Annotated in this window: 107 protein-coding genes, 1 tRNA gene, 2 pseudogenes and 1 riboswitch (2 of these 111 only partly in view); of the genes and pseudogenes, 72 read left to right on the plus strand and 38 right to left on the minus strand. The window is 67.2% G+C overall.

Features of this window, described 5'->3' with window-relative positions:
- The 10 genes from QE452_RS13540 to QE452_RS13585 all read left to right on the plus strand — a co-directional run.
- Positions 1-519 carry the 3' portion of a head completion/stabilization protein gene (locus QE452_RS13540; protein ID WP_309730178.1) on the plus strand. It extends 6 nt beyond the left edge of the window, so the window shows 519 of its 525 coding nt (coding positions 7-525); its start codon lies off the left edge, out of view; it ends in the stop codon at positions 517-519.
- The gene (locus QE452_RS13545; protein WP_309730180.1) at positions 519-746 is read left to right on the plus strand and encodes a tail protein X; all 228 of its coding nucleotides are present in this window, start codon (positions 519-521) and stop codon (positions 744-746) included. The genes QE452_RS13540 and QE452_RS13545 overlap by 1 nt, the downstream gene beginning before the upstream one ends.
- A 2-nt stretch (positions 747-748) precedes the next feature.
- Positions 749-1,117: a hypothetical protein gene (locus QE452_RS13550; RefSeq protein WP_309730183.1), complete on the plus strand. Its 369-nt coding sequence runs from the start codon at positions 749-751 to the stop codon at positions 1,115-1,117.
- Entirely contained in the window at positions 1,114-1,620 is a 507-nt protein-coding gene (locus QE452_RS13555; RefSeq protein WP_309730185.1) for a lysozyme, read from the plus strand. The genes QE452_RS13550 and QE452_RS13555 overlap by 4 nt, the downstream gene beginning before the upstream one ends.
- Positions 1,617-2,090 carry a hypothetical protein gene (locus QE452_RS13560; RefSeq protein ID WP_309730188.1) on the plus strand — a complete coding sequence of 158 codons (474 nt, stop codon included), beginning with the start codon at positions 1,617-1,619 and terminating at the stop codon, positions 2,088-2,090. The genes QE452_RS13555 and QE452_RS13560 overlap by 4 nt, the downstream gene beginning before the upstream one ends.
- Before the next feature lie 19 nt (positions 2,091-2,109).
- A complete protein-coding gene (locus QE452_RS13565) occupies positions 2,110-2,352 on the plus strand; it encodes a hypothetical protein (RefSeq protein WP_309730192.1) in 243 nt (80 codons plus the stop codon).
- A gap of 7 nt (positions 2,353-2,359) precedes the next feature.
- Entirely contained in the window at positions 2,360-6,739 is a 4,380-nt protein-coding gene (locus QE452_RS13570) for a Calx-beta domain-containing protein (RefSeq protein WP_309730196.1), read from the plus strand.
- A 74-nt stretch (positions 6,740-6,813) separates the two neighbouring features.
- Positions 6,814-7,416 (plus strand): PEPxxWA-CTERM sorting domain-containing protein, encoded by a 603-nt coding sequence (locus QE452_RS13575; RefSeq protein ID WP_309730199.1) that lies wholly within the window; start codon positions 6,814-6,816, stop codon positions 7,414-7,416.
- Positions 7,417-7,491: 75 nt separating this feature from the next.
- Positions 7,492-7,983: a phage tail protein gene (locus tag QE452_RS13580; protein WP_309730202.1), complete on the plus strand. Its 492-nt coding sequence runs from the start codon at positions 7,492-7,494 to the stop codon at positions 7,981-7,983.
- The gene (locus tag QE452_RS13585) at positions 7,980-8,648 is read left to right on the plus strand and encodes a phage virion morphogenesis protein (RefSeq protein ID WP_309730205.1); all 669 of its coding nucleotides are present in this window, start codon (positions 7,980-7,982) and stop codon (positions 8,646-8,648) included. Before QE452_RS13580 ends, QE452_RS13585 begins: the two co-directional genes overlap by 4 nt.
- A gap of 258 nt (positions 8,649-8,906) precedes the next feature.
- On the opposite strand, the gene QE452_RS13590 is transcribed toward QE452_RS13585, so the two are convergent.
- Together QE452_RS13590 and QE452_RS13595 are read right to left on the minus strand one after the other, a co-directional pair.
- A complete protein-coding gene (locus QE452_RS13590) occupies positions 8,907-9,674 on the minus strand; it encodes an endonuclease/exonuclease/phosphatase family protein (RefSeq protein ID WP_309730208.1) in 768 nt (255 codons plus the stop codon).
- A 3-nt stretch (positions 9,675-9,677) separates the two neighbouring features.
- Entirely contained in the window at positions 9,678-10,604 is a 927-nt protein-coding gene (locus QE452_RS13595) for a hypothetical protein (protein WP_309730210.1), read from the minus strand.
- A 187-nt stretch (positions 10,605-10,791) separates the two neighbouring features.
- Here QE452_RS13595 and QE452_RS13600 point away from each other — a divergent pair, with 187 nt between their 5' ends.
- The 15 genes from QE452_RS13600 (at position 10,792) to QE452_RS13670 (ending at position 23,145) form a co-directional block, all read left to right on the plus strand.
- The gene (locus QE452_RS13600) at positions 10,792-11,694 is read left to right on the plus strand and encodes a baseplate J/gp47 family protein (protein ID WP_309730215.1); all 903 of its coding nucleotides are present in this window, start codon (positions 10,792-10,794) and stop codon (positions 11,692-11,694) included.
- A complete protein-coding gene (locus QE452_RS13605) occupies positions 11,691-12,230 on the plus strand; it encodes a phage tail protein I (RefSeq protein ID WP_309730218.1) in 540 nt (179 codons plus the stop codon). The genes QE452_RS13600 and QE452_RS13605 overlap by 4 nt, the downstream gene beginning before the upstream one ends.
- A gap of 154 nt (positions 12,231-12,384) precedes the next feature.
- Positions 12,385-14,931: a hypothetical protein gene (locus QE452_RS13610; RefSeq protein WP_309730222.1), complete on the plus strand. Its 2,547-nt coding sequence runs from the start codon at positions 12,385-12,387 to the stop codon at positions 14,929-14,931.
- A gap of 8 nt (positions 14,932-14,939) precedes the next feature.
- The gene (locus QE452_RS13615) at positions 14,940-15,431 is read left to right on the plus strand and encodes a hypothetical protein (protein ID WP_309730225.1); all 492 of its coding nucleotides are present in this window, start codon (positions 14,940-14,942) and stop codon (positions 15,429-15,431) included.
- An 11-nt stretch (positions 15,432-15,442) separates the two neighbouring features.
- Positions 15,443-15,727, plus strand: coding sequence for a hypothetical protein (locus QE452_RS13620; protein WP_309730227.1), 285 nt, complete (start codon positions 15,443-15,445; stop codon positions 15,725-15,727).
- 64 nt (positions 15,728-15,791) lie between these two features.
- Positions 15,792-16,373 carry a phage baseplate assembly protein V gene (locus QE452_RS13625; protein WP_309730230.1) on the plus strand — a complete coding sequence of 194 codons (582 nt, stop codon included), beginning with the start codon at positions 15,792-15,794 and terminating at the stop codon, positions 16,371-16,373.
- Positions 16,370-16,534, plus strand: coding sequence for a hypothetical protein (locus QE452_RS13630; protein ID WP_309730232.1), 165 nt, complete (start codon positions 16,370-16,372; stop codon positions 16,532-16,534). The genes QE452_RS13625 and QE452_RS13630 overlap by 4 nt, the downstream gene beginning before the upstream one ends.
- The gene (locus tag QE452_RS13635; RefSeq protein WP_309730234.1) at positions 16,531-16,893 is read left to right on the plus strand and encodes a GPW/gp25 family protein; all 363 of its coding nucleotides are present in this window, start codon (positions 16,531-16,533) and stop codon (positions 16,891-16,893) included. The genes QE452_RS13630 and QE452_RS13635 overlap by 4 nt, the downstream gene beginning before the upstream one ends.
- Before the next feature lie 9 nt (positions 16,894-16,902).
- Entirely contained in the window at positions 16,903-18,057 is a 1,155-nt protein-coding gene (locus QE452_RS13640; RefSeq protein WP_309730237.1) for a phage tail sheath subtilisin-like domain-containing protein, read from the plus strand.
- A gap of 36 nt (positions 18,058-18,093) precedes the next feature.
- Positions 18,094-18,600 carry a phage major tail tube protein gene (locus QE452_RS13645; protein WP_309730239.1) on the plus strand — a complete coding sequence of 169 codons (507 nt, stop codon included), beginning with the start codon at positions 18,094-18,096 and terminating at the stop codon, positions 18,598-18,600.
- A gap of 74 nt (positions 18,601-18,674) precedes the next feature.
- Positions 18,675-19,019: a phage tail assembly protein gene (locus QE452_RS13650; protein ID WP_309730242.1), complete on the plus strand. Its 345-nt coding sequence runs from the start codon at positions 18,675-18,677 to the stop codon at positions 19,017-19,019.
- Between the two features lie 8 nt (positions 19,020-19,027).
- The gene (locus QE452_RS13655; RefSeq protein WP_309730245.1) at positions 19,028-19,156 is read left to right on the plus strand and encodes a GpE family phage tail protein; all 129 of its coding nucleotides are present in this window, start codon (positions 19,028-19,030) and stop codon (positions 19,154-19,156) included.
- A gap of 1 nt (position 19,157) precedes the next feature.
- Complete coding sequence (locus QE452_RS13660) at positions 19,158-21,692, plus strand: phage tail tape measure protein (protein ID WP_309730248.1); 2,535 nt, start codon at positions 19,158-19,160, stop codon at positions 21,690-21,692.
- Positions 21,693-21,694: 2 nt separating this feature from the next.
- Complete coding sequence (locus tag QE452_RS13665; protein WP_309730253.1) at positions 21,695-22,105, plus strand: phage tail protein; 411 nt, start codon at positions 21,695-21,697, stop codon at positions 22,103-22,105.
- Positions 22,105-23,145, plus strand: coding sequence for a contractile injection system protein, VgrG/Pvc8 family (locus tag QE452_RS13670; protein WP_309730257.1), 1,041 nt, complete (start codon positions 22,105-22,107; stop codon positions 23,143-23,145). Before QE452_RS13665 ends, QE452_RS13670 begins: the two co-directional genes overlap by 1 nt.
- An 82-nt stretch (positions 23,146-23,227) precedes the next feature.
- On the opposite strand, the gene QE452_RS13675 is transcribed toward QE452_RS13670, so the two are convergent.
- Positions 23,228-24,448 (minus strand): PIN domain-containing protein, encoded by a 1,221-nt coding sequence (locus QE452_RS13675; RefSeq protein ID WP_309730260.1) that lies wholly within the window; start codon positions 24,446-24,448, stop codon positions 23,228-23,230.
- A gap of 39 nt (positions 24,449-24,487) precedes the next feature.
- Positions 24,488-25,144: a S24 family peptidase gene (locus tag QE452_RS13680; protein WP_309730262.1), complete on the minus strand. Its 657-nt coding sequence runs from the start codon at positions 25,142-25,144 to the stop codon at positions 24,488-24,490.
- A 109-nt stretch (positions 25,145-25,253) separates the two neighbouring features.
- Between QE452_RS13680 and QE452_RS19100 the strand changes: the two genes are divergently transcribed.
- The 11 genes from QE452_RS19100 to QE452_RS13725 all read left to right on the plus strand — a co-directional run bounded on the left by QE452_RS19100 (position 25,254) and on the right by QE452_RS13725 (position 33,709).
- Positions 25,254-25,544 carry a transcriptional regulator gene (locus QE452_RS19100; protein WP_405052803.1) on the plus strand — a complete coding sequence of 97 codons (291 nt, stop codon included), beginning with the start codon at positions 25,254-25,256 and terminating at the stop codon, positions 25,542-25,544.
- Positions 25,541-26,035, plus strand: a complete 495-nt coding sequence (locus QE452_RS13685) for a hypothetical protein (protein WP_309730265.1) — start codon at positions 25,541-25,543, stop codon at positions 26,033-26,035. The genes QE452_RS19100 and QE452_RS13685 overlap by 4 nt, the downstream gene beginning before the upstream one ends.
- Positions 26,036-26,067: 32 nt before the next feature.
- On the plus strand, positions 26,068-26,370 hold the full coding sequence (locus QE452_RS13690; protein ID WP_309730268.1) for an ogr/Delta-like zinc finger family protein: 303 nt from the start codon (positions 26,068-26,070) through the stop codon (positions 26,368-26,370).
- Positions 26,371-26,473: 103 nt separating this feature from the next.
- Positions 26,474-29,206, plus strand: a complete 2,733-nt coding sequence (locus QE452_RS13695; RefSeq protein WP_309730270.1) for a toprim domain-containing protein — start codon at positions 26,474-26,476, stop codon at positions 29,204-29,206.
- Between the two features lie 12 nt (positions 29,207-29,218).
- Positions 29,219-29,746, plus strand: a complete 528-nt coding sequence (locus QE452_RS13700; protein WP_309730274.1) for a hypothetical protein — start codon at positions 29,219-29,221, stop codon at positions 29,744-29,746.
- Positions 29,743-30,111, plus strand: a complete 369-nt coding sequence (locus QE452_RS13705) for a DUF2312 domain-containing protein (RefSeq protein WP_309730277.1) — start codon at positions 29,743-29,745, stop codon at positions 30,109-30,111. Before QE452_RS13700 ends, QE452_RS13705 begins: the two co-directional genes overlap by 4 nt.
- The gene (locus tag QE452_RS13710; protein ID WP_309730280.1) at positions 30,108-30,635 is read left to right on the plus strand and encodes a hypothetical protein; all 528 of its coding nucleotides are present in this window, start codon (positions 30,108-30,110) and stop codon (positions 30,633-30,635) included. The genes QE452_RS13705 and QE452_RS13710 overlap by 4 nt, the downstream gene beginning before the upstream one ends.
- The gene (locus QE452_RS13715) at positions 30,632-30,760 is read left to right on the plus strand and encodes a hypothetical protein (RefSeq protein WP_309659664.1); all 129 of its coding nucleotides are present in this window, start codon (positions 30,632-30,634) and stop codon (positions 30,758-30,760) included. The genes QE452_RS13710 and QE452_RS13715 overlap by 4 nt, the downstream gene beginning before the upstream one ends.
- Positions 30,744-31,058, plus strand: coding sequence for a helix-turn-helix domain-containing protein (locus QE452_RS19105; RefSeq protein ID WP_405052769.1), 315 nt, complete (start codon positions 30,744-30,746; stop codon positions 31,056-31,058). Before QE452_RS13715 ends, QE452_RS19105 begins: the two co-directional genes overlap by 17 nt.
- Entirely contained in the window at positions 30,950-32,038 is a 1,089-nt protein-coding gene (locus tag QE452_RS13720; protein WP_309730282.1) for a site-specific integrase, read from the plus strand. Before QE452_RS19105 ends, QE452_RS13720 begins: the two co-directional genes overlap by 109 nt.
- 432 nt (positions 32,039-32,470) lie before the next feature.
- Positions 32,471-33,709 (plus strand): GGDEF domain-containing protein, encoded by a 1,239-nt coding sequence (locus tag QE452_RS13725; RefSeq protein WP_309659659.1) that lies wholly within the window; start codon positions 32,471-32,473, stop codon positions 33,707-33,709.
- Positions 33,710-33,780: 71 nt separating this feature from the next.
- Here QE452_RS13725 and QE452_RS13730 read toward each other — a convergent pair whose 3' ends face one another.
- Positions 33,781-35,343 carry an alpha-L-arabinofuranosidase C-terminal domain-containing protein gene (locus QE452_RS13730; RefSeq protein WP_309730286.1) on the minus strand — a complete coding sequence of 521 codons (1,563 nt, stop codon included), beginning with the start codon at positions 35,341-35,343 and terminating at the stop codon, positions 33,781-33,783.
- Between the two features lie 264 nt (positions 35,344-35,607).
- On the opposite strand from QE452_RS13730, the gene QE452_RS13735 reads away from it, so the two are divergent.
- Complete coding sequence (locus QE452_RS13735) at positions 35,608-36,357, plus strand: FadR/GntR family transcriptional regulator (protein ID WP_125993414.1); 750 nt, start codon at positions 35,608-35,610, stop codon at positions 36,355-36,357.
- A 51-nt stretch (positions 36,358-36,408) separates the two neighbouring features.
- On the opposite strand, the gene QE452_RS13740 is transcribed toward QE452_RS13735, so the two are convergent.
- Together QE452_RS13740 and QE452_RS13745 are read right to left on the minus strand one after the other, a co-directional pair.
- On the minus strand, positions 36,409-37,401 hold the full coding sequence (locus QE452_RS13740) for a GGDEF domain-containing protein (protein WP_309659657.1): 993 nt from the start codon (positions 37,399-37,401) through the stop codon (positions 36,409-36,411).
- Between the two features lie 132 nt (positions 37,402-37,533).
- A complete protein-coding gene (locus tag QE452_RS13745; protein ID WP_309659656.1) occupies positions 37,534-38,085 on the minus strand; it encodes a redoxin domain-containing protein in 552 nt (183 codons plus the stop codon).
- Between the two features lie 72 nt (positions 38,086-38,157).
- On the opposite strand from QE452_RS13745, the gene QE452_RS13750 reads away from it, so the two are divergent.
- Together QE452_RS13750 and QE452_RS13755 are read left to right on the plus strand one after the other, a co-directional pair.
- Complete coding sequence (locus QE452_RS13750; protein ID WP_309659655.1) at positions 38,158-38,964, plus strand: inositol monophosphatase family protein; 807 nt, start codon at positions 38,158-38,160, stop codon at positions 38,962-38,964.
- Between the two features lie 133 nt (positions 38,965-39,097).
- A complete protein-coding gene (locus tag QE452_RS13755) occupies positions 39,098-40,375 on the plus strand; it encodes a sugar MFS transporter (RefSeq protein ID WP_309659701.1) in 1,278 nt (425 codons plus the stop codon).
- Positions 40,376-40,454: 79 nt separating this feature from the next.
- Here QE452_RS13755 and QE452_RS13760 read toward each other — a convergent pair whose 3' ends face one another.
- Positions 40,455-41,231 carry a FadR/GntR family transcriptional regulator gene (locus QE452_RS13760; RefSeq protein WP_125993419.1) on the minus strand — a complete coding sequence of 259 codons (777 nt, stop codon included), beginning with the start codon at positions 41,229-41,231 and terminating at the stop codon, positions 40,455-40,457.
- A 118-nt stretch (positions 41,232-41,349) separates the two neighbouring features.
- Here QE452_RS13760 and araD1 point away from each other — a divergent pair.
- A pseudogene (gene araD1, locus QE452_RS13765) lies at positions 41,350-42,346 on the plus strand (AraD1 family protein).
- A gap of 1 nt (position 42,347) precedes the next feature.
- A complete protein-coding gene (locus QE452_RS13770; protein WP_309659653.1) occupies positions 42,348-43,274 on the plus strand; it encodes a Gfo/Idh/MocA family oxidoreductase in 927 nt (308 codons plus the stop codon).
- A 245-nt stretch (positions 43,275-43,519) separates the two neighbouring features.
- Here QE452_RS13770 and QE452_RS13775 read toward each other — a convergent pair whose 3' ends face one another.
- The gene (locus tag QE452_RS13775) at positions 43,520-44,035 is read right to left on the minus strand and encodes a DUF892 family protein (protein WP_309659652.1); all 516 of its coding nucleotides are present in this window, start codon (positions 44,033-44,035) and stop codon (positions 43,520-43,522) included.
- Between the two features lie 236 nt (positions 44,036-44,271).
- On the opposite strand from QE452_RS13775, the gene QE452_RS13780 reads away from it, so the two are divergent.
- The 7 genes from QE452_RS13780 to thiC all read left to right on the plus strand — a co-directional run bounded on the left by QE452_RS13780 (position 44,272) and on the right by thiC (position 51,554).
- Positions 44,272-44,883 (plus strand): PilZ domain-containing protein, encoded by a 612-nt coding sequence (locus QE452_RS13780; RefSeq protein ID WP_309659651.1) that lies wholly within the window; start codon positions 44,272-44,274, stop codon positions 44,881-44,883.
- A gap of 37 nt (positions 44,884-44,920) precedes the next feature.
- Complete coding sequence (locus QE452_RS13785) at positions 44,921-45,679, plus strand: sterol desaturase family protein (protein ID WP_309659650.1); 759 nt, start codon at positions 44,921-44,923, stop codon at positions 45,677-45,679.
- A complete protein-coding gene (locus QE452_RS13790) occupies positions 45,648-46,100 on the plus strand; it encodes a DUF2141 domain-containing protein (protein ID WP_309659649.1) in 453 nt (150 codons plus the stop codon). The genes QE452_RS13785 and QE452_RS13790 overlap by 32 nt, the downstream gene beginning before the upstream one ends.
- Before the next feature lie 70 nt (positions 46,101-46,170).
- Positions 46,171-47,040: a MipA/OmpV family protein gene (locus QE452_RS13795; protein WP_309659648.1), complete on the plus strand. Its 870-nt coding sequence runs from the start codon at positions 46,171-46,173 to the stop codon at positions 47,038-47,040.
- 326 nt (positions 47,041-47,366) lie between these two features.
- Positions 47,367-48,362 (plus strand): ferritin-like domain-containing protein, encoded by a 996-nt coding sequence (locus tag QE452_RS13800; RefSeq protein ID WP_309659647.1) that lies wholly within the window; start codon positions 47,367-47,369, stop codon positions 48,360-48,362.
- A 37-nt stretch (positions 48,363-48,399) separates the two neighbouring features.
- Positions 48,400-49,440 (plus strand): ferritin-like domain-containing protein, encoded by a 1,041-nt coding sequence (locus tag QE452_RS13805; RefSeq protein WP_309659646.1) that lies wholly within the window; start codon positions 48,400-48,402, stop codon positions 49,438-49,440.
- Between the two features lie 89 nt (positions 49,441-49,529).
- Positions 49,530-49,639, plus strand: a riboswitch (TPP riboswitch).
- Positions 49,640-49,694: 55 nt separating this feature from the next.
- On the plus strand, positions 49,695-51,554 hold the full coding sequence (gene thiC / locus QE452_RS13810; protein WP_309659645.1) for a phosphomethylpyrimidine synthase ThiC: 1,860 nt from the start codon (positions 49,695-49,697) through the stop codon (positions 51,552-51,554).
- Between the two features lie 76 nt (positions 51,555-51,630).
- Here the strand turns inward: thiC and QE452_RS13815 are convergent, their stop codons facing one another.
- Positions 51,631-52,554: a 5'-nucleotidase gene (locus QE452_RS13815; protein ID WP_309659644.1), complete on the minus strand. Its 924-nt coding sequence runs from the start codon at positions 52,552-52,554 to the stop codon at positions 51,631-51,633.
- A 238-nt stretch (positions 52,555-52,792) separates the two neighbouring features.
- On the opposite strand from QE452_RS13815, the gene QE452_RS13820 reads away from it, so the two are divergent.
- Positions 52,793-54,025 carry a dipeptidase gene (locus tag QE452_RS13820; protein WP_309730289.1) on the plus strand — a complete coding sequence of 411 codons (1,233 nt, stop codon included), beginning with the start codon at positions 52,793-52,795 and terminating at the stop codon, positions 54,023-54,025.
- A gap of 7 nt (positions 54,026-54,032) precedes the next feature.
- Here QE452_RS13820 and asd read toward each other — a convergent pair whose 3' ends face one another.
- A complete protein-coding gene (gene asd / locus QE452_RS13825) occupies positions 54,033-54,911 on the minus strand; it encodes an archaetidylserine decarboxylase (protein WP_309659642.1) in 879 nt (292 codons plus the stop codon).
- A 68-nt stretch (positions 54,912-54,979) separates the two neighbouring features.
- Between asd and QE452_RS13830 the strand changes: the two genes are divergently transcribed.
- A complete protein-coding gene (locus QE452_RS13830) occupies positions 54,980-56,641 on the plus strand; it encodes an aminotransferase class III-fold pyridoxal phosphate-dependent enzyme (RefSeq protein WP_309659641.1) in 1,662 nt (553 codons plus the stop codon).
- Between the two features lie 108 nt (positions 56,642-56,749).
- On the opposite strand, the gene QE452_RS13835 is transcribed toward QE452_RS13830, so the two are convergent.
- Positions 56,750-57,349: a hypothetical protein gene (locus QE452_RS13835; RefSeq protein ID WP_309659640.1), complete on the minus strand. Its 600-nt coding sequence runs from the start codon at positions 57,347-57,349 to the stop codon at positions 56,750-56,752.
- Positions 57,346-57,996, minus strand: coding sequence for a methyltransferase domain-containing protein (locus QE452_RS13840; protein WP_309659639.1), 651 nt, complete (start codon positions 57,994-57,996; stop codon positions 57,346-57,348). Before QE452_RS13840 ends, QE452_RS13835 begins: the two co-directional genes overlap by 4 nt.
- Before the next feature lie 239 nt (positions 57,997-58,235).
- Between QE452_RS13840 and QE452_RS13845 the strand changes: the two genes are divergently transcribed.
- The 3 genes from QE452_RS13845 (at position 58,236) to QE452_RS13855 (ending at position 62,407) form a co-directional block, all read left to right on the plus strand.
- Entirely contained in the window at positions 58,236-59,159 is a 924-nt protein-coding gene (locus tag QE452_RS13845) for a UDP-2,3-diacylglucosamine diphosphatase (RefSeq protein WP_125993484.1), read from the plus strand.
- A gap of 360 nt (positions 59,160-59,519) precedes the next feature.
- Entirely contained in the window at positions 59,520-61,325 is a 1,806-nt protein-coding gene (locus tag QE452_RS13850; protein ID WP_309659638.1) for a peptide MFS transporter, read from the plus strand.
- Positions 61,326-61,441: 116 nt separating this feature from the next.
- A complete protein-coding gene (locus tag QE452_RS13855) occupies positions 61,442-62,407 on the plus strand; it encodes an SGNH/GDSL hydrolase family protein (RefSeq protein WP_309659637.1) in 966 nt (321 codons plus the stop codon).
- A gap of 2 nt (positions 62,408-62,409) precedes the next feature.
- Here QE452_RS13855 and QE452_RS13860 read toward each other — a convergent pair whose 3' ends face one another.
- The 6 genes from QE452_RS13860 to QE452_RS13885 all read right to left on the minus strand — a co-directional run bounded on the left by QE452_RS13860 (position 62,410) and on the right by QE452_RS13885 (position 70,862).
- Positions 62,410-63,684: an MFS transporter gene (locus QE452_RS13860; protein WP_309659636.1), complete on the minus strand. Its 1,275-nt coding sequence runs from the start codon at positions 63,682-63,684 to the stop codon at positions 62,410-62,412.
- Positions 63,685-63,769: 85 nt separating this feature from the next.
- Positions 63,770-65,359 (minus strand): lysine--tRNA ligase, encoded by a 1,590-nt coding sequence (locus tag QE452_RS13865; protein WP_309659635.1) that lies wholly within the window; start codon positions 65,357-65,359, stop codon positions 63,770-63,772.
- A 69-nt stretch (positions 65,360-65,428) separates the two neighbouring features.
- Positions 65,429-66,574, minus strand: coding sequence for a Gfo/Idh/MocA family oxidoreductase (locus QE452_RS13870; RefSeq protein ID WP_309659634.1), 1,146 nt, complete (start codon positions 66,572-66,574; stop codon positions 65,429-65,431).
- Between the two features lie 61 nt (positions 66,575-66,635).
- A complete protein-coding gene (locus QE452_RS13875; RefSeq protein WP_309659633.1) occupies positions 66,636-68,879 on the minus strand; it encodes a diguanylate cyclase in 2,244 nt (747 codons plus the stop codon).
- 48 nt (positions 68,880-68,927) lie between these two features.
- The gene (locus tag QE452_RS13880) at positions 68,928-70,223 is read right to left on the minus strand and encodes a glycoside hydrolase family 130 protein (protein ID WP_405052770.1); all 1,296 of its coding nucleotides are present in this window, start codon (positions 70,221-70,223) and stop codon (positions 68,928-68,930) included.
- Positions 70,224-70,301: 78 nt separating this feature from the next.
- On the minus strand, positions 70,302-70,862 hold the full coding sequence (locus QE452_RS13885; protein WP_309659631.1) for a hypothetical protein: 561 nt from the start codon (positions 70,860-70,862) through the stop codon (positions 70,302-70,304).
- A gap of 117 nt (positions 70,863-70,979) precedes the next feature.
- Between QE452_RS13885 and QE452_RS13890 the strand changes: the two genes are divergently transcribed.
- The 4 genes from QE452_RS13890 to QE452_RS13905 all read left to right on the plus strand — a co-directional run bounded on the left by QE452_RS13890 (position 70,980) and on the right by QE452_RS13905 (position 74,085).
- Complete coding sequence (locus QE452_RS13890; protein ID WP_309659630.1) at positions 70,980-71,645, plus strand: response regulator transcription factor; 666 nt, start codon at positions 70,980-70,982, stop codon at positions 71,643-71,645.
- Positions 71,642-73,042 (plus strand): HAMP domain-containing sensor histidine kinase, encoded by a 1,401-nt coding sequence (locus QE452_RS13895; protein ID WP_309659629.1) that lies wholly within the window; start codon positions 71,642-71,644, stop codon positions 73,040-73,042. The genes QE452_RS13890 and QE452_RS13895 overlap by 4 nt, the downstream gene beginning before the upstream one ends.
- An 84-nt stretch (positions 73,043-73,126) precedes the next feature.
- Entirely contained in the window at positions 73,127-73,693 is a 567-nt protein-coding gene (locus tag QE452_RS13900) for a nitroreductase (protein WP_309659628.1), read from the plus strand.
- Between the two features lie 35 nt (positions 73,694-73,728).
- Positions 73,729-74,085 (plus strand): GntR family transcriptional regulator, encoded by a 357-nt coding sequence (locus QE452_RS13905; protein ID WP_309659627.1) that lies wholly within the window; start codon positions 73,729-73,731, stop codon positions 74,083-74,085.
- 9 nt (positions 74,086-74,094) lie between these two features.
- On the opposite strand, the gene QE452_RS13910 is transcribed toward QE452_RS13905, so the two are convergent.
- The 4 genes from QE452_RS13910 to QE452_RS13925 form a co-directional block, all read right to left on the minus strand.
- Positions 74,095-75,198: an esterase-like activity of phytase family protein gene (locus QE452_RS13910; protein ID WP_309659626.1), complete on the minus strand. Its 1,104-nt coding sequence runs from the start codon at positions 75,196-75,198 to the stop codon at positions 74,095-74,097.
- Between the two features lie 94 nt (positions 75,199-75,292).
- A complete protein-coding gene (locus QE452_RS13915) occupies positions 75,293-75,790 on the minus strand; it encodes a Rap1a/Tai family immunity protein (protein ID WP_309659625.1) in 498 nt (165 codons plus the stop codon).
- A 210-nt stretch (positions 75,791-76,000) separates the two neighbouring features.
- Positions 76,001-77,461, minus strand: a complete 1,461-nt coding sequence (locus tag QE452_RS13920) for a DEAD/DEAH box helicase (RefSeq protein ID WP_309659624.1) — start codon at positions 77,459-77,461, stop codon at positions 76,001-76,003.
- 109 nt (positions 77,462-77,570) lie between these two features.
- Positions 77,571-78,077 carry a hypothetical protein gene (locus QE452_RS13925; RefSeq protein WP_309659623.1) on the minus strand — a complete coding sequence of 169 codons (507 nt, stop codon included), beginning with the start codon at positions 78,075-78,077 and terminating at the stop codon, positions 77,571-77,573.
- Positions 78,078-78,146: 69 nt separating this feature from the next.
- Between QE452_RS13925 and QE452_RS13930 the strand changes: the two genes are divergently transcribed.
- From QE452_RS13930 to QE452_RS13940, 3 genes are all read left to right on the plus strand, one after another.
- The gene (locus QE452_RS13930) at positions 78,147-79,589 is read left to right on the plus strand and encodes an FAD-binding oxidoreductase (RefSeq protein WP_309659622.1); all 1,443 of its coding nucleotides are present in this window, start codon (positions 78,147-78,149) and stop codon (positions 79,587-79,589) included.
- 36 nt (positions 79,590-79,625) lie between these two features.
- A complete protein-coding gene (locus tag QE452_RS13935) occupies positions 79,626-80,399 on the plus strand; it encodes a SapC family protein (RefSeq protein WP_309659621.1) in 774 nt (257 codons plus the stop codon).
- A gap of 158 nt (positions 80,400-80,557) precedes the next feature.
- On the plus strand, positions 80,558-81,109 hold the full coding sequence (locus tag QE452_RS13940) for a cytochrome b (RefSeq protein WP_309659620.1): 552 nt from the start codon (positions 80,558-80,560) through the stop codon (positions 81,107-81,109).
- 187 nt (positions 81,110-81,296) lie between these two features.
- On the opposite strand, the gene QE452_RS13945 is transcribed toward QE452_RS13940, so the two are convergent.
- Complete coding sequence (locus QE452_RS13945; RefSeq protein WP_309659619.1) at positions 81,297-82,139, minus strand: N-formylglutamate amidohydrolase; 843 nt, start codon at positions 82,137-82,139, stop codon at positions 81,297-81,299.
- Positions 82,140-82,229: 90 nt separating this feature from the next.
- Here QE452_RS13945 and cpdR point away from each other — a divergent pair, with 90 nt between their 5' ends.
- Positions 82,230-82,607 carry a cell cycle two-component system response regulator CpdR gene (gene cpdR, locus QE452_RS13950; protein ID WP_125993448.1) on the plus strand — a complete coding sequence of 126 codons (378 nt, stop codon included), beginning with the start codon at positions 82,230-82,232 and terminating at the stop codon, positions 82,605-82,607.
- 61 nt (positions 82,608-82,668) lie between these two features.
- Positions 82,669-82,743: transfer RNA gene (locus QE452_RS13955), tRNA-Val, on the plus strand.
- A 351-nt stretch (positions 82,744-83,094) separates the two neighbouring features.
- Here QE452_RS13955 and QE452_RS13960 read toward each other — a convergent pair.
- The 3 genes from QE452_RS13960 to QE452_RS13970 form a co-directional block, all read right to left on the minus strand.
- Positions 83,095-84,198, minus strand: a complete 1,104-nt coding sequence (locus QE452_RS13960) for a Ca2+-dependent phosphoinositide-specific phospholipase C (protein WP_309659618.1) — start codon at positions 84,196-84,198, stop codon at positions 83,095-83,097.
- Entirely contained in the window at positions 84,198-86,888 is a 2,691-nt protein-coding gene (locus tag QE452_RS13965; protein ID WP_309659617.1) for a TonB-dependent receptor, read from the minus strand. The genes QE452_RS13960 and QE452_RS13965 overlap by 1 nt, the downstream gene beginning before the upstream one ends.
- Before the next feature lie 221 nt (positions 86,889-87,109).
- Positions 87,110-90,199 (minus strand): TonB-dependent receptor domain-containing protein, encoded by a 3,090-nt coding sequence (locus QE452_RS13970; RefSeq protein WP_309659616.1) that lies wholly within the window; start codon positions 90,197-90,199, stop codon positions 87,110-87,112.
- A 666-nt stretch (positions 90,200-90,865) separates the two neighbouring features.
- On the opposite strand from QE452_RS13970, the gene QE452_RS13975 reads away from it, so the two are divergent.
- The 3 genes from QE452_RS13975 to QE452_RS13985 all read left to right on the plus strand — a co-directional run bounded on the left by QE452_RS13975 (position 90,866) and on the right by QE452_RS13985 (position 92,743).
- Positions 90,866-91,504, plus strand: a complete 639-nt coding sequence (locus QE452_RS13975; RefSeq protein WP_309659615.1) for a PEP-CTERM sorting domain-containing protein — start codon at positions 90,866-90,868, stop codon at positions 91,502-91,504.
- Positions 91,504-92,136 carry a L,D-transpeptidase family protein gene (locus tag QE452_RS13980; RefSeq protein WP_309659614.1) on the plus strand — a complete coding sequence of 211 codons (633 nt, stop codon included), beginning with the start codon at positions 91,504-91,506 and terminating at the stop codon, positions 92,134-92,136. The genes QE452_RS13975 and QE452_RS13980 overlap by 1 nt, the downstream gene beginning before the upstream one ends.
- A gap of 82 nt (positions 92,137-92,218) precedes the next feature.
- Positions 92,219-92,743, plus strand: coding sequence for a CAP domain-containing protein (locus QE452_RS13985; protein WP_309659613.1), 525 nt, complete (start codon positions 92,219-92,221; stop codon positions 92,741-92,743).
- A 351-nt stretch (positions 92,744-93,094) separates the two neighbouring features.
- On the opposite strand, the gene QE452_RS13990 is transcribed toward QE452_RS13985, so the two are convergent.
- Both QE452_RS13990 and QE452_RS13995 read right to left on the minus strand, forming a co-directional pair.
- On the minus strand, positions 93,095-94,102 hold the full coding sequence (locus QE452_RS13990; protein ID WP_309659612.1) for a glycosyltransferase family 4 protein: 1,008 nt from the start codon (positions 94,100-94,102) through the stop codon (positions 93,095-93,097).
- Positions 94,103-94,117: 15 nt separating this feature from the next.
- On the minus strand, positions 94,118-95,701 hold the full coding sequence (locus QE452_RS13995) for an alpha-amylase family glycosyl hydrolase (protein WP_309659611.1): 1,584 nt from the start codon (positions 95,699-95,701) through the stop codon (positions 94,118-94,120).
- 189 nt (positions 95,702-95,890) lie between these two features.
- Between QE452_RS13995 and QE452_RS14000 the strand changes: the two genes are divergently transcribed.
- Positions 95,891-96,886, plus strand: a complete 996-nt coding sequence (locus tag QE452_RS14000) for an LLM class flavin-dependent oxidoreductase (protein WP_309659610.1) — start codon at positions 95,891-95,893, stop codon at positions 96,884-96,886.
- A 3-nt stretch (positions 96,887-96,889) separates the two neighbouring features.
- Here QE452_RS14000 and QE452_RS14005 read toward each other — a convergent pair whose 3' ends face one another.
- The 3 genes from QE452_RS14005 to QE452_RS14015 form a co-directional block, all read right to left on the minus strand.
- Positions 96,890-98,209, minus strand: coding sequence for a HAMP domain-containing sensor histidine kinase (locus tag QE452_RS14005; protein ID WP_309659700.1), 1,320 nt, complete (start codon positions 98,207-98,209; stop codon positions 96,890-96,892).
- A 109-nt stretch (positions 98,210-98,318) separates the two neighbouring features.
- Entirely contained in the window at positions 98,319-98,984 is a 666-nt protein-coding gene (locus QE452_RS14010; protein ID WP_125993622.1) for a response regulator transcription factor, read from the minus strand.
- 126 nt (positions 98,985-99,110) lie between these two features.
- Complete coding sequence (locus tag QE452_RS14015) at positions 99,111-99,404, minus strand: hypothetical protein (protein ID WP_125993623.1); 294 nt, start codon at positions 99,402-99,404, stop codon at positions 99,111-99,113.
- Positions 99,405-99,504: 100 nt separating this feature from the next.
- On the opposite strand from QE452_RS14015, the pseudogene QE452_RS14020 reads away from it, so the two are divergent.
- Both QE452_RS14020 and QE452_RS14025 read left to right on the plus strand, forming a co-directional pair.
- Positions 99,505-101,287: pseudogene (locus QE452_RS14020) on the plus strand (ABC-F family ATP-binding cassette domain-containing protein).
- 8 nt (positions 101,288-101,295) lie between these two features.
- Positions 101,296-101,763 (plus strand): acyl-CoA thioesterase, encoded by a 468-nt coding sequence (locus QE452_RS14025; protein ID WP_309659608.1) that lies wholly within the window; start codon positions 101,296-101,298, stop codon positions 101,761-101,763.
- Here the strand turns inward: QE452_RS14025 and QE452_RS14030 are convergent.
- Entirely contained in the window at positions 101,721-102,131 is a 411-nt protein-coding gene (locus QE452_RS14030; protein ID WP_309659607.1) for a DUF1810 domain-containing protein, read from the minus strand. The genes QE452_RS14025 and QE452_RS14030 overlap by 43 nt on opposite strands.
- A 111-nt stretch (positions 102,132-102,242) precedes the next feature.
- On the opposite strand from QE452_RS14030, the gene QE452_RS14035 reads away from it, so the two are divergent.
- Both QE452_RS14035 and QE452_RS14040 read left to right on the plus strand, forming a co-directional pair.
- The gene (locus QE452_RS14035; protein WP_309659606.1) at positions 102,243-102,764 is read left to right on the plus strand and encodes a hypothetical protein; all 522 of its coding nucleotides are present in this window, start codon (positions 102,243-102,245) and stop codon (positions 102,762-102,764) included.
- A 26-nt stretch (positions 102,765-102,790) separates the two neighbouring features.
- On the plus strand, positions 102,791-103,414 hold the full coding sequence (locus tag QE452_RS14040; RefSeq protein WP_309659605.1) for a YbhB/YbcL family Raf kinase inhibitor-like protein: 624 nt from the start codon (positions 102,791-102,793) through the stop codon (positions 103,412-103,414).
- A 705-nt stretch (positions 103,415-104,119) separates the two neighbouring features.
- Here the strand turns inward: QE452_RS14040 and QE452_RS14045 are convergent.
- The 5 genes from QE452_RS14045 to QE452_RS14065 all read right to left on the minus strand — a co-directional run bounded on the left by QE452_RS14045 (position 104,120) and on the right by QE452_RS14065 (position 108,336).
- Positions 104,120-105,043, minus strand: coding sequence for a winged helix DNA-binding protein (locus tag QE452_RS14045; protein WP_309659699.1), 924 nt, complete (start codon positions 105,041-105,043; stop codon positions 104,120-104,122).
- Between the two features lie 27 nt (positions 105,044-105,070).
- On the minus strand, positions 105,071-106,564 hold the full coding sequence (locus QE452_RS14050; protein ID WP_309659604.1) for an NAD(P)(+) transhydrogenase (Re/Si-specific) subunit beta: 1,494 nt from the start codon (positions 106,562-106,564) through the stop codon (positions 105,071-105,073).
- A 39-nt stretch (positions 106,565-106,603) separates the two neighbouring features.
- The gene (locus QE452_RS14055; protein ID WP_125993630.1) at positions 106,604-106,894 is read right to left on the minus strand and encodes a proton-translocating transhydrogenase family protein; all 291 of its coding nucleotides are present in this window, start codon (positions 106,892-106,894) and stop codon (positions 106,604-106,606) included.
- Between the two features lie 133 nt (positions 106,895-107,027).
- On the minus strand, positions 107,028-108,161 hold the full coding sequence (locus tag QE452_RS14060; RefSeq protein WP_309659603.1) for an NAD(P) transhydrogenase subunit alpha: 1,134 nt from the start codon (positions 108,159-108,161) through the stop codon (positions 107,028-107,030).
- Positions 108,162-108,165: 4 nt separating this feature from the next.
- The gene (locus QE452_RS14065) at positions 108,166-108,336 is read right to left on the minus strand and encodes a hypothetical protein (protein ID WP_241214757.1); all 171 of its coding nucleotides are present in this window, start codon (positions 108,334-108,336) and stop codon (positions 108,166-108,168) included.
- Positions 108,337-108,581: 245 nt separating this feature from the next.
- Here QE452_RS14065 and QE452_RS14070 point away from each other — a divergent pair, with 245 nt between their 5' ends.
- Complete coding sequence (locus tag QE452_RS14070) at positions 108,582-109,991, plus strand: sigma-54 dependent transcriptional regulator (RefSeq protein ID WP_125993632.1); 1,410 nt, start codon at positions 108,582-108,584, stop codon at positions 109,989-109,991.
- Positions 109,992-110,049: 58 nt separating this feature from the next.
- Positions 110,050-111,622: the 5' portion of an aminodeoxychorismate synthase component I gene (gene pabB, locus QE452_RS14075; RefSeq protein ID WP_309659602.1), read on the plus strand. The gene runs 242 nt beyond the window's last position; 1,573 of the gene's 1,815 nt are visible here — the first part of the coding sequence; its start codon is at positions 110,050-110,052; its stop codon lies beyond the right edge, outside the window.

A 111,622-nucleotide genomic window follows, 5' to 3' on the forward strand; every position in this document is an offset into this window, starting at 1 on the left:
GGCGCGCTGTTCATCCCCCCGGCTGCGCTTGCCCCGGTGGGCGGCTGCGCCTCGATCGTGCCGGACCCGGCCGCGCCGGAGACGGCGATCGTCAAGAACGACAACTGGTGGCCCGAAATCGATCTGGCGGCGCTCCGCAAGGCGACCCGCATCCGCGACACCGTCACCACCGAGCGGCTGCGCGAAGCGGTGCTGGGCGCGATGATCACGGTCGGCCGCGACCTGGACAGCTGGGGCGAGGGCAAGCGCGCGGCCGGTGCCACCAGCCTCGCCACCGTCACCGGCCGGGCCAACGTCGACCTCGACGGCGAACCGCGCCTGGTCATCCTCTACCGGCGCGCGATCGGCGCGACTGCCAAGGCCGAGCTGGTCGAGCGCTACCGCGATATCGACAGCACCAAGGCCAGCGAGCGCGACGCCGATATGCTCGATTACACGCCGGCCGAGCTGCGCCGCGATGCGCTCTACGCGATCCGCGACATCCTGGAGCGCGGTCGCATCGCCGTGGAGCTGATCTGATGGCGACGGCGGGCACCTCCTACCGGGCGCGCCAGGGCGACACGCTGGACGCGCTGCTCTGGCGCGACGCGGGCCTGGGGCCGGCCGATCTCCCCGCCATACTCGCCGCCAATCCCGGCATCGCCGAGGCCGGCCCGGTCCTGCCGATCGGCACCATCGTCACCGTGCCCGCCGCGCAGGCCGCCCCGGTCACCGCCACCCGCCCCCTTATCCAGCTCTGGGACTGACCATGGACAAACTCTTTCACGAGATCGGCGCAGCGCTGCTGGCCTGGATGCTCGGCCTGGTGCCCGCTGCGCTTGGCGCGGCGATCAGCCTGATCTTCGAGCCCGACGTGTCGTGGCCGCGCCGCTTCGCCCAGATGGCGGTCGGCGTCACCGTCTCCTATTTCGTCACCAACGCGACGGCGGCCCTGTGGCCGTGGCCGCCGCTCGACCCTTATGTGCGCCAGGCGATCGGCTTCATCGTCGGCATGATCGCCTTCCGCGCCACGCCCAAGTTCATCGCGGGCGCGGGAGAAGACACGCTCGGCCGCGCGCCGGGGCAGCTGCTCGATCGCATCCTCGCCGTCCTGCCCGGCCGAAAGGACGCCAAGTGACCGCGCCCGCCACCAAGCGCCCTCCGGTCAAGACGCTGGTCGGCGTGATCGGCGCGGCCGCCGCGCTGATCGTCACCCCCTTCGTCTCGGGCTGGGAATCGGGCGGCAAGGTCTACCTAAAGGCCTATCCCGATATCGTCGGCGTCTGGACGATCTGTGGCGGCGAGACGCTTGGCGTGAAGCCCGGCATGGTCGAGACGGTCGAAGGGTGCCGGCTGCGCGAGGAACAGGCGCTGATCCGCCATGCCGAGCCAGTGCTGGCCTGCACGCCGGTCCTGCGCGGTCGCCCCAACCAGCTCTCGGCCGCGATCAGCCTCGCCTACAATATCGGCACCACCGCCTATTGCCGCTCCACCGTCGCCCGCCTGTTCAACGCGGGCCGGTGGGCCGCCGCCTGTGAAGGCTTCCTCGCCTGGAACCGGGCCGGCGGGCGCGTGGTGCACGGTCTTGTCAACCGCCGGCGCGCCGAGCGCGCCCTTTGCCTGAAGGAGCTGCCCCGGTGATCCTGCTGAAAGGCCTGTTCGCCAAGCTGAAGGCCGAGCTGGCCTTCGTCGTCCTGCTCGCCGTCGCCAGCGCTGGCGCGGTTCTCTACGTCCGCGCCGAGCGCGCCATCGCCGATCGCGATGCGGTCCTGCACCGCGCCGAGCTGATCTGCAAAAGCGCCGGCATCGACTTCGCATCCAAGCGACCGCGCGTCGCGGACGGCGTCGACTGCGGCAACCGCGTCCAGCAGCTCGCCGAATGGAAGGGCGAGGCCGAGCGCCAGACCGCCCAGCTGATGGCCCAGGCGCTTACCGACAATGCCGCGCGTCAGGCGCGGGACAATGACGCCGCGCGCCGCGCGGCCGAGGCGGCGAATTCTGCTGCCCTTGCCATGGAGAAAGCCGATGCCGAAGCCGAGCGCCGCAATCTGGTCGATCGCGAGTGGTTTGCTGCTGTCAACAATGTTGCCGGCTTGCGGCCGGCGCATTGACCCGCCGGCACCGCTTCCCGTGCCGATCGCCGTGCCGGTGAAGATCACGCCCTCGACGGATCTGCTCCGCTGCGCCGATCGCCCGGCCGGCCTGCCCGAAGATCCCGCGCTGGTCGCGCAGATCCCGACGCGCGCCCGCGCCGGCATCATCCGCCTCGCCCGCGCCTTCGGGGCCAACGCCGACCAGCTCGATCGCCTGGTCGAGTTCGTCTCGCCCGGCGCCTGCCACCCCACGCCCTCCGCCTCTTCGCCCAAGGACTGATCCTACCATGCGCCGTCTCTCCATCATCGGTCACCGCAGCGCCGTCCTGCTCGGCACCGCCATCGCCACCAGCCTGGTCAACGACGACAGCTTCCCGGCGGGCGGTGCGGTCGGCGATACCATCCAGCGTCTGCGCGATCCCTTCGCCGGTATGGAGGCGGGCACCACGACCTATACCACGGTCGGATCGGTCCCCAGCCAGCTCGCCCTGTCCGGCGATACGATCGTGCGCGGCAGCGCGGAGGCAATGCCCGGCACCGCCTATGCGATCGGCATCGTCGCCACCTCCGGCGACCGCCGGCGCTCGACCATGGCGACGATCACGATGATGGCGCTCGGCCGCGCGTCCGATGGCCCGGTCGCGCCGATCGTCAACCCGACGCCCACGCCCACCCCGACGCCGGTCCCCACGCCAACCCCGACCCCTGCGCCCACGCCGACCGTCTATTTCGCTGCGGCGACGATCAGCGCGACCGAGGGCAACAGCGGCACAAAGAACCTGGTCATGACCGCCCGCCGCTCGACCAGCTCGGGCGCGGTGACCGTGACGGCTACCTTCGTCCAGGGTACGGCCGTCGCTGCGGACTTCGGTGGCAACGTGCTGCCCGGCACCAAGAACTTCGTCTTCGTGGACGGCAGCGACACCGCGACCGAATCCGTGACGATCGCCGGGGACACCAACGTCGAGTCGGATGAGACCTTCGGCTACCAGCTGGTCGCGCCGCAGGGCTATGCGCTCGGCACCACCAGCAGCCTGACCGGCACGATCCTGAATGACGACGTGGCGGTGACGCCCACTGTCTTCTTCGCGTCGGCGACGGTCAGCGTCACGGAAGGCAACAGCGGCACCAAGGGCCTGGTGATGACCGCGCGGCGATCGACCACCTCGGGCGCGGTCAATGTCACCGCGACCTTTGCGGCCGGCACCACCAACGCGGAGGATTATCCAGACAGCATCCTGCCGGACGCCAAGGTCTTCGCCTTCGCCGATGGCAGCGACACCGCGCCCGCCACGGTGCTGGTCGCCGGGGACACCAACGTCGAATCGGATGAAACCTTCAGCTATCAGCTGGTCGCGCCGCAGGGCTATGCGCTCGGCACCACCAGCAGCCTGACCGGCACGATCCTGAATGACGACGTGGCGGTGACGCCGACCGTCTATTTCGACTCGGCAGAGATCAGCGCGACCGAGGGGAACAGCGGCACCAAGGACATGGTGATGACCGCCAAGCGGTCGAGCACCGCCAATGCGCTGACCGTCACCGCGACCTTCATCCAGGGTTCGGCCGGCCCGGCGGACTTCGCCGGCAATGCCCTGCCCGGTGACAAGACCTTTACCTTCGCGGCCGGCAGCCCCACCGCAACCGCGACCGTCACCGTCTCCGGGGACACGGACGTCGAGGCGGACGACACCTTCGGCTACCAGCTGATCGCGCCGCAGGGCTATGCGCTCGGCACGCCCAGCCGCCTGACCGGCACCATCTTGAACGACGACAGCGGCGCGCCGGTCTATCTGTCCAACCCGTCGACCGCGACCACCTATGGTCCCGCCGTCACGCTCGACACGAACTGGCAGGATTTGGGTAGCCCCTATGGGTTGGCGCTGTTCGAAAATGCGGTCGACGGCTCGACCGGGGCCTACGGCGTCGGTGGCGAGCTGTACGCGTATTGCGACACCAATGATGGCGCGCCGACGATCGGTCTGAAGATCGAGAATATGACCAGCGGTCGCTATAAGAACTGCTACTACCGCAGCAACGGCGCATGGGTGCAATTCTCCGGTGCCTCCGCCGTCATGGACTATGGCAAGGCCTTGCTGCGCGAAGACGTGATCAGGGTCTTCTACGACGATGCCAACAACGCCATCCGCATCACCGTCAACGATGTGTTGGCCCACACGATCGGCTCGGACGCGGTCAACAAGGGCTTCCCCGGCGGTTTCGGGCGCTTCTGGCGCTTCCGCCAGACCAATGGTGGCAGCGACCGGACCAAGGTTACCTTCACTTCGGATGGCGGCGTGCCGCTCAAGCTGCTCGCGGTCGAGCCGCATGTCGCTGATCGCGGCATGGATATGCACGTTGCCTATACCAATCCGGACGGCCAGCTGCCCTCCGGCTGGGATGCCACCTATCCCGATGGCACGATCGTCCCGACGACGCGCGTCTCCAATGCCCGGCCCGGCCGCGCCAAGGTCCGCATCGCGGGCGAGTATGTGCCGGCGAAATATGCCGGCAAGAAGGTCGACATCACCTTGACGCAGCGCAACGCGTCGACGGTGACGGTCCCCGGTCGCTACTATGCGACCGACAAGGCGACCTACGGCATGAACATCATCGGCTATCCCCGAATGTTCAACAACATCGCCACCGGCCACTGGCGCGGTGACGGCTATGGCAAGGATTCGTACAATCCCGCCAACGCGCCCTGGATCGACGTGGCGACCGGCGACATCCTGTCCTTCGAGCCCGGCGTCTCCACCTATCTGCTCCAGCTCGATCCCGTCGCTACCGACAGCCTGATGCGGCTGGATTGGACCGGCAACTCGCCGGTCACGATCAACGATCCCGCCAAGGCGACGACGATCACCAAGACGTCGGCGAATGCGATCGAGTTCATGCTGAAGGCCGGCAGCTTGGCGACCTACATCGCTGTCTCGGCGTCAACCTGGGATGCCAGCAGCCCGGCGCGCAACATCTGGTGCAGCGAGATCGTCGCGGCAGGCGGGGCCTATGTCGACAAAACGACCTGGTACGCGGGCTTTATCCGCGATGCCGCCAAGTGGCCCTGGGGCCGCGTCATGGATCTGCTTGGGACCAATTCGTCGCACACCGGCTTTGCCGACGGCAAGCTGACGCCTGCGAACCGGCGTCGTTATCGTCGCGGCCTGCGCGGTGGTCCGGCCCGGCTCTTCATCCCGACCAGCCATGGGTCGGCGCGCCTCAAGTTGACCGTCCGCGCCTATGCGTCGGGAGCGATCGTTTCGCAGTACCTGCCGAACAATCATTGGTACGGCAGCCAGGGCAACAACTGGAGCGTCACCGTCACCGCGCCCGCGTCCAGCGGCAGCGGCAGCATCACCGTGTTGGGCAAGGACATCACCGTCACCCCGCCGCCCGCCAATACCGTGCAGAGCGTCATCGACCTGTTCAAGACGACGTCGCTGATGATCGAGATGTTCGACGTTTCCTACTCGGGAAGCGCCAGCAGCGACACGGTGCCCGTCATGGCGAAGACGAATCTGCGCGATGGCATCGATGCCGATCCGTCCGTCGTCACGGTCGAGGAATTGGCGCAGTTCTTCAAGCTGACCGGCATCGAGCCCTTCTACAATGTCTCGTTCAACGCCACGCCGGAATTTGCGGTCGAGGCGGTGACGATCCTGTGGACGATCACCGGCAAGAAACCGCGTGTCGAGATCGGCAACGAAGCGTTCAACCTTAGCTTCAATGGCAGCGCATGGCTGATCGCCTGGGCCATCTATCGGAAGTCGACCGAACCCAACGTGTTGCGCTTGTCGATCGATGAATCTCTCTACCGCGCCGTCCCGATCTTCACCGCGCTGAAGAACGCGCTGGGCGACAACGTGATTACCGGCTTGGGTTCGCAGGGCGGCAATCCGGACGTCACGCGGCAGATCGTGGCATACCCCGGCCTGTCGCTCGCCATCATGAATGAAGTGTTCATCGCGCCCTACTGGTATCCGACCCAGGATCAGCCGGACGATGACGTCTACTTCAAGGGCGGCTTCAATTCGGTCAATTTGCAGGTGCGGCTGATTGACGAGCACCAGGCGATCCTTGCGCCCTATGGTTACGGCCTCCACACCTATGAAGCCGGACAGCATTCCACTGAGCAAAGCCCGCTCGAAACCGCGCAGGCCACCCAGGAGCGGCGTCAGCGTTCGCCGCGCATGAAGTTCGGCTATGGCTATTACCTGGGCGAGCTGACGCGCGTCCATGGCCTGGGGCGCGGGGTCATCTTCTATCATTACCACTGGATCAGCCGCATCTCGATCGGCAGCAGCGGTGCCTGGGGCTTGATCGAATATCTCGGCCAGCCACGTTCGGACGCGCCGAAGATGGACGCCTATCTCGACGCGATGGACGGCATTTACCCGCCCTACATCCGCTATGGTCAGTCGATCCGGGTCATCGGGTCGCGCGTCGTCGGACAGATGCTGTCGCTCGATCTGCCGCCGGCATTCAATACCAGCGGCATCGCCATCCAGTGGACTGCCGATGGCGTTGTGATCGACGGCGCCACCGGCTGGACCTACGCCCAGACCTCGGCCGAGAAGGGCAAGAAGATGGGCGTCAATGTCCTGCTGTCCGGAGCCAAGGACTACACTACCCCCTATGCCTACGCCGACAGCTTCACGGTGGCCTAAAAATGGTTGACCCGCAATTTAGGACAATGGATTTGTCCGGTCGCGGGCAACGACCCGCAACAGGGAGAATTCCAATGCGTCTTTTTACCCGCGTCGCGCTTGGCGCAATCGCCACGATGACGGCACTTTTCCAAATATCGGATGCACAGGCCGCAGCGGCGCTGACGCTCAGGATCGAAGCACAAGGCAGCGGCTATAATCGGCCCGACCCCACCAACAACTTCTTCTTCACGACGCCGGTCTACAGCGCCGCTTTCGCCGTGTCGCTCGATCCGACCGATGATCCTAACCTCTTCGTCCGGATCATTCAGGACACCACCTATGTGGTCACCTTTTCGCAAACCGGGCTGACCCTCTCGACCAGCTATTTTGGCAGTCGTCTGGCGACCCAGGCCAATGCCGGGACCTGCTATGGCGGCGGCCCCGTCGCTGGCCAGGCGGTCTATAATCCGTCCTGTGGCACGCTCTCGGCGAACGTCAGCTTTGGCGGCCCGCCGATCAGCTTCTTCGAAGGCGGCATCACCCGCGTCCTGGTCGAAGACGGCGATACGCTCGACGGCCGCCAGGTCGAATATCTGACCAACCTGGTCCCCGAACCCGCCACCTGGGCGCTGATGCTGACCGGCTTCGCGCTCACAGGCTATGCGCTGCGTCGTCGCCGCGTCGCCTTCGCCTGATGCTCGTGGGTGTGGCGCGCGTCGCCACACCCCTTGCCCCCTTGCCCGGTCGCGGTGCCATGGCACGCCTGGGCCATGCAAAAGCCCGAACAGCTTCGCCGCCTCCTGCTCCAGGCCGTGCCCGGCCTTGCTACCAGCCCCGAGCGATTAGCGCTCTACGTCGACGCCGGCACCGTCGCCGCCAGCGCCGCCAGCCTGTCCTTTGAATATCGCTACACGCTCAATATCGTCGTGCAGGATTTCGTCGGCGATCGGAATGTGGTCATCGTGCCCGTCCTCGCCTGGATCGCCGAGGCGCAGCCGGATCTGCTCGCCCGGCCCGATAGCCAGCCCTTCAAATTCGAGGCCGAGATCCTGGACGGGCAGGCCGTCGACCTGTCCATCACCATCCCGCTGACCGAGGGCGTCCGCGTCGTCACGCCGGAGGGTGGCGGCTATCAGGTCCGGCACCTGGACGAACCCGCCGGGCTGGACCACTTCCCCGGCGTCTGCGGCGCGACCCTGTGGCAGCTCTTCCTGCGTGATCAGCTGATCGCCCAGACCAGCGACCCAGCCTTCAAGCCATGAGCGACGGCCTCGACCAGATCGAGCAGCTGGCCAGCACGCTGCTGCGCCGCGTCGGCGGGGCCGAGCGTCGCCGCATCCTCCGCAGCGTCGCCAGCGAGATCCGCGTCGCCCAATCCGCCCGGATCGCTGCGCAGAAGGCGCCGGACGGCAGCGCCTATGAAAAGCGAAAGGCCAAGCCCGCGCCGATGCGCGGCACCTATGCGGTCCGCTTCCTCTATCCCAAGGGCGCGGCCGATCCGCGCCTGGTCTTCATGAAGAGCTGGGTGCGCCAAGGACCGCTGCTGACCGGGTATGACGTCGAGGCCGGCGCCATCCGGTCTTTCTTCTGGGACCATGTCGCCAAATGGTTGCCGGTCGACGCGGACGAACAGAATGCCGGCGCGGGCAAGTTCCGTCGCCAGGGCAAGCTACGTCAGGCGGCAATGTTCCGCCGCCTGCGCACCGGCCGCTACCTGCGCGCGGGCAGTACCGAGGATGAAGCTTGGGTCGGCTTCGCCGGCCCGGCCGCCGGCATCGCGGCGATCCACCAGGCGGGCGGCACGGACAAGGCGTCGAAGAGCGGCAAGTCCGTCCGCTATGCGCGCCGCGTGCTACTCGGCCTGACCGTTGATGAGCAATCTCTCTTGGCCAAACATATTCTTTGTCATCTAATTTACGCTAATTGAAGTCTCTATGAATTAATTTCCGGCCAACATTTCAAAAGCCACGTAGCCTTGACCAGCATTAGCCAATCGTATTATATCATTAACGTTGCCACTGGGGTCGCACACCATAGTTACTAATACACCAGACATTGCCGCAGCTGTCGCAAGGCGCATTAAGTCGCTTGTCTCGTACAACCCAAAGTTTAACTTTAACCCGCCTCCGGCGCCTATTACCCTAATAAGGTCGTCAATGGATATTTCGTTATTCATTGGCTTATCCTAATATATAACGGGAAAATGATCAGAATCTGCCAGATTGCTAATAACTTGGCCTTTATGAAAATTGTTTACACTAGACAATATGTAATCGTATCTGCTGACACCCGCATGAGTGGGCTTGTCTGGTTCAAATAAAAAGCTACCATTCAATTTTGCAGCGTTCCAATTACTAGGCTCCATGTTCCAATCGCCTCCACATACCCACGCAAACTTTTTTTCTTTAGCAAGTTCTTTGATTTGCTTGATAAAACTTGGACCGTCATTCCCGCCCCCGGCAAAAGCATGGACGCTAGCAAATACGACCTTTTGTGCACCAGCGCCGATATCACAGTTTATTTGCATACCAATGGCAGGTCTCTGCTTATCTTTCAGATGATTTTTTACGTATACTAGTTTTTCTGGTTCAACTCTCGAAACTACGGCTAAACTACATCTACTGTTTACAAAACCAGCGGATCCATTCCTAGTCCCTCGACCATTTCTGGCCACCCCCCACGCAGCATGGACCAAGTAAAATTCAGGCCCCGGTCTGCTACCCGTGCCTTTTTGAATCTTTCGGCAGATCACCCTACTAAGCATACCATATTTATTTTTTAATGAAGGCAAAGTTAAAACGTTCTTATTTAAGTTTTTTTTAAATGAGATGGGCGGATTACCACATTCCTGCAACATACAAATGTCTAAGTCATGTTCTATCATAATCCTTTCTATCAAATCCCAGGTATTTCCACCTTTGCTGCCTTGCATATTATATGTCATTACCTTCATAAATTATCTTCCTTTTGAGTTTTTTTCTCTTACTTGCATCAAAGCTTCGTAAATACCATTATCGATAACTTCTTTATCGTCGTTGCCATCGTAAATCTTATTTACTTCAAATGGACCATCGTACAATAACGGAGCCACGGCGTTCAAAATGCTTGAAGTTACACGGACTGAATTTTGACATTCACATGTTTGAATACAATCCATAAGTTGCCAAGCTAAATAATAAGCTGTTTTACCAGTATTATTTGATATGGTTAATGTATCAGTTCTAGTTTCTTGCTCATTTAGTTCGAACGACGTACTTATTGTTGTTGTATTTTCGAGAGACATTGAAATTGAAGCAGATATTGGCCCCCACCCCAAGTCTGCGGATGAGCTAACTGCCTGAGAAATTACCTCTTCTTTGGATGACATATTAGTCATACCACTTGTTAGGTTTAGAGTAACAGTTCGACTGACTCCATCTGGAAGGCAGTACGAATTTTCGGTACATTTCCAATACTGATAACGAACAATATAACCTCCGGAAATTGCACCACAACTAACTGCAACTTTGCTAGAGTTAGCCGGTATCATAATATCTTTCTCAGGCTTAGGTAGATCGCCTATCTCTCCAGGCCTTAGTAGACAGTGAAATGGTATACTAACATCCAATTTACCCGCTTCGCTATCAACCTCTATCAAGTGTACAAAAGCACCCGTACTTCTCTCTTTCCATATAAAATAAGATTTGTCTAAAACCTCGAATGAATAATCTTTACTATGAGGATCAATTAATCCCATATTTGCTACCACATATCCGTTTTTGAGTACTGTGTAGCCTTGCAGTTGCATAGGAAAATCGTTATTTGCATGCACAGTTACTTTAGTAGAAACTATGTTTTCTGACCTTAGCGTGCCATTTAGCGCCTTTTTTATATCCTCTTTCATGTCACGCCCTTCAAAACGGGACATAGAAACTTACCGTTCACCATTTGAACGCATATGCCCGTCAAACGAGTTTGAGGCTTTGCTGATGATTTCGTCAAACGGTAAATGCGCTAAGAAAAATGTGTAGCGGAGGCTGCTACACGTACTCGGCCTAGTCACCTCATATGTCTTTCTGTGAGACGAGGTCATGGCCTCCTACTCTGCTGCCTTTACGCCCATTGACCTATCGCGCCTGCCCGCGCCGGAGGTCCTTGAGACGCTGTCCTTCGAGGCGATCTACGCGGATCTACTCGCCAGCCTTCAGGCGATGGTGCCCGACTTCGACGCCACGATTGAATCGGACCCGGCGGTGAAGCTGCTCCAGCTGGTCGCCTATCGCGAAATGCTGCTGCGCGCCCGGATCAACGACGCGGCGCGCGCCGTCATGCCGGCCTTTGCGGTCGGCGCGGATCTCGACCAGCTCGCCGCCCTCCTCGGCGTGGCGCGGCTCACCCGCGACCCCGGCGATCCCACGCGTGGCGTGCCGGCGGTGATGGAGACGGATGACGAATTCCGCCGTCGCCTGGTGCTGGCCCCGGAGGGCTATTCGGTCGCCGGGCCGGAGGGAGCCTATATCTTCCACGCGCTATCCGCCGATCCGGCGGTGCTGGACGCCAGCGCCACTAGCCCGACGCCCGGCCGCGTCGTCGTCACCATCCTCTCGCGCGTGAATGACGGCACCGCCTCGGCCGCCCTGGTCGCAACCGTCATGGCCTATCTGTCTGCCGATACCCGCCGGCCCATGACCGATGCGCTGACCGTCCAGCCGGCGACGATCATCCGCTATGCCATCGATGCCACGATCCGGACGTTCGACGGTCCCGATGCCTCGATCGTGCTGAAGACGGCACGCGCGCGGCTCGATGACTATGTCGCCGCCTGCCACCGGCTCGGCCGCGACGTCGCGCGCTCCGGCATTCTTGCCGCGCTCCATGTCGAAGGCGTCGTGTCGGTGCAGCTCGCCGCGCCGGCCGCAGACATCCCGGTCGACCGCACGCAAGCGCCCTGGTGCACCGGCATCGCCATCACCCATGCCGGCATCGGCGAATGACGCTGCTACCGCCTAATGCCTCGCTCCTGGAGCGCGGCTTCGAGAAAGCGACCGCGCGTCTGTCCGTGCTGCCCGCACCTTTGCGCGATCTATGGAACCCCTGGACGTGCCCGCTATCGGCGCTGCCCTTCCTCGCCTGGGCGCTGTCGATCGACACCTGGTCGAGCGACTGGCCCGAGGGCGTGAAGCGCGCCCGCGTGGCGGCCGCGATCGAGATCCAGCGCCACAAGGGCACCGCCTCGTCTGTCCGCGCCGTGGTCAAGGCGTTCGGCGGCTCGCTTGCCATCCGCGAATGGTGGGAAATGCAGCCGGCGGGTGACCCCCATACCTTCGCGATCGTGCTGTCGCTGGGCAGCATCGTCGCGGCCGAGAAGAGCGCCGCCTATACCGACGCGGTCATTGCCGAGATCCGGCGGACCAAGCCGGTGCGCTCCCACTTCACCTTTACCCAGGCGGTCGCGGCCACGGGCGGGATGCAGGCGGTCGCCGCTGTCCGCCCCGCCACGCTCGCGCGCCTGTCCCTCGCTGCTGCCTGACCCCGGAGCCTCGCCCATGGCCTTGACGATCCTCATCACCAACGCCGGCCGCGCCGCGCTCATCAACGCCGACAAGAGCGGCACGCGCGCCGTCCGCGTCGCCGCTGTCGGGGTTTCGCCCACCGCGACCGTGCCGGCCGCCACCGCGACCACCTTGCCCGGCGAGATCAAGCGCATTGCGACCATCTCGGGCGCGCAAACGGCCGCCGATACCATCCACCTGACGGTGCAGGACGAAAGTGCGGCGGTCTATGCCGTCCGATCCTTTGGCCTCTACCTGGACGATGGCACGCTCTTCGCGATCTATGGTCAGGCCGATGTGATCGTGGAGAAGTCCGCCCAGGCGCTGCTGCTGCTCGCGATCGATGTGACGCTCCAGGACATCGCCGCGACCAGCATCACCTTCGGCAATGCCAACTTCCTGCTGCCCGCCGCGACGACGGAGCGCCAGGGCCTGGTCGAGCTGGCCACCGCCGATGAAGGCCGCGCTGGCACCGACACGACGCGCGCGGTGACGCCGGCCGTCGCCAAGGCGTCGGTCCAGGCATGGCTGGGCTATACGCCCGCCAATAGAGCCGGCGACACCTTCACGGGCCCGGTCGCGATCCGCACCCCGAATCAGAACCTGGGCTTTTCCGTCGCTTCTTCCGTCCAAGGCTATGCCTTCATGCAGCTGGGCGACGCGGGCGAGACGTTCCGCAACTGGCATTTCGGCTCGCAGGGCGACGGCAGCTTCGCGCTCTACCAGGGCACCTGGGGAACGGGCAGCTTGCGCCTGTTGGTCACCTCGACCTCGATCGCGTACAACGGCAACCCAGTCTGGCACGCTGGCAATGACGGTGCCGGCAGCGGCCTGGACGCCGATCTCCTCGATGGTTTCCAGGCGGCACAGTTCATGCGCCGCGACGTCGCCGGCAGTGTTGGAACGGACGTCTATTACGACTTCGGCAACAGTCAGTATGGCCGCTCGCTGCGCGTTGGCGGTCCGGCGAATACGGGTGCGGCGGTTGGCCAGATCACCGTGACAACCGGCAACATACATATCGACTCCGCCAACAGCTCTGCAATTTTCCTCAATTATTTTGCGGGCGATGGCGTCAATTTCGGCAACGGCCAGCAAGGCTTCAATGCGCGGATCACCCGCGAAGGCGGCTTCGTAGGGACGTCGCTTTCCGCCCCGACGATCGTGCGCGGCGGCATGTCCGTTTGGGGTCCGGACAATGATGGCGCAGGGTCGGGCTTGGACGCCGATCTGGTGCGGGGCCGCTCTATTCCGCAGGACCTGTGGTTGTCGCAAAGCGTCGCCCAGATCAGCACTATCGATCCGGACAGCCTCCCGGTTGGTGGCTCGGCGTACAGCCGGCACACAAATTTGCCGGTGCCCGGCACCCTTCATTATGTGGCGGCGCTGGCGGGTGGCGACGTCTCTGATCGTGGATTGCTGATCGCCTCGCCCTATTCGAGCGGCGAGCTGTACATCCGCAGTCGGCCCGCCGGCTGGACCAAGCTTTGGTCGCCCTCGAATGATGGCGCGGGTAGCGGCCTGGACGCCGACTTGCTCGATGGGCGACAGGGGAGCGAGTTCGCACTGAAGAGCGGCGATGCCTTCACCGGGCAGGTCACGATGCGGTCGCCCGCCTTTGGCCTCCGCGTCGCAGAAGCCGGCTCCGGCTACGGCTTTATCCAGCTTGGCGAAGCCACAGGTGCGAACGTCAGCCGAAATTGGCATTTCGGCTCGCTCGGGGACGGTGCCTTTGGCCTGTACCAAGGCGAGTGGGGGTCTGGCACCGAGCGGCTGCGGGTTACCAGCGCTGGCATCAACTTCAACGGTGGCCCCGTCTGGCACGCCGGCAATGATGGCGCTGGCAGCGGTCTGGACGCCGATATGCTCGACGGCCTTCAGGCGGCGCAGTTCATGCGGCGCGACGTTGCGGGCAGCGTCGGAACGGACGTCTATTACGACTTCGGCAATAGCACGAACGGCCGCTCGCTGCGGGTCGGCGGCATTGCGAATACGGGTGCGCCGGTCGGGCAAATCGCCGTGACCAATGGCAACATCCATATCGATCCATTGACCGGGTTCGCGCTCTTCCTCAATTTCTACGCGGGCGAGGGCATTAATTTCGGCAATGGCAAGCAAGGGATTGTCGCGCAGCTCTCCCGCGACGGCGGCTTTGCTGCGGCCTCGCTATCTGCCCCATCGATCGTTCGGGGCGGCCTGTCGGTTTGGGGACCGGACAATGATGGCGCGGGGTCGGGCCTGGATTCAGACATGGTCGACGGCTGGCAGGCCGATGACCTACGGCGCTGGGGCAATCTGCTCGACCGGCCGGGTAGCTTTCCGCCCTCGGCGCATGGGCATAGCGCATCTGATATCGCCGGTGCCTTCGCCAATGCGTCGCTCGCCGCCAACGGCTACCAGGTGCTGCCAAACGGCTTGATCCTGCAATGGGTCACCGGCCCCTATCAGTCGCCGGGCGTGGAGGCGGCGGTCTTCGTGGGATGGCCGATCGCCTTCCCCAATGCCTGTTTCCAGGCCTTCCCCTCGACCCAGATCCAGTCGGCCACCGATCGCGGCGATAGCTGGTTCCAGCTGGTCGGCGATCCCGCGACCGACGGCTGCACCGTCATGCGTCAGCGCTCGGGCAACCCGAACGACTCGGCCGCCACCGCGCCCAAGATCTTCGCCATCGGCCGATAGGACCCCCCATGTCGATCCATTACAGCCCCGCCCGCGACACCTTCTTCGACGCGAGCCTGCACCCCGATTTCCCGGCCGATGCCGTCAAGGTCAGTGCCGACGATCATGCAACGCTGCTCCAGGCGCGCACCGCCGGCATGACCATCACCATGAAGCGCGGCCGGCCGGTCGCGGTGCAGCCGATCGTCCCGGTCGAGCAGCGCCGCGCCGTCGCCGTCCAGGGCGTGAAGGCCGAGGCCGGCCGCCGCATCCTCGCCACCGCGTCGCTGATCCAGCAGGCCAATGACAATGCCGCTATTGCCATGGCCGCGCTGGCGTCCAGCACTGGCGTGGACGGCGATCCGGCCGCGAATGCCATCGCCAATGCCGCCATCGATCGGCGCCAGCGGATCGACGCCATCCGCGCCGCCTCGAATCTGATCGAGGCGACGATCGCCACCCTGTCCGCGCGCAGCCTCGCCGCGCTCGACGTCACCGCCGACCACCACTGGCCCGCCTGAAAGGAAGCCCCATGCAGACCGATATCGGCCCCTACGATCCCGCAACCCGCCAAGTCCCCGTCTCCTTCACGGTCGGCGAGCTGGTCCACAAGCGCGCCGTCAACGCGTGCCTGAAGAACGGCGAATATGACCCGGCCGCGACCGCCGATCGCGTTGCCCAGGTGGCGCGCGGCGTCGCGGTGAAGATGGATTTGGGCGTCATCACCGAACAGCCCGAATCCGAAGCGCTGCCGGCAGCGGCCGAGGTGCCGGCCGAGCCGGTCGAAACGGCCGACACCACGGCTCCGGCCGAATAGGCAAAAGGTGTGGCGAGCCGCGCCACACCTTTACCCCCCGCGACGGGTAGCCCCGATCCCCGTCATGGTCGCTTCCATTATGGACGCGGTCGACCCCAACAAGCTGATCGGTGACGTCCTGCGCCTGGGCACCGTCGAGACGGTTGATCTGGCGCAGGCGACCTGCACCGTGCGCGTCGGCGACATGGTGACCGGCGACATCCCCTGGATCTCGCCCCGCGCCGGAGCCTTCCGGATCTGGTGCCCGCCCTCGATCGGCGAACAGGTGCTGCTGATCTCGCCCGAAGCCGACATGCTCGCCGCGCTGGCGCTGGGCGGCCTCTTCTCCGACGCGCACCCCGCGCCCGCCGCCATCGCCAGCCTGCACGTCGAATGCGACGACGGCGCGATCCTCTCCTACGATCCCGCCGCCCATGCGCTGAAGGTGACGCTGCCGGCCGGTGGCACCGCCCAGGTCGACGCGCCCGCCGGTCTGACCATCAACGGTCCCGTCACCATCAATGGGCCGGTCGCGGTCAACGACGATCTGCGCGCCACCGGCACCGTGACCGGCGACGGCGACGTGGTGGGTGGCGGCAAGTCGCTGAAGGGCCACAAGCATCTCGGCGTCCAGACGGGCGGCGGTATATCCGGAGCGCCGCAATGATCGGCCCGGACACGCTGGTGCAGGCGGCAGCGATCATCGTCGCCGCCCTGATCATCGCCGATCGCGGCGACCCGCCCACGCGGCCCGGCTATCAGCCGTCGTCAGGGCATTTGCCGCCGCCCCCGCGCCCCACGTCCATCCCGCCGAGGCCGAAGCGATGATCGGCATGTCCGTCACCACCGGCCGCCGCCTAGAGGGCCTGGAGCATTTGCGCCAGTCGGTCCGCGACATCCTGACCACCCCGATCGGCACGCGCATCGCGCGCCGCGACTATGGATCGCATCTTCCCGACCTGATCGACCAGCCGATGAACGCGCTCGGCCAGATGCGCCTGAAGGCCGCCACCGCGCTGGCGCTCATGCGCTGGGAACCGCGCCTGCGCCTGACCAGCGTCACCATCCAGCAGGCTGGCTCCGCCGGCTCCTACGCCCTGGTCCTGGACGGCATCCGCCTGGACGTCCCCGCCGCGACCGCCGCCACCCGCCTTTCCCTGCCGTTCGGCAGCCTCACCGCTCGATAGGAGCCAATCATGCACGGCATTACGATCACCGAAACCAACGAGACCACCCGTAGCCTGATCACCGTCGCCACCGGCGTTATCGGCATGGTGGTGACCGCGCCTGACGCCGATGCGGCGGTCTTCCCGCTCGATCGGCCGGCCCTGATCGTCGACATCGATGCCGCGATCGGCGCGGCCGGCACCACCGGCACGCTGTCGCGGTCCCTGCGCGCCATCGCCGACCAGGTCCGCTGCCCGGTCGTCGTCGTCCGCGTCGCGCCCGGCGCGGACGCCAATGCCACCAACGCGGCCGTCATCGGCACCACCACCAACGGCCTGAAGACCGGGATGCAGGCGCTGCTGGCGGCCGAGGGCCAGGTCGGCGTCCGCCCGCGCATCCTCGGCGCGCCGGGCCTCGACACGCTGCCGGTCCGCGCCGCGCTCCAGGTGATCGCGCAGCGCTTACGCGCCATGGTCTATGCCAAGGCGATCGGCGACGACACCGCCAGCGCCATCGCCGATCGCGCCAATGCGTCGGGTCGCGAGCTGATGCTGCTCTGGCCCAACTTCCTCGCCTTCGACAGCAAGGCCGCCACCAACGTCACCGGCTTCGCGGTCGCCTATGCGCTGGGCCTTCGCGCCAAGATCGACCAGGAGGAAGGCTGGCACCGCACGTTGTCCAACGTGCCCGTCAACGGCGTGATCGGCCTGACCCGCGACGTCGGCTTCGACGTCCAGGACCCCTATTGCGAAGCCAATCTGCTCAACGACAAGCAGATCACGGCGCTGATCCGCACGGGCGAGGGCTTCCGCTTCTGGGGGTCGCGCACCTGCTCGACCGAACCGCTGTTCGCCTTCGAAAGCGCCACCCGCGCCGCCCAGGTCATCCAGGACACGATCGCGGGCGGCATGATGTGGGCGATCGACAAGCCGCTGCGCCCCAGCCTGGTCAAGGACATCGTGGAGACGATCAACGGCAAGCTGCGCGAGCTGGTCGCGGCCGGTCAGTTGATCGGCGGTCGCGCGTGGTTCGACGCTGCCAAGAACACGCCGACGACGCTCCAGGCCGGCAAAGTCGTGATCGACTATGACTACACGCCGGTCCCGCCGCTCGAAAACCTGCTGCTCAACCAGCGGATAACCGGAGAATATTTCCAGGATTTCGCGGCCGCCGTCGCCGCTTGATCCCAACCCATAACTTTCTGACCAGGAGTTGATCCCATGGCGCTACCGCGCAAGCTCAAGATGATGGACGTGTTCAACGAGGGCACGTCGTGGCTGGGGCTGGTGGCCTCCGTCACCCTGCCCAAGATCAGCATGAAGACCGAGGACTGGCGTGGTGCCGGAATGATCGGTGAGGTGACCATCGATATGGGCCTCGAAAAGCTTGAGCTGGAGACGACCTGCGGCGGGCCGATGCGCGACGCGATCCTTCAGCTGGGCACCCCCGGCGTCGCCGGCACCTTCCGCCGCTTCGCCGGTGCCTATCAGGACGACTCAACCGGCCAGGTCTCGGCCGTCGACATCACCATGCGCGGCCGTCCGGTCGAGATCGATCGCGGCGAACAGAAGGTCGGCGAGGGCGGCGAATTCAAGGATAAGTGGGCGCTCACCTATTACCGCGAGGAATGGGACGGCCGCGAGCTGCTGGAGATCGACTTCCTCGCCGGCATCTACCGCGTCGGTGGTGTCGATCGCTACGCCGAACTGCGCGCCGCCATCCAGTAACCCGGCCGGGGCGGCCTGCGCCGCCCCGCACCCCCGGCGGCACGGCCGCCGCACCGTTCCCGAAAGATCGAGACATGACCGACCAGATCCCTGCCAGCCAGACCAGCAATCCTTCCTTGCGCGTGATCACTCTCGACGGCCCCGTCATGCTCGGCGACCGCACCCTGATCGAGGCCGGCCAGGAAGTCACCATCCGCAAGCCCGGCTCGGGTGAATTGCGCGGCCTGTCGCTCGCCTCGCTCAACCAGCTCGACGTCCTGTCGCTGGAAATCCTGCTGCCCCGCATCACCTCGCCGCAGATCCTGAAGGGCGCGAGCATGGATGTTGCCGACCTGATGCAGTTCGGTGGCGAGGTGATGGATTTTTTGTTGCCGAGTGCTGCCAAGGCGGCGATCCGGTCGGCGTTCCCGACCGAGTAGAAGCGGTGATGGCGGACATCGCCACCGTCTTTGGATGGGGGCCGGCCGCCATGGACCCGATGGGCGTGGTCGAGCTGATGGGCTGGCACGCCATGGCGATCGAGCGCGCCAAGGCCCGCGCCGGCATCAAGGACTGACATGGACCGCAATCTCCGCATCCGGATGCTGCTGGAAGCTGGCGACCGCTTCAGCCGCCCTTTGCGCGATCTTACCACCGGGGCGGGCCGGGCGGGCCAGGCACTGGCGCAGACGCGCGAGCGGCTGAAAGGCCTGGAGCGGGCGCAGTCTGATATCGCCGGCTTCCGCCAATTGAAGATGGGCCTGCGCTCGACTGAAGGCGAGCTGCAGGCCGCCCGCCAGCGCGTGACCGAACTCGGCCGCGCCATGGGCCAGACCAGCAATCCCACGCGCGCCATGGCCCGCGACTTCGCACGCGCGCGAACCGAGGCGCAGCGGCTGGAGCGCCAGCACCAGGCCGAGGCGCGCCAGTTGAACGAGCTGCGCGAGCGCCTGCGCGCGGCCGGCATGTCGACCACGGATCTGGCGCGCCACGAACGCGAGCTGCGCCAGCAAATGGCCGGAGCCAATCGCGAGATCGAGGAGCAATCCCGGCGGATGCAGCAGCTCGCTGATCGCGAGCGGCGCATGAACGCCGGCCGCCAGCGCTTCCAGCGGATGCAGGGCGTCGCCACCGGCATGGCCGCCAGTGGCGCGGCTGCGATCGGCACCGGCATGGTCATGGCCGCGCCGCAGATCGCTGCGGTAAAGCAGGCGCAGGAGTTCGAATCGGTGATGACCGATATCGGGCAGAAGGCGGACCTGTCGCGCCAGGCATCCGCCCAGCTCGGCCGCCAGCTCCTGATCGCGTCCCGCGCCGCCAACCAAATGCCCGCCGACCTTCAGGCCGGCGTCGACGCGCTCGCCGGCCTCGGCGCGAAGGTGCCCGACGCGGTCGCGATGATGACGCCGATCGGCCGCGCGGCGACCGCCTACAAGGCCGAGATCGCCGACCTGTCCTCCGCCGCCTTCTCGGCCACGGACAGCCTGAAGGTGCCCGTGGCTCAGACCAGCAAGATCATCGACATCATGGCGACCGCCGGCAAGGCGGGCGCTTTCGAGATCAAGGACATGGCGCAATATTTTCCGGCGCTTTCCGCTGCCTATCAGGGCCTGGGCCAGACCGGCACGGCCGCCGTCGCGGATCTCGCCGCCGGCCTCCAGATCGTGCGCAAGGGAGCCGGCGACAGCGCCACCGCCGGCACCAACCTGTCCAACATCCTCCAGAAGATCGCCTCGCCCGCCACCAACAAGGCCTTCGAGAAGATGGGCGTCAACCTGCCTGAAGCGCTGAAGAAAGCGTATAAGGAGGGCAAGACGCCGCTGGAGGCCATTGCCGAGCTGACCAACAAGACGCTGAAGGGCGACCTGTCGAAGCTCGGCTATCTGTTTGAGGATGCCCAGGTCCAGCAGGGACTGCGCCCGCTGATCCAGAACATGGAGGAATATCGCCGCATCCGCGCCGAGGCGGCCGGCGCCAGCGGCACCACCGACCGCGACTTCGCCGAGCGCATGAACGATTCGGCCGAGCAGACCAAGAAGCTGAAGGTCAACGCCACGACGCTGGCGATCACGCTGGGCTCGCAGCTGCTGCCGGCGGTCAACAATATCGTCACCAAGGCCAATAGCTTCGCCACCTGGATCGGCGACGTCGCAAAGCGCCACCCCGCCCTGACCCGCGCGGTGATGATGGGCGCGGCCGCCTTCACCGCCCTGTTCTTCGTCCTGGGGGGCGGCGCGATCGTTATCGCCGGCCTAATTGCACCCTTCTCCGCGCTGGCCTTCGCGTCGGGCGCGCTCGGCATAGGGTTGCTCCCCGTCATCGGTATTGCGCTCGCCGTCGTCGCCGGGATCGTCGCGGTCGGCGCGGCGGCCTATTACCTCTACAATAATTGGGGCCGGATCTGGGGGGCGATCAAGGCCGAGACGGGCGGCAGTCTTGCCGGCATCGGGGCCTTGCTGCTCAACTGGTCGCCGCTGGGGCTGGCATGGCGCGGGGCCGCCGCGCTGCTCAATCTGATGGGCGTCACGGTCCCGGCGCGGCTATCCGAGGCCGGCAAGATGATGATCCTTGGCCTGTGGAACGGTTTCAAGTCCGGCGTCGGGCGCTTCATCGGCTATGTGACGGGCGTTGCTCACAATGTCGCCGGGGCCTTCAAGGCGGCCATGGGCATCCACTCGCCCAGCCGTGTCTTCATGGGCTTCGGCGGCTACATGATGCAGGGTCTCGACCAGGGCATTGCCGCCGGGGCCAAAGGTCCGGTGCGCCGCATCGGCGACGTCTCCGGCCGGTTGACCGACGCCCTGGACGTGACGCCGGGTAGTCCGCTGCGCATCGAGCAATCCTCGGGCGTGCTGACCAAGGCGCTGTCGATCGGCGCGACCCTGGGCATCGGCACCGTGCCCGCCATGGCCGCACCTGCACCGCTGCCCGCCAGCGCCGCACGCGCGCCGATCAGTGTCGTGGTTCACGTCAACAGCGTGCCTGGGCAAAGCCCGCAGGATCTCGGCGACACCATCGCCCGCGCCGTCGCCGACGCGCTCGATCGCCGTGACCAGGTCACCGATCGCGCCACGCGATCGTCGCTCGCCGACACCCCAGACTACGGATACTGACCATGTCGCTGATGGCCCTTGGCCTGTTCGTCTTCGAACTGCCCACTCTGACCCCGGCCGAGCTGTCCAGGCGAAGCGATTGGCGGCACGCTCGCACCGGGCGCGTCGGCACCAGCGACGCGCACCAGTACACCGGCCCCGGAGAAGACACGATCAGCCTGACCGGCGTCGCCATGGCGGAGCTGCAAGCTGGCGAGGCCTCGCTCGACCAGCTGCGCGACATGGCCGCGAGCGGTGATTGCTGGTCGCTCACCGACGGCACCGGCAAGGTCTACGGGGCCTGGGTCATCACTGGCATCCAGGAGAAGAAGTCCGCCTTCTTCCCGGATGGCAAGGCGCGCAAGATCGACTTCACCATTGATCTGCTCGCCGTCGACGCCGCCCCGCGCCAGTCGCCGGCCGGGCGCGCCTGATGACCTTCGTCAACGCCATCCCGGACTATCAGGTGACGGTCGACGGCGTGGACATCACGCCCCGGCTGAAGGGCAAGGTGCAACCGCCAAGCGGTGGCCGGCCGCGCCCGCGCCTGGTCGCGCTCACCCTGACCGACAAGCGCGAGGGCCAAGCGGACGAGCTGACGCTACAGATCGATGATAGCGACGGTGCGGCCCCGCTGCCGAAGATCGGTGCGGCCGTCACCGTGTCGCTGGGATGGCTCCAGGGCAGCGACGTCACCCCCGGCCTGGTCGATAAGGGCCGCTTCATCATTGACGAGGTGGCGCATGACGGCGCGCCCGACGTCATCAGCGTCACCGCGCGATCGGCCGACTTCACCGGCGCGGCGACCATCCGGCGCGAGCGGAGCTGGGCGAAGTCGACGCTGGGCGCGATCGTCAGCGACGTCGCCAAGGCGCATGGCTGGAAACCCCGCTGCGCGGCCCGCCTCGCCGGCATCGCTATCACCGCCAAGGCGCAGAGCCGGGAAAGCGACCTGGCCTTCCTGCGCCGCCTGGGGCGCGAGCATGACGCGGTGGCAACGATCAAGGCCGGCGTGCTGATCATGTCGCCGATCGGCGCGGGCGAGACGGCAACCGGTCGCTCGCTGCCGGCGGTGACCCTAACCAGGCGCGTGGGCGACAAGCATGGCTACCGCGTCGCCAAGCGCGACGATGCCCCCGGCGTCACCGCCGTCTGGCACGATCGCGGCAAGGCGAAGCGACATGAGGTGACCGCCGGCACTGCGGACGGAGCGAAGAAGCTGGCGCGGGTCTATACCAGCGAGGCCGAGGCGAAGCGCGCGGCCGAGGCGGAACGCAAGCGCGCCGCGCGCCAGGCGGCGACGCTCGATCTGACGCTCGCCCTCGGCCGCGCGGATCTCTACCCGGAACAACGCGTGATCGCGTCCAGCTTCAAAGCGGAGATCGACGCGACCACATGGCTGATCGCCGAGGCGACGCACGAGCTGGGCGAGCAGGGCTATTTCACGCGTATAAAGCTAGAAAGTGCTAATTGATCAATAGGTGCTTTTATAGTATTTATCTACAGTAAATCATAAGGCCTAAGATGGACGTTATGCTCAAATACTTCTTAAATCTCTAGTCATCGCTAGATAGAAACTTTTTTCGCGCTTCGCCAACCTGATGGAGGTAGCTACTCCACAAGTCCCCTTCAGATTCGCGCCTCAATTCTAAAATTTCTTGGTTGAGCTTTCTTATTTCAGAATGAAGCACTGAATTTGTCATGGATAGCAACCTTTTAGCCTCTAACCATTCTTCGCTATTCTCCTGGTAGTCATCAATGTTGTGTTGATTAATACTTTCCATCTCTTTAACGAGATCTGACCTTCTAGCTATCAGGTATTTAACTTTATCACTATCTAGCTTACTTCGAATTACCCTATCATTGAAGTTTGATATTGGATTTAGTTTTGCTGAATTTGCGCGCTTATCTTCGGCGTCTTTAATATCGGTAATTACATTTTTATCTACAGGCGCATTGCTGCGTTCACCACTTATCGATACAAATTGATCTGTTCGATAGACTAGAACGCGCTTTCCCGTGACAGCGATTCCTTCCCGGATAAGGGCACTTAGCGGCTGATACTCTCTATCTATTTCTAACATCCAGTCTTCTTTTATTTCCGATGTTACAAATACAAGAGGAACTCCAAGCTCTTTTGACCTTTGCAGAGCTAAATGCCAAATTATAAAGTCGCTATAAACATCTGGTGATTTTTTCGTTTTTTCATCCGCAAAACCCGGCGGCACCTTACTTGCATAACGTATCTTTGCTTCAGCAAATAACTGGGAAGACTCTTGCTCTGAAAGCTCGCCCCCTACGCAGTCATTAAAAACTTTTAATATCCTGCTTAATAATGGATCGTTTTCGGTTAAAAGATGCCTAATAGAATCTTCTTTTCTCAACCGCTCTGAAAACGACTTTCGAGCCTTCTCAATTTCTCTAAACAATTCGTCAACTGCGCTCTTTGCTCGCCTGTACTTATTCTTTAGCTCATCACCTTTAGATTTATTGCTTTGCAATAACTTGTCAAATTCTTGAATGCAGTGATTTGTGCTGTGCCGTTCGGCCGCAATAACCGTCTTCCTGTTCTTCAAAAACTCATCAGCAATGATGTTTGGTAGCCATTTTTTTGACTTCCAGCGCTCCAACGCAGCAATAATTTCCTCAGCTGATTCTGCGGGAGATCTATAAATATCAAGCAGTACGTTTGTATCTACAACCAGTACGCCATTGCTCCATGCATCATCAACTTCTTCTTTTGATGCCGAAAAGTGCCAAGGAAATAAATCTTTCATAACACTCTTTCAAAGAGAGAAAGTATTGCAGAGCTAACGTCAAGTTCGTCGCCCTATAAAAACCACACGACCTACCAGGTGAACCTCGTCAACGTGCACCTCTTCGTCGCTGACGCGGTCGTTGTCGGATTGGATGACGACGGTGGAGCCCCGTAGGCGGAGACGTTTAATCATGCCCATTTCGCCGACTGCTAACGCCCAGATGGCGTCTTGTTCGTCCAGCTTGCGGCGGGAGCGGTCGATGATGACCATATCTCGGTCACGGATGGTTGGGTCCATAGAGTCCCCGCGCCCTCGGGCCATCGTCAGCATGGACGGCGGCGAGGACGTGATCGATTCTACCCACGCGCGTGGAAAGTACTGCATCCGCACTGCCACGTGAGCCCCGGTGAAGGCCCCTCCAAGACCGAATTCTTGATCAATTTCGTCTATTGAAACGAGATCAAATCGTTCGATGACATCGTCATCGTTTCCGGGACGGACGGCCTGCTCGGTCGGATCGTCCACGATGCCAACCAAGTAATCGACGGTTGTAGTTAGCTCGCGAGCGATTTGTGGGAGGAAGCGAGAGGTGCTTGATCCGCCAGAAATCAGCTTGCCAATTGCTTGCTGAGAAATCCCAACCGTTCTCGCGAGTTGGGTTTGGGATACGCCCTTAGCTTTCATTCGCTCCGCTAGGCGTTCAGCATTGATCATCCTAGGAGCCTACAACCACGGTTGATGAACGAAAGGTAATTTTGGTAGTGACATCCACCAACCTTGGTTGTAGATGGTTGGCATGGCCACTCTCTCCCCTCTCGAAGCGATGCAGGATGCAATTCGAATAGCCGGATCGCAGTCGGCGTTCGCCCGGCTATGCGGCGTCTCGCAAACCGCAGTTTGGAAATGGGTGCAGAAAGGCGGCCCGATTCCTGCAAAATTCGTTCTGCTGGTCGAGCGCAAGACTGGGGTATCCCGTCATCTGCTTGAACCCAACATCTACCCTACGGAACCGTCGTCCTCTCCCTGTGGCGGCGCTATCCCTTCCGTAGGCCCTAGCGGCTCGATCGTCCCGTGCGATCGAGCCGCCTTTTCGCACCGCAACGGTGATGCATGACCAAGCCACGCATCCCACACAGCTGGGCTGATGCCGCGACCCGTGTCGCCGGCCGCCTGGGCCACGATGCCGCTGCCATTGTCGTTGGTCGCAGCGTCCGCCTGATCGGGCGTTGGACCACCCCCGGCGACAATCGCCTGCCCAGCCTGGACCAGGCATTGGCGCTGGACGCCGCCTACCTCGCCGATGGTGGCGAGGAAGCCCCCTTCCTGGCGGCCTATGCCGCACAGCTCGATATTGTGGTGGCGCAAGCCACCGCCTGCCACCAGAGCCTGATCGAAGACGCCGCCCATGCGGCGCGCGAAACGGGCGATGCCGTGGCCTCCGCTCTTGCCGTGGCTCGCCCCGGCGCATCCCCGCGCGACGTGCATCGCGCCGTGGTCGAGGCGCAGGAAATGGAGTCGGCCGCCGGACGTCTGTTGCGCCGGCTGATCAGCTTCCTTCCGCCGGGCGCGGGGCCAGGTGCGGGGAAGACCGGGGGTTCCCAATGACAAAGGTTTCCAGACAAACACGTTCGCCGGCCATGCTCTGTCCGCATTGTGCCAATCGCACCTCGATCCGCAGCTCCTGGATGCTATCGACGCTCCTGCGGCAGGTCCGCTACCGGTGCGAGAACGACGAGTGCGGCTGCATCTTCCTCGCCCATGTCGAGGTCGTGCGGATCATCGTGCCGAGCGCCACGCCGCATCCCGACGTGAATCTGCCCGATCGGTATGTCGCGACCAACGCCACGCCGCTGCCGGCGAATGACGTGAACCCGATCCCGGCCAATGACGACGGAGACGACGCGGCGATCGCCGTGCCCCTCGATCCCATGACGCCCTGACCCGCGCGGGTCCGCCCGCGCGCCCGCTGCCCCTAATCCGAACCACCCGGCGCGCCCCCGCTGCCGGGAACGCCCTCCGCTTGCCTGAAAGACCGCCCCGCCCGTGCAGCCCGATATTCTCCGCCAGGTCATCTCCCAGCTGAAGCGCGACTATGGCTTCAAGGAGAAGGGCCGCTTCCTCCAGGAAGGCAAATGCCCGGCCTGTGACAAGCGCGAGTTGTTCACCTGGGCGGACAAGCCCTATGTCCTGCGCTGCGGCCGGGAGAACCGCTGTGGCGAGACGTTCGCCGTCAAGCCGCTTTACCCCGAGATCTTTGACGACTGGTCGAAGCGCCACAAGGCGACGCCAGAAAACCCCCATGCGGCGGCTGACGCCTATCTAAGCCATGCGCGCGGCTTCGATCTCATGGGCTTGCGCGGCTGCTACACGCAGGAAAGCTACCACGACCGCGATTTGAATATCAGCACCGCGACCGTCCGTTTCCCCCTGCCCGGTGCGCCCGGCAGCTATTGGGAGCGGCTGATCGACCAGCCGGCGCGCTTTGGGAAGAAGAAGGCGCGCTTCAGCTATGGCTCGAAATATCAGGGCCTGTGGTGGACCATGCCGGCGCACAGCGCCGAGGTGCTGGCGGACGCGACCGAAATCTGGATCGCAGAAGGCATTTTCGACGCCGTCGCCCTCAACCAGGCCGCCGCCTTCCGGGAGCGCGGCGCGGTCGCCGTCAGCACCCTGTCGTGCAACAACTATCCGGACCAGGCGCTCGACGCTGTTCGGCTGGCGGCGGCCGCCAAGGGCAAGTCCGCGCCTCGGCTGATCTTCGCCTATGACGTCGGCAAGGCCGGCGTCCGCTACACCCGCGAGTTCGTGAAGAAGGCCCGCGACGCCGGTTTCTTCTGCGGCGCGGCCCAGGTCCGCCCCGATGGCGAGGGCGACAAGCACGACTGGAACGACCTGGGCCAGGCTGACCAGCTCACCGCCGACCACCTCGCCACCTATCTGTGGAATGGCGATGTTACGATCGCCGCCAGCGCCACCGAGAAGGCGATGCTGATCTACAAGAAGGAGCGCTACGCCTCCTTCCCGATCACCTTCGCCGGCAAGCAGCTCTGGGCCAGCTTCTCGATCGAGCGGATCAACCAGATCCAGACCGCATGGCTGGAAAGCGAGGATCCGGAACACGCCCACATCAAGGACATGTCGGCCCAGGCGCGCTGGGATTTGGCGGCCGAGGAAGCGGTGGATATCGAGGAGCTGGCGAACTGCACGTTCCGCACCCTCTATTTCCAACGCGATCCCGCGATCGAGGAAGGGGCCTATTACCTTCGCATCGACTTCCCGAAGGGGCGGCAGAGCGTAAAGGCGACCTTCAGCGGCTCGGCCTGCTCGACCAATGGCGAGTTCAAGAAGCGCCTCGCCTCGATCGCGCCCGGTGCGCAGTGGACCGGCAACCAGTTTCAGATCGACCGGCTGATGCAGCTGCAATGGACCGCGATCCGCATGGTCGAGGCGATCCAGCACACCGGCTATTCGATCGAGCATGGCGCGTGGATCTTCGGCGACCGCGCCGTCCACAAGGGCCGCGTCCACGAACCCAACGAGGAAGATTTCTTCGTCCTCGGCAAGCAGAACGTGAAGCTTCGCACCACCGAACGCATCCTCCGCATCGCCTACGACCCGGACAAGCTCAACCTGTCATGGGTGCCGCCCCTCTTCACCGCCTATGGACCCAAGGGCATCATCACCCTCGCCTTCTGGGTGTTGAGCTTCTTCGCCGATCACATTCGCCGCGAACAGGACAGCCTGGCCTTTCTGGAGATGACCGGCCTGCCCGGCACCGGCAAGACGACGCTGCTGGAGTTCCTTTGGAAGCTCGCCGGCCGCGCCAATTATGAGGGCTTCGACCCGACCAAGGCGACCAATGCCGGCATCGCCCGAACCCTGGGCCAGGTCGGCAACTTGCCCGTCGTGCTGATCGAGGGCGACCGCAACCAGGACACGCCGCACGGCCGCCGCTTCGAATGGGACGAGCTGAAGACCGCCTATAATGGCCGCGCGGTCCGCACCCGCGCCATCGCCAATGGCGGCATGGAAACCTTCGAGCCGCCTTTTCGCGGCGCGATCGTCATCGCCCAGAATGACACGGTCGATGCCAGCCCGGCGCTCCGCGAGCGCATCATGGCGATCCACTTCGACAAGAGCCGCTTCTCGCCTGCCGGCAAGGCGGCCGGCGAGCAGCTGGCCCGTATCGATGTCGAGGATGTCTCCGGCTTTATCGTCCATATCGTCCGGCGCGAAGACGAGATCCTGACGGCCTATCGCGAGGCGTTTCGCCGGCACGACGCAGCGATGAACAAGCATCCCGGCATCCGCAACGGCCGCTTGGCGAAGAACCACGCCCAACTCGCCGCCATGCTCGATGCCATGCGGTGCGTCGTCACCAATCTGCCGGACGAGGTGGTCGACCAAGCGCATCGCTTCATCCTGACCATGCTGGAGGAACGCCAGCGCGCGGTCGAAAGCGATCACCCGCATGTCGAGCTGTTCTGGGAGCGGTTCGATTATATCCGGTCGATCGAGGGCGACAATCCGGACAAGCCGATCGACCATAGCCGCAACGGCGAAGTCCACGCGATCAACCTGGTTCATTTCGAGCAGCGGTGCGCGGATCTGCGCCTGTCGCTGCCCTGCACCATCATCGAACTGAAGCGCCTGCTGAAGACCAGCAAGCGCCGGAAATTCGACGCGGCCTCCAAGCCCATCAACAGCCGGACCGGGAAGACCGTGTCCTGCTGGGTCTTCCGCAATCCCGATCACCTGCAACCCCCTGCTTACTGAGGAGCCACCATCATGCACGTCTGCACCATCCCGGCCCGCCAGTCCGGCAAGTCCCACGCCGGCAGCCTTGCCGAGGCGCTGAAGCCCGGCACCTATCTGGCGCTCCGGCGCCAGGCGGCCGGCTATTCGATCGACGCCTTCGCCCGCGCCCTCTTGCTGGTCGCCGACCATTATGCGCCGGCACGGCCGGCCATCCATGGCCGGGTGCCGGCGGCCCGGCCGACGCTGGACGAAAGCCGCGCCCGCTTCCGCAAGATGCGCGACACGGTCACGCTGCTCGAATCACCGAACGGCAGGACGAACGACGCCGATCTGCTCTGGGCGATCGCCAGCCTCTTCCCCTTCGACCGCGTCGTCTATCACCAGCTTGCCACCGCCCCGGCCGATCGCCACCCGCGCGTCTGTCGCGGATGCGGGTGCAGCGACCATGACGCCTGTGTCGATACGCAGGATCATGTCTGCTCGCTCCTGACGCCGGACCTTTGCAGCCATTGCGTCACCGGCTCGCTGGCGACCGTTGCGGGGGTCGAGGCGGCATGAACGCGCTGACCATGCGGACGGTGCGTGGGGCGGGCGGCCTGACCCGCCATGTCCCCAGCTTCGCCGTCGCCGCCCCCGCCAAGCGCGGCCGCAAGGCCCGCATCGTACCCGACCCGATCAAGACGAATGGGGAAGCGGCGGCCGAGGAAATGCGCCTTCTGATCGAGCGGATCGAGCGCATGGATGAGGAGATCCGGAATGCGCAGGACGATCGCAAAGACGTCCTCGCCGAGGCTAGAGGCCGGGGATACGACACCAAAGCGATGCTCGATATCATCGCGCGTCGCCGCAAATCGCGCGAGGATGTCGCCGAGCGCGATGCGATGCTGGAGACGTATCTCCAGGCGCTGGGGATGCTCGCATGACGCCGCCCCGCTGGTTTAGCGACCACCACCTGCTGGCGTCGGTCGCCCGCCATCTCCACGCGCAGCGCGCCGCCTATTACCCGCGCCTGGTCGTGGAGGGCCGCCTGTCCCGGGCGAAGGCGCTCGATGGCCTCCGCATCATGCGAACGATCGCGAGAAGCTGGCGCGCCATTGCCGAGCTGCGCCCCGAACCTGTCGGCGCGAAAGATCCCGACCAGGGCGGCGCATGGCCGTTCGAGCGTGTCCAGCACCTGACCGTGGTGGCGCGCCACGCTCGCGCCCAAGCTGATGCGGCCGAGGGCAACGTCCAGGCCGCTGATCTGGCGGATGCGATCGAGACGTTGCTGTGGTGGGAGACGGCGCGCCCGTCCGCCCGGTGGCTGGTCGACACCACCCTCGCCGGCCGCCACCAGGCCAATGCCTGCCCGCTCGCCACGGCCGATCGCGCCGCCCTTGCCCGCCGGATAGAGCAGCGCCGCCTCGCCGATGCCCGCAAAACCCGCCCCCTTGGAGTCGCCGCATGACCAATGCCACGACCGCGCGCCGTAACCGGCGCATCAAGGCCGCCCTGCTGATCGCCGCGGCGATCGTCGCCTTTCCCGTCACGATCATGATCCTGATCCGAGCCTGCAATGAAGCCCGCCGGTAATCTGTCGACCGTGACCAACCTCCTCACTCCTGACCAGGCGGCCGCCCGCCTGGACGTCAGCACTAAGACCTTGCGCCGACTCCGGCAGGAGGGTCACATTCGCTACGTCGCGATCACCGATCGCAAGATTCGTTACCGGCCGGATGATTGTGACGAATTCGTCGCGAGCCGCGCCCGCAAGGCCCCTGGATGTCCGTCTACAAGCCGAAAAACTCGCCGTATTTCCACTTCGACTTCGTCTGGAAAGGTCGTCGGTTTCACGGCTCGACCGGGGCAAAGACCAAGCGAGAGGCACTGAGGGCAGAAGAGGCCGAGCGCGCGAAGGCCCGCAACGGCGGTGCCGCGCGGCCACCGATCACGCTGGATGAGGCTTGCGGACTGTATCAGGACCGGGTCGAGGATCTGCCGAGCTGGTCGACGGCGCGCTACATGCTGGCGGCGCTGATCGACGGGCTGGGCGCTGCGGCGCTCCTATCCGAGATCACGCAGCGCCAGCTGCTCCACTATTTCTCCGGCCGGCGGAACGGCCGGACAAACGGCTCCGTCAATCGCGAGATCGAGGTTTGCCGCGCCATGTGGCGTTGGGCGGGCAAGGCCCGCTATGACGTCGGCGAGATGCCCGATTGGGGGGCATTGCTCCTGAAGGTGCCGAGCAAAGCGCCGCGCGAGTTGAGCACCACCGAAGAGACGGCTTTGTTCGGCGAGATCCGCGCCGACCTGTACGCCTTTTGTGAATTCGCCCTGAAGACCGGGTGGCGCAAGAGCGAGGTCATCGGCCTGCGCTGGTCCGACGTCGATTTGGGCGCGCGCACCGCCGGCACGAAGATCAAGGGCGGCGACGTCGTCCGCCGGCCGCTTACACAGGACATGCTGGTCATCATCGCCAACCAGCCCAAGGTCGGCCCGTTCATCTTCACCTATGCCGCCGCGCGCACGAAGCCTGCCTTCACGGACAAGCTCGGCCGCAAGCAGCCGGCGCGCAAGAAGGGCGAGCGTTACCCGATGACCGAAACGGTGATTCGGCGTCCCTGGAAGGCGGCGCTGGAGGCCGCCGGCGTCGAGAACTTCCGCTTCCATGATCTGCGCCACACACGCGGCACCCGCATCCTGCGCGCGACCGGCAACCTTGCTGCGGCGAAGGAGGCCCTGAAGCATCGGTCGATCAAGACAACCCTGCGCTACGCCCATGCGACGGACAACGACGTCCGTAACGCGCTCGATGCATCCGACTCCCGAACTATTCCCGAAGTCCCGAACAGCAAGGCCGCGAAACCCTAGGATTTCTGCGGCTTTCGGGCATGTACACGCAAATCGTGTAAACGAGATGCTCTACCAACTGAGCTAAGCGCCCCCGCTCGGGGAAACCGCCGAATAGCGTGGTTTTCGCCGGCTGCAAGACCTGTCGTCCGTGGCGCGGCCTCTGCGTCCGTATCCGTGTCCGCCTGGACAGGATATCGGAACCGATTCCTATAATGGGTGGTACGTGCGCGGCAGCCGGTGATCCGTTGCCAGGCCATCGGGTCAATTACCTCGAAAATGGACGGGAAAAATCCTTGGCGCTTCTATGATATAGGATACAGCTTTTACTGGGATCACTATTGTCGCAGGCGACGTCGCGAACGCGTCCAGCCTGACGGGTGATTGCGTCGTCTCCTCCGTGCTAGGTCTCCCATGCTGCTGACGCTCATGCCCACGGTCGTCGATCCGCCCATGATCACCGACGCCCTCCGCCGGATCGAGGCCGAGGGACTGTGGGACGAGGTCAACGGCCGCTGCACGGGCACCATCCGCAAGTCCCCCCTGTCCCCCGCCCTGGCGCGGATCGTCCGGATGGTGACCTGGCCGGAAAATCGCCGGATCGCGCTCGGCTGGTTCCGCAACGTGACGGCCATCCTGTGGCTGACCATGCCCTTCGACTATATCGTCGCGCCCCAGGCGCTGACGGCGATCGTCCTGGGACACGGCCTGTTGTCGACCAGCACCTATCTGCTCGCCCGACGGGCGTGGCAGGATATCGGGCATGAGCGGTGGCAGGGCCTGACGACCTGCCTGTTCACCTTCGTCGTCATGCTGTCGGCGATCTACACCGGATCGGAACTGGGCGGACAGGATTTCGAGCGGCTGCTGAACATCGGCTTCTTCGGCCTGGCGGTGGGGCTGACGCTGCTGCCGCTCAGCCTGTGGTGGACGATCTGGACCGCAGCCGTGCTCAGCCTGGCGTTCCTGGCAAGCCAATATGTCAATCCGGCCATCGCCGATGCGAACGGGCTGCTCTACACCCTCTATTTCAGCTTCCTGAGCATCGCCCTGATCTACACGCGGATGCATATGATCCGACGGCAGGTCCGCACCACGCTGGCGCGGCTGAGCGAGGCCCGGCATCGCCACATGCTGGTGCAGGCCTATGACCGGCTGCGCATCATGGCGACCACCGACCCGCTCACCGGCCTCTGCAACCGGCAGGCGATGGCCGATGCCTTCGCCCGCCTGACCGGCGAGATGGCGGCGGACGCGCCGCTGTCGGTCGCGATGATCGACATCGACGATTTCAAGCGGCTGAACGACAGCCTGGGCCATGCGGCCGGCGACCAGGCGCTGCGGACGATGGGCACATTGTTGCAGGATCTGGCTGCCGCGCATCGGGCGGTCTGCGGCCGGATCGGTGGTGAGGAGTTCCTGATCCTCCTGCCCCACACCGATCAGGCCGGAGCCCGCCAGTGCGTCGCGACGCTGATGCAGGCGCTGGCCGACCGCCCCATCCCCAATCCCGAATCGCGGATCGCCCCGCAGGTCACGGTGAGTGCCGGCATCGTCTCGACGACCATAGGCGAAGGCCATGGACTGGAGGCGCTGATGCGCGGGGCGGATCAGGCGCTCTATGCCGCCAAGCGGGCGGGGCGGAACCGGATCAGGGCGGCGGACCTGCCGCCATCGTCCATCCTGGTCTGATACCGGCCGCCACGCGGGGCGGCCGATACCCAATGCCGGAGGAAGCGGCGCCCGCTCCCTCCGGTCCATCCTCAACGGATGTCGAGCATCACCACCGACTTGGGCGGCAGGGTCACGGTCAGGCGACCATCGGCCAGGGTCGCACCGGTGAAGGCCACCGGGACGACCGCATTGGGCGCGTCGAACGTGTTGTGCGCATCCATCGTCGGCGCGGTCACGATGCGGCCGGTCACGCCCGAGCCCGTCACGCCGGTCAGCGCGACCGTCACCGTCGCCGGCTGGTTCGGATCGACATTGGTCAGGCCCATATGCACCACGCCGTCGGTGCCGCGCACCGCGCTGGCGCTGACCGCCTTCAGCGTCCACTCATTCTTGTTGTACCAGCGCGATTGCACGTCGACCGGCAGCACGACGCCGTCCTGATAATCCTTGTACAGGTCGAACACCCAATAGGTCGGCGTCTTCACCATGCGGTTGCCGTCGGTCAGCATCATCGCCTGGAGCACGTTGATCATCTGCGCGATATTGGCGCCGCGCAGGCGATCGGTGTGGCGGGCGAAGATGTCGAAGTTCAGGCTGGTGACCAGCGCGTCGCGCAGCGAGTTCTGCTGGTAGAGGAAGCCCGGATGGCTGCCCGGCTCCTGATCGTACCAGGTGCCCCATTCGTCGACCAGCATCGCCACGCGCTTCTTGGGGTCGTATTTGTCCATCACCGCGGCATGGCGGCTGACCAGTTCCTCCATCTTCACCGTCTTGGCGAGCGTCCGCGCCCAACCATCCTCGTCGAAGCCGGTCGCCGCGCCCTTATGCTCCCAATTGCCGGGGACGGTGTAGTAATGGACGCCGATGCCGTCGAACTGCGCGCTGGCGTCGCGCATCATCACCTCGGTCCAGTTATAGTCCTCGGAATTGGCGCCGCTGGCGATTCGCATCACCTTCTGCCCCTCGGGCATCTTGATGAAGGTGGAATAGCGGCGGGTCACGTCGGCCGCATATTCGGGGCGCATATTGCCGCCGCAGCCCCACAGCTCGTTGCCGATGCCGAACATCGACAGCTTCCACGGGGCCTTGCGACCGTTCGCCGCGCGCTCCTTGGCCAGGCTCGATCCGGTCGGCGAGGTCATATACTCGACCCATTCCGCCAGTTCATAGGGCGGCGCGCTGCCGATATTGCCGGACACATAGGGTTCGGCGCCGACCAGCTCCGAGTAATTCATGAACTCGTTGGTGCCGAAGCTGTTGTCCTCGGTCACGCCACCCCAGTTGGTGTTGATCTTGATCTTGCGCTTCGCCTGCGGGCCGACGCCCTCCCGCCAGTGATATTCGTCGGCGAAGCAGCCGCCCGGCCAGCGGATCACCGGTGTGCGGATCGCCTTCAGCGCATCGATCACGTCGCGGCGATAGCCGTCGACATTGGGGATCTTGCTCCCCTTGCCGACCCAGATACCGCCATAGATGCCGGTGCCCAAATGCTCGGCGAACTGGCCGAACAGCCTTCGATCGAACTTGGGCGCGGGCGTGTCGCCGTGCACCGTCACCACATTCTCGCCCGCCGGGGCGGCCGTGGGCGCCTGCGCGACTGCCGGTGCGGCCAGCACGAGCGCCAGCGCACTGAAGATCATTGGCTTCATCATATCTCCGTCGCGCGGGGGGCCCGCGCCTGTTCGGGGGTGGTGCCGATGTCGGCGGATATCCGGGACGGGGCGGACGATGCCGCTGGAACGATCAGGCCTGTCGCGTGCCGACGCATGAAAATCCCTCTCCCTTTCCGACTCTTGTCAGACAAGCTATCGGCAAGGTCAAGCGTGTTGACCCGCGATCGGGCCCGGATCCGAACGGCCTGCTTGCGAAAGGGTACGGACTGGGCCTAGGTTTCGGCGAAATCAGAGGATGAATGGATGGCGGCCGGCAAGCGGGCACAACCCGCGCATATCTCGCTTGCACGGCAGATCGGCGTGGCGATCGTAACCGGCACCCATGTGCCGGGCAGCATCCTGCCCGGCGAGATCGAACTGGCCGAACGTCTGGGTGTCTCGCGCAGCGTCATCCGGGAATCGCTGCGGATGCTGGCGGCGAAGGGACTGGTCGAGAGCAAGCCCAAGGCGGGCACGCGGGTGCGCGAGCGCGCCGACTGGAATCTGCTCGACCCCGAACTGCTCGGCTGGATGCTGGAGGGCGCGCCGCCCGTGCCCTTCGTGCGCAGCCTGTTCCAGTTGCGCATGATCGTCGAGCCGGCAGCGGCGGAACTCGCCGCGCTGGGGCGCACCGCGCGCCAGCTCGCCCGGCTGGGCCATGCGTTGCAGGAAATGGAGCGGCACGGCCTCGGCACCGATGCCGGTCGCGAGGCGGACCGCACCTTCCACGCCGTGATCCTGGAGGCGACGGGTAACGAGCTGCTGGTCAGCCTGTCCGCCAGCATCGCGGCGGCGGTCCACTGGACGACCTTCTTCAAATATCGCAGCGCCCGGCCGCCGCGCGATCCGATCCCGCAGCATCAGGCGCTGTTCGAGGCGATCGCGCAAGGCGACCCCGCCGCCGCGCGCCTCGCCACCGCGGAACTGGTCGAACAGGCGCGGATCGATACCGAGGCCTCGATCGAGGAGGGGCATTCGACGCTGCCGGCGGCGAAGCGGGACAGCCAGAGATGAACCAATCCGTATCACCCCCCAGGTGATGCGGACCATCCGCCTCCCGTTCCGTCACCCCACGCAGATACGGTCGCGCCCCTGCGCCTTGGCCGCATAGAGCAGCCGGTCGGCGCGCTCGATCGCCACATCGACAGGCTCCTCGGCGCGCACGGCGGTGACGCCGGCCGAGAAGGTGATGACCCCCAGCGACGCCCCCGTCTCGCGGTTGCGGAACCGCTTGCCCGCGACCGACTGGCGCGCCGAATCGAGCAGCTCGGCCGCGGCACTGAGTTGCAGACCGTTGAGCAGCAACACGAATTCCTCGCCGCCATGGCGGGCGACGAGATGGTCGGCGCAGGATTCGCGGAGCGTGTCGCCTAGCACCTTCAGCACCCGGTCGCCGACCATATGGCCGTGCACGTCGTTGATCCGCTTGAATCGGTCGACATCGCATAGCGCGATGCAATGCGGAGCGGGCAAGGTGGCGCGCTGTTCATAGGCTTCGGTGAAGGCGAGCCGGTTGGCCAGGCCGGTCATCGGGTCGCGCCGCGCGGTCGAGCGCGCCTCGGCCAGCTTGCCGCGCAGCATCTCCGCTTCCTGCGTCGCCTCGGCCAGCTTGTCCTCGCTCTCGCGGACGCGGGAGATCATTGCACCGGCCAGTCGCGACAATTCGTCGATCGCGCTGGTCGGGGATTGCAGCTCGATCGCCGCCGCGCTTTCGGCCAGGTCGCGGCCGAAATCGCGGGTCTCGAAATGCATCGTGCGGGTCAGCATCGCGAAGCTGTCCATCTGCGCCGCGGTTTCGCTGACCAGCCGGTCCGCCTCGCGATTCGGCACCGGGGCGAGGTCGCGCAGGCGACGACCGGGATCGGCCCCCATCACCACGCGCCCCCCCAGCCGCTCCACTTCCTGATGCGTCAGGCGGACGCCGCCATCGACCAGTTCGCGCACCTCCCGGGCCAGGGGGCTATCGGGGGCCGACAGCACGGCGTGGACGAACGCATAGTGCAACGGATCCGGGCTGAGGCGGTGATCGGCCAGGAACAGGCCGATCTGCGCGTACAAATCGTCCTTTCCCTTGCTCCTGCGCCGCCAGACCAAGCCGGCGTCCCCCATATCACCCTCCGCGATTCCCCTGAGGCCCTCGTTATAGGCGGAAAATCGTTAGCGTTTGGTGTTAGCCGATCCAATTTGGTTTTATTGTTGCGTTTTCGACAGTTTACGCACCGCCGCCAAAGTCTGCGCAACGTGATCGGCAGGGTTCATGTCATCATGGACGAAAGCAATTCGTCCAGCGCGGTCAATGACGTAACTGGTCCGCTTGGTGAGATCACGGCCCGCCATCTGCCGACCCAGCGCGACATCATAGCCGCGCACCACCGTCGGGCCGGCGCTGGCCACCGCGAACTTGCCCGCGCACTTCTCCGCCGAGAAGCGCTGGAGCGTCGGCACGTCGTCGCTCGACATGCCGATCACCGTCGCGCCCGCCGCCTGGAACTGCGGGATCGCCTCGGCAAAGGCATGGGCCTCGGCGTTGCAGCCGCCGGTATAGGCCGCCGGGAAGAAATAGAGCACGACCGGCCCCTTCTTCAGCTGCTCCTTCAAATGGACCTGGAACACCTTGCCCGCCATCGCGCCGCGGGTCGTGAAGTCGGGCGCGGCCGCACCGGGCGCGAGCGCGGCGAGGACGGGGGCGGCGCAGGCCAGCGCACCGGCCAGCAGGGGAAGGGCGATCGGCATCAGGCGCATGGTAACATCCTCACATATCGTTATGTCCCCTGCGGTGTAGCGCGATGGCCGCCGCCGCGATAGGCTTCTGCCATGCCTGTCCATTCTTCCGATATCGCCCTCGCCCACAGCCTTGCCGATGCGGCGGGCGCGGTGATCCGCCCCTATTTCCGCCGCCCCGCCGGGCTGGAGCTGAAGGCGGACCAGTCCCCCGTCACCCGCGCCGACCGCGAGGCGGAGGCGGCGATGCGCCGGCTGATCGAGGCGGAGCGATCGGGCGACGGCATCCATGGCGAGGAATATGGCGTCAAGGCGGGCGTCACCGGCCGTCAATGGGTGCTGGACCCGATCGACGGCACCCGCTCCTTCGCCAGCGGCCGGGCGATCTTCGGCACGCTGATCGCGCTGGTCGAGGATGGCTGGCCGGTGCTGGGCATCATCGACCAGCCGGTGCAGCGCGAACGCTGGGTCGGGGTGATGGGCCGCCCCACCACCTTCAACGGCGTGCCCTGCCGGACGCGGGCCTGCCCGGCGCTGGACGGCGCGATCGTCGCCACCACCAGCCCGCATCTGTTCGACGACGCGGACGTGCCGCACTTCATGGCGCTGGTCACCGCGGCGAGTGGCGGGCGACCGCGCCAGGGGCCGGTCTATGGCGGCGACTGCTATAATTACGGACTGGTCGCGAGCGGCCATCTCGACATCGTCTGCGAAAGCGGGCTGAAGCTGCACGACTTCGCCGCGCTGGTGCCGGTGGTGGAGGGCGCCGGCGGCCGGATGTGCGACTGGAACGGCGACCCGCTGACCGCCGACAGCGAGGGCCATGTGCTGGCGATCGGCGACCCCGCCCGCGCCGAGGAGGTGCTGGAGGCGCTGCGCACCCTGCCGCACGCGCACTGATCTCTCCGACATTGGCACCGCGCGCTCGATTGACACCGGCCTTGGTAGGTTTAGTCTGACAACAAAAGCCGGGGCCGGGTTCGGCCGTCCGGTGCCAAGGAGAGAGACGATGCCTGCGCCCCTACCCAGCAGCATGACGGCCGGCGCCGCCGTCCCATCGGCGGGTGCCGTCGGCACCTACCGGCCCGCGCTGACCCTGCTCGCCAGCCTGTTCTTCATGTGGGGCTTCATCACCGTCATCAACGGCACGCTGCTGCCGCATCTGCGCAGCGTCTTCGACCTGAGCTACACCCAGACGACGCTGATCGAGAGCGTCTGGTTCATCGCCTATTTCTTCGCCTCCATCCCCTCGGCCAAGCTGATCGAGCGGGTCGGATACCAGCGGGCGATGGTGATCGGCCTGGGCATGATGGCGGTGGGCGCATTGCTGATGGTGCCGGCGGCGCGAATCCCGTCCTATGGCGTGACGCTGTTCGCGCTGTTCGTGATCGCCAGCGGCATCACGCTGCTCCAGGTCGCGGCCAATCCCTATGTCGCGGTGGTCGGCCCGCCGGAGACCGCCTCGTCGCGGCTCAACCTGGTCCAGGCGTTCAACTCGGCCGGCGCGACGCTGGCGCCGCTGTTCGGCGGCTATCTGATCCTGGGCCGCTCCACCTCGGGCACCGCCGCCGCGGGCACCACCACGGTGCTGACCCAGGCGGAGCGGCTGGCCGACGCGCAGGCGGTGGTGCTGCCCTATCTGATCGTCGCCGCCGTGCTGGCGGTGCTGGCGATCGTCATCGCCCGCTTCCCGCTGCCGGCCATGGGCGCGGCGACCCAGCGCGCGGCCAAGCAGGAACGGCGCGGCCATTCCCTGTGGAAGCACCGCAACCTGGTGTTCGGCATCCCGGCGATCTTCATCTACCTGATCGCGGAGATCGGCGTCGGCAACCTGTTCATCAACTTCGTGTCGCAGCCCAATATCGGCAATCTCAGCCACCAGCAGGCGTCCAACTATCTGTTCCTGCTGTGGGGCGGGATGATGATCGGCCGGTTGGTCGGCGCGGCGGCGATGCAGAAGATCGACGCGCGCCATGCGCTGGCCATCGCCAGTATCGGCGCGGCCGCCGTCATGCTGATCGCCAGCGTCGCCACCGGCCATGTCGCGATGTGGGCGCTGATCTCGGTCGGGCTGTTCCACTCGATCATGTTCCCGACCATCTTCACGCTCGGCATTCGCGGCCTGGGCCCGCTGACCGAGGAAGGCTCGGGCCTGCTCATCATGGCGATCGCCGGCGGCGCGCTGGTGGTCGTGCAGGGTTGGCTGGCCGACCATTACGGCCTGCAGGCCTCGTTCCTGCTGACGGCGGCGTGCGAACTCTACGTGCTGTTCTACGCGCTGTGGGGCGCCAAGCCGGTCGTGGCGAAATAGGCGGATCGCCACCGGCCCTGTCCTCGCGACGACGACGAGGGGAGCCATGCGGCGGCGGGGGCCGTGCGGAGATCGGGTCTCACGCCCCCTCGCTCCGCACCCGTTCCACCGCCGCCGCCGTGTCGTCGAGCGCCTGCTGGACCAGCAGGCGCATCGCCTCGCTCGCCCCCGCGCCGTCGCCCGCCGCGATCGCGTCATAGACGCGGCGATGGTCGGGAATCGGGTTGCGCGGCAGCGCGCGCAGCCGTTGCTTGAACTGAGTCGTCCAGCCCACCGCCGCGCCGATGCTGGCGCTCAGCACCACCAGCGCATCGTTGCGCGTCGCCGCCAGAATCGCGGTGTGGAAGGCGCGGTCTGCGGCCCGCCCCGCCTCGGTGCCGAGCGAATGGCGGCTCATATCGGCGAGCGCGTCGCGCATCGCCTTCAGGTCGGCACGATCGCGCCGCGCCGCCGCCAGCGCCGCCGCCCCCGGCTCGACGATCGCGCGCAGCTCGAACAGGCTGCGGATGAAGTCGATATCGGGCGCGCCGGTAAAGGCCCAGCCGAGCACATCGGGGTCGAGCAGGTTCCACCGGTCGCGCGGCAGCACCAGCGTCCCCGCCTTGGGACGGCTTTCGACCAGCCCCTTGGCGGTCAGCACCTGGATCGCCTCGCGGAACGCACTGCGCGACACGTCCAGCTCGGCGGCGAAGGCCACCTCGCCCGGAATCCGCTCGCCCGGCTTATATTCGCCCGACAGGATCGCGACGCCCAGCCGATGCGCGATCGCGCCGCGCAGCCGCCGGCCGGTGTCCCGGCCGCTCCGGCGCGCGGCGGGGGGAGAAGGCGGCGGGCTGGCTTCGCTGAAATCGGTCATTGCGACGACTGTGCCCGCACGCGACGGAAAAATCGACCGGGAACCGGGGACGATTGCCAGCCTCGGTTCCCGGCGCTAGTTGTCAGACTAATAGAGCCAAACGGTGGAGAGCAACAGCGTGACCCTTCGACTCCTGCAGCATCGTGGCCCCGATGGTACGCGATCGGTGATCGCCGCACGGGGCGACGCGGCCCATGTCGTGCCGGGTGTCGCCTCGATCCGCGAACTGGCCGAGCGCGCGATCGCCGCCGGGCAGGACCTGGCGAGTGCGGTGGCGGCCTGTGGCGAGGGCGCGGCCTTCGACCTGGCGGCGGAGCAGGCGCGGCTGATCGCGCCGATCGACCATGACGATCCGGCGCATCTGATCATGACCGGCACCGGCCTGACCCATCTCGGCTCGGCCGAGGGGCGCGACAAGATGCATCGCGACGCGGCGGCGGCCGCGACCCAGACCGATTCGATGCGCATGTTTCTGGCGGGTGTCGAGGGCGGCAAGCCGGCGGCGGGCGCGGTCGGGCAGCAGCCGGAATGGTTCTACAAGGGCGACGGCACGCAGCTGGTCGGGCCGGGCGAGGCGCTGACCATGCCCGGCTTCGCCCAGGATGGCGGCGAGGAGCCGGAGCTGGCCGGCATCTACCTGATCGGGCCGGACGGGCAGCCGCACCGGCTGGGCTTCTGCCTGGCGAACGAATTCTCCGACCATGTCACCGAACGGTGGAATTATCTGTGGCTGGCGCATTCCAAGCTGCGCCAGGCCGCGCTCGGCCCCGAGCTGATCGTCGGCCTGACTCCCGACCATGTCGAAGGGGACCAGCCGCATCCTGCGCGACGGTCGGACCGTCTGGGAAAAGCCGTTCCTGTCGGGCGAGGCGAACATGTCGCACAGCTTCGCGAACCTGGAGCATCACCACTTCAAATATCCGCTGTTCCGCCGGCCGGGCGACGTCCATGTCCATTTCTTCGGCACCGCCACCCTGTCCTTCGCCGATGGCGTGACCACGCAGGAGGGCGACGTGTTCGAGATCGCCGCGGCCCCCTTCACCCTGCCGCTGCGCAACCCGCTGGCGCGCGATGCGGCGCCGGCCGATGCGATCGCCACGGTCGGAGTGCTTTGAGGTGGAGCCGATCCGCATCGCCATTATCGGGCTGGGCAAGATCGCCCGCGACCAGCACCTGCCCGCCATCGCCGGCAATCCCGACTTCGCGCTGGCCGCCACCGTCTCGCCGCGCGGGGCGGGACTGGACGACGTGCCGCATTTCCCCAGCCTGGAGGCGCTGATCGCCTCCGGGACCCCGGTCGATGCGGTGGCGCTCTGCACGCCGCCCCAGGTCCGCTACGATATCGCGGTGCAGGCGCTGTCGGCGGGCCTGCACGTCTTCCTGGAAAAGCCACCCGGCGCGACCTTGGCCGAGGTGGTGGCGCTGGAAGCGGAAGCGGCGGCGACGGAGGCGACTTTGTTCGCCAGCTGGCATTCGCGCTATGCCGCCGGAGTCGAGCCGGCGCGCGCCTTTCTGGCCGATCGCCGGATCGACCGGGTCACGATCACCTGGCGCGAGGATGTGCGCGTCTGGCATCCGGGCCAGGCCTGGATATGGGAAGCCGGTGGGCTGGGCGTGTTCGATCCCGGCATCAACGCGCTGTCGATCGCGACGCGGATCCTGCCCCGCCCCTTCTTCCTGCGCCAGGCCGTACTGTCGCTGCCCGCCAACCGCGCCGCGCCGATCGCCGCGCGCATGGCGTTCAGCGATTCGCGCGGCACGCCGATCGCGATGGACCTGGACTGGCGCCAGACCGGGCCGCAGACCTGGGATATCCTGGTCGAGACGGATGCGGGTGACTGCCACCTGTCCAAGGGCGGATCGGTGCTGACGCTGCCCAGCGGCACCGAGACGCGCGACGATCACGAATATCCGGGCCTCTATGCCCGTTTCGCGACGCTGGTCCGCGAGAAGCGCAGCGATGTCGACGTCGCCCCGCTGCGCCTGGTCGCCGACGCCTTCCTGCGCGGCGAGCGCGAGATGGTGGAGGCGTTCGAGGACTGACCGGACGGTTCATTCGAGAAGGGAGACGTCACGCGGAGGCGCCGAGATACGGCTCGTGAGAGCAGGGTGACATCGGGTTGAGCCAAGCTGTCATTGCGAGCGTAGCGAAGCAATCCAGAGCCGCGCATGACGCCCTGGATTGCTTCGCTGCGCTCGCAATGACGAATTCAGGTCAGGATCGCGTCATCACACTTTGAGAGCGACCTCGCGCCTCCGCCCCTCCGCGTGAACGGCAATGCCGTGCGTCAGGCCGTCGCGCGCTCCGCCGCCGCGTTGACCTTGTCGTCGGCGAGCTTGGTCAGCTTGTCGTTGGTCGCCTTTTCCTCGGCCAGCGTCTCGGCATAGAGCTTCGCAGACTGGTCGTGACCAAGCTGGCGGGCCCAGGCGATCAGCGTGCCGTAGCGGCTGATTTCATAATGTTCGACTGCCTGCGCCGCCGCCGTCAGCGCCGCGTCGAGCACGGCCTTGTCGGCGACCTCGCCCGCGACCTCATTGGCTTCCTTGATGATGCCGTCGATCGCAGGGCAGGTGACGCCCTTGGCGCTCAGCCCTTCCAGCTCGAACACCCGCTCCAGCCGTTCGATCTGGCCGCGCGTCTCCTGCAGATGCGTCTCGAACCCCAGGCGCAGCTCGGCATCGGTCGCCTTCTCGATCATCTTGGGCAGCGCCTTCGCGATCTGCTGCTCGGCATAATAAATGTCCTGGAGCTGGTGGACGTAGAGGTCCTCCAGCGTCGCAATGTCCTTGCTGAACAGGCCCATCGTGCCGTCTCCTGATGCTTTGGGGGGTCACCACGCGCGTTCGACCGTCGCGTGGTGTTCATGGGGAATGCACAGGGGCCGATTCGGGTTGCACCGGCCATGCTGGAATCGCCGCCGTTCGTCGCATCGCTCCGCTTCCGGAGTTACCCGCAAGTATTTGGCAACCTGTCGGCTTTACGGATTCATAGCGTCCGGGAACCGATATTGCCCCGGACCCAGACGGGGATCGAACAGCCATGGTGACGGCAGCGGACTCGCGCCTTCCCCTGCCGGCCGACGCAGCGGCAGGCGACCGACGCGCGGGCGGCAAGCGGCACCAGTCGGTGCTGCTGGTCGGACGCGCGCGGATCGGGACGACCGATACCGCCTGTCTGGTCCATGACATCTCGCGCAACGGCATGATGGCGCGCTTCCCCCAGCCGCCATCGGTCGGCGACACGCTGATCGTCGAGGTGCGCGGGCTCGCCCCGGCGCGGGCGGTCATCCGCTGGGTGCGGGGGCACAAGGCGGGGATGCAGTTCGCCGAACCCCAGGCGGTGGAGAATGTCTTCCAGATCCGGCGCGACGACGGGTTGATCGCCCGCCCGCCCCGGTTCGCGGTGCAGGCGGCGGCGGTGTTGCGACTCGATGGCGCACGGTTCCCCGCCACCCTGCTCGACATCTCGGCGGGCGGCGCGAAGCTGATGGCGGAGCGTCCCGTGCAGGCGGACCAGACCGGGCAGATGATGCTGGCCGATTTCGACATGGCGCTGTTCGGCAAGGTCCGCTGGGTGAAGGGCGAACAGTTCGGCTTCCGCTTCGTCGCGCCGCTGCCGCTGCTCACCCTGGCCCAGATTCTGGCGCGTTGACGGGCGGTTCCCGGCCGGGCCGGCTTGCTGTAGAAGCATGGCCGTGATCCTGGCCATCCTCCTGTCCGCGCTGGCGATGACGCTGATCGTCGGCGTCCGCTACCTGATCGTGTCGGGGGCCTTCGCCGCCGCGACGCGGGTGAAGCATCCCGGCCTCTATCGCGGGCTCGACCCGCAGATGCGCAGCGAGATCGTCTGGAGCCTAGCCTCGGCGGCGATCTATGGAATCCCCGCCGGCATCGTCGCCTGGGGCTGGCACAATCATGGCTGGACGCGGATCTATACCGACAGCGCGGCCATGCCGCTCTGGTATGCGCCGGTGTCGGTGCTGCTCTACCTGCTGGCGCACGATACCTGGTTCTATTGGACGCATCGCTGGATGCACCGGCCGAAACCGTTCAAGCTGGCCCATGCCCTCCACCATGCCAGCCGCCCGCCGACCGCTTGGGCGGCGATGGCATTCCACCCGATCGAGGCGCTGACCGGCGCTGTGATAATTCCGCTACTCGTGTTCGTGATTCCGATCTCGACCACCGCATTGGGCTTCGTGCTGGCTATAATGACGATTATGGGCGTCACCAACCATATGGGGTGGGAGATTTTCCCCCGGTTCATGTGGAAGGGGCCATTGGGAAACTGGCTCATCACCGCGAGCCATCATCAGCGGCATCATGAGCTGTACGGGTGTAATTATGGGTTGTACTTCCGCCATTGGGATCGTCTCTGCGGCACCGACCGCGGCATCGGCGATTTCGCCCGCGACCATGCCCGTGCCGCCAAGCGCGCCGCGCGTTGATCGCGGACTGGCGGCGCTGGCGCTGCTGCCGCTGCTGATCGGCGCGGCCCCGATCTCGCGGCTGGATGTCGGCATCGACCATATCCGCTCCGCCAAGGGGCTGATCCGCGTCTGCCTGACCAACGATCCGGACAATTTTCCCTCCTGCGTCGACGATGCGCGCGCGATCACCCGCTCGATCCCCGCCGGACAGCACAGCCTGGCCCTGCCCGGCCTGCCGCACGGCAATTACGCGGTGGCGGTGATCCATGACGAGAACAGCAATTCGAAGCTGGATACGCTCGCCGGCATCCCGCGCGAGGGTTTCGGCTTCTCGCGCAATCCGGCCATCGCCTTTGGCCCGCCGCGTTTCACCGCCGCCCGCTTCACCCTCGACAGTGATGCAGAAGCGCAACAGATTCGAATGCGTTACATCCTCTGACCCGGCGTCAGGGAGCCGAACCGGACCACGCGGCGTTGCGCTCCCGAAACAGGTTCCGGGAGACCCCCTTTTGCGTACGTCCATCCTCGCCGCCGCCGCGCTGACGGCGACCTTTGCTGCCGCCGCCCCGGCGCTGGCGCAACAGAACAGCGCGGCCGCCGCCGCGGATGTCTCCGCCGATTTCGATCGCGACACGGTGACGGTCGGCGTCGCCGGCGTCTATCTGCCCGACTATGAGGGGTCGGACGATTACCGCGTCGTCCCCGCCCCCGGTGCGCTGGGCTCGATCAACGGCTATGCCTTCACGCTCGCGGGCAACCGCGTCTCGGTCGACCTGATCCGCAACCAGCCGGGCCAGACCATCGATCTGCAGGCCGGGCCGGTCGCCGTGGTCAATTTCAACCGCACCAGCCGCAAGCAGATCGACGATCCGCGTATCAAGGCGCTGGGCGAGCGCGACACCGCGATCGAACTGGGCGGCTATGTCGGCATCGGCAAGACCGGTGTCGTCACCAGCCCCTATGACCGGATCGCCGTGTCGCTCAGCTATCGCTACGACGTGGCGGGCGCGCACAAGAGCGGCATCTGGCAGCCGACCGTAACCTATTTCACCCCGCTCAGCCGCAAGGCGGCGGTCGGCCTGTTCGCCTCGGCCGAACATGCCGAGGGCCGCTATGCCCGCTATTATTTCGGCATCGACCAGGCGGAAAGCGTCGCGTCCGGCCTGGCGCCGTATAATCCGCGTGGCGGGTGGAAGAATTGGTCGCTGGGCGCGCTCGGCACCTATTCGCTGACCGGCGACCTGCTGGGCGGGTGGAAGGCGGTGGGCGGCATCAACTATCGCAAGATGCTGAACGATTACGCCGACAGCCCGGTGGTCAGCACCGCCGGGTCGCGCAGCCAATGGCTGGGCCTGCTGGGCGTCGCATATACGTTCTGAACGCAACGCCTCCCCGGTGGGGGAGGCGGCAGGCCCGAGGCCTGACGAAGAGGGGCGTGGCAGGGGTGCCGGAACCGGTCCGCACCGACCGCCACACCCCTCCGCCACCCTGTGGCGGCCATCCCCGATTGGAGGGAGGATAGGGCGTCCCGTGACCGCGAGCGGTCGCACCATCCCGGTCCAAATTTAATCTTTTCCTCGTGCGTCCGGAACTTAGCGCGACACGTTCCTTGTCCGGCATCGTATCCCGGGAGCTAGACGATACGTTGCCGCCGAGAGGAATGCCCGCCGCCGCCTCCCTGCGCCGGCTATCGAGGGGATGTACCATGACCGAGAGCGAACAGATGATCGCGGCGATGGACAATCGTGTCCGTCGACGCGACGAGCGTCGGGAATTCTTCAAGGCAGCGTTCGGCGTCGGGGCCTTCGCAGTGGGCGGCGCCGCGGCGCTCAGCTTTTCCGGCAAGGCGGGTGCGCAGACCACGGCCCTGACCGATGCGGACATCCTGAACTTCGCGCTCAACCTCGAATATCTGGAAGCGCAATTCTACCAGATCGCCGCCAACGGCACCTATCTGCCCGCCAGCATGACCGCCAGCGGCGGCGGCACGGCCGGCGGCACCGTGACCGGTGGGCGCAAGGTCGCCTTCCAGGACCAGGTCGTCGCGCAATATGCCCGTGAGATCGCGGCGGACGAGGTAGCGCACGTCGCCTTCCTGCGCAGCGCCGGCGCGCTGGGCGGTTCGGCGGTGGCGATGCCCAACATCAACATCTCCGGCACTGCCGATGGCCCCTTCACCGCCGCCGCGCGCGCGGCCGGCGTGGTCGCCGCCGATGGCGTGTTCGACCCCTATGCCGACGACAACAGCTTCCTGCTGGGCGCGTACATCTTCGAGGATGTCGGCGTCACCGCCTATAAGGGCGCGTCGCCGCTGGTGACCAGCAAGACCTTCCTCCAGGCCGCCGCCGGCATCCTGGCCGCCGAAGCCTATCACTCCGCGATCGTCCGCACGACGCTCTACGCCAAGGGCGTACAGACCCCCTCGCTGCGCACCGCCGCCGACGCCATTTCCAATGCGCGCGACACGCTGGACGGCACGAGCGGCACCAATGGCGGCGACCTGGACCAGGGCATCTCGCCCACCACGGTCAACGGCCAGCTGGTCTCGAACATCGTGCCGGCCGATCCGACCACCGCGATCGCCTTCAGCCGCACGCCGCAACAGGTGCTGAACATCGTCTATCTCGGTGCGGCGGCGACGATGGGCGGCTTCTTCCCCAACGGGGTCAACGGCAACATCCGCGCGGGCGTCAGCGCCTGATCCGTCAGCGAGAACCATCTTCAAGGGAATGACTTCCATGCAAGACGAACAAACCGTTCTCGACCTGATCGAGAAGGCCAAGGCCCGGCGCGACGCGCGACGGTCCTTTCTGCGCACGGCGGGCGGCGCGGCGGCGATGGCCGGCGGCCTGTCGCTGCTCGCGGCCTGCGGCGACGACGACAATGATCCCCCGGTCGTGGTGCCGACCCCGACGCCGACCGCCACCCCGGGCGCGGTGAGCGAGGCCGACGTCCTCAACTTCGCGCTCAACCTGGAATATCTGGAGGCGAGCTTCTACAGCTATGCCGCCTTCGGCACCGGGCTGGCCGCCAATCTGATGACCGGCACCGGCAATCAGGGCGCGGTCGCGACCGGCACCAGCGGCCAGCCGCGCGGCATCCAGTTCACCGACCAGACGGTGGCGCAATATGCGCGCGAGATCGCCTATGACGAGATCGCCCATGTCCGCTTCCTGCGCACCGCGCTGGGCAACTCGGCGGCGGCGATGCCGGCGATCAACATCTCCGGCGATGCCACCGGTGCGTTCACGGCTGCGGCGCGCGCGGCGCAGGTGATCGGCGCGAACGACGTGTTCGACCCCTATGCCAGCGACAACAACTTCCTGCTCGCGGCCTATCTGTTCGAGGATGTCGGCGTCACCGCCTATATGGGCGGCGTGCAGTTGCTCTCCACCCCCGCGACGATCGAGGCGGCGGCGGGCATCCATGCGGTCGAGGCCTATCATGCCGGCCTGGTGCGCACCCTGCTCTATTCGCGCGGCGTGACGACCTCGTCGCTGGTCACCGCCGCCGGGCAGATCAGCGCGGCGCGCGACACGCTGGACGGCACGGCGAACACCGGCCTGCTCAACCAGGGCGGCAGCCGCGACCAGGGCATCGCCGCGACCACGGTCAACGGCCAGCTCCAGTCGAACATCGTGCCGACCGACTCGAACGGCATCGCCTTCGTCCGTTCGCCGCAGCAGGTGCTGAACATCGTCTATCTGAATGCCAATCCCTCGATGACCAGCGGCGGCTTCTTCCCCGCTGGCGTCAACGGAACGGTTCGTTCGACCTGATTTCCCCCTCCGTGGGTCGAACGGGAAGGGGTCGCGCCGATCGGCGCGGCCCCTTTTCGCTTGTCGGCCATGGCCAGGCCTCTATGCTGTCACCTTCCCCGGGGGAGCGCTGATGCGCGCTTGAGAGGGGGGCTGCAGCCCCCGACCCGCTGAACCTGATCCGGTTGATACCGGCGGAGGGAGGGCAAGACCGCATCCAGTCCGGAGGATTGGCGTGGCCCGAGCCCGGCTTTCCGGCGCTTGGAGAGAGTCACATGGCCGATCTGCCCGCACGTACCGAAATCGGTGTCACCACCGGCCCCATCCGGGGATCGCGCAAGATTCACGTCCCCGTCCCCGGCACCGACGTGCAGGTGGCGATGCGCGAGATCACGCTCGATCCCGCCTCGGGCGAGCCGCCCCTGCGCGTCTACGACACCTCCGGCCCCTATACCGACCCGAACGTCCGCATCGACATCAACGCCGGCCTGCCGCGACTGCGCGCCGGCTGGATCGGCCAGCGCGGCGATGTGGAAAGCTATGATGCGCGCAACGTCCGGCCGGAGGATAACGGCCAGCTCGGCCCCGACCGGTCGGGCGGCGTCCAGCCCTTTCCCAACCCGGTCCGTCGCCCCTTGCGCGCCCGCAATGGCGGCAACGTCACGCAGATGCACTATGCGAAGGCCGGCATCATCACGCCGGAGATGGAATATGTCGCGGCGCGCGAGAATCTGGGCCGGGCGCGGCGCGCCGAATATGCCCGCGACGGCGAAAGCTTCGGCGCGAGCATCCCCGATTATGTGACGCCCGAATTCGTGCGGGACGAGGTAGCGCGCGGCCGCGCGATCATCCCGTCCAACATCAACCACCCGGAATCGGAGCCGATGGCGATCGGCCGCAACTTCCTGGTCAAGATCAACGCCAATATCGGCAATTCGGCGGTCGCCAGCAACGTCGCGTCCGAGGTCGACAAGCTGGTCTGGTCGATCCGCTGGGGCGCGGACACGGTGATGGACCTGTCGACGGGGCGCAACATCCACGACACGCGCGAATGGATCATCCGCAACTCGCCGGTGCCGATCGGCACGGTGCCGATCTACCAGGCGCTGGAGAAGGTCGGCGGCATCGCCGAGGACCTGACCTGGGACATCTTCCGCGACACGCTGATCGAGCAGGCCGAGCAGGGCGTCGACTATTTCACCATCCATGCCGGCGTGCGCCTGCCCTATATCCCGATGACCGCCAGGCGCGTCACCGGCATCGTGTCGCGCGGCGGATCGATCATGGCGAAATGGTGCCTGGCGCATCACAAGGAATCGTTCCTCTACGAGCGGTTCGACGAGATCACCGAGATCATGAAGGCCTATGACATCGCCTATTCGCTGGGCGACGGCCTGCGCCCCGGCTCGATCGCCGACGCCAATGACGAGGCGCAGTTCGCCGAACTCTACACGCTGGGCGAGCTGACCCATCGCGCGTGGAAGGAGGATGTGCAGGTGATGATCGAGGGCCCCGGCCATGTGCCGATGCACAAGATCAAGGAGAATATGGAGAAGCAGCTCCAGGTCTGCGGCGAGGCCCCCTTCTATACGCTGGGGCCGCTGACCACCGACATCGCGCCGGGCTACGACCATATCACCAGCGGCATCGGCGCGGCGATGATCGGCTGGTACGGCACGGCGATGCTCTGCTACGTCACGCCCAAGGAGCATCTGGGCCTGCCCGACCGCGACGATGTGAAGGTCGGCGTGGTGACCTACAAGCTCGCCGCCCATGCCGCCGACCTGGCCAAGGGGCACCCGGCCGCCAAGCTGCGCGACGACGCGCTCAGCCGCGCCCGCTTCGAGTTCCGCTGGCGCGACCAGTTCAACCTGTCGCTCGACCCCGACACGGCGGAATCCTATCACGACCAGACCCTGCCGGCGGAGGGCGCGAAGACCGCGCATTTCTGTTCGATGTGCGGGCCGAAATTCTGCTCGATGAAGATCACGCAGGAGGTCCGCGAATTCGCCGCCAAGCAGAACGCCCCGGTCGAGAGCTTCGTCGCGGCGGAAGAGGCCGAGGCGGGGATGCAGGCGATGAGCGAGACGTTCCGCGCCAAGGGTAGCGAGGTGTATCTGCCGGCGGCGGAGTGAGGTGATGGGCGTGACCGTGTTTCTACATCACGGTCACGCCAACTCTACTTTGGCGAGAGAGACTTCTTAATATGGTTCATACGTTTCGCACGCCGAAAGGAATATGAACGCATGGTGTGCTCCCGGAAGCAGGTTCCAAGTGCCCTAGTTGATCATCAAAAAATATTTGCGGCTTTAAAACGTCTAGAATATTCTTCTTTTCTATACCCCCAGTGAGAAACAATTCGTCCACTTCTATACCTTGGAACTTTAAGGTATTCATCATCCGCTCATGGGCAGGAGCGTTACGGGCAGTGACGATAGCAACTCTAATGGCTTTGTCAGGATCGTTAACCTGCTGAGGATTTTCTCGTTCTACTTTTTGTATTGTAGAAATTTTCTGCAACAATGGCATAAGCGGCCCATCTTTCAATGGTTTCGCGCTATTTGTAATTTCATGGTGGCGGAACAGGTCGATGCCGCCTTTAGCGTATTGCTGCTCCGCCTCATCATCAACCAATATCCCGTCAAAATCGAAAGCAATCCTGAGCTGCGTATCCAATTCATCATCAACGGCCGCACAAGGAAGGACGTACCCGGCTGGATGCCCATCCGCCACCGCCGCTTTAACCTCATCCTTGTCAGCGCTAAGATAAAGACAGGCATTCACCGACTTCATGTACGGATACGGACTCGCTCCAGACAAGAAGAAGTACCTGGATATATCCAAACCATAATCTGGTATTGCATCCATAATTCTAGCGCCAGCAACCGGGTCATTTCTAGAAAGAATAACTACTTCTACAGGAGATTGCTGTGGGAACTTTTTGTTCAGCCCCAAAAGTCTTTTTATGAAAGGAAATGCTGCGCCAGGCGCAGGCGGCGTTTTCCTGTTTGCAATCTGATAACTCTTAAAAGCATCCAAACCTTCGGTTTGAAAAATTTTATGCTCCGCCGTGAAATCAAATAGAGCCGATGAAGTAATCCCGACCACTAATTTCTGTTCGATTGGATACGCCATGGCCTTCATATGGTGTCAAAGATCGCGATTAAAATGTAAGCGGCCATGACGTAAATCAGCCACGTTTAGGCGTATGCGGGCCTATTATGCTACGCTCATTCCATCTGACAAACTTGACCATCCGCAATCGGCGACGACCCGCTCCACCACGCTCTTGAAGTCGGCGCGGGCTTCGGAAATGCTGATGCCGTCCATGCGCGATATCTCCGGTGGAGCGTCGGGACATGAGGATCACGATATGGGAAACGCGGACATGATCCTCGCCCTGCTACTCGCCGCCGCGCCCGCACCCGATACCGTCCCTGCCCGTGTCGAGCGCATCCTCGTGCGCGCGCCGGTGATCGACGGGCATAACGACCTCGCCTGGGAACTCCGTGCGCATCAGGGCGGCGACGTGACCGCGATCGACCGCGACGGCAGCGTGCTGCCGCATCCGCTCCAGACCGATCTCGCCAGGCTGCGGCGCGGGCATGTCGGCGGGCAGTTCTGGTCGGTATGGATCCCGCCCGAGGTGACCGGCCCGCGCGCGGTCGAGATGACGCTGGAGCAGATCGACCTGGTCCGCCGCATGGTCGATCGCCACCCGCGCGACCTGGCGCTCGCCGGCACCGCCGCCGAAATGCGGCGGGTCCTGCAGGGCGGCCGCATCGCCAGCCTGATCGGGGTGGAGGGCGGCCACCAGATCGACGGGCGGCTGTCGGTGCTGCGGCAATATCATGCGCTCGGCGTCCGCTATCTGACGCTGACCCATACGCGCAGCCTGGCCTGGGCGGATTCCGCGACCGACGATCCGATCAGCGGCGGCCTGTCGCCGTTCGGCCGGCGGGTGGTGGCGGAGATGAACCGGATCGGCATGATCGTCGATGTCAGCCATGTCGCCGACGCCACGGTGCGCGCGGTGCTGGCGGTGTCGCGCGCGCCGGTGATCGCCTCGCACTCCGCGGCCCGGGCGCTGGCGGATGCGCCGCGCAACCTGCCCGACGCGCTGCTCGCCGCGATCGGCGCGCGCGGCGGGGTGGTGATGGTCAATCTCTACCCCGCCTTCCTGTCGGCGGACTGGCGCGGCTGGGACCGGGCACGGACCGACTATGCCAAGAGCGTCGGCGTGCCGGCGGATGTCTATGGCCCGCGCAGCCCCGCGCCGCTGATCGCCTGGGACGCCGCGCATCCGATGCCGCGCGTCACCGCCGCCACCGCCGCCGATCATGTCGAGCATGTCGCCCGCCTCGCCGGGCGCGGCGGCGTCGGCCTGGGTGGCGATTATGACGGGATCAACGGCACCGCGCCCGCCGACATGGCCGGGGTCGACGGCTATCCGGCGCTGTTCGCCGAACTGGCGCGGCGTGGCTGGCGCGACGCCGATCTGGCGGGGCTGGCGCAGGGCAATATCCTGCGGCTGATGGACCGGGTCGAGGCGCTGGCCCGGCCGGCCGACCCGGCCGACGACGCGATCGATCCGCTGGCGCGCTGACGCCGGATCAGCCGGGCAGGCGGGCGAGTGGCTGCCCTGCCCGGATCGCCCGCCCCTCCACCAGTTCGGGTGCGAGGCCGACCCCGGCGGGCAGGAAGACCAGGATGGTCGAGCCATGTTCGAACCAGCCCATCTCCTCCCCCTTGGCGACCGGTGCGTCGCAGGCGAGGCGCGCGCCGCCCAGGTCGCGGATCGACCGCTCGGTATCGACCAGGTGCAGGCGGATGCTCGCCACCAGGATCGCCGCGACCGGCACCAGCAGGATCGGCAGGCCGAAAGGCTCCACCCGCGCCTCGATCACCGCGCGCTCGTTGCGGCAGAACAGCCGCTCGACCCGCTTGAGCGCGATCGGATTGACGTTCCAGCAATCGCCCGAGCGATAGGTGACGCCCTCGACGCGCAGGTCGTGCGGCGCGTGGAACCGATGGTACATGCCCGCCGTCAGCCGCAGCGTGACGAACGATCCGTCGCGGAACCGCTCGACCAGCCCGGGGTCGGGGATCAGGTCGCCCAGGCGATAGGGAAAACCCTTCACCTGATAGGCACGGTCGCCCTCGATCCGGCCATGCGCGCCGACGATCGCGTCGCAGGGGCTGGCGATCACCGCCGGATCGGGATCATAGGGCCGCGCGCCAGGCTTCAGCGCGCGGGTGAAGCCGTCGCGCAGGGATCGGAAGCGCGGGGTCGCCGCGTCGCTCAGGTCGACGCCGGCGAAGGCGCGCCACAGCGCCAGCGCCGGGATGCGGACCAGCGGATGCTCGACCCGCGCGATCCGCCCCACCAGCCGGGTCGCCCAGCGGCGCGGCAGGCGGTTGGTCAGCAGGAAGTTGATATCCTCCTGCATCAGCAGCCGCATCCATCCGCGCGGCGCCTTGGCTGTCGTCATCGTGCCGATCCCGTCTGTCCCGATCATGTCTGTCATCGCCGCGTCACGCCGATGGGGTTGGTGGCGCCATGCATCCGCTCCTGCTTCCGCTCGCGGCCGCCACCGGCCTGCTCGCCGCCACCCAGGGCCGCCGCCGGCTCGCTTTGTCGCGCGCCAAGCATCCCTCGCTCGGCGGCCATGTCCGCATGGCGAAGCGGGTGGCGGGACAATTGCCCCATTACGACTATGACGATGCCCGCATCTTCCGCGCGGACGGCGCGCCGGAGGATGTCGCGGCCGCGCGGCGCGCCTCGTTCGAGGCGCTGGCGACGCTCTTCGCCGAACGCTTTCCCAAGACGCTGGCGCTGACCCGCGAGACGCGCGAGGGCCTGTCCGACCTGCAATTCACCGGCCGCTACCGCGTGCCCTTCCAGTTCAGCCGGCGCGTGCGCGAGGCGCTCGGCGTCGGCGCGTTCCTCGACCGGTCGGAGGGGCCGATGGTCTGGGATCTGGACGGCAACCGGCTGATCGACCTGACCGGCAGCTACGGCGTCAACCTGCTCGGCTACGACCTGTACAAGCAGACGATCCGGGAAGGCGTGGACCTGGCCGAGCCGCTGGGTCCGGTGCTCGGCGCGCTGCATCCGGTGGTGGCGGACACGGTCGCGCGGCTGCGGGCGCTGTCGGGGATGGACGAGGTGTCGTTCCACATGTCGGGCACCGAGGCGGTGATGCAGGCGGTGCGGCTGGCCCGCTATCACACCGGACGGCGGCGGCTGGTGCGCTTCGCCGGCGCCTATCATGGCTGGTGGGGCGATGTGCAGCCGGGCGTCGGCAATCCCGTGCCCGCCGACGGTACGCTGACGCTGGCCGACCTGTCGGAGCGGACGCTGAAGGTGCTGGCGACCCGGCGCGACATCGCCTGCGTGCTGGTCAACCCGCTCCAGGCGCTGCACGCCAATGGCGGCGCGCCGTCCGACGGGCAGCTGGTCGCGGGGCGCGGCGGCGGGCGGCAGGTGGCACGCGCCGATTATGCCGCCTGGCTCCAGCGGCTGGCGGCGACCTGCCGGGCGAACGGCATCGTGCTGATCCTGGACGATGTGTTCATGGGCTTCCGCCTCGCCCCCGGCGGCGCGGCGGAATATTTCGGGGTGGAGCCGGACCTGGTCACCTATGGCAAGACGCTGGGCGGCGGCCTGCCGGTCGGGGTGCTGGCGGGCCGAGCCGCGCTGATGAAGCGCTGGCGCGACGACCGGCCCGGCGACATCTGCTTCGCGCGCGGCACGTTCAACGCGCACCCCTATGTGATGGGCGCGATGAACGCCTTTCTCCGCCGGCTGGAAACGCCAGCGGTGCAGGCGCTCTATGCGGACATGGACGCGCGCTGGCGCGGCCGGGCCGAGCAGCTCAACGCCCGCCTCGCCGCCGAGGGCCTGCCGCTGCGGGTCGCGCATCTGACCACGGTGTGGACGGTGCTGCACGATGCCCCCTCCGCCTATAACTGGATGCTGCAATATCATCTCCGGGCGGCGGGACTGGCGCTGAGCTGGGTGGGCACGGGGCGGCTGATCTTCAGCCTCGACATCGACGACGCGCTGTTCGCGGAGATCGTCGAGCGGTTCGTCACCGCCGGGCGGGCGATGCGCGATGGCGGCTGGTGGTGGCACCCGGCGGGCGCGACCGACAAGAGCGTCCGCCGCCGCCTGCTGCGCGAGATGATCGCGGTGCGGTTGGGGCGGGGCGTGGCCTGAAGCGCCATGCGCTCCGGCGAACGCCGGAGCCCAGGGTTGCAACATGCAACAGGCGTTGTCGCTCTCGGCCCTGGGTTCCGGCGTTCGCCGGAACACGGGGGGCCGATGTCACACCGCTTCGTGGCGATCGATCCGCTCGCCCTTGAGCAGCCGCAACGGCGCGCCCTTGTAGAGGCGGAAGTCGTTGAACGGATCGGTGACGATCTTGGTCGCCCAGACCAGCCCCGTCTCCACGTCATATTGCGCGAAGAGCTGGAGCGAGCGGACGACGATCGCGCCGATCCCCAGGATCAGCCAGCCGATCCCGACATGGCGCAGGTAATCCATCACCCCCGCCGGCCTCTCCAGCGTGTCGAACAGCGTCGGCGTGGCGAGCAGCACCAGCGGCACCGACACCCAGACGCTCATCAGCACCCATTTGCGGAAGAGGTTGTAGCCGAGCTTGATCTCCTCCTTATGTTCGTGGCTGGCCTGGTTCACATGGTCGTAGGTCTTCGGCTCGAAGAAGAAATGCCCCGCCTGCCGGCTGGTCATCGCCACGCCCCAGGCGAGCAGGCTGGCGACCGCCGGATCGACCAGCAACAGGCAATAGGCGACCATGAAGGTGCAGGCGCTGACGAAATGCAGGCTCTGGTTGACCAGGCTGTGATGATAGTAGCGATGGTCGTCCCACCGCTGTTCGGCGAGTTGCGCGCGGAAATTGCTCACTGGTCCTGTCCTTTGCCGCCGGCCGTCCGGCCGAAGCGCACGAGCGAGAAATGGCCGAAGGGCGCGATCGGCCGCGCCTCCAGCAGGGTGACGTCGGGCCGGCTGGCGACCCAGTCGCTGTAGAGCGAGAAGGGAAATTCGGTGCGGAAGCCCAGCCGGCTGGTGACCGGCATCAGCCCCCGCTCGATCGTGCCGCGCAGGCCGCCCTCGGCGCTGACGCGGGTGGTGATGACGATCTCGCCGCCCGGTCGGCAAACGCGGGCGCATTCGTCCAGCGCGCGCAGCGGATGCGGCACGGCGGAGACGACATATTGGGCGACTACCACGTCGAACGCATGGTCCGGATAGGCGAGCCGCTCGGCATCGCCGATCTCGATCGCCTCGACATTGGTCAGGCCCAGCCGCGCGACCCGCGCGCGCGCCTTGTCCAGCATCGCGTCGGACAGGTCGACGCCGGTGATGCGGCTGCTGCGGCGATAGCGGGGCAGCGAGATGCCGGTGCCCACCCCCACTTCCAGGATGCGGCCGCCGACCCGCTCCGCCGCATCGATCGCGACCGATCGGCCCTGGCGGAACACCGCCCCGAACACGAGATCATAGATCGGCGCCCAACGATCATAGGCCTTGGCCACGCCGATACTGTTCATCTGAGTCGCCAACCAGAAACTCCTCGTGCGGAAACCTGTCACGGACGGTCGGCGATATGTGACAGAGCCGCGTTGCACTTTTGCGATGTTTTGATGATGCCCGCCGTCATCGATCCGCCACCGAAGCTTCACGGGAATGGCATCGGATTGACCCACTGCGTTGCTATGCCCTGCCGGCAACGAAGATGGGCGCGCGCTCAGCCGCGCGTCCCGCGATCGGGGGATCGGACATGGCCGAGATGCACGCTGTCAGGACGTTCGCCCGGGTGGGCGATACAGGCTCGCACCGGCGCGCCGCACCGCCGCTGCCCGCCTGGCTCGCCCTGCCCGACCGGGACGGCGGCGACGAGGAGGACGGGCGCGCGCCCCGCCGGACCCGCTATCGCACCATCTTCGTCTCCGACGTGCATCTGGGCACCAGCGGCTCGAACGCGGCGATGCTGCTCGACTTCCTGAAGGCGCATGAGTGCGAGACGCTCTATCTGGTCGGCGACATCGTCGACGGCTGGCAGTTGCGCAAGGGCTGGTACTGGCCCCAGGCGCATAACGACGTGGTGCGCGCGATCCTGAAGATGGCCAAGCACGGCACCCGCGTGATCTATATCCCCGGCAATCACGACGAGCATTTCCGCGACTATACGGGGCTGGAGTTCGGCGGCATCGAATTGCTGGACGAGGATGTGCATGTCACCGCCGATGGCCGCCGCCTGCTGGTGATCCATGGCGACCAGTTCGACAATGTCGTCCTCTACCACAAGTGGTTGGCCTTTCTGGGCGACGGGGCCTACACCTTGCTCCTGAAGAGCAACGGCCTGGTCAACTGGTGCCGCCGTCGCCTGGGCCTGCCCTATTGGTCGCTGGCCGCGCATATGAAGAAGCGGGTGAAGAACGCCGTGGCCTTCATCTCGCGCTTCGAGGAGGTGGTGGCACACGCCGCCGCCGAGCGCCGGGTGGAGGGCGTGGTGTGTGGCCATATCCATTCGGCCGAGATCCGCCAGTTCGGCGAGATCACCTATTATAACGACGGCGACTGGGTGGAGAGCTGCACCGCGCTGGTCGAACATGGCGATGGCCGGATGGAGATCATCGACTGGGCCGAACGCGACCGGCAGCAGGAACTCGCCGCGCGCGAACGCCCGCGCCCGACTCTGGTGACGGCCTGACGGGGCGCCGGCCCTTCGCGAGACCGGGTTTCCGCCCCTGATCCGCCACCATCCTGGAACGGAGCAACCTCCACAACACCTTCAGAACATTTCGTAATTCACCCCGACCCCGGTCGGGGTGGATGGCCATCGCGATGGAACGCCCGCGCTCGCAACGATCCCGCACAGATCGGGACGAAAGCGAGGCGTTTCGAAGCCTCCGCTCCCCCACCCTCCTCCGCGGCTCCGGGACCAGCCCGGCGGCACGGGATGTTTACACGCGCGCGCTTGCCGCTAGGGTCCGTCGCCATCGAACGGTCACGGACGATGACCGACCGGGCCCCCGTGCCCGGAGCCGTGTATTTAGGGAGCGTATCTCGAATGGTGGACACCCCGACCGCGGACACCCCGCGCGAGCCGGACATCACCCATGTCAATCCTGCCGCCCAGGAAAGCTGGTTCGGCCATCCCCGCCAGCTGGCGCGCCTGTTCACGACCGAGATGTGGGAGCGGTTCGGCTTCTACGGGATGCGGGCGCTCCTGACGCTGTATCTCACCAAGCATTTCGTGTTCGGCGACCGTGAGGCGACCGGCCTGTACGGCGGCTATACCGCGCTGGTCTATCTGACGCCGCTGGTCGGCGGCTGGCTGGCGGACCAGTATCTGGGCTTCAAGCGCGCGGTGAAGTTCGGCGCGATCCTGATGTCGATCGGCTATTTCATCCTCTGCTTCGGCGGCGAAAGCGCCAAGCCGATCGCGACCATCGACGGCCAGCGCTATGCGGTGCAGGTCGACCAGTCGGCGAGCGGCGGCGAGACGCAATATCTGATCGACAACGGCCAGCGGCTGAAGATCCAGGGCCAGGAGGACGGCAGCGCCGCGCTAGTGGCCGCGGACGGCCGCGTCACGCGCACCGTGGCTCCCGGCAAGCTGGTCGCGGGCGGCGAGCGCAGCGACCTCTACGTCACGATCATGCTGCTCGGCCTGTGCCTGGTGTCGGTCGGCAACGGCTTCTTCAAGCCCAATATCTCGACCATGGTCGGCGAGCTCTACGCGCAGGGCGACCGACGCCGCGATGCGGGCTTCACCATCTTCTACATGGGCATCAACTTGGGCTCGTTCCTGTCGCAGCTCCTCTGCCCCTTCCTGGCCGATGCGATCGGCTGGTGGGCCGGGTTCGGGCTGGCGGCGGCGGGCATGGTGTTCAGTTGGGCGCTGATCCAGTTCGATGGCGGCAAGCTGAGCGGCTATGGCGAGCCGCCGCTGGCGGTGCGCCAGGGCGGCAAGGATCGGGCGCTGGGCATCTATGCGCTGGCGCTGCTCGGCGTGCCGGTCTTCTACCTGCTGTTCATCAACCTGATGAACGCGACCCCGCCGGTGCCCGGTTCGGGCATCATGGGCTATATCGCCAGCCTGTCGCTGATGGGCAAATTGCTGTTCGGCACCTTCCTGATCGGCGTGCCGGCTATCCTGATCTGGTCGGCGATGAAGGGCGACCGGCGTGAGTTCCAGATGATGCTGGCGGCGATGGTGATGATCGTCTTCAACGTCGTGTTCTGGACGCTGTTCGAACAGGCCGGCTCGTCGCTGACGCTGTTCGCCGATCGCAATACCGACCTGTCGGTGTTCGGCCTCTTCTCCATTTCGGCCGGGCAGACCCAGTTCTTCAACGCGCTGTTCATCATCCTGCTCGCCCCCGTCATGTCGGCGCTGTGGACGGGGCTGGCGCGGCGCGGGCTGGAGCCGTCGGTGCCGGTCAAATTCGCGATCGCGCTGGTCGGCGTGGGCGCGGGCTTCCTGTTCCTGGTCTGGGGCGCGACCATGGTCGGCCCGACCTTCAAGGTCGCGATCTGGTGGCTGGCCGGCCTGTACTTCATCCACAGCTTCGCCGAATTGTGCATCTCGCCGGTCGGCCTGTCGATGATCACCAAGCTGTCGATCGCGCGCATCGTCGGCATGATGATGGGCGTGTGGTTCCTGTCGATCTCGGTCGCGCAATATGTCGCCGGCATCGTCGCGCAGGTGGCGAGCGTGGAGACGGTGGGCGGGCAGGTGACCAACCTGAAGGTCAGCCTGGACACCTATACCGGCGTGTTCTGGACGATCGGCTGGATCGCCGTCGGCATCGGCCTGTTCCTGCTGCTGCTATCGCCGCTCATCAAGCGCTGGATGCACGGCGTGAAATGATCGCGGGGGAGTCGCTCCGGTGCGATCGGGGCGACTCACCGCTTGGCTAAGTCGCGGAAACGGCGCATCTTTGCGGGCAGGCGTGGTTAACGACGCCGCAGCAAGAGAGGAAGCCGATGAAAGCGACACTCCTGGCCGCCGTGCTGGTGGCCCCCTGGCTGGGGCTGGCAAGCCCCGCCGCCGCCACCCGAATGACCTCCAGCTACACCTCGCTGACCGTGTTCGGCGACAGCCTGGTCGATGCGGGCAATATCTACGCCCTGACCCGTGGCCAGACGCCATCGCCCGCGGCCGGCTATTTCCAGGGCCGGTTCACCAACGGCTATGACTATACCGACCTGCTGAGCATCGACCTGTTCGGCCGGCCGACCACCGCCTCGCTGCTCGGCGGGCGCAACTTCGCCTTTGGCGGTGCGCGGATCGTCGACAATGGCGACGTCGTCCCCGATCTCTCGCGGCAGATCGACCTGTACGAGGTCGCGCGGGGTAGGACCGCCGACCGCAACGGGCTCTATGTGCTGAACGCGGGCGGCAACGACGTCTTCGGCGCGATCGCCGGGACGATCGGCGGGGCCGATCCGCAACGCTATCTGCAGGACGCCGCCAGCCAATATGCCGCCAGCGTGCAGCGGCTGGACGGCTTGGGCGTGCGCAACATCCTGATCACCGACTTTCCGGTGGCGACCGCCGGGGCGATCAACACCCAGGCCAATGCCTATCTGGACGCGGCGCTGGGCGATCTGAAGCTGTCGTCCGACACGACGCTGTACCGGTTCAGCTTCACCGATTTCTTCAACCAATTGTCGGTCGATCCCGCCCGCTTCGGCCTGCCCGCGCTCGACCTGAGCACCACCTGCCAGGCGGCGGGCGCGGCGGCGATCGCCTCGGGCTGTGCCGGCTATTTCTCGTTCGACGGCACGCATCCGACCGCGGCGGTGCAGCGCGCCGCCTATCAGGAGATGAACCGCCAGTTCGCGCTGGCGGTGCCGGAGCCGACCAGCTGGATGCTGATACTGACCGGCTTCGCCCTGGTCGGCATGGCGGCGCGGCGACGGGGCCGGGGCGTCCTGCGCCTCGCCTGATCTCAGCCTTCGGGCAGGATCGGGATGGTGGGGCCGTCCTGCGGCTCCACCGCCACCGGCTTGACGCGGATGAGCATCGCCGCGCCGATCAACGCCGCCAGCGCCAGCCCGCCGCAATAGAGGCTGACGCCCGGCCAGCCGCCCCGCGTCCAGGCGATGCCGCCCGCCGTGCCCAGGACGCTCGACCCGGCATAATAGAAGAACAGATACCAGGCCGCCGCCTGCCCCCGCGCCGCCGCGCCGCGCCGGCCGACCCAGCTGCTGGCGATCGAATGCGCGCCGAAGAAGCCGATCGTGACGATGGCGATGCCGGCGATCACCGCGACCAGCGGCCGCGCGGCGGACAGCGCCACGCCGACCAGGATCACCGCGACCGGTATGGGGAAGATCTGCCGCCGGCCGACCCGCCCCGCCAGCCCGCCGAACCAGGCCGAGCTGATCGATCCCAGGATATAGATTAGGAAGATCGCGCCGACCGTCGCCTGGCTGAGGTGATAGGGCGCGCCCAGCAGATGGAAGCCGACATAGTTGAAGATGGTGACGAAGATGCCCATCACCAGGAAGGATTCCATGTAGAGCAGCCGCAGCCCCGGATCGGCGAACAGCGGCCGCACCGCGCCGACCACCGCGCCCAGCCCGCCCGTCCCCGCCACGAAGCGCCGCGACGGCGGTGCGAGCCGGCGGAACGCCTCCGCCATCGCCAGGCCGCCCAAGCCGACCACCGCCAGCGCCCAGCGCCAGCCGGCGAGATCGGCGACGACGCTGGCGACCAGCCGCCCGCCCATGCCGCCCAGGCCACTACCGCCGATATAGAGGCCCATCGCCGATCCGACCGAGGCGACGTCCACCTCTTCCGAGACATAGGCCATCGCCACCGCCGGCACCCCCGCCAGCGCCAGGCCGGTGAGTAGCCGCAGCGCGAGCAGCGCATACCAGCCGGGCGCGACCGCGACGGCAAGCGTCAGCAGCCCGGCGGCAAACATCGCCGCGATCATCAGCGGCCGCCGCCCGATCCGATCGGAAACGAAACCCGCCACCAATATCCCGATCGCCAGCGGCCCGGTCGCCAGCGACACCGCCAGCGACGAACCTTCCGCGCTCAGCCCATAGTCGCGCGCGAACAGCGGCAGCAGCGGCTGCACCGCATAGAGCAAAGAGAAGGTGGAGAAGCCGGCGAACAGCATCGCCAGCGTCAGCCGCCGATAACCGGCGCTGCCCTTGGCCAGCGGGAGATCAGCGGACGGTTCGGCCGGCGGCGGACGATGGGATCGGGTCATGTCACCTGACGGTCGGGACGGTTCGGGCGGGATCGTGGCAAAGCGCACGGCCGGGCCCCTGCGAACACAGGAGCCCGGAGGCCCGTCAAGCCGCCGACACGGCCTCCGCGATCAGCCGCCGCGACTCCTCGACGCCATAGAGCGCGAAGAAGCTGCCCATGCGCGGCCCCTGCGACGCGCCGAGCAGCGTTTCGTAGAGGACGCCGAACCAGTCGCGCAGGGCCTCCTTGCCGTAATGGCGCTTGCCGATCTCATAGACCCGGTCCTGGAGCGTCGCGGCGAGATCGGCATCGGCCGGCACCGGCTCGGCCAGGGCCGCGTCCAGGTCGCGCAGCGCCGCCGCTTCGCCCTCGGTCGGCGGGCGACGCTGGAGCGTCGGCGCGACGAAATCACGCGCATAGGCGACCGCATAGCCGACCAGCCGGTCGAGCGCCGGATTGGCCTCCGGCGTCAGGCCCGCGTCATAGCGCTGGAGGAAGCGCCACATCGTCTCGCGGTCGCCCACGCCCGGCAGGCTGGCGAGGTTGAGCAACAGGCCGAAGCTGACCGGCAGCGTCTCGTCCGGCACCAGCCCGTCATGGATGTGATGGACCGGATTGCCCAGCCGCTGCTTCAGTTCCTGGCCGCGATAATTGGTGCGGAACTGCCAATATTCGTCCACCGCGCGCGGGATCACGCCCATGTGCAGCTGCTTGGCCTTTTTCGGCTCGCGATAGGCGAAGAAGGCCAGGCTCTCCTCGGGCCCATAGGTCAGCCACTCGTCCATCGACAGGCCGTTGCCCTTCGACTTGGAGATCTTCTGGCCATGTTCGTCGAGGAACATCTCGTAATTGAAGCCCTCGGGCGGGCGGCCGCCCAACACGCGCGCGATCTTGCCCGACTGGATGACGGAGTCGATCAGGTCCTTGCCCGCCATCTCGTAATCGACGCCCAGCGCGACCCAGCGCATCGCCCAGTCGACCTTCCATTGCAGCTTGGACAGGCCGCCCAGCGCCGACTGGACGATCCGCTCGCCCTCATCCTCGAAGGCGATCAGGCCGGCCTCGGCATCGACCACCTCGATCGGCACCTGCAACACCACGCCCGACCGGGGGCTGATCGGCAGCACCGGCGAATAGGTGGCGGCGCGTTCGGCGCGCAGCGTCGGCAGCATCACGCCCTGGATCGCGTCGAAATGGCGCAGCACCAGCTTGAGCGCGGCATCGAACCGGCCCGACGTGTAATAGTCGGTCGAGGAAGCGAATTCGTAATCGAAGCCGTAGCGGTCGAGGAAATCGCGCAGCCGCGCATTGTTGTGCGCGGCGAAACTGTCATGCGTGCCGAACGGATCGGGGATGCGGGTCAGCGGCTTGCCGAGATGCTCGGCCAGCATCGCGCCATTGGGGACATTGTCCGGCACCTTGCGCAGGCCGTCCATGTCGTCGCTGAACGCGATCAGCCGGGTCGGCCGGTCGGACAGGGCGTGGAAGGCGTTGCGCACCATCGTCGTGCGCAACACCTCGTTGAACGTGCCGATATGCGGCAGGCCTGAGGGGCCATAGCCGGTCTCGAACAGGATCGGCGCATCACCGGGTTTCTCCTCCGGCCAGCGCGCGAGCAGCTTGCGCGCCTCTTCATAGGGCCAGGCCTTGGAGGCGAGCGCCTCGGCTCGCAACTGCATCGCGTCGTCGGTCATGGTCCGGCTCCTAGCGTCCCCCATTCGTCGCTGCCAGCCCTGTGCGAACGGGGGATGCGCCGGCAGGGCCTATCGCGTCGGGTCGCTGACCTTGACCAGATCGGGCGCGCTGACCGGGCTGAGGCCCTGCACCTGCTCGGGATCGATGCGGCGGGTGCGGGTGAAGGGCGGCAGGACCTGGGGCTGGCCCGTCTCCAGCGCGCGCACGATTCCCTCGATCACGCGCAGATCGGCCAGTCCCTCCTCGGCATCCGGCTCGACGGCGCGGTCGTGGAGGATGCAATCGGAGAAATAGCGCATCTGCCCGCCGAACTGGTCGGTCTCGGCGAAGCTCGCCTCGCGCTCGTCCTCGCCGATGATGCGCTGGTGGCGCAGCGCCATGCCGAAGCCATAGGCGGGGCGCATCTGGATCGACCCCTTGGTGCCGGCGATCACCAGGCTGTCGACGGTATTGGCGTAATAGCTGACGACGAACTGCGCGATCGCGCCGCCCGGCATCCGCAGCGTCACCGCCACCGTATCGTCGAAATCCTGCGCATAGCCCGATTCCGGATGCCGCGATCCGATCGCCGATACGACCTCCACCGGCTCTTCCCCGAACAGATAGCGGATGGCGTTGATCGGATAGGCCCCCATGTCGAACAGCGGACCGCCCTCGATCCCGTTGCGCGCGCGGTGATTGGCGGGGTCGAGCATCTGCGCGAAGCAGGAGCTGAACGCGATCAGCTCCCCCAGTTCGCCGGCCCGGATGCGGTTGATCGCGTCGATCGTCGCCGGCTCGAAATGGAGGCGATAGGCGGTCATCAGCTTGGCGGTGGAGCGGCGCTCCGCCGCCAGCATCGCCTGTGCGTGCTCGACTGAAATCTCCAGCGGCTTCTCGCACAGCACATGGATGCCGGCATCGAGCGCGGGAATGGCAAATTCGGCATGACGCCAGTTGGGCGTCGCGACATAGACGGCGTCGATCGTGCCGGAGGCGAGCAGCTCGGCGAAATCCTCATAGGCATAGACCGCGTCCAGCCCGTAATTCTCCGCCACCTGCCGCGCCTTGTCGAGATCGCCGGAGACGAGCGCGACCAGCTCCGAATTGCCGGTATGCGCGATGCCCGGCATCATCGCCTCCTGCGCGATGTCGCCCAGCCCGACAATGGCATAGCGGACCTTCCGCTGCTGTGTTCCGTCGCCGCCCAGGCCCAATGACGTGCCGATGCTCATGCCGATTCCTCTCGATCCGGTTCGTGGTCGGCGCGGGGAACGCGTATTCGGCAGGATGGGTTCAGGCGGCGAGGTGCGCCGCGTTGCGACCTTCCGCCTTGGCGCGGTAGAGCGCGCGGTCGGCATCGCCGAGCAGCGAGGTCGCGGTCGCGCCCGGCCGGTACAGCGCGATGCCGATGCTGGCGGTGACCGGCGGCCCGTCCGCGGGATGCGCCGCACTGGTGGCGATCGCGGTCCGCAGCCGCTCGACCAGCGTCAGCGCCACGGCTTGCCCCGCGCCGGGGAAGATCACCACAAACTCCTCGCCACCCAGCCGGCCGACTAGGTCGGTGGCGCGCACCGCCTCCGTCGCCGCGCGGGCGACGCGGCGCAGCACCCGGTCGCCCTCGCCATGGCCCCAGCGGTCGTTGACCTGCTTGAAATGATCGATGTCGAGCACCGCGACCGCCAGGGGCTGGCCCTGCCCCATGGCGGTCGCCAGCGCCTCGTCCAGCATGGCCAGCGCGCGACGACGGCTGGCCACGCCGGTCAGCGCGTCGATATCGACCAGCCGCTGCGCGCGTTCCGCCAGTTCCTCGGCGGCGAGATGCGCGGCGCGCAGCTCGGCTTCGGATTCGACCTGTTCGGTCACGTCGCGGATGATGCCGAACAATGCGGCGGGCGATCCGTCCGCCGCCATCTCGCCCCGGCCGCGGACCACGACATGGTGGACTAGGCCGTCGCCGCCGCAGACGCGTGCGGCGCATTCGAACTCGCCGCCCTGGGCCATGGCCGCATGGACCACCGATCGCACCTGCACCATGTCGTCGGGATGATAGAAGGCGATCGCCTGTTCCAGCGTCGGCTGCGGATCGGTGGCGCTCAGGCCGTGCAGGCGGAATACCTCCGCGCTCCACGCCAGCGTTTCCGTGGCGATCGAGTAGCGCCAATGCCCCACGCCCGCGATCCGCGCCGCCATTTCCAGCAGGCGGTTGGCGTCGCGCAGTTCGTGCATCGCCGCATCGGCGCGCAGTTCGGCCTGGCGACGCCGGCTGATGTCGCGGACCGATACGATCACCTCCGCCCCCTGCCCGTCCGCCGGCCGCCCCTCGGTCTGCTGGACCGGGACCAGCCGATAGGCCGCCTCCAGCCAGACATAGGCGCCGTCGCGACGCCGCTGGCGATAGACGCAGACGTCATGGCCGGGTCGGCCGGCCACCAGGCCCCGCCAGTTGGCGAGCACGGTTTCGCGATCGTCGGGATGGATCAGGTCCATCGGCCCCTGCGACAGCACCTCGTCCGGGGTGAAGCCCAGCACCCGCTGGACGGCGGGCGAGGCATAGACGACGACGCCGTCGACCGAGATCCGACCGATGATGTCGCTCGACCATTCGGCCAGCAGCCGGTGGTGCCGCTCGCTTTCCGCGCGCTCGGCCGTCAGCCGCGCCCGCGCCGACTGGATCGCGGCGAAGGGCAGCGCGGTCGCGAACAGCACCAGCAGATAGAATTGCAGGAAGAAGGCGGTCGCGATCGGTGGACCGGCCAGGAAATGCGTCGCGTGCAGTCCCCGGCTGATCGCCAGCGACGCGACGGTCGCGACGATCGTGACCCCGCCGGCGGCGCCGAACGGCCCCAGGCGATAGGTGGCGATCAGCAGCACGACCATCGGCAGGAACAACAGGGGGAAGCGGCTTTGGGAGAACACCGCCAGCGTCACCGCCGCGACCAGCGCCAGCAGGGCGATCGCCTCGCCGCCCGAGCGGGGACGGCCCACGCGCGCCTCGCCCGGATCGTACAAGGCCGCCGTGGTCAGCACCATCGGGGCGACGACCAGCATCCCCAATGTGTCGGTGGTGAACCAGGACAGGATCGACTGCCATCCGGTGCCGCCGACCATGGCCCAGATCGCGGCGTTCACCACCCCCCCGATCACGGTCGCGGCGGTGAAGCGCGCGACGTCGCGGGGCTTGATGAAGGACGGTCGCGCGATTCCCCAGCGGCGGATCAGCACCGCGCCCAGCCAGCCGCCGACCAGGTCGGCGCCGGTGATGCCCGCCGCCATCGGCAGGTTGGTGCCCATGCCCAGATTGGCCAGGATGCTGCCGGCGGCGCAGGCGAGCAGGGTCGCCGGCGCGAAACGGGCCGGCACCAGCAGCAGCGCGGCCAGCAGAACGCCGCTCGCCGGCCACATCGCGGCCGCGCCGTCGAGCCCGCCGGTCGCGAGGAGCGACAGCGACGTCACCGCCCAATAGGCCAGGGCGGCGGCCGATATCGTCCTGATCGGTCGCCCCGCCACCCCGTCCGCCTCGATTCGCCCTGATTCCATCACCACGGCGCATCCTACCGCACACGGGTTAATCCGCTGTTATAAAGCCTAATTATCCATCGCCGCCAGCAGCGGATCGATGGGGATCGTGGCAAAACGGGTATATTCGTCCGCTATCCCATAGGGAAGCAGCATCGTCCGCCCGCGTACCAGCGCCCCGCAGCTATAGACGACATTGGGCACATAGCCGTCGCGATCCTCCGGCCCCGGCTCCAGCAGCGGCATCGACAGGCGGCCCAGCACGCGCGACGGATCGTCCTTGTCGAGCAGCACCGCGCCCATGCAATAGTTGCGGACGACCCCGACGCCATGCGTCAGCAGCAGCCAGCCCTCGTCGATCTCGATCGGCGAGCCGCAATTGCCGATCTGCACGAACTCCCAGGGGTAACGGGGCTCCAGGATCTTGCGGCCACCGTTCCATGTGAAGGGATCGTCCGATTCGAACAGCCACAGATTCTCATTGTCCTGCCGCCCGATCGCCAGGAAGCGGCCGCCGACCCGGCGCGGGAACAGCGCCATGCCCTTCGCGCCCGCCAGCGTGCCGCGCACCGGGTGCATCTTGAAGTTGCGGAAATCGTCGGTCTGGAGCAGCTCCTGCCGCACCGCGTCGGTGCCCACCGCCGTATAGGTGCCGACATAGGTGGTCTCGCCGGTCTTGCGGCGAAACGGGGTGAGGCGCAGATCCTCGATCCCGCGCGCTTGGCTGTCGAGGACGGGGAAGAGCACGGTCTCGGACGGCTCGCGGCTCCCCCGGCAATCGAGCTGCACCATATCCTGGTCGTGCCATCCGCTGGCGGGACCGACGATCGGCGGCACGGCCGTCTCGCTGGCCGGGTCGAGGACCAGCGTCCCGTCAGCCTGCCAGCAACCGGTGCGGAAGGCGACGGAGGACAGATGCCCCTCGCCGATCCCGCGCAACGACAGGACGAAACGGATCGCGCCGTCCGCCTCCTCGCCCACACCGACGATGCTGGGGTTGAACAGCGCCGCCGATTCGAAGGCATATTCCGCGCTGAGATAGGCCCCGATCAGCAGCCGGTGCGAAAGGGTGACGGCATCGGGATCGGGCAGCTGGTCGCGCACCGCATCGAACTGGCGGAGCAGCACCGCATCGACATCGCGGTGCCGCTCGTCGAGCGAGGCCCGGACGCGGGCCAGTTCGTCGTCCAGCGCCGATTCGGGCAGGGACAGGACGCGGGCGATGATGCGACCGGGACGCGGATGGCCCGGTATGGCGAAGTCGGCGGGATCGGAGGGCAGGAAGGGGCGGATCACGGTCCGCTGCGGGTCGGGCCCGAGCCTCACGGGCAGGCGCTGGACGGGAACGGTGGGGATGGACGACATGATGATCGGCGCGCTCCAGGGCGGTGAAGCCCCGAAACGCGCCGAACGATCACCGGGTTTCCGGCACCGGGTTTCCGGTCAGCCCGCCGTGGCGGGAGCCGGCGCGGGAACCGCTGCGGCCGGAGCCGGAGCCGGTGCGCTAGTCGGAGCCGGTGCGCCAGCCGGCGGCGGGGGCGGCGGCGCGTTACGATCACGCGGACCACCCGGACCGCCGGGACCACCGGGGCCGCCCGGACCATGCGGCGGCGGCGCGAGCGGGGCCAGCGCCACTACCTTGCCCGATCCGTCGACCAGGAACGAGGCATGCATCATGCCCCGGTCGAACCGGCCCTGCACCGTCACCGGCGCACCGGTAGCGACCAGGCCGGCGTCGTCGCCCTTGGGGCCGGTATCGACCAGCGCATGGCCGCTGCCGTCGTCCAGCACGAACTTGTTGCCGAACACCTCGGCGACGCGGCCCTTGACCGTGACGACCGAGTCGCCGGCGGTCAGCGACCGGATCGGCGTGGCGCGCATCGGCGCCATCTCGACCGCCGGCTCGAACGAGCGGGCGACCACCGCGCCGCCGGTGATGCCGGCGGCGAGCAGCGCGACGCCGGCCAGGCCGGTGCGCAGATTGTTGCGGAAGATGGGGGGCATGGGGTCGTCTCCTTGTTGATGACCCCTTCTACCGATTCGCCCCCGACCCCCACTGAACCGCGCGGTTCAGTTTCGGTTTAGACCGGGGGCATAGGGCCGATCATGGAAAGGGATGCGATGCGTGTGCTGCTGGTGGAGGATGATGCGGCGCTGGGTGCGGGGATCGCGCGCGCGCTGCGGGCCGAGCATTTCGCCGTCGACCTGGCCACGGACGGCATCGATGGCGGCCATCTGGGCAGTACCGAGAATTACGACGTGGCGGTGCTCGACCTGGGATTGCCGGGGCGCGATGGCCTGTCGGTGCTGGCCGGCTGGCGTGCCGAGGGCCGCACCCTGCCCGTCCTGATCCTGACCGCACGCGACGCCTGGGCGGAGAAGGTGCAGGGCTTCAAGGCCGGGGCCGACGATTACCTGACCAAGCCGTTCCGCACCGAGGAGCTGGTGATGCGGCTGCGCGCGCTGGTCCGCCGCGCCGCCGGCCATGCCGCCAGCGTGATCCGCTGCGGGCCGCTCAGCTTCGACGCACAGACCGGGCAGTTCGAGCTGGACGGCCTGCCGCTGAAGCTGACCGCCTTCGAGTGGCGCGTGCTGTCGGCGCTGATCCTGCGCCGCGAGGTGGTGGTGGAGCGGCTCGACCTACTGGAGCGGGTCTATGAGGGCGATGCCGATGTCGATTCCAACTCGCTGGAGGTGATCGTCGGCCGCCTGCGCCGCAAGATCGGGGCGGAGCGGATCGAGACGGTGCGCGGGCGCGGCTATCGCCTGACGGCGGGGGCGGCATGATACGGGCGCCCCGATCGCTGCGCGGACGGCTGGCGCTGGTCGCGGCGGCGGCGACGCTGGTCGCGCTGGCGGTGGCGGGGGTGGCGATCGCCGGCATCCTCGACCGCTATGTCACCGGCACGATCGACGCACGGCTCGACGACCGGCTGCTGGCGTACGGCGCGGCGGTGCGCGAGGACGGCACGCTCGATGCGGCGCTGCTGGCGCGGCTGGCGAGGGAAAGCGACCAGCCCTGGCGGATCGTGACGCCCCGCGCGCGCGCCGGCATGGCATGGCTCGATCCGCTGGCCACCGGCGGGACGCCGCCCACCCCGGTGGTCGCGCCGGAGGGATTGGAACCCCCGAAGCCGCCACCGCCTCCGCGTCCCGACCGCCAGCCGTCGCCGGCCGATCGCGCGCCGCCGCCATCGCCGGGCGCGGGCCATCCGTTCGATCAGCGGACCGGCACCGGCGGCGTGCATGGCCGCTGGGCGACGATACCCACCGCCGCCGGGCCGGCACGCGTGGCGGTGGCCGTCCCGCGCCGCGCGATCACCCGCCCGGTGGAGGCGGCGCTGGCCCCCTTGCTAGCGATGCTGGCGCTGCTCGGTGGCCTGCTCGGCGTCGCGACCCTGGTGCAGCTTCGCCTGGGCCTGCGGCCGCTGGAGACGATCGCGGCGATGCTGGCGGAGGTACGCGCCGGCCGCCGCCGCCATGTCACGGTCGATTCGCCCACCGAATTGCTTCCGCTGGTCGAGCGGCTCAACGCGCTGATCGACGACAATGCCGCGCAACTGGAGCGGGCGCGCGGCCATGTCGCCAATCTGGCGCATGGGTTGAAGACGCCGCTGGCCGCGCTGCGCCTCGATCTCGCCGGACATGATCCCGACGGGCGGCTGGCCGCGCAGCTCGACCGGGCCGAGCGGCAGATCCGCCACCATCTGGGCCGCGCCCGTGCCGCCAGCGATGGCCCGGCCGGGGCGGACCGGATTGCGGTCGCGCCGATCGTCGCCGATCTGGTCGCGGCGCTGGCGCGAATCCATGCCGATCGCGGCATCCGCAGCCAGGTCGCGGTAGCGGACGACATGACCGTGCGCTGCGATGCGCAGGATCTGGCGGAGATCCTGGGCAATCTGATCGACAATGGCTGGCGCTGGGCGCGGCAGGCAGTGCGGATCACGGCCGAGCGCCACGATGCGGCGGTGCGGATCGCGATCACCGATGACGGCCCCGGCATCGCCGCCGATGCGATCCCGCAGGCGCTGCGCCCCGGCGTCCGGCTGGACGAGGCGGGGGAAGGCCATGGCTTCGGCCTGCCGATCGCGCGGGAACTGGCCGAACTCCATGGCGGCACGCTGACCCTGTCCACTGCAACGGGCGGCGGCCTGACCGCGACCGTGACGCTGCCGGCGGGGTAAAGCGACGCCCCGCCCCGGACCGGCATCGCCGCCCCGATCGATCGACCCTAGGATATCGGCGACGGCACGCTATCTGGGGCGGTGATGCTCAACGATCGCTCGACGCCGCTCGCCTTCCTCGCCACCCGCCGTTCGGGCAAGCCGCGCGATCTGGTCGCGCCCGGCCCCTCGACCGACGAACTGACGGCGATGATCGGCATCGCCGCGCGCACCCCCGATCATGGCAAGCTCGCCCCCTGGCGGTTCGTGATCGTCGAGGATCGCGATCGGCTGTCCGGGCTGATCCTGGGTGCCCGCCGCGCCGCCGCGCCGCCGCCGACCGAGGCGGAACTGGCCGGGCTGGACCAATTCGCGCGCCAGGCCCCCGCCCTGGTCGTGGTCCTGTCCGCGCCGCAGCCGGGCCGGCCGATCCCGGTCTGGGAGCAGGAGATGTCGGCGGGCGCGGCGTGCATGAACCTGCTCCACGCCGCCAATGCGCATGGTTATGCCGCCGGCTGGCTGACCGGCTGGCCCAGCATGTCGGAGGCGGTGCGCGACGGATTCGGCGCGGCGCCGGAGCGGATCGTCGGCTTCGTCTTCATCGGCACGCCGTCGCGGCCGCTGGACGAACGGCCCCGTCCCGATCTGGGTGCAATCGTTTCACATTGGTGAGTCGACAAGCGTGCCCCATGGTGTATTAAGTCACCATGACAGCATTTAGCGGCGAGGACAGCCCGGTCTATCTCCGCCTCCGCGGCGCGATCGCGGCGGGCATATTGCGTGGCGACTATCGGTCGGGTGACCAGTTGCCCTCGGTCCGCGCCTTCGCCGCCGAACATGGCGCCAACCCGCTGACCGTCGCCAAGGCCTATCAGGGTTTCCAGGACGACGGCTATGTCGAGGTGAGGCGCGGCGTCGGCATGTTCGTGCTGCCCGGCGCGGCGGAGCGGCTGCGCGTGGCCGAACGCGCGACCTTCATGACCACCCACTGGCCGCGCATCCAGGAGGCGGTCGACCTGCTCGGCCTGGATTGGGACGAACTGCTGCACCGCGCGCGGGCCTGACGGCCTCGCCTACCCCTTCGGCTCGGACCAGGCGAAGGCGAGGAACTGCGAGCGTTCCTCCTTGCTGAAATTATCGTCCGACTCGGCGATCAGCGTGCGACGGCCGTCCGCCAGCCTCGGCCCCCAGGCCAGCCCCTCCAGATTGTCGATCAAGACGCCCCGGTAGCGGCCCGGCAGGTCGAGCAGCACCTCGCGCCGCATCGGCACGGCAGCGCAGCGCGGCAGGGCCGGACAGGCCAGCACGTCGCTCGTGTCCGAAGCGAGGGTCGACAGCACGATGCGCGCATGGACGCCCTGTTTCATGTCGAACGGCGTGGCGCGCTCGATCGTCAGGAAACGGTGGTCGTCGACCGCCAGCAGTTCCGACACGCTGTAGCGCGCGTCCGGCTCGGCATAGACATATTGTCCGGTCGGCCGCCGGGTCGTCGGATCGAACCGGGTCAGGCGGTGGAGCGCGGGCGCGGTGGCGCCACCGGCGACGGGCCGATCCTCGAAGGCCGGCACCTCGTTGAGCGCGAATATTCCGCCGTCCGGCGTGACCGCCAGCCCTTCCAGCACGCCGTTGGATTCCGCGCCGCGCGTGCGGTTGTCGGCATAGAGATAGGCGTCGGGCAAGGCGAAACCGTGGAGGATGCGGCCCTTCGCGTCGCCCTCATACATGGCCGGCTGGGTGCGGTCTGCGGGATCGGACCGCCATGTCCCTTCCGAGGACCAGAGGACATGGCCGCCGCCCAGATGGCGGACGGCTTCGGGATCGATCACCATCCGGTCGGTCGGGAAAGGGATGCCCTGTGCGTCACGCAACACGATCTGCTGCTTGATCCGCACTTGCATGCGATGACGCGGCGCATCGATCCGGATCGCCAACCGATAGTAGCGTGGCGGCCGCCCATCGCCCTTGTCGTCGGAAATGGCGAGGTAATCGCCGTTCGGCAGCCGGTCGAGACCCGACAGGCCACCGACCGCGATGCCCTGGAAGCGGCTGCCCTGCGGTAACGCGGTCGAGGCGATCAGGTCGAGCGATGGCGGCGCGGCGGGCGCGGCGGGCGCGGCGGGCGCGGCGGGCGCGGGGCTGGTGCAGGCGAAGGCCAGCATCGTCCAGACTATCCGCATCGTTCCAGGCCTCATCTTCGTTTCCCGGCTGTCTGGCATTTCCCAGCGATGGCCCAGCGCGGGCGTTCCGTCCTGCCTCCGCCCCGGCGATCGATCAGCGCTGTCGCCGATCTTTACCCAGATCGCGCGCCGCTTGCGGAGGGAGGCGGGCACTTCCTTCTTCGTGATCCTCGGCGGCTCCCGGCGGCAGGCTCTGCATATTGAAGCCTTTGAACGGAAATTTCGCTACTAGAGCGGCATAGACGGAGTACGCCGCTGGACTGGACATCTCGGTATTGGGTAATGCGTTGATATAGTCGACGACCAGTTGCCGCTTCTCCACGATCGCTTTCGTCGGGTCGACGGAAGGATCCAGAGCCACAAATCCTTTTGGAAAGCGCGCCGTTACCATCCCAGCCGCCTGCTCGACTCCTTCGATATAGTAGTTGCAGGATAGCACCTGATAGGCCTGCTTGCTGGTGCAACGTCTCAGCAAGTCCGCATTGGGCGTATAGATCCCAACGGCGGATATGTCAGGGGGAACGGCCGGAAAGGGAACATCATGCTTGGAGTCCATGGTCCCACCCGCCTGAGACGCAAGCAGCAGCAGCATCGAAAGCATTATTCCCTCCCCGTACATCCGCGTTTCTACACTGCAAAACGCTAAACATGGATCAGCAATAGCGCAGCTATGATAGGTAGGCCACCTTCTAAGGTATTTCGCCGGCGGAACAGGGGCATCGCCACCCCCGCTCCGCCCCCGCCGGATCAGCGCGTGAGTGCCGGCCGCAACGCCCCGCGCCGATCGCGGAAGGCGTTACGCTCAGAGCGGGATGGTGGCGTTCAGGAAGGCTGGGATCGGGCCGTTCCAGCCGACATCCGGACCATCGTCGCGGTCGCGGGCATAGCCGCGATCGTCGCGGCGCCCCCGCGCCGGGCGGTCCTGCTCGCGACTGGCCTGCTCACGGGGAGCATAGTCGCGGGGGGCCTGCTCGCGGGGAGCCTGTTCGCGCCGGTCGCGGTCGCTGCGGGCCGGCTCGCGCCGTTCCGACCGCTCGCGGCGGGGCGCTTCGGCCTCGACCGGCTCGGCGGCCGCCACCGGCTCGCTCGATGCCGCGCGAGCGGGGCGCTCGCGGCGGCCGCGACGCGGCTCCTCCTCGACGACCGGCAGTTCGAGCCGGGCGATCGACTGGCCGGTCAGCTTCTCGATATTGTCGATATTCTCGGCATCGTCGGGCGCGACGAAGGTGAAGGCGACACCGGTCGCGCCGCCGCGACCCGTTCGGCCGATGCGGTGGACATAATCGTCCGGGTGCCAGGGCGCGTCGAAGTTGAAGACGTGGCTGACGCCCTTGATGTCCAGCCCGCGCGCCGCGACGTCGGAGGCGACCAGGATGTTGATGTCGCCGCGCTTGAACAGGTCGAGCTCGGCGAGCCGCTGCGGCTGTTCCATGTCGCCATGGATCTCGCCCGAGCGGAAGCCGTGCTGCTTCAACGACTTGTTCAGCTCGCGCACCGTCGTCTTGCGGTTGCAGAAGATGATCGCGGTGCGCACCTCGTCCTGCCCCAGCAGCTGGCGCAGCCGCTTGCGCTTCTCGAACGACTGGGCCGGCACCGGCACCACCCATTGGGTGATGTTGATGTTCGTCGAGGCGGGGCGCGCCACCTCGATCGTCTTGGGATTGTCGAGGAACTTGTCCGCCAGCTTCTTGATCGGCGGCGGCATCGTCGCGGAGAAGAGCAGGGTCTGGCGCTGCTTGGGCAGCTTGGTGCAGATTTCCTCGATATCGGGGATGAACCCCATGTCGAGCATCCGGTCCGCCTCGTCGATCACCAGCATCGAACAGCCGGTCAGCAGGATGTTGCCGCGCTGGAACAGGTCCATCAGCCGGCCCGGCGTCGCGATCAGCACGTCGACGCCCTTTTCCAGCGCCTTGATCTGGTCGCCCATCGACACGCCGCCGATCAGCAGCGCCATCGACAGCTTGTGGCCGAGGCCATATTTCTCAAAATTCTCGGCGACCTGGGCCGCGAGCTCGCGCGTCGGCTCCAGGATCAGGCTGCGCGGCATCCGCGCGCGGCTGCGGCCATGCGCCAGGATGTCGATCATCGGCAGCACGAAGGCGGCGGTCTTGCCGGTGCCGGTCTGGGCGATGCCGATCAGGTCGCGCATCATCAATACGGAGGGGATGGCGGCCGCCTGGATCGGCGTCGGCTCGGTATAGCCGGCGTCGGTGACCGCCTGGAGAAGTTCGTCGGAAAGGCCGAGATCGGCAAAGGGCATGAACATGTCCGGGTAAAAGGTGCGCCGACCGTTGTCGAGGCGCCCCGGCGCTGTCGTATTTACCGCGAAAAGTCAAGGAAGGTCGCGCCCGGCCGCCCCGGCGACCGGCTCAGCGCACTGGTTCGAGCGCGCGGAACACCGCGATGCCGCACCGCGCGCCGGACCGCACCCGGATGGAATCGCGCCGTGCGCAGACCTGCCCGTCCTCGCCCGGCCGGATATAGAGGCCGGAATAATAGTCCATCGAACTGCAATCATGGTCCAGCCGCGCGCGCAGCCGCCGGCCGTCGATGGTCAGCAGGTCGATCGCCATCGGCGCGACGATGCTCGCGCCTGCCAGCCGGTCGACGGGGACGCATTTCGGCCCCTTGCGCTCGCGCCAGCCGCGGACCATCGGCACCGGCCTCGCCAATGTGGGGGCGGCCATCGGCATGCGCGGCACCCGGCGGATGGTGATGCGCTCGCGGATCAGCATCTGCGCGGTGACGATCGCCGGCGGATCGGCGGCGACCGGCGCGGCGAGCATCGCCGTCGCGAACGACCAGCCGGCCAGAGGGACCAGCCCATGGCCGAGGCGCGTCGCTCGCGCGGGGAAGGGAAAGCGGGGAAACGGCATGGCTGGATCAGCCTTCTCGTCTAGCGGCGAAGATTGAACGCGCCATGAACTCGGTCTAGCCCGCGCGTCATGACCCCCGCACAGACCGCCATGCTCGACCGCCTCCAGCCCCGGCTCGCCCCGGGTGGGATCGTCACCGACCGGGCGCTGATCGCCCCCTGGGAAGAGGATTGGCGGCGGCGCTATCGCGGCCATGCCCCCGCCTTGCTCGCGCCGCGCGACACGGGGGAGGTGGTGGCGATCCTGCACGCCGCCGCCGAGGCGCGCGTGCCGCTGGTGCCGCAGGGCGGCAACAGCTCGATGGTCGGTGGCGCCACGCCCCCGGTGGACGGGGCGGCGTTCCTTCTCTCGCTGCGCCGCATGGACCGCATCCGCCGGCTGGACGCGGCGGCGGGCCATGTCGTGGCGGAGGCCGGCGTGATCCTGGAGCGGCTGAACGACGCGGCGCTGGAGACGGGCTGGCGTTTCCCGCTGACGCTCGGCGCGCGCGGCAATGCGACGATCGGCGGGCTGGTCTCCACCAATGCGGGCGGCACGCAGGTGTTGCGCTTCGGCACGATGCGCGGGCTGGTACTGGGCGTGGAGGCGGTGCTGGCCGACGGTACGGTGATCGATACGCTGGCGGCGCTGCGCAAGGACAATCGCGGCTATGACCTGGGCCAGTTGATGATCGGCGCGGAGGGGACGCTGGGCATCGTCACCGCCGCCACGCTGAAGCTGGTGCCGGCGGTCGCGGCGCGCGGCGTCGCCTGGGCCGGGGTCGCCGATCCCGCCGATGCGCTGGCGCTGCTCCGCCGCTTCCAACGGGCGAGCGACGCGGTGGAGAGTTTCGAGATCCTGCCGGCCGAGACGCTGGACGCGGCGCTGGCCTGGCGGCCGCAGGCGCGCGCACCACTGGCCGGCCGCCACGCCTGGCACTTGCTGATCGAGGCGACCGCCGCCTCCGCCACCGCCGAGGCGCCGCAGGCGCTGCTCGAACGCGTGCTGGGCGAGGCGCTGTCGGACGGACGGATCGCCGATGCGACCATCGCCGCCAGCGAGGCCCAGGCCGACGCCTTCTGGTCGATCCGCGATTCGCTGTCGGATGCCGAGCGGGCGCAGGGGCCGGCGGCGCAGCACGACATCGCGGTGCCGGTCGATGCGATGCCGCGCTTCATGGTCGAAGCGGCGGCGGCCTGCGACGCGCGCTTCCCGGGCACCCGCGCCTCGGGCTTCGGCCATCTGGGCGACGGCAACATCCACTTCCACGTCCGCGCGCCCAAAGACGCCGACCGCACCCGCTGGTATGCGGAAGAAGCACCCATCGTCAGCCGCTTCGTCCATGATCTGGTGACGGCGGCGGGCGGCACGATCTCGGCCGAGCACGGCATCGGCCAGATGAAGTCGGCGGAGCTGGCGCGGCTCGCCCCGCCCGGCCGGCTGGCGGCGCTCGCCGCGATCAAGGCGGCGCTCGACCCGCTCGGGCTGCTCAACCCGGGCAAGCTGCTTGCGCCGCTCCGGCCGGCGGAATAGGGCAAGGCGTTCTTTTGTTCCCGGAGTGATCGAAAAATGGCCAGCGCGCCGCAACTGCCGCTCTTCTACAACGGCCTCGAACCGCTTTCGAGCGAGACGCATGCGGACTGGAAGGTCCGCCCGGCCGAGACCGCGCCCTTCCTCGCCGGCCAGCATGCGATCCCGGTGACGATCGAGGAATTCCCGCTGATCCAGCGCCATATGCCGATCGTCTTCTCGGTCGGCGAGGACGCGATCCCGCTGGCGCTGATGGGCCTGAACGAGGGCGTCAACGTCTTCGTCGACGATGCCGGCAAGCTGACCGAGACGAACTTCTACGTCCCCGCCTATATCCGCCGCTATCCCTATATGCTGGCGCGGCTGCGGCCCGACAGCCAGGAACTGTCGCTCTGCTTCGACCCGACCAGCGACACGATCGGCGCGTTCGACGATGGCGAGCCGCTGTTCACCGACGGCCAGCCGAGCCAGCTGACCAAGGACATCCTGGCCTTCAACGAGCAGTTCGAGCAGGCCGGCCAGCGCACCCAGATGTTCATGAAGGAACTGAAGGACCTGGGCCTGTTGATGGACGGTGAGGTCACCATCCAGATGGACGGCGGCGAGCAGCCCTTCATCTATCGCGGCTTCCAGATGATCGACGAGAAGAAGCTGGCCGACCTGCGCGGCGACCAGCTGCGCAAGATGAGCCAGTCGGGCATGTTGCCGCTGCTCTATGCGCACCTCTTCTCGCTGTCGCTGATGCGCGACATCTTCGCGCGCCAGGCCCAGGCCGGCAAGGTCGCCGCGCCGCAGATGCAGCCGAGCTTCTGACCCCTGCCGCCTCCCCCCGCCGCCTGGCCGGGGGAGGCATCGGCGCCGGCGGAAGGGCGGCGCGGTCGTCGGCACCGCCCTTCCCCTGCCCGCCCGGCGCGACTAGACTGGCGGTCCCGCCGGCGCGATCCCCGCGCCGCCCATGTCCGAGCCGGTCCATGCACGATCGCCGCGATGCCGCTCTCCGCTATTCCCGCGTGGCGATGCTGTTCCACTGGACGATCGCGGCGCTGGTGATCGTCAACCTGACGATCGGGCTGCTCCACGATGCGATCGGCGGCATGCCGCTGCACAAGGCGATCGGGCTGACCGTGCTGGCGCTGACGGCGGCGCGGCTCGGCTGGCGGTTGCTGCACCCGGCGCCGCCTTTGCCCGCGCATACCCCGGCCTGGGAGCGCGCCGCCGCCCATGCCACGCACTGGACGCTCTATCTGCTGATGGTCGCGATGCCGCTGACCGGCTGGCTGATGGTGTCGGGCGGGCCGACGCCCCGGCCGACCTCCTGGTTCGGGCTGGCGCAGGTGCCGCCCCTGCCGGTCGGGCGGGCGGCGGGCGGGTTCGGGCATGAGGCGCATGAGCTGCTCGGCTGGCTGATGCTGGCGCTCGTCGCGCTCCATGTCGCCGCCGCGCTGCGCCACCATATCCTGTTGCGCGACGGGGTACTGGGGCGGATGGCCCCCTGGTTCGACCGGTCGTTCCGGCGGGGTTGATCCGGGTAAGACAGGGTTCCGAACATTTTTTGCAATCGATGCTTGAACCAAATCGCGGGTCACCCATTTAGGTCCTGTACGGCATCGTGTCCCCCCTTTCGCGGCGCCGTACGACACGCTTTCAGCGTGTCTCCTCCCTGAACCTTGGCCACCTCGCTGCGACACCGCGCGAGGTGGTTTTTTTATGTCACTCGGCGGCCTGGGGCAGCGTCCCCGCCAGCGCTTCCGCCGCCAGTGCATCGATCATCCGCCGGACCAGCGCCGCCGTCGCCGCCAGCCCCTCGCCCGGCGCGTCCAGCGCGGCATCGAGATAGAGGCGACGATCCAGCTCGACCTGCACGGCATGGATGCTCCGCTCCGGCGCGCCCTGCCGCTCGACAATGAAGCCGCCGGCATAGGGCGCGTTGCGGGTGACCCGGACCCCGGCCGCGCGCGTCTCCGCCTCCAGCGCCCGCGCGAAGCGGCCGGCGGCGGTGCGGCCGAAGCGATCGCCGATCACCACCTGCGGGCCATCCTCCGCCAGCGGCGGCATCGAATGCAGGTCGAGCAGCACCGCGACGCCGTATCGCGCCCGGGCCGCGAGCAGCAGCGCCTCCAGCCGGTCGTGATAGGGCCGGTGGTCGGCGATGATCCGCGCCTCGATCTCGGCCGCGGTGAAGCGTCGCGCCCAAAGGTCGCCCGCCCCCGTCACCCGGCGCGGCACCAGCCCCAGGCCGCTGCGCAGCTTCGCCGACAGGATCGGCCGGCGGAGCGGTGGCGCGCCCTCGTCGACGCGCGGGTCGCGTTCGCGCTCCGACCGGTTGAGGTCGATCCAGGCGCGCCCCAGCCGCTGGACCAGCATCGGCTCGTCGTGGCGGGCGGCATGGGCGACTGCATCGACGCGGCGGTCCTCCAGTCCCCGGAGCGCGGCCGGCGGAACCCGCAGGGCGGCGCGCAGTTCGACAGGATAGTCGGCACCGGCGTGCGATACGGACAGCACTACCGGCCCGGCCGGCGGCGTGCTTCCCCATTCGTCGAACGACGGCGTCATCCTGTCGATCCTAAAGCGGGTTTCGCGCCAATTCGACTGAAATTGTTAAGCTGGATCGACTAAGACGGCGTCCGATTGCGGGGCAAGGTGATGATCCGAATATTATTGGCTGAAGACGATCAGGTGATGCGCGAATATCTGGCCCGCGCGCTGGAGCGGTCCGGCTATGCCGTGGTGGCGGTCGATCGCGGCACGGCGGCGGTGCCGCTGCTCGAACAGCAACGGTTCGACCTGCTGCTGACCGACATCGTCATGCCGGAGATGGACGGCATCGAGCTGGCACGCCGCGCCAACGAACTGGCTCCCGACCTGCGCGTGATGTTCATCACCGGCTTCGCGGCGGTGACGCTGAAGGTGGGCCAGGCGATGCCCAATGCGCGGGTCTTGTCCAAGCCCTTCCACCTGCGCGACCTGGTTCTGGAGGTCGATCGCCTGTTCGACCGCCACGACGCATCGGGCCTAAGTTGAGCCTCGATGCAAAATGGGGCTTGCACGCCCTGAAACCCCCGGCTAAAGGGCCACCTCCGGCGGGCGTGTAGCTCAGTGGTAGAGCACTGTGTTGACATCGCAGGGGTCGCAAGTTCAATCCTTGCCACGCCCACCATCTAAAAAATGCCAGCATCCTTCTCGGATTGCTGGCATTTTTTGTCTCTACCGCTGGTGAGACAATCGCCTGAATCAGCCTCGGCCGTCGCTCGTGGAGCAATTTTGAAGCACGCGCTGAAACGTGGCGACGATGACAAAGCGCGGGCAGCGATGGTCGGTGCAAATCCGTCGAAAGGGCCATCCGGCACAAAGCCGGACATTCGCGACTAAGGGCGACGCGAAGGCCTGGGCCGTCACGTAGGACGCGCGGATCGAAGCTCACGAACCAGCAACGCCGCAGCGTCGGCTAGATGTTCCGTCCCTGCATCCGGTGAACCGGCTCGACGATGAACCGGTCCGATCGACGACTCTACGGCCGCACCGAACACCGGGCGGTGACGCGCACCGGATTGCACTGCGCCGTCGTCTCTCCGGGCAGCGTGACCCGATACTGCAGCCCCAGCGGATCGGGCGCGCCGGGATAATAGTCGGTGCTGACCGCCTGCGCGCCGCTGGCGATTGCCGCCTTGGCCTTGGTCCAGTCGTGCGCGCGCGCCTCGACCGTGTTGGCGTCGGTACGGGTGCGGACGATCACGCCCTGCCGGACCAGGCGACGGATGCGGTCGGCATCGACGATCGGGTCCTGCACGATCTGGACCGCCGCGTCCGGATCGGCATCGTCATACCAGCCGAACATCGCGCGTCCGCGCAGGCCCGGATGGCCCTGGCGATAGGCCTCGGACACCGCCCGGCGCACGTCGAACAAGATGTAGATGCGGCCCCGCGCCGCCGCCAGGGTCGGCCAGCCGCGCGTCCGGATCGCCTGGGCCAGCGTCGGCGCGTCGCCGCGCACCTCGTCCGGCGTGATCAGGCGACGGCCGGGAATGGCGTGGCGGATCTCCGCGTCCAGCGCGTCGAGCAGCTTGGGATCGTCGAGCGGCAGTGGCGCCGTGACGGCGCGGTCGCCGACCGTATCGGCCGCGTTGATCGTCAGCATGATCGGCAGATGCCCCGGATGCGCGCGCGACCAGGCCTCCACCTCGCCCAGGCAGCGGACCAGCGTCACGCAGCCCGAGCGATAGTCGATATCGGGGATGTGCAGGACCTTGTAGCCGGGCCTGCGCATCGCCGCCCGGTCGAAGCCGGTCCGCTCCCCCGCCGCCCGGGCCAGCCGTTCACCCCGGGGATCGGCATAGCGGCCGCCCTGCGGATCGGCGAAGATGTCGATCTCCAGCTGGCGGACGCCCCGGTCGAGCTGTGCACGCAACGGCAGGTGATAATAATCCAGCGCCTCGGCCAGCTTCGGCTCGCGACGGCGCAGATCGGCCATCACCGCCGTCGGGATCTGCGCCTTGAAGCTGTTATGCGAGCCCAGCACCTGGATGTCGTTCATCCGAAGCGCCGGGCCCGCCGGCTGCGCCAGCGCGGCGGGGCCGGCGGCGCAGATCGCCGCCAGCGCGAATGCCCTACGCATCAGAATTCGGCCCGCACGCCGAACAGGATCGTCCGGCCATAATAGTTGATCTCGCCGAAGCGCAGGCGATTGTCGTTATAGGTGTCCTGGTGCGCGCCGGCGATGTTGATCCCCTCCAGGCTGAAGGTCAGGTTGTCGGCGGCGCGGACCGAGAGCTGTCCGTCGAGCGAGCCGAAGGCGGCGACATAGGTCGGCGCCTGCACCGTACTGCCCGTGCCCGACAGATATTTGTCGCGCCAGACATAGGAGAGGCGCGCCGACAGCGGCCCCTTGTCGTAGAAGCCGACCAGGTTGAAGCTGTTCTTCGACAGGCCGATCAACTGGTCGCGGATCGTGCGCGAACCGGCCGTGTAATCCGCCTTCACCTCGGTATGCGTATAGCTGCCCTGCACGCCGAAGCCGTCGAACGGCGCCGGCAGGAAGGTGAAGACCTGGCTGTACGCCGCCTCCGCGCCGTAGACCTTGGCATTGCCGCCATTGACCGAGCTGGACAGGCGGACGATCCCGCGGCCCGGAATGGTGATCTCGGTGTTCGACTGGGTGATGTAATCGTCCATCGCCTTGTAGAAGACCGCGCCCGACAACATGCCCGAGGGCGCGAAATACCATTCCAGCGACCCGTCGAACTGGGTGGCGAGGAACGGCACCAACTGCGGATTGCCGCCGCTGGCGGTGGGCGCGTCGGTCGACACGGTGATGCGCGGCGCGGTGTCGGTGACGTTGGGGCGGGTCAGCACCCGGCTGGCCGCCAGGCGACCGACCAGTTTCTGGGTCAGGTCGGCGCGCAGGTTGAAGCTGGGCAGGACATTGTCGAAGGTCTTGGGATAGCTGACCGGCGTGGCGGTGCTACCGGTGGTCAGCGTGCCGCTGGCCACCTGGTCGGTATGGACGTAGCGGACGCCCAGATTGCCGCTGATCGCCACCGAACCGGCATCGAACTGATAGTCGGCACGGACATAGCCGGCGGCGATCTTCTCCGACACGACGAAGGACGAGCGGCGGTCGGCATTGGTCAGCGGCGCATTGGCGACGGCGGGCGTGAAGAACGCGCCGACAAAGGCCTGGGTCGACGGCACCAGCCAGGTGCGGAAGGCATTGCCGTCGACGCCCTTCAGAAAATCGCCATAGGGCAATTGCTCATAGGCCGCCGAGCCCAGGCTGGTGAGCGTCGCGCCGGCCGGCGGGTTGACGATGAAGTCGCGGCGGAAATAGTCGCGCTTGCGCCAGTGATATTCGCCGCCCGCCGCCAGCTTCGCGAGGAAGCCGTCAAAGTCGCGCCCCACGTCCAGGCGCGAGAAGATGTCCCAGTCCTTGCTGTCCTTGGGCGCGATGTTGAACGGATAGAGCTTGTAATTGGCCGGGTTGGTGACGTCGACCGGCGTGGTGAAGGTCGGCAGCACCTGATAGCCGCCGCTCGCATCATAGGTCAGCGGCGCATTGAAGAAGGCGCGGCTGCGCACCGTGCCGGTCTTGTAGTCGGGGTGATAGCTGTGCGCCGCCGACCAGTTGACGTTCGCCGTGACGTGCCAGCGATCCGGGTTCCACGCCTGCTTCAACCCGATGGTCAGCAGGTCGTGGCGGTTGAGGCTGTATTCGCGCGACGCCATGAAGCGGACATTGTTGATCGTCGCCTTGGTGATCGTGTCGCCGACCACGGTATAGCCGGGCTGGATCACCGTGCCGGAATCGTCGGGATAGATGTCGAGCCCGAACTCGTCATAGGCCACGTCCAGCCGGGTCGCGACCACATCCAGCGTCGTCTGGAGCTCGGCGGTCGGCTGCCACTGGGCCGAGACGATGCCGGAGATGCGCTTGCGATCCTCGGTTTCGACGGTCGGGCGGGTGCGGGTCGGCGAGTAGAGGCCGGCGGGAACGCCGCCCGCCCCCGGTGCGGTGTAGCGGTTGAGCAACCAGCCGAAATTCATGAACCGGTCGTTGCGGACCGCCTTGCCCCAATATTGCGCGCCCGCCAGGATGCCGAAGGTGCCGCTGTCGTTCTTGGCGCTGGTCAGCACGGTGACGTTGGGACGCACGTCCTTGGTCTGGCCGGTATAGGTGCCGCGCATGTTGATTGTCGTCTTGGTGCCGACCTCCAGCGGGCGGAAGGTCTTGACGTCGATATTGCCGCCCAGCGCACCCTCGGTCATGTCGGCGGTCGGCGTCTTCACCACGTCGATGCTGGAGGTGAACTCCGCCGGCAGCATCTCGAAGCGGAACTGCCGCCCGGCCGCGCCGCCATTCTCGATCAGGTCGTTGAGCGCGATGGTACGGCCGTTCATCAGCGTGTTCTGGAACTGCGGCCCCAGACCGCGCACGCTGACATAGAGGCCCTCGCCGCGCGGCCGGGTGATCGCGACGCCGGGCACGAGCTGCAACGCCTCGGCGACGTTCTGGGTCGGGAACTTGCCGATATCGGTCGAGCTGATCGAATCGACGCCGTAGGCCGCGCGCCGCTTCGTCTCGATGCCGGCGGCCAGGCTGCGCGCATAGGTACCGTTGACGACGATCTCGTCGCCCTCGCCTTGGGGGGCGTCCGGCGTAGCCGGCGCGGGCGGGCCGGCGGCGGGTTCGGTCGAAAGGCTGGCCTGCGCCTGGGCGACGGTGGCGACGCCGGTCGACAGCATAAGCGTCGCCGACACCCGGAACAGGCGGTTGCAGAAGGTCATGGTGATGAAGGTCCCCAGCGGCATGTTTGCCGTTCGTGTGGGGCGCTTAGGATCGCTCTGTGTAGAACCGGCGACGGTTTTGCGACGCGCGAATGACAGCGGCGATTTGGTTCACAATGGTCTCATCATTGCCACCGATAGAGGGGCGAAGGCTCGGCGAAGCCACAAAAAAAGGGCCCCCGCGAACGGAGGCCCCATGATCCGGCCGAGGCGTCCCCGCCCCGGCCGATACTCGGTTCCGGCGATCAGAAACCGAACTTCACGCCCGCGCGGAACGAGCGGCCATAGATGCCGTCGCCGCCCTGGATCGGGTTGTACAGATAGGCGCCATAAGTCGCCGGATCGATCGGGGGCAGGTCGTTCAGGAGATTCAGGACGTTGACGTAGAACGAGAACTTGTCCGTCACCTTGACCGTGCCGACCATGTCGACGGTGATATAGCCCTTCACGTCGCAGGGCAGGTAGTCGACGCCCAGGCTGCAATCGCCGCGCACGCCGCCCTGGTCCTCCGCCGACAGGTTGTAGCCCGCCGTGTAGTTGACCGTGGCGCTCAGCGTATAGGCATCGGCCAGTGCGAAGGTGTTGGTCACGTTCGCGCGCCAACGCGGCGTGCCCGAACCGGCGGTCAGGTTGTAGTTGCCGAGCGTGCCGACATACTTCTCCTTGGTGCCGTCCGGGAATTTGGTGCTGAGGTCGAGCAGCACGCTGCCCTCGCCCGACACGGTCCAGCGGAAATTGTCGGAGAAGGGCACGCGCACGGTGCCGCCGATATCGATGCCCTGCGAGTGGATCGTATTGGCGTTGATCAGCTGCGACCGCACGAAGGCGATGCGCGGCGTCGCATTCTCGAAACCGACGCCCGGGGCGTCCGGAATGACCTCATAGCCGGCCGGGATTGTCTGATTGCCGTAATAGGCCGCCAGCGCCGGGGCGTTGGACGGCTGGGTGATCGCGCCCGTCTTCTTGATGTCGAAGAAATCGACCGTGAAGCTGACGTTGCGGATCGGCTCGAACACCGCGCCGGCGGTGAAGCTGCGCGACTTCTCCGGCTCCAGATTCTGGCTGGCCAGCGTCGTCTGTCCATAGCTGCCGCTGCGGATATAGGTCGGGCAGGTCTGGAAGGTATCGACCGTACAGCCATATTGCCGCAGGTATGCGTCGTTGAAGATGCCGGCATTGTTGTTCACATAGCCCGTGGTCGGCAGGGCGTTCGCCTCGCCGAAGCTGGGGATACGGAAACCGCGCGACCAGGTGCCGCGGATCGCCAGCTGGCGGATCGGCGTGAACTTCGCACCGATCTTGGGCGAGAAGTTGCTCTGGCCCGACGAATAATGGTCGTACCGGCCCGAGGCGTTGACCAGGAACTGCTCGACGATCGGCACCTGCACTTCGCCGAAGGCCGAGGTGACGGTGCGGTTGCCCTCGGTGCCGAAGGCGTTGATCGTGAAGTAGCGCTGGGTCGGCCCGTTGATGTCGGAATTCGCCGAGGGGGCGTTCACCGCCTCGTAGAAGACCGAGCCGCCGAGCGCCAACTGGACCGGGCCGCCGGGCAGGTTGAACAGCGCCTTGGACACGCTGGCCTGCGCCTGGAACAGGTCGGAGCTGGAGTCGACGATGTTGGTCGGCGTCAGGTAATCACGCACCGCCTGGCTGTTCTGCGACGGGTCGCGGAAGTTATAGCTGCCATCGGCGATCACATCGAGCAGGTGCTGGATATAGACATAGCCGCTCTGCGTGCGACGCAGGTCGCTGTGCATCGCGGTCAAATCGACCCGGTAGTCCCAGTCGCCGAACACGGTGCCGTTGACGCCCGCCGCCGCGCGATAGACGCGGTTGCGCGTCGCGTTGGAGACGGTGGTGTCGGGCAGGAAGCCGAGCAGCGCCGCCACCTGGCCCTGCGCCGCGAACGGGTTGTTCGGGTTCAGGCGGCCGGTCGTGGCATCGCAGACCGCGGTGCCGCGCGGGCAGACATAGACCGGCAGGGACAGCGGCGACGAGCCGGGGAAGAAGGTCGCGGCGTTCGACGAGGTCGAATATTGCGGGAAGAGGATGCCGGCCGGGGCGTTGCCGCGGATGGTCGACGGATTGCCCGTATAGCTCGACCTCGCCTGCTGGAAGTTGACCTCCAGATAGGCTTCCGACGTGTCGCCCAGCTTGCCGGTGAAGCGCGCCGAACCGCCGAACCGCTCGATCTTCGGCGCGACGACGCCGTAGCGGTTGGTCCAGTCCTCCTGGCAGACGGTGGTCGGCACGCTGGCATTCGGGTTGGTGCCAGCCGCATTGCGGATGTCGTTCAGGTCAGCGGCCGAGGGCGAGAAGGGCGTGCCATTGAGGCAGCCATTGCTCAGCAGCTGATAGCGTGAACCGGCGACGCCGGTGACGGTCGTGCCGGAAAGGGTGGCCGGACGAACGTAGAAGTTCGCCCCCGCCTGGGTGCCGGTATTCTGCAGGCGACCGTCCGCGCCGACGCCGTAGATGGTGTCGTTCGGGCCGCCGGTGCCGACGCCGCGCTTGTCGTCCGAGTTGAACGGATAGGGCAGGTCGCGATTGTAGACGGCTTCGCTGCGGTAATAGAAGCCGCTGACATAGGCGTTATAGCCCTTCTCATCCAGGTCGCCGGTGCCGGCGGTCAGCGTCAGGCGCTGGTTGGCGGCGACGCCCCGCTGGCTGATGCCCGCCTCGGCGCGGCCGCTGATGCCGTTGAACTTGCGCTTGGTGATGATGTTCACCACGCCCGCGATCGCGTCCGCGCCGTAGCTGGACGATGCGCCGTCGCGCAGCACCTCGATCCGGTCGACGATGTCGTCGGGGATGGTGTTCAGATCGACGAAGTTGCGGGTCGCATCGTCGGCGAGCGGATAATAGGCCGCGCGCAGGCCATCGAACAGCACCAGGGTCGAGTTGGTCGACAGGCCGCGCAGCGACACCGCCGACGCACCGCCGGCGAACGCGCCGTTGGCGGTGAAGGAGTTGGTCAGCGCCGGGCCGTTGTTCGACGCCAGCGACTGGATCGCGCTCTGGATCGTGGTGATGCCGCGCTGGTCGAGATTCTCGGTGGTGATCGTGGTCACCGGCGACGGCGTCGCCGCATCGGTCTGGCGGAACAGCGAACCGGTGACGACGATCTCGCCGCCATCGCCCGCCGCACCGGAGGTCGCGCGCCCTTGCGCGTCGGTCGCGGTCTGGACCTGCGTCGCCGGATTGTCGGCGGCGCGATTCTCGGCATTGTCGGCTGCGGCCGGCACGGTCTGCGCGGCGGCCGACAGGCTGCCGAGCGCCAGCACCAGCGGTGCGGCCGTGACCATCAGGAAGGTGTTTCGCGTGAAGCGATTCATGACGATTGTCCCCTTGGCTTCCCACCCTTTTGGATCGGGAAGAATGTCAGACCGGCGGTCCTTGATCTGGATCAAGTCACTGGTTCCAAAGGAAACTTGCCGGTCACGGATCGCACGGACAAGCGGGAGTGTCAGGGATTATGACGTTTTCGAAGCTGTGTCATAAAAGAACAACGATCTATGATAGGCACAGTCTCCGGGCAGGAATCCTGGCCGCCGGCACCCCCGCCAAGCGCGCGGTTGGCATGACACATGGCTGAAATGCCCAGGTCTTTTCCTGGCGTTAGTCGAAAATGAACGTCCTTACCTATTATAAGATAGATCGTCTCTTTGGTTGTTTGCCATGCAATACGGCATGGAACGTGAAGTTCGTTCCAGACACGAGATCATCGCGCCATTTCCACAATCGAGCCGGACATGGCAGCAAGTATAACCATGTATCCTTAATGTCTCACCCGTCCCGAACTGGGCTTCGTGGCGCACTCGTCATATGGACGGCCATGCCGGCAACGCGTACAAACCCCTTTGTCGGAATATCGTCGCGCCATGGGGGGCCGAATGATCCGGAAACCTTCACTTTGGCCGCGTGTTGATATGAAAATGAAGATGGGGCGTAGGAAAAGGACGCGTAAAACCCTCGGTCTCCGCGCTCGTCAGCGGGTCTTCATGCGTCGCTCGGTCTGGGCGGTCTCCGCCTTGTCGCTGCTGGCGTTCGTGCCGATCGTCGCGTCCGACCATGGCCGGCAGATGGCCAGCGCGGTCGCGGCCGCCATCGCCGATCCCGCCGCCCTGCTCGACCAGCGTTCGCCCGGCGCACGCGCCGCCGGTGCCCTGACCCAGACCAAGCAGCGCCGGCTGGCCGGCCGGAACGGCCGTACCGGCAATGCCCGCGAGCCCTTCGTTCCCGTCGAGCGCGTGCTGGCCGGCGAACGCCGCCGGCCGGGCGACACCACGAACATCCCGGGCTTCGCACCGGCCGGCGGTGTCGAGACCCCCCTGCCCGGCGATGCACCGCCGCCGGTCGGCGATGCCTTCCTGCCGCCCGCCGGAGTGACCGGTGGCGGCGGCTCGTCCGTGCCGGTCGCGCCCATCATCGGCGGCGGCGGGGGTGGCAGCGGCATCGGCGGTGGCGGCGGCGGTTCGACGCCCACGCCGACCCCCACACCGACGCCAACGCCGACGCCCGAACCTTCGCCCGTTCCGGAGCCGGCCACCTGGCTGCTGACGCTGACCGGCTTCACGGCCCTGGCGACGGCCCTGCGCCGCCGCCGCCGTCTCGACCAGGCGCGTCCGGAACAGGCGTGATGCGCCGCCTCGCGTGGCTGGTGGCGGCCATGCCGCTGCTGGTGCTCGCCTATCTGGCGATCGCGCCGGACCGCGCACCGGTCGCGCAACCCCGCGTGGAGCAGCCCTATCGCCGCGCCGAAGGGCGGCTGATCTTCGCGTCGGACAAGGTTCCATCGCTGGCGCTGCCGGATGGCTCGCACCGCCGCGTGCGCAGCGTGCTCGACATTCCCCAGGCGATGCACTTCGGCGACTATGTCTGGAACGACACCGACGTGCCCGCCGGCCCGGTCTGGGTGCGCGTCGATCTGGGTCGACAATTGCTATCCGTATTCCGCGCCGGGCATGAGATCGGCTCGGCGGTGATCCTCTATGGCACCGACGGGATGCCGACGCCGACCGGCGTCTTCCCCATCAAGGCCAAGGCGGCCGAGCATGAGTCGAGCCTGTACGAGGCGTCGATGCCCTTCATGCTGCGGCTGACCGATGACGGCGTCGCCATCCATGCCAGCCTGGTCCAGCGCGGCTCGGCGACGCATGGCTGTGTCGGCATCCCGGAAAGCTTCGCGCGCCGCCTGTTCGCACAGGTCAAGCTGGGCGATCCGGTCGCGATCCTGCCGGCCGACGCGCCGTCCTCGGGTAAGCAGGCTTAATTTTCCGCTAACCAGCGACGGGAACCGGGTGCTTACGCCTATCATGGGATGAGGGACCATCATCCATGAGAGGTCTGCATCGATGTTCGGCAAACGAGCGGCGGCGGTGGTCGCGCGCGTGGCGATCCTCAGCGTCGCCCCCTTCATGCTGGGAGCGACCGGCTTCACGAGCAATTTCGACGAGCGAATCCTGGCCGCGCATAATCGCGAGCGGCTGGCGATGGGCGTCGCGCCGCTGCGCTGGGACCCCGTTCTGGCGCAGCGCGCGCAGCAATGGGCCAATTACCTGGCGGTGACCGGCCGCTTCGAACATGCGCCCGAGCGGCCGGTCAACCCGGACGGCGAGAATATCTGGGCGGGCAGCAAGGGCTATTTCATCGCCGAGCAGATGGTCGACGGCTGGATTCGCGAGAAGCGCTTCTTCAAGCCCGGCAGCTTCCCCGACAACAGCACCACCGGCCGACTGGAGGATGTCGGCCATTACACCCAGCTCGTCTGGCGCGCGACCGGCGACGTCGGCTGCGCCCGCGCGCAAAGCTGGCGCGAGGACATCCTGGTCTGCCGCTATGCCGAGGCGGGCAATTATGTGGGCGAGACGCCTTTGTAACATGCCGGTTCAGGCATTGATGTACCGGCTAGAACCTGATGACATGATCTTGACCCGGAAACGTCATTGCGAGCGCAGCGAAGCAATCTACAGCCGCGCGCGTGACGCCCTGAGACTTCTGTAGGCACTGCACCATCATCCCATGGAAGGTCGGGATTCGGCTGGGAACGGCTTGTACGTCGTCACAGCCGCTTCGGAACTGGACCCCGGCCTTCGCCGGGGTGAAGCCCGTGGATGGTGGAAGGAGGATTTCCCAAGGCCGCCCCCCGTCCGGCGCGATAACACGGCAGTGGAACGCAACGCCGCCCAAGGCCCTGAACGAAGGTGCGTCACCGCTCCTCGCCTTCCCCATCACCGCCCCAGAATCTCCCGGTACAGCGCCACATAGGCATCCGCCATCCGGTCGACGCTGAACCGTTCCGCCACCGCGCGGCGGCAGGCGGCGCGGTCGATCGTGTCGATCCGGGCGATCGCGTCCAGCGCCTCTTCGGGCGTGTCGACCAGGAAGCCGGTGACGCCATCGTCGATCAGCTCGGGCATCGATCCGCGCCGCGCTGCGATCACCGGCGTGCCGCAGGCCATCGCCTCGATCACCGACAGGCCGAAGGGTTCGTCGAAATTGATCAGGTGGAGCAGCGCCTTGGCCCTGCCCAGCGCGCGCACCCGCGCCTCGCCGCCGACCGGTCCGTGATAGCGGATGGCCGCGTCCAGATGCGGCACCACGTCGCGGTCGTGATAGCCGCCGTCCTGGACGATGCCGTACAGGTCCAGGCCATGGCCGCTCGCCCGCGCCGCCGCGATCGCCTCGCCCGCGCCCTTGTCGGGATGGATGCGGCCGAAGAACAGCAGGTCGCCGCCCGGCGCCGGCTGGAAGGGGAAGTCGTCCAGCACGATGCCGTGATGGATGGTCGCGGCATAGCGCAGCGCGGGATGCCGGTCCGCATCGCTGATCGCGACATAATGGACGCGGTCCTGATAGGGCCGGTACATCGGCAGGATGCGGTCGGACGAGAAGCCGTGGATCGTCGTCACCATCGGCGTCGCGACCAGCCCGGAAAAGCCGTGCGCGGGAAAATCCGCCTGGTTGTGGATCAGGTCGAACCGGTCTGCCTGTTCGAACAGATGCGCCAGGTGACGGAATTCCCACACCTTGGCATCGATCGACGGGTCTTCGGAATAGGGCGCGGGCACCACGCCGTCGAGCCGCGCGGCCGTCTGGCTATCGAGCGTGGCGAACAGCGTCACGTCCACGCCGCGCGCGACCAGCGCCTCGGTCAACAGGCTGGTGACCAGCTCCCACGGGCCATATTGGCGCGGCGGCGTGCGCCAGGCGATCGGCGCCAGCATCGCGATCTTCATATCTATCCTTGTCTGTCAGAGCGGTAAGCGGAGGATCAGGCCTTCGTCGGCGCGCAGCCCGGCGGGGTCCGGGATACCGGACAGCGTCGATGCCAGCACCGCGCCCGACCAGGGCAGGGCCACGGCCTCGCCGGTCAGGTTGAGCAGCACGCCCACCCGCTCGCCCGCGATGTGCCGCTCATAGGCGAGGACGCCAGCCGGGGCATCGCGCAGCACGATGCCGCCGAGCGACAGCGCGGGCGTGGCGCGGCGCAGCGCCAGCAGGTGGCGATAAAGGCTCAGCATAGATCCCGGATCGTCCGCCTCGACGGCGACGTTGCGCGTCGGCCAGTCGTCGTGCAGCGGCAGCCACGGCTCGACCGTGCTGAACCCGGCGAACGGGCCGGCGTCCCAGGCCATGGGCGTGCGCGAGCGGTCGCGGCCGATGCCGATCCCCGGCTGGCGCAAGTCCTGCGGGTCGCGGATGCGGTCGGACGGGATGACGACCCGACCGATGCCCAGTTCATCGCCCTGGTAGAGCGTCGGCGTGCCGCGCAGCGTCAGCAGCAGCATCGCCGCGACCCGCGCCTGTGCCTCGCCGATCCGCGCGGCGATGCGGGGGGCGTCATGGCTGCCGATCACCCAATTGGGCCAGCCATGCGCCGGCAGCGACGCCTCATAGTCCGCGATCACCCTTCGCAAGGCGTCCGCCGTCCAGTCATTCTCGATCAGCTGGAAGTTGAAGGGCAGATGCACCTCCGGCCGGTCGGGCGTGCCGTACCAGCGGGCATGGCGGTCGTTGGGCAGGAAGATCTCGCCGACCAGCAGCCGGTCGCCATAGCCATCGGCCAGCGCGCGCATCGCGGCGGCGATGGCATGCGCCTCGGGCTGGTCGGTCGAATGACGCTGGATCAGCCGGTCGCGCTCGGTGCGGCCGGGCCGCCAGTCGGGATTGACCGGATTGTCGGGCAGCCCCTCCGCCTTGATGATGTGCCACAGCACGTCGATGCGGAAACCGTCGACGCCGCGATCGAACCAGAAGCGCATCACGTCCATCATTGCCGCGCGCACCGCCGGGTTGCGCCAGTTGAGGTCGGCCTGCTCCTTCAGGAAGGTGTGGAGATAATATTGCCCGGTCGCGGGGTCATATTCCCAGGCCGGACCGCCCATGTCGCTGATCCAGTTGTTGGGCGGCCCGCCACCGGGCGCGGGATCGCGCCAGATATACCAGTCGCGCTTCGGGGCGTCGCGCGACGACCGGCTGGCGACGAACCAGGGATGCGCGGTCGAGCTGTGATTGGGCACGAAGTCGAGCAACAGCTTCAGCCCGCGCGCATGGATCGCGGCGAGCAGCGCGTCGAACGCGGCCATGTCGCCGAACAGTGGCTCGATCCCGCAATAATCGGCGATGTCATAGCCGAAATCGGCCATGGGCGACGGGAAGATGGGCGACAGCCAGATCGCATCGACCCCCAGCGACGCAACATGGTCCAGCCGGTGCCCGATACCCTGCAAGTCGCCGATGCCGTCGCCGTCGCTGTCCTGGAAGGAGCGCGGATAGATCTGGTAGATGGTGCCGCCCCGCCACCAGGGGGCCGGATCGGAATGCGGGTCGGTCATGCGCGGGCTGGAACTCCTCTGCCACGGGCAGGATAACGCCGGTCGCGGCGAAACGGCACATCATGGCGGACCGGGATCGGCACCGGGCGTTCCGGGTGCGATGCCGGACGCCCCCGCCCCACGAAATTCTATCCCGCGATCAAGCCGCTATCGCTGGCGATGGTGCACCATCCTCCCCATCTTCGGTCAATGAAGCTTTCCTTTCTCGATCTCGTGCCCGTCGTCGAGGGCGGCACCGTCGGCGAGGCGCTGACCCGCGCCGCCGATCTCGCGCGTCATGCCGAAGCGGGGGGTTACACCCGTTACTGGGTGGCCGAGCATCATGGCATGACCGGCATCGCCTCCGCCGCCACCTCGGTGGTGATCGCGCATCTCGCCGCCGCCACCCGGCATATCCGGGTGGGGGCTGGCGGGATTATGCTGCCCAACCATGCGCCGCTCGCCATAGCCGAACAGTTCGGGACGCTCGACGCGCTCTTCCCCGGTCGAATCGACCTGGGCCTGGGTCGCGCGCCCGGCAGCGACCAGCGCGTCGCGCGCGCGATGCGGCGGACGCTGGAGACCGACGCCAACGCCTTTCCGCAGGACGTGCTGGAGCTGCAAAGCTATTTCGCCGATGACGGCCAGACCGGCATCGTCGCGACCCCCGGCGCGGGCGCGCGGCCGGACCTGTGGATCCTGGGATCGAGCCTGTTCGGGGCGCAGCTCGCCGCCGCGCTCGGCCTGCCCTATGCCTTCGCCTCGCACTTCGCGCCCGACGCGCTGGATCAGGCGATGGCGATCTACCGCCGCGACTTCCGCCCCTCGGCCTATTGCGCCAAGCCTTATGCGATGGCCGGCTTCAACGTCTTCGCCGCCGATACCGTGGAGCAGGCGGAGCTGATCGCCTCCTCGCAGCAACAGTCGTTCGTGGCGCTGCGCACCGGCAATCCGCGCCAGTTGCCGCCGCCGGTGGCGGGGTATCGCGCGTCGCTGGGGGCGCAGGGCAATGCGCTGCTGAACCAGGTGCTGAGCTGTTCCTCGATCGGCACCGCCGACACGGTGGCGCGCGACCTCGCGGCGTTCGTCGCGCGGACCGGGGTCGACGAGGTGATGGTGACCAGCGCGATCTACGACCAGGATGCGCGCAAGCGCTCGCTGACCCTCACCGCCCAGGCGGCACAGGAGGTCAAGGTCGCCGCCTGACGCTCAGGCGGCCGCCGCCGTCGCCGCCGGCAGGCGCAGGCGGACGAGCAGGCCGCCGAGATCCTCGCTCTCCTCCAGCGTGACGGTGCCGCCATAGATTTCCGCCACGTCGCGGACGATGGCGAGGCCCAGGCCGGTGCCCGGCTTGCCCGTGTCCAGCCGCACGCCACGGTCGAAGATGCGCACCCGGTCGTCGGGCGGGATGCCCATGCCGTCATCCTCGACCAGGATCTCGACGAACCCCGCCTCCGCCGCCACCGTGACGAAGACGCTGCCGCCGCCATATTTGGCGGCATTCTCGATCAGGTTGCCGAGCATCTCGTCCAGGTCCTGCCGCTCGACATGGACCTGCAGGTCCTTCGGGCCGGCGACGTCGATACGGACATGGCGATAGAGGCGGCCGACCGCGCGCTCGACCGATTGCAGGCTGGGCCAGACCTCGGCCCGGCTGTGCGCCGAACCGCGCCGACCGACCGCGCGGGCGCGTGCCAGATGGTGGTCGACCTGCCGCCGCATCGTCCGCGCCTCGCGGATCACCGTCTCGGCCAGGTCGTCGGCCTGGGCGGTGGCGGCGTTCATGATCACGGTCAGCGGGGTTTTCAGCGCATGGGCGAGGTTGCCGGCATGGCGGCGCGCCTCCTCGGCCTGTTTCTCGTTATGCTCGACCAGCGCGTTCAGCTCCTCGACCAGCGGCGCGACCTCGTCGGGCAGCGCCCCGCCGACGCGCGAGCTTTGCCCGCTGCGCATCCGCACGATCTCCATGCGCAGCCGCCGCAGCGGCAACAGGCCATAGACCGTCTGGAGCCCCGCCAGCACGATCAGCCCCAGCGCCAGCAACAGGAAGGATCGCACCAATGTCCGCCGCAGCGCCGCGATCTGCGCGTCGAGCCCGTCGCGGCTCTGCGCCACCTGGAAGCGCCAGCGCACCTTCGATCCGGGCAGCTGCACGTCGCGCTCGACGATGCGCAGTTTCTCCTGCCCGAACTGGTTGCTGTCATAGGCATGGACGCCGCGATCCTGGTGCGGCGCGCCGTACGCCAGCCGCCGGTCCCAGAGCGAACGCGACGGGAAAGGCTCGCGCCCCGGTGCCGACACCTGCCAGTAGAGGCCCGAATAGGGCTCCAGGAACCGCTGGTCCGCCGCCTCGCGCGAGAACTGCACCTCGCCGATCGGGTCGATCTCGGCCGACACGATCTGCGCGGTCAGCACATATTCGAGCTGGTCGTCGAAATTGCGCGTCACCGCATTGGCCAGCACCCGGTCGAGCGCGAAGCCGCCCCCCGCCAGCAGCAGCGTGATCCACGCCGCCGCGATCAGGATCATGCGCCGCGACAGCGACCCCGTGGTGCGCGCGGGCGCGAAGGTCGGCGGGTCGCCGGGGCGAGCGTCGGGGACGGCAGAGTCGGTCACGGGGGCGGTCACGTCGTCGGGATCAGGCGTCCGGCTCGTCCAGGCTGTAGCCGAGCCCGCGGATGGTGGTGATGACATCCTGGCCCAGCTTCTTGCGGATGCGCGTCACGAACACCTCGATCGTGTTCGAATCGCGGTCGAAATCCTGGTCGTAGATATGTTCGATCAGCTCGGTGCGGCTGACCACCTTGCCCTTGTGGTGGAGCAGGTAGCTGAGCAGCTTATATTCCTGCGCGGTCAGCTTCACCGGCTCGCCGGCGCGCGTCACCTTGCCCGAGCGGGTGTCGAGCCGCACGTCGCCCGCCGTCAGCTCCGACGACGCATTGCCCGAGGCGCGGCGGATCAGCGCGCGCAACCGGGCGATCAGTTCCTCGGTCTGGAAGGGCTTGGCGACATAGTCGTCCGCGCCCGCGTCCAGTCCCGCCACCTTGTCGGACCAGCTGTCGCGCGCGGTCAGGACCAGCACGGGCGTGGTCTTGCCCTCTTTCCGCCAGCGGTCGAGTACGGTCAGCCCGTCGATCTCCGGCAGGCCCAGGTCGAGCACGATCGCGTCATAGGTCTCGGTCTGGCCCAGGAACAGGCCCTCCTCGCCATCGGTGGCGAGGTCGATCGCATAGCCCGCGCCTTCCAGCGTGTTCTTGAGCTGCTGCCCCAGATTGGGTTCGTCCTCGACGATCAGCACCCGCATTGTCCATCCTCCATGACCACGAACGACCGTCGTTAAGCCCGCAGGGGCGTGGAGGAAAGCACCTGTCGCACCGCTGAACCCGATCGTCGGCGATCGTTCAGCCTGGGAGACGCACCAAGGGGCCGATCAGTTGCCGGTCTTGCCGATCACCTGGCCCGACCGCTCGTCGACATCGACCCAGATGACGACCCCGTCGCGCAGGAACTTCATCGTATAGGTGCCGCTGCGCGCGTCGTAATCGAACCCCAGATATTGCGCGCCGCGCATCATCGGGATCACCCGCCGCTCGATCTCCTTGATCGACACCGACCGCCCCTGGCGGCGCGCGTCATAGGCGCGCATCTGGTCGCCACGCGACTGGGCCGGCGCGATCGCGGGGGCCGTGGCGGCCAGCAGCGCAAGGGGCAGGAGGATTCGCATCGCTGGACGCCATAGCTAAGGGGCATTGAACCGCCTGTGAATGCCTTGTTGGTCGCGGTTGCTGTTGCCGATCGGCCACAGGCGTCTTAGGTGGCGGCGCATGGCCGCACCTATTCTCTCCTTCGAAGACCTTGGCTTGATCCAGGGATCGGGCTGGCTGTTCCGCCAACTCGACATCCAGATCGGCCCGCGTGACCGGCTGGCGCTGATCGGCCGCAACGGCGCGGGCAAGTCGACGCTGCTCCGCTTGCTCGCCGGATCGGTCGAGGCGGACGAGGGCCGCCGCACCATCGTGCCCGGCACCCATGTCGTGATGCTGGAGCAGGACCCCGATGTGTCGCGCTTCGCGACGCTGGAGGATTATGTCCTGCATGGCGACATCGCCCCGGCCGCGCACGAGGCCGCCGCCATCGCCGACCAGCTCGGCATCGACCTGTCGCGCGAGGCGTCGTCCGCCAGCGGCGGCGAGCGGCGCCGCGCCGCGATCGTCCGCGCGCTGGCGCTGGAGCCGGACGTGCTGCTGCTCGACGAGCCGACCAACCATCTCGACATCGCCGCGATCGACTGGCTGGAGCAATGGCTGGGCCGCTATAACGGCGCCTTCGTGGTGATCAGCCACGACCGCACCTTCCTGACCCGGCTGACCCGCCAGACGCTGTGGCTGGATCGCGGCACCGTGCGCCGCGCCGAGATCGGCTTCGGCGGTTTCGAGGCGTGGACCGAGCAGGTCTATGCCGAGGAACAGCGCGCCGCCGAGCGGCTCGACGCGCGCCTCAAGATCGAGGAGCATTGGCTGCAGCGCGGCGTCACCGGCCGCCGCCGCCGCAACCAGGGACGCCTCACCAAGCTGAAGGAGATGCGCGCCGAACGCGCCGCGATGGAGGGGCCGCAGGGCACCGCCGCGCTGGCGATGGGCAGCGACGACGTGAAGACCAAGGTGGTGATCGACGCCGAGCATGTCGGCAAGTCGTACGGCGACCGCGCGATCATCCGCGACCTCAACCTGCGCGTCACCCGTCGCGACCGGATCGGCATCGTGGGCGCCAACGGCGCGGGCAAGACGACGCTGCTGAAATTGCTGACCGGCGAGATCCAGCCCGACAGCGGCACCGTGAAGATCGCCAAGACGCTGGAGGGACGGCATCATCATCGACCAGCAGCGCAAGCTGATGGCCCCGGACAAGCGCGTCCGCGACGTGCTGACCGACGGCAATGACTGGATCGACGTGCTCGGCACGCGCAAGCATATCCATGGCTATCTGAAGGAGTTCCTGTTCGATCCCTCGCTGGCCGAGGCGAAGGTGGGAACGCTGTCGGGCGGCGAGCGATCGCGCCTGTTGCTGGCGCGCGAATTCGCCCGCGCCTCCAACCTGCTGGTGCTCGACGAGCCGACCAACGATCTCGACCTGGAGACGCTCGACCTGCTCCAGGAGGTGATCGCCGATTATGCCGGCACGGTGCTGATCGTCAGCCACGACCGCGACTTCCTCGACCGCACCGTCACCGTCACCCTGGGGCTGGACGGCACCGGCGCGGTGGACGTGGTGCATGGCGGCTATGACGATTGGGAACGCCGTCGCAAGCCGAAGGTCGAGGGGCGCAAGGCGAGCCGGCCCGCCGCCGCGCCGCCGCCCCCGCCCGCCCCGGCGCGCAAGCTGTCCTACAAGGACCAGCGCGACTATGATCTGCTGCCCAAGCGGATCGAGGACCTCGACGCGCAGATCGCGCGCGACGAGGCCAAGCTGGGCGATCCCGACCTCTACACGCGCGATCCCGCCGGCTTCGACCGGCTGAACACGGCCATCGCGGCGGCGCGCGACGAAAAGGACGCGGCCGAGATGCGCTGGCTGGAACTGGCCGAGCAGGTCGAGGCGCTAGGCTGATCGCCGTCATGCCCCGCCCCGCCCCCTGGCGCCTCGACGCCGACCGCTTCGTGCACCGCACGCTGTTCCAGACGCGCTATCAGGATCTCGATCCCAACGGCCATATCAACAATGTCGCCTATGCGGCATTGTTCGAAAGCGCGCGGGTGCGCTTCAATGCCGGCATCTCGCTCGACCGGTGGCACGACCTGCGCTTCCTGGTCGCCAAGGTCGAGCTGAACTATCTGGCGGAAGGGCACTTCCCCAGCGATGTCGAGATCGCCACCGCGGTCGGGCCGATCGGCGGACGGAGCTGGCAGATGCTGTCGACCATGTTCCAGGACGGCGTCGCGCTCGCCACTTGCGACACGGTGCTGGTCGCCAGCCGGGCGGCGGACGGCCTGCCGCCCGCGATGCGCGCGGTATTGGAAGCGGCGCAGTTGCCCGAGATGGATCAGAGCAGCGCCAGCGTCGCCGGGTCGGGCGCTCCGTCGTAGAATCGATCGAGCGCCGCCTGGAACGGCGTCGGGTCGTCGGCGACGGCGGCGAACAGCGTCATCGCGGACCGCAGCTTGATCGCGTCGATCCCGCCCAGGATCGCCTCCGCGTTGCCCCGGGCCGCGACCACCGCATTGGTCGCCTCGATCAACCGGGGCCCGAGCAGCGGATGCGCGAGATAGGCGCGCGCCTCCCCGGCCGAGGCGATGGCATAGCGCCGCGCCATCGCGCTCTGGCCCAGCCCGGCGATCTGCGGGAAGACGAACCACATCCAATGGCTGCGCTTGGCGCCGGCGCGCAGTTCGGCGAGCGCGGTGGCGTGGACATCGGCCTGCGCGGCGACGAAGCGGGATAGGTCATGGGCCATGGCCTCCACATGGGGCCGCGCCCCCGTCGCGCAACCAGTGACGGGCTTGGACGTTCGTTCCGCCTGTGTCCCGTCCGGCCGTGTGCCGGCCTAGTCAACCGGAGCGTCGGCATGAAGCCCAGTCTTCTCCTCCCCTTCGCGATGCTGGCCCTGACCGCGACGCTCGCCGGATGCGGGAAGAAGGAGCCGGACGTCAGCGAAGCGGCCCCCGGCAATTTCGTACCCCCCGTCACGCGGGCGCCGACGCCGGTCGCGGGCCAGGCCAATCGCACGCCGCTCTCCGCCTATGTCGGCCATTATCCGCAGGACGCGGTCGAGGGCGTGTCCTTCTTCGATCGGACCGAGGTCGCCAATGCCGTGATCGACTCGGTCGCCGACGAGAAGCTGCGCCACCGGATCACCGGCCGCGACACGGTGGCGGTGCCGATCTTCGCGACGGGCGGGATGATCGCCGCGCATGGCTGCGAACCGCATAATTGCGGCGATCACGACTGGACGGTGCTGGTCCCCGGCGATGGCGACCGGAGCAAGGCGATGGTCTGCCACCATGACGCCGCCACGATGGGCGACACCAGCCGCTGGATGAGCCGCGCGGGAACGCAGAGCCGGCCCGGCGATTGTCCGCAGGCCTGACCGACAGATAGCAAGGAGCCGCATCGATGCTGGAGAACATGCCCCATTGGCTAGGACAGGCGTTGAGCAACTGGCGCGCCGGTGCCGACGCGCTGGCGATCGCGCGACCGGAACTGGCCGTGGCGACGCGGCTGACGCTGGACAGCCCAGCCTTTGCCGATGGGGCGCGGCTGCCCGTGCGCTTCACCGATGATGGCGAAGGCGTGTCGCCGCCCCTGCTGTGGCGCGACCTGCCGGCCGGCACCGCCAGCCTGGCGCTGCTGGTCGAGGATGCCGATTCGCCGACGCCGCAGCCGCTGGTCCATGCGGTCGTCTGGGGCCTGTCGCCGGACGATGGCGGCTTGGCGGAAGGCGCGATCATCGATGATGGCGAGGGCGATGCCGATGGTCGCGATGTCGGACGCAATTCCTATCGCCGGCAGGGCTGGCTGCCGCCCGATCCGCCGACCGGCCATGGCGAGCATCGTTATGCGTTCCAGCTCTTCGCACTGGATGGTGGAGCGGTACTGGAGGGGCATGATCCCGGCCGGACCGCGCTGATCGCGGCGATGGCGGGCCATGTCCTGGCGGCCGGGCTGCTGGTCGGCACCTATTCGCGCAAGGCGCTCGCCCCGATCGGAGCGGTGGGGCCGAGCGGCGCCCTGGCCTGATCGTTCAGGCGAAGGGCGTCGGCGCGGCGGCCCCGATCGCAGTCAGGGCCGCGATCAGGCCGGTGAGGGTGAGCAGGAGATTGTGGCGCATCGGAACAGATCCCGGTGGGAGGGGGCCGGATCGCACTCAGGCGATCGGCAGGACCGGCACGGCGGCCGAGACGGCGATGGCGGCGAAGACCAGCGCGGCGACCGAGGTGGTGACGAAGCGCTGGGCGGACTGGAAGTTGAACATGGTGATTTTCCCTTTTTGACCCCGTAGCGAGGCGTCGCTGCGGTTGTCCGGGACCTTGCATGGCGCGTGCCAGTTTTGGAAAAGGGCGGAAATCCTCAGGTTTCGCTTGGCGCGGTGGCGACGGTGGCGCAATTTCCCAGCCGCCATGGCGTCAGCCGCCAAGGTTCGGGAAGTCATAGGGCTTACCGTCAGTGGGACCCTGTCGACCGCGTCAGATCGGTAGGACATCGGGTCGACCCAATTCGTCATCGCGAGCGCAGCGAAGCGATCCAGGGCAGCACGCGCGCGGCTGTGGATTGCTTCGCTACGCTCGCAACGACGATCCCTGGCTCAAGTCAGGTCATCGGACTCTCGCCATCGACAAGGCAACGGTGCGATGGACTGACGGACGGACCGCGACCTTGGGAAAGGGACACGATCGGAGGGACGGTCTCCGATCCCCTCCAGTGCCCCGCGTCCCGGCCCGACACTCAGACGATCGGCAGCCCCGCCTTGCGCAACGCCGCGACATAGGCACGCATTCCACGTTCGGCGCGGGCACTGAGCGCCAGGAAGGCGCGGCGGCGATCGGCGGGGTCGGGATGCCGCTCCAGCAGCCCGGCCTCGGTCAGGCGGCTGATCCAGCGGAGCGCCGTGGTGGAGGGCACCGCCGCCGCGATGCACAGGCTGGAGACGGAGACGCGGTTCTGCTCCAGCCGGGCGGCGAACAGGTCGAGCAGCATGTCCCAGGCCGGGTCCTCGAACAGGTTCTTGCCCAGGAAGGTCTCGCGCATCCGCCGCGCCCGGATGGTCTGGCGAATCGCCTGCGGATCGATCTCGACGGCGATCGGCTCGATGCTGAAGCTCTGGCGGCGATCGCCGACCTCGTCGCCATCGTCGTTGATGTCGCGGTCGCGCGTGGCCAGGCGCGTCAACAGTTCGGCGATGCGCGCGATCTCCGCATTCACCCGGCGCAATCGGTCGCCGTCATCCTCGCGCCAGCGATCGGACAGGCCGCTCTCCAACGTCATCCGCCCCGCGACCGCGAGTTCGCCGACCCATTCGGCGAAGCTGACGTCGCAGAGCAACTGCACGCGCAGGCCGATCAGCGCGCCGGCCACGATATCGATCTGGTTGAGGGCAAAGGTCGCGACGACATTCAGATCGTCGCGCTCGGCCACGTCCCGGATCGCGGGCAGCGCCGCCAGCAACCGGTCCTCGTCGATGCCCTCCGCCGCCAGCATCAGCACCGGCCGGTCGATCACCGCCGCGCCCAGATCGGTGGCGTAGGACCAGTCGACGGCATGGACGAGCCGCCCGCCGGCATAGGTGATCACCTCCTCCGCCTCGGGCCGGGCATCCGGCGTCGCGACCAACACCACGTCGAACGTGTCGCCCGCCGCTACTCCATCCATCACGCTTCGTCCCCCGATCGTCGCCCGTCAGCCCAGGGCTTTGACGATCTCCTCCACCATCTTCTTCGCATCGGCAAGCAGCATCATCGTATTGTCGCGATAGAAAAGCTCGTTGTCGACACCAGCATAGCCAACACCGCCCATGGATCGCTTGACGAACAATACGTTACGCGCTTTCTCGACATCGAGTACCGGCATGCCGTAAATCGATGAGGACTTGTCGGTCTTGGCGGCGGGATTGGTCACGTCGTTGGCGCCGATGACGAACGCAACATCCGTCTGCGCGAAATCGCCATTGATGTCTTCCAGTTCAAAGACTTCGTCGTAAGGAACATTGGCCTCGGCGAGCAGGACATTCATATGACCCGGCATTCGTCCGGCCACGGGATGGATGGCGTATTTGACGCGCACCCCCTCCGCCTTCAATCGATCGGCCATTTCGCGCAGCACATGCTGCGCCTGCGCCACCGCCATGCCGTATCCGGGCACGATCACCACCTGTTCGGCCTGGCTCATCAGGAAGGCGGCATCCTCGGCCGAACCGCGCTTCCACGGCCGGTCGACGCCCGCGCCGCCCGCCGCCTCGCCGCCGGACGCCGCGCCGAAGCCGCCCGCGATCACGCTCAGGAAGCTGCGGTTCATCGCCCGGCACATGATGTAGGAGAGGATCGCCCCAGACGCGCCGACCAGCGCGCCGGTGATGATCATCGCGCCATTGCCCAGCGTGAAGCCCATCGCCGCCGCCGCCCAGCCGGAATAGCTGTTCAGCATCGACACCACGACCGGCATGTCCGCGCCGCCGATCGGCACGATCAGCAGGAAGCCGATGGCGAAGGACAGGATGGTGATCGTCCAGAATGCCCAGGGGGCCTGATCCTGCGCGAACAGCCCGACCAGTCCGACGATCGCGACCAGGATCGCTAGGTTGATCGCATGGCGCGCGGGCAGCAGGATCGGCTTGCCGCCCATATTGCCGTTGAGCTTCAGGAAGGCGATGACGCTGCCCGAAAAGGTGATCGCGCCGATCGCGACGCCCAGCGCCATCTCGATGCGGCTGGCGGTGTGGATCGTCGCGAAGGGCTGGCCGATCATCGGCGTGACCAGTTCGGCGATGCCGAACGCCATGGGGTTGAGATAGGCCGCGACCCCGACCAGCACCGCCGCCAGCCCGACCAGCGAGTGGAAGGCGGCGACCAGTTGCGGCATCGCCGTCATCGCGATCCGCCGGGCGGTGACGATGCCGATCGCGGCGCCCAGGCCGATGGCGGCGACGATTTCGAGGATGGCGATCCCATCGACCTCGAAGCGGCCCAGAGAACAGCCCTCCGTCGTGCACAGCGATGCCCCCGGCACATGCGTCACCAGCGTCGTGACCACCGCAATGGTCATGCCGATCATGCCCAGCCGGTTGCCGCGCTGGCTGCTCGCCGGGCTGGACAGGCCGCGCAGCGCCAGGATGAAGCACACCCCCGCCACCAGATAGGCGAAGGCCACCCAGGGGTTGGCCGCTACCTCATGCATTCCGCCTCTCCCCCGTCACCGGCCTGGTATGGGCCCCGCTCACTTGGCGGGGCGCTCCTTCTTCTTGTACATGGCGAGCATCCGCTGCGTCACCGCGAAGCCGCCGAAGATGTTGATGCTGGCCAGCACCACCGCCGCCAGCCCCAGCGCCCTGGCCATGCCCGACCCCGCGGCGGCGGCCGCGACCAGCGCGCCGACGATGATGACCGATGAGATGGCATTGGTCACCGCCATCAGCGGCGTGTGCAGCGCCGGCGTCACCGACCAGACGACGAAATAGCCGACGAAACAGGCCAGCACGAAGATGGAGAGGATGGCGATGAAGGTCATTGAGGCATCTCCGTCACGCCCTGCGCGCGCATCCCTGTGAACGAACTCATATTCCCCGGACACGATCCTGGCCGCCCGGTGGGACGCCGAAGTCCACCCTCCCTTTCCGCAGAAGGAATGGCGTCGCGGCGCATCATCCCCGCAACCGTTCCGACACCACCGCCCCGCCGCGGGTCAGGCGGATCGCCTCGGCGATCGGGTCGCCATCGGGCAGGACGGGTCGGCCGGCCTCCTTGTCCCAGAAGGCGCTGACGAAATTGAACAGGTTGCGCGCGAACAGCGCCGAGGCGTCCGCCGCCAGCCGGGCGGGCATGTTGCGATGGCCGATGATCGTCACGCCGCCCCGGCGCACGATCGCGCCCGGCACCGCGCCCTCGACATTGCCGCCCTGCTCCACCGCCAGGTCGACGACCACGCTGCCCGGCCGCATCGTCGCCAGTTGGGCCGCGCTGATCAGGCGCGGGGCGGGCCGGCCGGGGATCAGCGCGGTGGTGATGACGATGTCCTGCTTGGCGATATGGCGGGAGACGAGCGCCGCCTGCGCCGCCTGATACTCGGCGCTGGTCTCGCCGGCATAGCCGCCCTGCCCCTCGCCCTCGATGCCCGCGACCTGCTCGACGAAGATCGGCTTGGCGCCCAGCGACTGGATCTGCTCGCGCGTGGCGGAGCGGACATCGGTGGCGGAGACCTGCGCGCCCAGCCGCCGCGCGGTGGCGATCGCCTGCAACCCGGCGACGCCGACGCCCATCACGAACACGCGCGCGGCGGGGATGGTGCCGGCGGCGGTCATCATCATCGGCAGGGCGCGGCCATATTCCGACGCGGCGTCCAGCACCGCCTTGTAGCCGGCCAGATTGGATTGCGAGGACAGGATGTCCATCGACTGGGCGCGGGTGATTCGCGGCATCCACTCCATCGCCAGCGCCTCCAGCCCCAGCGCGGCATAGCCCTCCGCCCGCGCGCGACCGTCCGCGCCCAGCGGGTCGAGCGCGGCGACCAGCCAGGCGCCGGGCGCGATGCCGCCAAGCCCGGCGGGATCGGGACCGCGCACGCCCAGCACCAGTTCCGCGCCCGCCAGCACGCCGGCCCGGTCCGCGACCGACGCGCCGGCGGCGGCATAATCGTCATCGGTACAGCCGGCGGCGGTCCCGGCCCCCCGTTCGACGCCGACCTGTGCGCCCAGGGCCAGGAACTTGCGGACGGTTTCCGGCGTGGCGGCGACGCGGGTTTCGCCCTCCGCCGTTTCGTGGAGGACGGCGATCTTCATGGCGTCAGGCGATCAGCCAGATGACGCAGGCAACGATGGCCGCCACCGCGACCGCGCCCCATTTCAACATCCCGATCATCCGGGCATAGTCAGTCACATGCGCACCGAGATCGCCTCCGGCCACCTTGTGGCCAGCACCCCCGCCCGCACCATGGTCCGCGTCGCTTCCCGCCATGTGACCCTCTGCCCTGTCTGTTCTGCGCCCGAGCCTAGACTCGGCAGCCGAATCGCTCAAGCCTGTTCCCCCCTTTCCGGAATAGGGCGGAACGGATCATTAACCTTGATCTAGCCAGAACGGCCATGTTCCCCTAAAGGCGGCCGAGGCTCCGGGGGGCGCCGATGGCGCAGGTGCGCGATTAAGGCTGCCTTTACCTGATGCGGCCTACACCCCGTACCGAACCGGGACGAGGTAGGGCGAGAATGACGCGTAACGGACAGCGGCTGCTTCTACTGATCGACGACGAACCCGCGCAGCGGCGACTCGTCGCGGCGCTGGCGGCGCGGGCGGGCTGGCGCGCCTTGTTCGCCGCCGATGCCGACATGGCGATGGCGATGCTCGGCACGCCGGAGGGCGGCCAGCTCGATGCGATCCTGCTCGACCATTGGGCGGGCGAGCAGGATGCCAATGCGCTGATCGCCGAGCTGCGCGAACGCCGTCCGACGCTGCCGATCCTGATGCTGACCGCCAATGGCTCGGTTGCGCAGGCGGTGGCGGCGATGCGCGCGGGCGCGACCGACTTCCTGGTCAAGCCGCTGGCCCCCGAACGCCTGCTCGCCGCGCTGGAGGCGGCGGTGGCGGGCAGCGCGGCGGGCGAGCTGCGCCCGCTGACCGAGAAGATCCCCGCGCTCCTCGCCTTTGACGAGATCGTCGGTTCCGCCCCCGATTTCCGCGCCGCGCTGGCGATCGCGGCCAAGGCGGCGCGTGCCCGCGTGCCCGTGCTGCTGGAGGGCGAAAGCGGCGTCGGCAAGGAAGTGGTGGCGGAGGCGATCCACGCCGCATCCCCGCGCGCGCGCAAGCCGATGGTCGCGGTCAATTGCGGCGCGATCCCGGCCAATCTGGTCGAGTCAGAACTGTTCGGCCATGAGAAGGGCGCGTTCACCGGCGCGTTCGAGCGCAAGATCGGCCGCTTCCAGGAAGCGGACGGCGGCACGCTGTTCCTGGACGAGGTCGGCGACATGCCGCTCGACGCTCAGGTCAAGCTGCTGCGCGTGTTGCAGGAGGGCGAGATCCACCCGCTGGGCGCGCGCCATGCCCGCACCGTCGACGTGCGCGTGATCGCCGCGACCAACCGCCGCCTGGCCGAGGAGGTCGAGGCGGGCCGGTTCCGCGAGGATCTCTATTACCGGCTGAACGTGGTGCAGGTCGCCATCCCGCCCTTGCGCGACCGGTTGAGCGACGTGCCGGCGCTGGCCCGCCATCTGCTCGCCCGCATCGCGCGCCAGCCGGGCCTGCGCCCGCTGGGCATCACAGACGACGCGCTGCACCTGCTGTGCGCCTATGACTGGCCGGGCAATGTCCGCCAGTTGCAGAACGCGCTCTTCCGCGCGGCAGTGCTGTGCGAGGGCGATGCGCTGACCGCCGCCGACTTCCCGCAGATCGCGATGATGGGCGGCCGCCGCAGCGCCTCGGCGGTCGAGGGCGGCGGCGTGCAGCTCTTCCGGCCGGACGGGCATATGCGGCTGCTGGAGGATATCGAGGCGGACGTGATCCGCCTGGCGATCGGCCATTATCGCGGTCGCATGACCGAGGTGGCGCGCCGGCTCGGCATCGGTCGCTCGACCCTCTACCGCAAGCTCGCCGAGCTCGGGATCGAGAGCAACGCCGCCTGACTCCCCATCCGTAGAAGACACAGACGACAAAGCCGCCGCATCGGCCTAATCCGGGCGGATGTGTTCCGGCGTCCATCCAACCCCCGCACCCGGTCGACCGGTCGATGCGCCGCTGACCGCGCCCTTCGTGCTGCTCGACGATGCGCAGGCCCCGGCGCGCACCCGCCTGTATCGCCGGCCGGTGGCGGTGATCGAAACCCATGACCCGGCGGCGGTGCCGGCGGCGCTCGACCGGCTCCGCGCGGGGCTGGCGGATGGGTTGGATGCGGCGGGCTATCTGTCCTACGAGGCGGGTCACGCCTTCGAGCCGAAACTGGGCCCGCCCCCCGCGATCGACACGCCGCTCCTCTGGTTCGGGCTGTTCCGGGGCTGGGAGACGGTCGACGCCGCCGCGCTGCTGCCCGACCCGGCGGGCGGCTGGATCGGCGCGCCTGCGCCCGATGTCCCGCAAGCGCGCTACGAGGGGCAGGTGCGCGAGGTGCTGGAGCTGATCGCAGCGGGCGATCTCTACCAGGCCAATCTCAGCTTCCGCGCCACCGCCCCCATCGCGGGCGATCCGCTGTCCATCTATGCCGCCCTGCGCGCGCGGGCGGGCGCCGGCTGGGGGGCGTTGATCGACACCGGGCACGACCGGCTGCTCAGCCTGTCGCCCGAATTATTCGTCGCGATCCAGGGCGACCGGCTGACCTGCCGGCCGATGAAGGGCACCGCCCGCCGGGGTACGACCGGGACGGAGGATCGGGCGCTCGCCGCCGCGCTTCGCCGCGACGCCAAGCAGCGCGCCGAAAACCTGATGATCGTCGACCTGATGCGCAACGACCTGTCGCGCGTGGCGGTGCCCGGATCGGTCGCGGTGCCCGAACTGTTCGCGGTGGAGACCTATCCGACCGTCCACCAGATGACCTCCACCGTCACCGCGCGACTCGCCCCCGGCCGCGACGCGGTCGACGTGCTGGCGGCGGGCTTTCCCTGCGGCTCGATCACCGGCGCGCCCAAGCTGCGCGCGATGCAGGCGATCGCCGCGATCGAGGCGCGACCGCGCGGCCTCTATACCGGGTCGATCGGCCATATCGATTCGACCGGCGACGCCGCCTTCAACGTCGCGATCCGCACCCTGACGATCCGCGGCGGCGACCGCGCGGCCAGCCTGTCGCTGGGGGCCGGTATCGTCGCCGATTCGGTTCCGGAAAATGAATGGAATGAATGCCTTGCCAAGGCCGCCTTCGTGGGCGACGGACGCAGGGTGTTCGACCTGATCGAAACCATGGCCTTCGACCCCGAAGCGGGGATCGCGTTGCTCGACCGCCATCTGGCGCGGATGAAGGCGAGCGCGGCCGCGCTGGGATTCGATTTCCACCGGCATGGCGCGCGCAACGAGTTGCAGGCCGCGACCTTCCGCCTGCGCCAGGCGCGTCGCGTGCGGCTGATGCTGTCGCCGAGCGGCGCGGTGGCGGTGGAGACCATGCCGATGCCGCCCGCGCCCACCGCGCCGCTTTCCGTCGCCATCGTGCCGCTGCCGGTCGCGCCCGACGACCTGCGCCTGTGCCACAAGACCAGCGACCGCGGCTTCTACGACCGCGCCCGTGCGGCGGCGGGGACGGACGAGGTGCTGTTCGAACGGCCCGACGGAT

Origin of the sequence: Sphingomonas sp. SORGH_AS_0438 (assembly GCF_031453475.1) — a bacterium.
Lineage (GTDB): Bacteria > Pseudomonadota > Alphaproteobacteria > Sphingomonadales > Sphingomonadaceae > Sphingomonas.

Excerpts from the sequence above, each read along its gene's own strand:
- QE452_RS14025 (WP_309659608.1), top strand. The coding sequence starts at position 101,296 with ATGCCCCGCCCCGCCCCCTGGCGCCTCGACGCCGACCGCTTCGTGCAC.
- QE452_RS13620 (WP_309730227.1), top strand. The coding sequence starts at position 15,443 with ATGCAGACCGATATCGGCCCCTACGATCCCGCAACCCGCCAAGTCCCC.
- QE452_RS13645 (WP_309730239.1), top strand. The coding sequence starts at position 18,094 with ATGGCGCTACCGCGCAAGCTCAAGATGATGGACGTGTTCAACGAGGGC.
- QE452_RS13945 (WP_309659619.1), bottom strand. The coding sequence starts at position 82,139 with ATGACGCCGTCGTTCGACGAATGGGGAAGCACGCCGCCGGCCGGGCCG.
- QE452_RS13965 (WP_309659617.1), bottom strand. The coding sequence starts at position 86,888 with ATGCCGCTGGGGACCTTCATCACCATGACCTTCTGCAACCGCCTGTTC.
- QE452_RS13870 (WP_309659634.1), bottom strand. The coding sequence starts at position 66,574 with ATGAGCATCGGCACGTCATTGGGCCTGGGCGGCGACGGAACACAGCAG.
- QE452_RS13550 (WP_309730183.1), top strand. The coding sequence starts at position 749 with ATGGACAAACTCTTTCACGAGATCGGCGCAGCGCTGCTGGCCTGGATG.
- QE452_RS13735 (WP_125993414.1), top strand. The coding sequence starts at position 35,608 with ATGGCGGCCGGCAAGCGGGCACAACCCGCGCATATCTCGCTTGCACGG.
- QE452_RS13985 (WP_309659613.1), top strand. The coding sequence starts at position 92,219 with ATGTTCGGCAAACGAGCGGCGGCGGTGGTCGCGCGCGTGGCGATCCTC.
- QE452_RS13890 (WP_309659630.1), top strand. The coding sequence starts at position 70,980 with ATGCGTGTGCTGCTGGTGGAGGATGATGCGGCGCTGGGTGCGGGGATC.
- QE452_RS13865 (WP_309659635.1), bottom strand. The coding sequence starts at position 65,359 with ATGACCGACGACGCGATGCAGTTGCGAGCCGAGGCGCTCGCCTCCAAG.
- QE452_RS14040 (WP_309659605.1), top strand. The coding sequence starts at position 102,791 with ATGCTGGAGAACATGCCCCATTGGCTAGGACAGGCGTTGAGCAACTGG.
- QE452_RS13650 (WP_309730242.1), top strand. The coding sequence starts at position 18,675 with ATGACCGACCAGATCCCTGCCAGCCAGACCAGCAATCCTTCCTTGCGC.
- QE452_RS13855 (WP_309659637.1), top strand. The coding sequence starts at position 61,442 with ATGAAAGCGACACTCCTGGCCGCCGTGCTGGTGGCCCCCTGGCTGGGG.
- QE452_RS13760 (WP_125993419.1), bottom strand. The coding sequence starts at position 41,231 with ATGACCGATTTCAGCGAAGCCAGCCCGCCGCCTTCTCCCCCCGCCGCG.
- QE452_RS13730 (WP_309730286.1), bottom strand. The coding sequence starts at position 35,343 with ATGATGAAGCCAATGATCTTCAGTGCGCTGGCGCTCGTGCTGGCCGCA.
- QE452_RS13575 (WP_309730199.1), top strand. The coding sequence starts at position 6,814 with ATGCGTCTTTTTACCCGCGTCGCGCTTGGCGCAATCGCCACGATGACG.
- QE452_RS14030 (WP_309659607.1), bottom strand. The coding sequence starts at position 102,131 with ATGGCCCATGACCTATCCCGCTTCGTCGCCGCGCAGGCCGATGTCCAC.
- QE452_RS13990 (WP_309659612.1), bottom strand. The coding sequence starts at position 94,102 with ATGAAGATCGCGATGCTGGCGCCGATCGCCTGGCGCACGCCGCCGCGC.
- QE452_RS14050 (WP_309659604.1), bottom strand. The coding sequence starts at position 106,564 with ATGCATGAGGTAGCGGCCAACCCCTGGGTGGCCTTCGCCTATCTGGTG.
- QE452_RS14015 (WP_125993623.1), bottom strand. The coding sequence starts at position 99,404 with ATGCGAATCCTCCTGCCCCTTGCGCTGCTGGCCGCCACGGCCCCCGCG.
- QE452_RS13780 (WP_309659651.1), top strand. The coding sequence starts at position 44,272 with ATGGTGACGGCAGCGGACTCGCGCCTTCCCCTGCCGGCCGACGCAGCG.
- asd (WP_309659642.1), bottom strand. The coding sequence starts at position 54,911 with ATGACGACAGCCAAGGCGCCGCGCGGATGGATGCGGCTGCTGATGCAG.
- QE452_RS13670 (WP_309730257.1), top strand. The coding sequence starts at position 22,105 with ATGACCTTCGTCAACGCCATCCCGGACTATCAGGTGACGGTCGACGGC.
- QE452_RS14055 (WP_125993630.1), bottom strand. The coding sequence starts at position 106,894 with ATGACCTTCATCGCCATCCTCTCCATCTTCGTGCTGGCCTGTTTCGTC.
- QE452_RS13775 (WP_309659652.1), bottom strand. The coding sequence starts at position 44,035 with ATGGGCCTGTTCAGCAAGGACATTGCGACGCTGGAGGACCTCTACGTC.
- QE452_RS13545 (WP_309730180.1), top strand. The coding sequence starts at position 519 with ATGGCGACGGCGGGCACCTCCTACCGGGCGCGCCAGGGCGACACGCTG.
- QE452_RS13935 (WP_309659621.1), top strand. The coding sequence starts at position 79,626 with ATGGCCAGCGCGCCGCAACTGCCGCTCTTCTACAACGGCCTCGAACCG.
- QE452_RS14070 (WP_125993632.1), top strand. The coding sequence starts at position 108,582 with ATGACGCGTAACGGACAGCGGCTGCTTCTACTGATCGACGACGAACCC.
- QE452_RS13690 (WP_309730268.1), top strand. The coding sequence starts at position 26,068 with ATGCTCTGTCCGCATTGTGCCAATCGCACCTCGATCCGCAGCTCCTGG.
- QE452_RS13830 (WP_309659641.1), top strand. The coding sequence starts at position 54,980 with ATGCATCCGCTCCTGCTTCCGCTCGCGGCCGCCACCGGCCTGCTCGCC.
- QE452_RS13635 (WP_309730234.1), top strand. The coding sequence starts at position 16,531 with ATGATCGGCATGTCCGTCACCACCGGCCGCCGCCTAGAGGGCCTGGAG.
- QE452_RS13680 (WP_309730262.1), bottom strand. The coding sequence starts at position 25,144 with ATGATCAATGCTGAACGCCTAGCGGAGCGAATGAAAGCTAAGGGCGTA.
- QE452_RS13700 (WP_309730274.1), top strand. The coding sequence starts at position 29,219 with ATGCACGTCTGCACCATCCCGGCCCGCCAGTCCGGCAAGTCCCACGCC.
- QE452_RS13975 (WP_309659615.1), top strand. The coding sequence starts at position 90,866 with ATGCGTCGCTCGGTCTGGGCGGTCTCCGCCTTGTCGCTGCTGGCGTTC.
- cpdR (WP_125993448.1), top strand. The coding sequence starts at position 82,230 with ATGATCCGAATATTATTGGCTGAAGACGATCAGGTGATGCGCGAATAT.
- QE452_RS13940 (WP_309659620.1), top strand. The coding sequence starts at position 80,558 with ATGCACGATCGCCGCGATGCCGCTCTCCGCTATTCCCGCGTGGCGATG.
- QE452_RS13930 (WP_309659622.1), top strand. The coding sequence starts at position 78,147 with ATGACCCCCGCACAGACCGCCATGCTCGACCGCCTCCAGCCCCGGCTC.
- QE452_RS13605 (WP_309730218.1), top strand. The coding sequence starts at position 11,691 with ATGACGCTGCTACCGCCTAATGCCTCGCTCCTGGAGCGCGGCTTCGAG.
- QE452_RS13905 (WP_309659627.1), top strand. The coding sequence starts at position 73,729 with ATGACAGCATTTAGCGGCGAGGACAGCCCGGTCTATCTCCGCCTCCGC.
- QE452_RS13655 (WP_309730245.1), top strand. The coding sequence starts at position 19,028 with ATGGCGGACATCGCCACCGTCTTTGGATGGGGGCCGGCCGCCATGGAC.
- QE452_RS13860 (WP_309659636.1), bottom strand. The coding sequence starts at position 63,684 with ATGACCCGATCCCATCGTCCGCCGCCGGCCGAACCGTCCGCTGATCTC.
- QE452_RS13925 (WP_309659623.1), bottom strand. The coding sequence starts at position 78,077 with ATGCCGTTTCCCCGCTTTCCCTTCCCCGCGCGAGCGACGCGCCTCGGC.
- QE452_RS14060 (WP_309659603.1), bottom strand. The coding sequence starts at position 108,161 with ATGAAGATCGCCGTCCTCCACGAAACGGCGGAGGGCGAAACCCGCGTC.
- QE452_RS13880 (WP_405052770.1), bottom strand. The coding sequence starts at position 70,223 with ATGTCGTCCATCCCCACCGTTCCCGTCCAGCGCCTGCCCGTGAGGCTC.
- QE452_RS13980 (WP_309659614.1), top strand. The coding sequence starts at position 91,504 with ATGCGCCGCCTCGCGTGGCTGGTGGCGGCCATGCCGCTGCTGGTGCTC.
- QE452_RS13900 (WP_309659628.1), top strand. The coding sequence starts at position 73,127 with ATGCTCAACGATCGCTCGACGCCGCTCGCCTTCCTCGCCACCCGCCGT.
- QE452_RS13710 (WP_309730280.1), top strand. The coding sequence starts at position 30,108 with ATGACGCCGCCCCGCTGGTTTAGCGACCACCACCTGCTGGCGTCGGTC.
- QE452_RS13720 (WP_309730282.1), top strand. The coding sequence starts at position 30,950 with ATGTCCGTCTACAAGCCGAAAAACTCGCCGTATTTCCACTTCGACTTC.
- QE452_RS13850 (WP_309659638.1), top strand. The coding sequence starts at position 59,520 with ATGGTGGACACCCCGACCGCGGACACCCCGCGCGAGCCGGACATCACC.
- QE452_RS13785 (WP_309659650.1), top strand. The coding sequence starts at position 44,921 with ATGGCCGTGATCCTGGCCATCCTCCTGTCCGCGCTGGCGATGACGCTG.
- QE452_RS13590 (WP_309730208.1), bottom strand. The coding sequence starts at position 9,674 with ATGAAGGTAATGACATATAATATGCAAGGCAGCAAAGGTGGAAATACC.
- QE452_RS13600 (WP_309730215.1), top strand. The coding sequence starts at position 10,792 with ATGGCCTCCTACTCTGCTGCCTTTACGCCCATTGACCTATCGCGCCTG.
- QE452_RS13885 (WP_309659631.1), bottom strand. The coding sequence starts at position 70,862 with ATGCCCCCCATCTTCCGCAACAATCTGCGCACCGGCCTGGCCGGCGTC.
- QE452_RS13615 (WP_309730225.1), top strand. The coding sequence starts at position 14,940 with ATGTCGATCCATTACAGCCCCGCCCGCGACACCTTCTTCGACGCGAGC.
- QE452_RS14045 (WP_309659699.1), bottom strand. The coding sequence starts at position 105,043 with ATGGATGGAGTAGCGGCGGGCGACACGTTCGACGTGGTGTTGGTCGCG.
- QE452_RS13920 (WP_309659624.1), bottom strand. The coding sequence starts at position 77,461 with ATGCCCTTTGCCGATCTCGGCCTTTCCGACGAACTTCTCCAGGCGGTC.
- QE452_RS13685 (WP_309730265.1), top strand. The coding sequence starts at position 25,541 with ATGACCAAGCCACGCATCCCACACAGCTGGGCTGATGCCGCGACCCGT.
- QE452_RS14005 (WP_309659700.1), bottom strand. The coding sequence starts at position 98,209 with ATGATCCTGATCGCGGCGGCGTGGATCACGCTGCTGCTGGCGGGGGGC.
- QE452_RS13625 (WP_309730230.1), top strand. The coding sequence starts at position 15,792 with ATGGTCGCTTCCATTATGGACGCGGTCGACCCCAACAAGCTGATCGGT.
- QE452_RS13665 (WP_309730253.1), top strand. The coding sequence starts at position 21,695 with ATGTCGCTGATGGCCCTTGGCCTGTTCGTCTTCGAACTGCCCACTCTG.
- QE452_RS13995 (WP_309659611.1), bottom strand. The coding sequence starts at position 95,701 with ATGACCGACCCGCATTCCGATCCGGCCCCCTGGTGGCGGGGCGGCACC.
- QE452_RS13840 (WP_309659639.1), bottom strand. The coding sequence starts at position 57,996 with ATGAACAGTATCGGCGTGGCCAAGGCCTATGATCGTTGGGCGCCGATC.
- QE452_RS19105 (WP_405052769.1), top strand. The coding sequence starts at position 30,744 with ATGAAGCCCGCCGGTAATCTGTCGACCGTGACCAACCTCCTCACTCCT.
- QE452_RS13960 (WP_309659618.1), bottom strand. The coding sequence starts at position 84,198 with ATGCGTAGGGCATTCGCGCTGGCGGCGATCTGCGCCGCCGGCCCCGCC.
- QE452_RS13895 (WP_309659629.1), top strand. The coding sequence starts at position 71,642 with ATGATACGGGCGCCCCGATCGCTGCGCGGACGGCTGGCGCTGGTCGCG.
- QE452_RS19100 (WP_405052803.1), top strand. The coding sequence starts at position 25,254 with ATGCAGGATGCAATTCGAATAGCCGGATCGCAGTCGGCGTTCGCCCGG.
- QE452_RS13640 (WP_309730237.1), top strand. The coding sequence starts at position 16,903 with ATGCACGGCATTACGATCACCGAAACCAACGAGACCACCCGTAGCCTG.
- QE452_RS13915 (WP_309659625.1), bottom strand. The coding sequence starts at position 75,790 with ATGCTGCTGCTGCTTGCGTCTCAGGCGGGTGGGACCATGGACTCCAAG.
- QE452_RS13725 (WP_309659659.1), top strand. The coding sequence starts at position 32,471 with ATGATCACCGACGCCCTCCGCCGGATCGAGGCCGAGGGACTGTGGGAC.
- QE452_RS13630 (WP_309730232.1), top strand. The coding sequence starts at position 16,370 with ATGATCGGCCCGGACACGCTGGTGCAGGCGGCAGCGATCATCGTCGCC.
- QE452_RS14035 (WP_309659606.1), top strand. The coding sequence starts at position 102,243 with ATGAAGCCCAGTCTTCTCCTCCCCTTCGCGATGCTGGCCCTGACCGCG.
- QE452_RS13800 (WP_309659647.1), top strand. The coding sequence starts at position 47,367 with ATGACCGAGAGCGAACAGATGATCGCGGCGATGGACAATCGTGTCCGT.
- QE452_RS13805 (WP_309659646.1), top strand. The coding sequence starts at position 48,400 with ATGCAAGACGAACAAACCGTTCTCGACCTGATCGAGAAGGCCAAGGCC.
- QE452_RS13595 (WP_309730210.1), bottom strand. The coding sequence starts at position 10,604 with ATGAAAGAGGATATAAAAAAGGCGCTAAATGGCACGCTAAGGTCAGAA.
- QE452_RS14010 (WP_125993622.1), bottom strand. The coding sequence starts at position 98,984 with ATGCGGGTGCTGATCGTCGAGGACGAACCCAATCTGGGGCAGCAGCTC.
- QE452_RS13875 (WP_309659633.1), bottom strand. The coding sequence starts at position 68,879 with ATGGAATCAGGGCGAATCGAGGCGGACGGGGTGGCGGGGCGACCGATC.
- QE452_RS13660 (WP_309730248.1), top strand. The coding sequence starts at position 19,158 with ATGGACCGCAATCTCCGCATCCGGATGCTGCTGGAAGCTGGCGACCGC.
- QE452_RS13715 (WP_309659664.1), top strand. The coding sequence starts at position 30,632 with ATGACCAATGCCACGACCGCGCGCCGTAACCGGCGCATCAAGGCCGCC.
- QE452_RS13845 (WP_125993484.1), top strand. The coding sequence starts at position 58,236 with ATGCACGCTGTCAGGACGTTCGCCCGGGTGGGCGATACAGGCTCGCAC.
- QE452_RS13570 (WP_309730196.1), top strand. The coding sequence starts at position 2,360 with ATGCGCCGTCTCTCCATCATCGGTCACCGCAGCGCCGTCCTGCTCGGC.
- QE452_RS13755 (WP_309659701.1), top strand. The coding sequence starts at position 39,098 with ATGACGGCCGGCGCCGCCGTCCCATCGGCGGGTGCCGTCGGCACCTAC.
- QE452_RS14065 (WP_241214757.1), bottom strand. The coding sequence starts at position 108,336 with ATGGCGGGAAGCGACGCGGACCATGGTGCGGGCGGGGGTGCTGGCCAC.
- QE452_RS13585 (WP_309730205.1), top strand. The coding sequence starts at position 7,980 with ATGAGCGACGGCCTCGACCAGATCGAGCAGCTGGCCAGCACGCTGCTG.
- QE452_RS13675 (WP_309730260.1), bottom strand. The coding sequence starts at position 24,448 with ATGAAAGATTTATTTCCTTGGCACTTTTCGGCATCAAAAGAAGAAGTT.
- thiC (WP_309659645.1), top strand. The coding sequence starts at position 49,695 with ATGGCCGATCTGCCCGCACGTACCGAAATCGGTGTCACCACCGGCCCC.
- QE452_RS14000 (WP_309659610.1), top strand. The coding sequence starts at position 95,891 with ATGAAGCTTTCCTTTCTCGATCTCGTGCCCGTCGTCGAGGGCGGCACC.
- QE452_RS13750 (WP_309659655.1), top strand. The coding sequence starts at position 38,158 with ATGCCTGTCCATTCTTCCGATATCGCCCTCGCCCACAGCCTTGCCGAT.
- QE452_RS13815 (WP_309659644.1), bottom strand. The coding sequence starts at position 52,554 with ATGGCGTATCCAATCGAACAGAAATTAGTGGTCGGGATTACTTCATCG.
- QE452_RS13705 (WP_309730277.1), top strand. The coding sequence starts at position 29,743 with ATGAACGCGCTGACCATGCGGACGGTGCGTGGGGCGGGCGGCCTGACC.
- QE452_RS13580 (WP_309730202.1), top strand. The coding sequence starts at position 7,492 with ATGCAAAAGCCCGAACAGCTTCGCCGCCTCCTGCTCCAGGCCGTGCCC.
- QE452_RS13820 (WP_309730289.1), top strand. The coding sequence starts at position 52,793 with ATGGGAAACGCGGACATGATCCTCGCCCTGCTACTCGCCGCCGCGCCC.
- QE452_RS13970 (WP_309659616.1), bottom strand. The coding sequence starts at position 90,199 with ATGAATCGCTTCACGCGAAACACCTTCCTGATGGTCACGGCCGCACCG.
- QE452_RS13790 (WP_309659649.1), top strand. The coding sequence starts at position 45,648 with ATGCCCGTGCCGCCAAGCGCGCCGCGCGTTGATCGCGGACTGGCGGCG.
- QE452_RS13910 (WP_309659626.1), bottom strand. The coding sequence starts at position 75,198 with ATGCGGATAGTCTGGACGATGCTGGCCTTCGCCTGCACCAGCCCCGCG.
- QE452_RS13745 (WP_309659656.1), bottom strand. The coding sequence starts at position 38,085 with ATGCGCCTGATGCCGATCGCCCTTCCCCTGCTGGCCGGTGCGCTGGCC.